The sequence below is a fragment of the Methylobacterium sp. J-043 genome (genome assembly GCF_022829505.1).
Lineage (GTDB): Bacteria > Pseudomonadota > Alphaproteobacteria > Rhizobiales > Beijerinckiaceae > Methylobacterium > Methylobacterium extorquens_A.
Genome location: NZ_JAKSYB010000026.1, coordinates 167236 through 278930 on the forward strand (window position 1 = coordinate 167236; position 111695 = coordinate 278930).

The 111695-nt window shown below is 68.8% G+C and carries 105 protein-coding genes, 3 tRNA genes and 1 pseudogene (1 of these 109 running past the window's edge); 64 read left to right on the plus strand and 45 right to left on the minus strand.

What is annotated here, in order from left to right; all coding sequences use genetic code 11:
• The 5 genes from MKK50_RS03205 to MKK50_RS03225 all read left to right on the plus strand — a co-directional run.
• Positions 1-127, plus strand: the 3' portion of a protein-coding gene (locus MKK50_RS03205) for a F0F1 ATP synthase subunit B family protein (protein WP_253374032.1). Its footprint begins 359 nt before the window's first position; only the last 127 of its 486 coding nucleotides appear in the window; the start codon falls outside the window, past its left edge; it ends in the stop codon at positions 125-127.
• A 367-nt stretch (positions 128-494) separates the two neighbouring features.
• Complete coding sequence (gene glyA, locus MKK50_RS03210; RefSeq protein ID WP_499020341.1) at positions 495-1799, plus strand: serine hydroxymethyltransferase; 1305 nt, start codon at positions 495-497, stop codon at positions 1797-1799.
• Positions 1800-2430: 631 nt separating this feature from the next.
• Positions 2431-2988 carry a transcriptional regulator NrdR gene (gene nrdR, locus MKK50_RS03215; protein WP_499020343.1) on the plus strand — a complete coding sequence of 186 codons (558 nt, stop codon included), beginning with the start codon at positions 2431-2433 and terminating at the stop codon, positions 2986-2988.
• Positions 2989-3038: 50 nt separating this feature from the next.
• Positions 3039-4115 carry a bifunctional diaminohydroxyphosphoribosylaminopyrimidine deaminase/5-amino-6-(5-phosphoribosylamino)uracil reductase RibD gene (gene ribD, locus MKK50_RS03220; RefSeq protein WP_499020473.1) on the plus strand — a complete coding sequence of 359 codons (1077 nt, stop codon included), beginning with the start codon at positions 3039-3041 and terminating at the stop codon, positions 4113-4115.
• Position 4116: 1 nt separating this feature from the next.
• Positions 4117-4755: a riboflavin synthase gene (locus MKK50_RS03225; RefSeq protein WP_499020344.1), complete on the plus strand. Its 639-nt coding sequence runs from the start codon at positions 4117-4119 to the stop codon at positions 4753-4755.
• 13 nt (positions 4756-4768) lie between these two features.
• Here the strand turns inward: MKK50_RS03225 and MKK50_RS03230 are convergent, their stop codons facing one another.
• Positions 4769-5290: a hypothetical protein gene (locus MKK50_RS03230; RefSeq protein WP_499020346.1), complete on the minus strand. Its 522-nt coding sequence runs from the start codon at positions 5288-5290 to the stop codon at positions 4769-4771.
• 294 nt (positions 5291-5584) lie between these two features.
• Here MKK50_RS03230 and MKK50_RS03235 point away from each other — a divergent pair, with 294 nt between their 5' ends.
• Positions 5585-6805, plus strand: coding sequence for a hypothetical protein (locus tag MKK50_RS03235; RefSeq protein ID WP_499020475.1), 1221 nt, complete (start codon positions 5585-5587; stop codon positions 6803-6805).
• Here the strand turns inward: MKK50_RS03235 and MKK50_RS03240 are convergent.
• Positions 6793-7218 carry a GtrA family protein gene (locus MKK50_RS03240; RefSeq protein WP_499020347.1) on the minus strand — a complete coding sequence of 142 codons (426 nt, stop codon included), beginning with the start codon at positions 7216-7218 and terminating at the stop codon, positions 6793-6795. The genes MKK50_RS03235 and MKK50_RS03240 overlap by 13 nt on opposite strands.
• Positions 7218-8768 carry a UbiA family prenyltransferase gene (locus MKK50_RS03245; RefSeq protein ID WP_499020348.1) on the minus strand — a complete coding sequence of 517 codons (1551 nt, stop codon included), beginning with the start codon at positions 8766-8768 and terminating at the stop codon, positions 7218-7220. The genes MKK50_RS03240 and MKK50_RS03245 overlap by 1 nt, the downstream gene beginning before the upstream one ends.
• Before the next feature lie 542 nt (positions 8769-9310).
• Between MKK50_RS03245 and ribH the strand changes: the two genes are divergently transcribed.
• From ribH to MKK50_RS03265, 4 genes are all read left to right on the plus strand, one after another.
• Entirely contained in the window at positions 9311-9832 is a 522-nt protein-coding gene (ribH, locus tag MKK50_RS03250) for a 6,7-dimethyl-8-ribityllumazine synthase (RefSeq protein ID WP_253371109.1), read from the plus strand.
• Complete coding sequence (nusB, locus tag MKK50_RS03255) at positions 9829-10350, plus strand: transcription antitermination factor NusB (RefSeq protein ID WP_499020349.1); 522 nt, start codon at positions 9829-9831, stop codon at positions 10348-10350. Before ribH ends, nusB begins: the two co-directional genes overlap by 4 nt.
• Positions 10351-10355: 5 nt before the next feature.
• Positions 10356-11333, plus strand: a complete 978-nt coding sequence (gene thiL / locus MKK50_RS03260) for a thiamine-phosphate kinase (protein ID WP_499020350.1) — start codon at positions 10356-10358, stop codon at positions 11331-11333.
• A 201-nt stretch (positions 11334-11534) separates the two neighbouring features.
• The gene (locus MKK50_RS03265; RefSeq protein ID WP_499020351.1) at positions 11535-11750 is read left to right on the plus strand and encodes a hypothetical protein; all 216 of its coding nucleotides are present in this window, start codon (positions 11535-11537) and stop codon (positions 11748-11750) included.
• A gap of 76 nt (positions 11751-11826) precedes the next feature.
• On the opposite strand, the gene MKK50_RS03270 is transcribed toward MKK50_RS03265, so the two are convergent.
• The 3 genes from MKK50_RS03270 to MKK50_RS03280 all read right to left on the minus strand — a co-directional run bounded on the left by MKK50_RS03270 (position 11827) and on the right by MKK50_RS03280 (position 14268).
• Entirely contained in the window at positions 11827-12672 is an 846-nt protein-coding gene (locus MKK50_RS03270; protein WP_499020352.1) for an SDR family oxidoreductase, read from the minus strand.
• 17 nt (positions 12673-12689) lie between these two features.
• The gene (locus tag MKK50_RS03275) at positions 12690-12869 is read right to left on the minus strand and encodes a DUF1328 domain-containing protein (RefSeq protein WP_056202595.1); all 180 of its coding nucleotides are present in this window, start codon (positions 12867-12869) and stop codon (positions 12690-12692) included.
• Positions 12870-12942: 73 nt separating this feature from the next.
• Positions 12943-14268, minus strand: coding sequence for a chloride channel protein (locus tag MKK50_RS03280; RefSeq protein WP_499020354.1), 1326 nt, complete (start codon positions 14266-14268; stop codon positions 12943-12945).
• A 301-nt stretch (positions 14269-14569) separates the two neighbouring features.
• Between MKK50_RS03280 and MKK50_RS03285 the strand changes: the two genes are divergently transcribed.
• A complete protein-coding gene (locus tag MKK50_RS03285; RefSeq protein ID WP_253371120.1) occupies positions 14570-15007 on the plus strand; it encodes a DUF3429 domain-containing protein in 438 nt (145 codons plus the stop codon).
• Positions 15008-15013: 6 nt separating this feature from the next.
• Here MKK50_RS03285 and pdeM read toward each other — a convergent pair whose 3' ends face one another.
• From pdeM to MKK50_RS03300, 3 genes are read right to left on the minus strand one after another with little or no spacing between them, the layout of a single operon-like run.
• Positions 15014-15727: a ligase-associated DNA damage response endonuclease PdeM gene (pdeM, locus tag MKK50_RS03290; RefSeq protein WP_499020355.1), complete on the minus strand. Its 714-nt coding sequence runs from the start codon at positions 15725-15727 to the stop codon at positions 15014-15016.
• A 41-nt stretch (positions 15728-15768) separates the two neighbouring features.
• Positions 15769-18285 (minus strand): ligase-associated DNA damage response DEXH box helicase, encoded by a 2517-nt coding sequence (locus tag MKK50_RS03295; protein WP_499020356.1) that lies wholly within the window; start codon positions 18283-18285, stop codon positions 15769-15771.
• 39 nt (positions 18286-18324) lie between these two features.
• Positions 18325-19275, minus strand: a complete 951-nt coding sequence (locus MKK50_RS03300; RefSeq protein ID WP_499020357.1) for an alpha/beta hydrolase — start codon at positions 19273-19275, stop codon at positions 18325-18327.
• 222 nt (positions 19276-19497) lie between these two features.
• Between MKK50_RS03300 and MKK50_RS03305 the strand changes: the two genes are divergently transcribed.
• From MKK50_RS03305 to MKK50_RS03340, 8 genes are all read left to right on the plus strand, one after another.
• Positions 19498-19866, plus strand: a complete 369-nt coding sequence (locus tag MKK50_RS03305) for a DUF6460 domain-containing protein (protein WP_499020358.1) — start codon at positions 19498-19500, stop codon at positions 19864-19866.
• Between the two features lie 156 nt (positions 19867-20022).
• Positions 20023-21420, plus strand: a complete 1398-nt coding sequence (locus tag MKK50_RS03310; protein ID WP_499020359.1) for a heterodisulfide reductase-related iron-sulfur binding cluster — start codon at positions 20023-20025, stop codon at positions 21418-21420.
• Positions 21421-21753: 333 nt separating this feature from the next.
• Positions 21754-22140, plus strand: a complete 387-nt coding sequence (locus tag MKK50_RS03315) for a response regulator (RefSeq protein WP_253371132.1) — start codon at positions 21754-21756, stop codon at positions 22138-22140.
• A 140-nt stretch (positions 22141-22280) separates the two neighbouring features.
• Positions 22281-23576, plus strand: a complete 1296-nt coding sequence (locus tag MKK50_RS03320; protein ID WP_499020360.1) for an O-acetylhomoserine aminocarboxypropyltransferase/cysteine synthase family protein — start codon at positions 22281-22283, stop codon at positions 23574-23576.
• A gap of 7 nt (positions 23577-23583) precedes the next feature.
• Positions 23584-24132 (plus strand): L,D-transpeptidase family protein, encoded by a 549-nt coding sequence (locus tag MKK50_RS03325; RefSeq protein WP_499020361.1) that lies wholly within the window; start codon positions 23584-23586, stop codon positions 24130-24132.
• A 514-nt stretch (positions 24133-24646) separates the two neighbouring features.
• Positions 24647-26332, plus strand: coding sequence for a methyl-accepting chemotaxis protein (locus tag MKK50_RS03330; protein WP_499020362.1), 1686 nt, complete (start codon positions 24647-24649; stop codon positions 26330-26332).
• 119 nt (positions 26333-26451) lie between these two features.
• Positions 26452-27465: a zinc-dependent alcohol dehydrogenase family protein gene (locus MKK50_RS03335; RefSeq protein WP_499020363.1), complete on the plus strand. Its 1014-nt coding sequence runs from the start codon at positions 26452-26454 to the stop codon at positions 27463-27465.
• 29 nt (positions 27466-27494) lie between these two features.
• Complete coding sequence (locus MKK50_RS03340; RefSeq protein WP_499020365.1) at positions 27495-27836, plus strand: hypothetical protein; 342 nt, start codon at positions 27495-27497, stop codon at positions 27834-27836.
• A gap of 3 nt (positions 27837-27839) precedes the next feature.
• On the opposite strand, the gene MKK50_RS03345 is transcribed toward MKK50_RS03340, so the two are convergent.
• The 4 genes and pseudogenes from MKK50_RS03345 to MKK50_RS03360 form a co-directional block, all read right to left on the minus strand.
• Complete coding sequence (locus MKK50_RS03345) at positions 27840-28577, minus strand: RNA methyltransferase (RefSeq protein ID WP_499020366.1); 738 nt, start codon at positions 28575-28577, stop codon at positions 27840-27842.
• A gap of 72 nt (positions 28578-28649) precedes the next feature.
• On the minus strand, positions 28650-28904 hold the full coding sequence (locus MKK50_RS03350) for a type II toxin-antitoxin system RelE/ParE family toxin (protein WP_499020367.1): 255 nt from the start codon (positions 28902-28904) through the stop codon (positions 28650-28652).
• A pseudogene (locus MKK50_RS03355) lies at positions 28901-29160 on the minus strand (type II toxin-antitoxin system ParD family antitoxin). Before MKK50_RS03355 ends, MKK50_RS03350 begins: the two are co-directional and overlap by 4 nt.
• Positions 29161-29265: 105 nt before the next feature.
• Positions 29266-29814: a formaldehyde-activating enzyme gene (locus tag MKK50_RS03360; protein ID WP_133090371.1), complete on the minus strand. Its 549-nt coding sequence runs from the start codon at positions 29812-29814 to the stop codon at positions 29266-29268.
• Between the two features lie 182 nt (positions 29815-29996).
• Here MKK50_RS03360 and MKK50_RS03365 point away from each other — a divergent pair, with 182 nt between their 5' ends.
• Together MKK50_RS03365 and MKK50_RS03370 are read left to right on the plus strand one after the other, a co-directional pair.
• Positions 29997-30509: a hypothetical protein gene (locus tag MKK50_RS03365; RefSeq protein WP_499020369.1), complete on the plus strand. Its 513-nt coding sequence runs from the start codon at positions 29997-29999 to the stop codon at positions 30507-30509.
• A gap of 144 nt (positions 30510-30653) precedes the next feature.
• Positions 30654-31868 (plus strand): NADP-dependent isocitrate dehydrogenase, encoded by a 1215-nt coding sequence (locus MKK50_RS03370; protein ID WP_499020371.1) that lies wholly within the window; start codon positions 30654-30656, stop codon positions 31866-31868.
• Positions 31869-31919: 51 nt separating this feature from the next.
• Here MKK50_RS03370 and MKK50_RS03375 read toward each other — a convergent pair whose 3' ends face one another.
• The 3 genes from MKK50_RS03375 to glgX all read right to left on the minus strand — a co-directional run bounded on the left by MKK50_RS03375 (position 31920) and on the right by glgX (position 36312).
• On the minus strand, positions 31920-32237 hold the full coding sequence (locus MKK50_RS03375) for a plasmid stabilization protein (RefSeq protein ID WP_499020373.1): 318 nt from the start codon (positions 32235-32237) through the stop codon (positions 31920-31922).
• Between the two features lie 27 nt (positions 32238-32264).
• Entirely contained in the window at positions 32265-33869 is a 1605-nt protein-coding gene (locus MKK50_RS03380; RefSeq protein ID WP_499020375.1) for a hybrid sensor histidine kinase/response regulator, read from the minus strand.
• Between the two features lie 172 nt (positions 33870-34041).
• The gene (gene glgX, locus MKK50_RS03385) at positions 34042-36312 is read right to left on the minus strand and encodes a glycogen debranching protein GlgX (protein WP_499020377.1); all 2271 of its coding nucleotides are present in this window, start codon (positions 36310-36312) and stop codon (positions 34042-34044) included.
• Between the two features lie 227 nt (positions 36313-36539).
• Between glgX and MKK50_RS03390 the strand changes: the two genes are divergently transcribed.
• The 3 genes from MKK50_RS03390 to MKK50_RS03400 all read left to right on the plus strand — a co-directional run bounded on the left by MKK50_RS03390 (position 36540) and on the right by MKK50_RS03400 (position 39076).
• The gene (locus MKK50_RS03390) at positions 36540-37334 is read left to right on the plus strand and encodes an SHOCT domain-containing protein (protein ID WP_499020379.1); all 795 of its coding nucleotides are present in this window, start codon (positions 36540-36542) and stop codon (positions 37332-37334) included.
• A 202-nt stretch (positions 37335-37536) separates the two neighbouring features.
• Positions 37537-38601: a spore photoproduct lyase family protein gene (locus MKK50_RS03395; protein ID WP_499020381.1), complete on the plus strand. Its 1065-nt coding sequence runs from the start codon at positions 37537-37539 to the stop codon at positions 38599-38601.
• A gap of 13 nt (positions 38602-38614) precedes the next feature.
• A complete protein-coding gene (locus MKK50_RS03400; RefSeq protein WP_499020383.1) occupies positions 38615-39076 on the plus strand; it encodes a nucleoside deaminase in 462 nt (153 codons plus the stop codon).
• A gap of 62 nt (positions 39077-39138) precedes the next feature.
• On the opposite strand, the gene MKK50_RS03405 is transcribed toward MKK50_RS03400, so the two are convergent.
• The 3 genes from MKK50_RS03405 to MKK50_RS03415 form a co-directional block, all read right to left on the minus strand.
• Positions 39139-39450, minus strand: coding sequence for an ETC complex I subunit (locus MKK50_RS03405; RefSeq protein ID WP_253371163.1), 312 nt, complete (start codon positions 39448-39450; stop codon positions 39139-39141).
• Between the two features lie 28 nt (positions 39451-39478).
• A tRNA-Pro gene (locus MKK50_RS03410) sits at positions 39479-39555 on the minus strand.
• A 51-nt stretch (positions 39556-39606) separates the two neighbouring features.
• Positions 39607-39822 carry a hypothetical protein gene (locus tag MKK50_RS03415; protein WP_253371166.1) on the minus strand — a complete coding sequence of 72 codons (216 nt, stop codon included), beginning with the start codon at positions 39820-39822 and terminating at the stop codon, positions 39607-39609.
• 169 nt (positions 39823-39991) lie between these two features.
• Between MKK50_RS03415 and MKK50_RS03420 the strand changes: the two genes are divergently transcribed.
• Positions 39992-40699, plus strand: coding sequence for a glutathione S-transferase N-terminal domain-containing protein (locus MKK50_RS03420; RefSeq protein ID WP_499020384.1), 708 nt, complete (start codon positions 39992-39994; stop codon positions 40697-40699).
• Positions 40700-40749: 50 nt separating this feature from the next.
• Here the strand turns inward: MKK50_RS03420 and MKK50_RS03425 are convergent, their stop codons facing one another.
• Together MKK50_RS03425 and MKK50_RS03430 are read right to left on the minus strand one after the other, a co-directional pair.
• A complete protein-coding gene (locus MKK50_RS03425) occupies positions 40750-41619 on the minus strand; it encodes an NAD(P)-dependent oxidoreductase (protein ID WP_499020386.1) in 870 nt (289 codons plus the stop codon).
• 81 nt (positions 41620-41700) lie between these two features.
• On the minus strand, positions 41701-42720 hold the full coding sequence (locus tag MKK50_RS03430; protein ID WP_499020388.1) for an alpha/beta fold hydrolase: 1020 nt from the start codon (positions 42718-42720) through the stop codon (positions 41701-41703).
• A 185-nt stretch (positions 42721-42905) separates the two neighbouring features.
• Between MKK50_RS03430 and MKK50_RS03435 the strand changes: the two genes are divergently transcribed.
• Complete coding sequence (locus MKK50_RS03435) at positions 42906-44285, plus strand: MFS transporter (protein ID WP_499020390.1); 1380 nt, start codon at positions 42906-42908, stop codon at positions 44283-44285.
• An 82-nt stretch (positions 44286-44367) separates the two neighbouring features.
• A complete protein-coding gene (locus MKK50_RS03440; RefSeq protein WP_499020392.1) occupies positions 44368-45159 on the plus strand; it encodes an SDR family NAD(P)-dependent oxidoreductase in 792 nt (263 codons plus the stop codon).
• Positions 45160-45247: 88 nt separating this feature from the next.
• On the opposite strand, the gene MKK50_RS03445 is transcribed toward MKK50_RS03440, so the two are convergent.
• Positions 45248-45580 carry an SWIB/MDM2 domain-containing protein gene (locus MKK50_RS03445; RefSeq protein ID WP_003597961.1) on the minus strand — a complete coding sequence of 111 codons (333 nt, stop codon included), beginning with the start codon at positions 45578-45580 and terminating at the stop codon, positions 45248-45250.
• Positions 45581-45903: 323 nt separating this feature from the next.
• On the opposite strand from MKK50_RS03445, the gene MKK50_RS03450 reads away from it, so the two are divergent.
• Positions 45904-46344, plus strand: coding sequence for a PRC-barrel domain-containing protein (locus tag MKK50_RS03450; RefSeq protein WP_499020393.1), 441 nt, complete (start codon positions 45904-45906; stop codon positions 46342-46344).
• A 79-nt stretch (positions 46345-46423) separates the two neighbouring features.
• Here the strand turns inward: MKK50_RS03450 and MKK50_RS03455 are convergent, their stop codons facing one another.
• Positions 46424-46798, minus strand: coding sequence for a hypothetical protein (locus MKK50_RS03455; RefSeq protein WP_253371173.1), 375 nt, complete (start codon positions 46796-46798; stop codon positions 46424-46426).
• Positions 46799-47112: 314 nt separating this feature from the next.
• On the opposite strand from MKK50_RS03455, the gene MKK50_RS03460 reads away from it, so the two are divergent.
• From MKK50_RS03460 to MKK50_RS03475, 4 genes are all read left to right on the plus strand, one after another.
• Entirely contained in the window at positions 47113-47769 is a 657-nt protein-coding gene (locus MKK50_RS03460; RefSeq protein ID WP_499020394.1) for a PRC-barrel domain-containing protein, read from the plus strand.
• Positions 47766-49121: an MFS transporter gene (locus tag MKK50_RS03465; protein ID WP_499020395.1), complete on the plus strand. Its 1356-nt coding sequence runs from the start codon at positions 47766-47768 to the stop codon at positions 49119-49121. Before MKK50_RS03460 ends, MKK50_RS03465 begins: the two co-directional genes overlap by 4 nt.
• A 205-nt stretch (positions 49122-49326) precedes the next feature.
• Entirely contained in the window at positions 49327-51093 is a 1767-nt protein-coding gene (locus tag MKK50_RS03470) for an ABC transporter ATP-binding protein (protein WP_499020396.1), read from the plus strand.
• Positions 51094-51230: 137 nt separating this feature from the next.
• Positions 51231-52271, plus strand: coding sequence for a threonine aldolase family protein (locus MKK50_RS03475; protein WP_499020398.1), 1041 nt, complete (start codon positions 51231-51233; stop codon positions 52269-52271).
• A 24-nt stretch (positions 52272-52295) separates the two neighbouring features.
• Here MKK50_RS03475 and MKK50_RS03480 read toward each other — a convergent pair whose 3' ends face one another.
• Positions 52296-52487, minus strand: a complete 192-nt coding sequence (locus MKK50_RS03480) for a hypothetical protein (protein ID WP_003597973.1) — start codon at positions 52485-52487, stop codon at positions 52296-52298.
• Between the two features lie 353 nt (positions 52488-52840).
• Here MKK50_RS03480 and parE point away from each other — a divergent pair, with 353 nt between their 5' ends.
• Entirely contained in the window at positions 52841-54910 is a 2070-nt protein-coding gene (gene parE / locus MKK50_RS03485; protein WP_499020400.1) for a DNA topoisomerase IV subunit B, read from the plus strand.
• A gap of 67 nt (positions 54911-54977) precedes the next feature.
• On the opposite strand, the gene MKK50_RS03490 is transcribed toward parE, so the two are convergent.
• The 3 genes from MKK50_RS03490 to MKK50_RS03500 all read right to left on the minus strand — a co-directional run bounded on the left by MKK50_RS03490 (position 54978) and on the right by MKK50_RS03500 (position 58238).
• Positions 54978-55229, minus strand: a complete 252-nt coding sequence (locus MKK50_RS03490; protein ID WP_499020477.1) for a type II toxin-antitoxin system VapC family toxin — start codon at positions 55227-55229, stop codon at positions 54978-54980.
• Between the two features lie 163 nt (positions 55230-55392).
• Positions 55393-57063 carry a cyclic peptide export ABC transporter gene (locus MKK50_RS03495; protein ID WP_499020401.1) on the minus strand — a complete coding sequence of 557 codons (1671 nt, stop codon included), beginning with the start codon at positions 57061-57063 and terminating at the stop codon, positions 55393-55395.
• A 206-nt stretch (positions 57064-57269) separates the two neighbouring features.
• On the minus strand, positions 57270-58238 hold the full coding sequence (locus MKK50_RS03500; protein ID WP_499020402.1) for an SPFH domain-containing protein: 969 nt from the start codon (positions 58236-58238) through the stop codon (positions 57270-57272).
• Between the two features lie 164 nt (positions 58239-58402).
• Between MKK50_RS03500 and MKK50_RS03505 the strand changes: the two genes are divergently transcribed.
• On the plus strand, positions 58403-59737 hold the full coding sequence (locus tag MKK50_RS03505) for an LLM class flavin-dependent oxidoreductase (RefSeq protein WP_499020404.1): 1335 nt from the start codon (positions 58403-58405) through the stop codon (positions 59735-59737).
• A 50-nt stretch (positions 59738-59787) separates the two neighbouring features.
• Here the strand turns inward: MKK50_RS03505 and MKK50_RS03510 are convergent, their stop codons facing one another.
• A complete protein-coding gene (locus MKK50_RS03510) occupies positions 59788-60111 on the minus strand; it encodes a hypothetical protein (RefSeq protein ID WP_499020405.1) in 324 nt (107 codons plus the stop codon).
• A gap of 146 nt (positions 60112-60257) precedes the next feature.
• Positions 60258-60497: a hypothetical protein gene (locus MKK50_RS03515; protein WP_499020407.1), complete on the minus strand. Its 240-nt coding sequence runs from the start codon at positions 60495-60497 to the stop codon at positions 60258-60260.
• A 395-nt stretch (positions 60498-60892) separates the two neighbouring features.
• Between MKK50_RS03515 and MKK50_RS03520 the strand changes: the two genes are divergently transcribed.
• From MKK50_RS03520 to MKK50_RS03535, 4 genes are all read left to right on the plus strand, one after another.
• The gene (locus tag MKK50_RS03520; protein ID WP_003597985.1) at positions 60893-61105 is read left to right on the plus strand and encodes a hypothetical protein; all 213 of its coding nucleotides are present in this window, start codon (positions 60893-60895) and stop codon (positions 61103-61105) included.
• A 71-nt stretch (positions 61106-61176) separates the two neighbouring features.
• Positions 61177-61473 (plus strand): hypothetical protein, encoded by a 297-nt coding sequence (locus MKK50_RS03525; RefSeq protein ID WP_253371195.1) that lies wholly within the window; start codon positions 61177-61179, stop codon positions 61471-61473.
• A 132-nt stretch (positions 61474-61605) separates the two neighbouring features.
• Positions 61606-63501 (plus strand): tetratricopeptide repeat protein, encoded by a 1896-nt coding sequence (locus MKK50_RS03530; protein ID WP_499020479.1) that lies wholly within the window; start codon positions 61606-61608, stop codon positions 63499-63501.
• Between the two features lie 262 nt (positions 63502-63763).
• Positions 63764-64639 (plus strand): 4-(cytidine 5'-diphospho)-2-C-methyl-D-erythritol kinase, encoded by an 876-nt coding sequence (locus MKK50_RS03535; protein WP_499020409.1) that lies wholly within the window; start codon positions 63764-63766, stop codon positions 64637-64639.
• Between the two features lie 103 nt (positions 64640-64742).
• Here the strand turns inward: MKK50_RS03535 and MKK50_RS03540 are convergent, their stop codons facing one another.
• Entirely contained in the window at positions 64743-65765 is a 1023-nt protein-coding gene (locus MKK50_RS03540; protein ID WP_499020411.1) for a polyprenyl synthetase family protein, read from the minus strand.
• Positions 65766-65958: 193 nt separating this feature from the next.
• Between MKK50_RS03540 and MKK50_RS03545 the strand changes: the two genes are divergently transcribed.
• The 5 genes from MKK50_RS03545 to MKK50_RS03565 all read left to right on the plus strand — a co-directional run bounded on the left by MKK50_RS03545 (position 65959) and on the right by MKK50_RS03565 (position 69084).
• On the plus strand, positions 65959-66186 hold the full coding sequence (locus MKK50_RS03545) for a putative signal transducing protein (RefSeq protein ID WP_253371201.1): 228 nt from the start codon (positions 65959-65961) through the stop codon (positions 66184-66186).
• The gene (locus MKK50_RS03550) at positions 66176-66928 is read left to right on the plus strand and encodes a tRNA1(Val) (adenine(37)-N6)-methyltransferase (RefSeq protein WP_499020413.1); all 753 of its coding nucleotides are present in this window, start codon (positions 66176-66178) and stop codon (positions 66926-66928) included. Before MKK50_RS03545 ends, MKK50_RS03550 begins: the two co-directional genes overlap by 11 nt.
• A gap of 123 nt (positions 66929-67051) precedes the next feature.
• A complete protein-coding gene (locus MKK50_RS03555) occupies positions 67052-67912 on the plus strand; it encodes a S49 family peptidase (protein ID WP_499020415.1) in 861 nt (286 codons plus the stop codon).
• 140 nt (positions 67913-68052) lie between these two features.
• Entirely contained in the window at positions 68053-68517 is a 465-nt protein-coding gene (locus MKK50_RS03560) for a nuclear transport factor 2 family protein (protein WP_499020417.1), read from the plus strand.
• Between the two features lie 3 nt (positions 68518-68520).
• Complete coding sequence (locus tag MKK50_RS03565; RefSeq protein WP_499020419.1) at positions 68521-69084, plus strand: TetR/AcrR family transcriptional regulator; 564 nt, start codon at positions 68521-68523, stop codon at positions 69082-69084.
• A gap of 108 nt (positions 69085-69192) precedes the next feature.
• Here MKK50_RS03565 and MKK50_RS03570 read toward each other — a convergent pair whose 3' ends face one another.
• The 3 genes from MKK50_RS03570 to MKK50_RS03580 form a co-directional block, all read right to left on the minus strand.
• Complete coding sequence (locus MKK50_RS03570) at positions 69193-69534, minus strand: DUF1491 family protein (protein ID WP_253367414.1); 342 nt, start codon at positions 69532-69534, stop codon at positions 69193-69195.
• A 108-nt stretch (positions 69535-69642) separates the two neighbouring features.
• A complete protein-coding gene (locus MKK50_RS03575; protein WP_499020421.1) occupies positions 69643-70395 on the minus strand; it encodes a peptidoglycan-binding domain-containing protein in 753 nt (250 codons plus the stop codon).
• A 43-nt stretch (positions 70396-70438) separates the two neighbouring features.
• Complete coding sequence (locus MKK50_RS03580) at positions 70439-72376, minus strand: PAS domain-containing sensor histidine kinase (RefSeq protein WP_499020422.1); 1938 nt, start codon at positions 72374-72376, stop codon at positions 70439-70441.
• Between the two features lie 381 nt (positions 72377-72757).
• Here MKK50_RS03580 and MKK50_RS03585 point away from each other — a divergent pair, with 381 nt between their 5' ends.
• Together MKK50_RS03585 and cydB are read left to right on the plus strand one after the other, a co-directional pair.
• Positions 72758-73102 carry a hypothetical protein gene (locus MKK50_RS03585; RefSeq protein ID WP_499020423.1) on the plus strand — a complete coding sequence of 115 codons (345 nt, stop codon included), beginning with the start codon at positions 72758-72760 and terminating at the stop codon, positions 73100-73102.
• Between the two features lie 69 nt (positions 73103-73171).
• A complete protein-coding gene (gene cydB, locus MKK50_RS03590) occupies positions 73172-74215 on the plus strand; it encodes a cytochrome d ubiquinol oxidase subunit II (protein WP_253367407.1) in 1044 nt (347 codons plus the stop codon).
• Between the two features lie 108 nt (positions 74216-74323).
• Here cydB and MKK50_RS03595 read toward each other — a convergent pair whose 3' ends face one another.
• A complete protein-coding gene (locus MKK50_RS03595) occupies positions 74324-74449 on the minus strand; it encodes a hypothetical protein (protein ID WP_499020424.1) in 126 nt (41 codons plus the stop codon).
• Positions 74446-75675 carry an MFS transporter gene (locus MKK50_RS03600; protein ID WP_499020426.1) on the minus strand — a complete coding sequence of 410 codons (1230 nt, stop codon included), beginning with the start codon at positions 75673-75675 and terminating at the stop codon, positions 74446-74448. The genes MKK50_RS03595 and MKK50_RS03600 overlap by 4 nt, the downstream gene beginning before the upstream one ends.
• 261 nt (positions 75676-75936) lie before the next feature.
• Between MKK50_RS03600 and MKK50_RS03605 the strand changes: the two genes are divergently transcribed.
• Both MKK50_RS03605 and MKK50_RS03610 read left to right on the plus strand, forming a co-directional pair.
• Positions 75937-78408: a PBP1A family penicillin-binding protein gene (locus MKK50_RS03605; protein WP_499020428.1), complete on the plus strand. Its 2472-nt coding sequence runs from the start codon at positions 75937-75939 to the stop codon at positions 78406-78408.
• 265 nt (positions 78409-78673) lie between these two features.
• Positions 78674-80371, plus strand: coding sequence for a methyl-accepting chemotaxis protein (locus MKK50_RS03610; protein WP_499020429.1), 1698 nt, complete (start codon positions 78674-78676; stop codon positions 80369-80371).
• A 129-nt stretch (positions 80372-80500) separates the two neighbouring features.
• Here MKK50_RS03610 and MKK50_RS03615 read toward each other — a convergent pair whose 3' ends face one another.
• A complete protein-coding gene (locus MKK50_RS03615; protein WP_499020430.1) occupies positions 80501-81988 on the minus strand; it encodes an AMP nucleosidase in 1488 nt (495 codons plus the stop codon).
• A 144-nt stretch (positions 81989-82132) separates the two neighbouring features.
• Here MKK50_RS03615 and tsaA point away from each other — a divergent pair, with 144 nt between their 5' ends.
• On the plus strand, positions 82133-82639 hold the full coding sequence (tsaA, locus tag MKK50_RS03620; RefSeq protein WP_499020432.1) for a tRNA (N6-threonylcarbamoyladenosine(37)-N6)-methyltransferase TrmO: 507 nt from the start codon (positions 82133-82135) through the stop codon (positions 82637-82639).
• Between the two features lie 19 nt (positions 82640-82658).
• Here tsaA and MKK50_RS03625 read toward each other — a convergent pair whose 3' ends face one another.
• The 4 genes from MKK50_RS03625 to MKK50_RS03640 form a co-directional block, all read right to left on the minus strand.
• Positions 82659-83969, minus strand: a complete 1311-nt coding sequence (locus MKK50_RS03625; protein ID WP_499020481.1) for a GNAT family N-acetyltransferase — start codon at positions 83967-83969, stop codon at positions 82659-82661.
• 197 nt (positions 83970-84166) lie between these two features.
• Positions 84167-85237: an ATP-grasp domain-containing protein gene (locus MKK50_RS03630; RefSeq protein WP_499020483.1), complete on the minus strand. Its 1071-nt coding sequence runs from the start codon at positions 85235-85237 to the stop codon at positions 84167-84169.
• Positions 85238-85480: 243 nt separating this feature from the next.
• Complete coding sequence (locus MKK50_RS03635) at positions 85481-85912, minus strand: DUF1810 domain-containing protein (RefSeq protein WP_499020433.1); 432 nt, start codon at positions 85910-85912, stop codon at positions 85481-85483.
• 62 nt (positions 85913-85974) lie between these two features.
• The gene (locus MKK50_RS03640; protein ID WP_499020435.1) at positions 85975-86871 is read right to left on the minus strand and encodes a histone deacetylase family protein; all 897 of its coding nucleotides are present in this window, start codon (positions 86869-86871) and stop codon (positions 85975-85977) included.
• A gap of 115 nt (positions 86872-86986) precedes the next feature.
• Here MKK50_RS03640 and MKK50_RS03645 point away from each other — a divergent pair, with 115 nt between their 5' ends.
• From MKK50_RS03645 to MKK50_RS03670, 6 genes are all read left to right on the plus strand, one after another.
• A complete protein-coding gene (locus tag MKK50_RS03645; RefSeq protein ID WP_499020436.1) occupies positions 86987-88171 on the plus strand; it encodes a ceramide glucosyltransferase in 1185 nt (394 codons plus the stop codon).
• 507 nt (positions 88172-88678) lie between these two features.
• Positions 88679-90217 carry a chromosome partitioning protein ParA gene (locus MKK50_RS03650; RefSeq protein ID WP_499020438.1) on the plus strand — a complete coding sequence of 513 codons (1539 nt, stop codon included), beginning with the start codon at positions 88679-88681 and terminating at the stop codon, positions 90215-90217.
• A gap of 41 nt (positions 90218-90258) precedes the next feature.
• The gene (locus MKK50_RS03655) at positions 90259-90750 is read left to right on the plus strand and encodes a hypothetical protein (RefSeq protein ID WP_499020439.1); all 492 of its coding nucleotides are present in this window, start codon (positions 90259-90261) and stop codon (positions 90748-90750) included.
• Positions 90751-90767: 17 nt separating this feature from the next.
• A complete protein-coding gene (locus MKK50_RS03660) occupies positions 90768-91274 on the plus strand; it encodes a hypothetical protein (RefSeq protein ID WP_499020441.1) in 507 nt (168 codons plus the stop codon).
• Positions 91275-91434: 160 nt separating this feature from the next.
• The gene (eat, locus tag MKK50_RS03665) at positions 91435-92811 is read left to right on the plus strand and encodes an ethanolamine permease (RefSeq protein ID WP_499020443.1); all 1377 of its coding nucleotides are present in this window, start codon (positions 91435-91437) and stop codon (positions 92809-92811) included.
• Positions 92812-92872: 61 nt separating this feature from the next.
• Positions 92873-93565 carry a glutamine amidotransferase-related protein gene (locus tag MKK50_RS03670; RefSeq protein WP_499020444.1) on the plus strand — a complete coding sequence of 231 codons (693 nt, stop codon included), beginning with the start codon at positions 92873-92875 and terminating at the stop codon, positions 93563-93565.
• Between the two features lie 28 nt (positions 93566-93593).
• Here MKK50_RS03670 and MKK50_RS03675 read toward each other — a convergent pair.
• Positions 93594-93678 (minus strand) — tRNA-Leu (locus MKK50_RS03675).
• A gap of 131 nt (positions 93679-93809) precedes the next feature.
• Here MKK50_RS03675 and MKK50_RS03680 point away from each other — a divergent pair.
• On the plus strand, positions 93810-94391 hold the full coding sequence (locus tag MKK50_RS03680; protein ID WP_253367374.1) for a YqaA family protein: 582 nt from the start codon (positions 93810-93812) through the stop codon (positions 94389-94391).
• Positions 94388-94900 carry a disulfide bond formation protein B gene (locus MKK50_RS03685; protein WP_499020446.1) on the plus strand — a complete coding sequence of 171 codons (513 nt, stop codon included), beginning with the start codon at positions 94388-94390 and terminating at the stop codon, positions 94898-94900. Before MKK50_RS03680 ends, MKK50_RS03685 begins: the two co-directional genes overlap by 4 nt.
• Here MKK50_RS03685 and MKK50_RS03690 read toward each other — a convergent pair.
• A complete protein-coding gene (locus MKK50_RS03690; RefSeq protein ID WP_499020447.1) occupies positions 94864-95481 on the minus strand; it encodes a ParB-like protein in 618 nt (205 codons plus the stop codon). The genes MKK50_RS03685 and MKK50_RS03690 overlap by 37 nt on opposite strands.
• Before the next feature lie 423 nt (positions 95482-95904).
• On the opposite strand from MKK50_RS03690, the gene MKK50_RS03695 reads away from it, so the two are divergent.
• On the plus strand, positions 95905-97095 hold the full coding sequence (locus MKK50_RS03695) for an acyltransferase family protein (protein WP_499020449.1): 1191 nt from the start codon (positions 95905-95907) through the stop codon (positions 97093-97095).
• Between the two features lie 28 nt (positions 97096-97123).
• Here the strand turns inward: MKK50_RS03695 and MKK50_RS03700 are convergent, their stop codons facing one another.
• Positions 97124-97549: an EVE domain-containing protein gene (locus MKK50_RS03700; RefSeq protein ID WP_499020451.1), complete on the minus strand. Its 426-nt coding sequence runs from the start codon at positions 97547-97549 to the stop codon at positions 97124-97126.
• A 101-nt stretch (positions 97550-97650) separates the two neighbouring features.
• Positions 97651-98664: an NAD(P)H-dependent glycerol-3-phosphate dehydrogenase gene (locus MKK50_RS03705; protein WP_499020453.1), complete on the minus strand. Its 1014-nt coding sequence runs from the start codon at positions 98662-98664 to the stop codon at positions 97651-97653.
• A gap of 525 nt (positions 98665-99189) precedes the next feature.
• Between MKK50_RS03705 and MKK50_RS03710 the strand changes: the two genes are divergently transcribed.
• Positions 99190-100665 carry a methyl-accepting chemotaxis protein gene (locus MKK50_RS03710; RefSeq protein ID WP_499020454.1) on the plus strand — a complete coding sequence of 492 codons (1476 nt, stop codon included), beginning with the start codon at positions 99190-99192 and terminating at the stop codon, positions 100663-100665.
• Between the two features lie 16 nt (positions 100666-100681).
• On the opposite strand, the gene tsaD is transcribed toward MKK50_RS03710, so the two are convergent.
• On the minus strand, positions 100682-101725 hold the full coding sequence (gene tsaD / locus MKK50_RS03715; RefSeq protein ID WP_499020485.1) for a tRNA (adenosine(37)-N6)-threonylcarbamoyltransferase complex transferase subunit TsaD: 1044 nt from the start codon (positions 101723-101725) through the stop codon (positions 100682-100684).
• 177 nt (positions 101726-101902) lie between these two features.
• On the opposite strand from tsaD, the gene MKK50_RS03720 reads away from it, so the two are divergent.
• The 6 genes from MKK50_RS03720 to MKK50_RS03745 all read left to right on the plus strand — a co-directional run bounded on the left by MKK50_RS03720 (position 101903) and on the right by MKK50_RS03745 (position 111363).
• Positions 101903-102616 carry a uroporphyrinogen-III synthase gene (locus MKK50_RS03720; protein WP_499020455.1) on the plus strand — a complete coding sequence of 238 codons (714 nt, stop codon included), beginning with the start codon at positions 101903-101905 and terminating at the stop codon, positions 102614-102616.
• A gap of 153 nt (positions 102617-102769) precedes the next feature.
• Complete coding sequence (locus tag MKK50_RS03725; RefSeq protein ID WP_499020457.1) at positions 102770-105037, plus strand: COG4223 family protein; 2268 nt, start codon at positions 102770-102772, stop codon at positions 105035-105037.
• Positions 105038-105154: 117 nt separating this feature from the next.
• The gene (locus MKK50_RS03730) at positions 105155-106690 is read left to right on the plus strand and encodes a heme biosynthesis protein HemY (RefSeq protein WP_499020459.1); all 1536 of its coding nucleotides are present in this window, start codon (positions 105155-105157) and stop codon (positions 106688-106690) included.
• A gap of 158 nt (positions 106691-106848) precedes the next feature.
• Positions 106849-106938: transfer RNA gene (locus MKK50_RS03735), tRNA-Ser, on the plus strand.
• 463 nt (positions 106939-107401) lie between these two features.
• Positions 107402-108052, plus strand: coding sequence for a hypothetical protein (locus tag MKK50_RS03740; protein ID WP_499020461.1), 651 nt, complete (start codon positions 107402-107404; stop codon positions 108050-108052).
• A gap of 1166 nt (positions 108053-109218) precedes the next feature.
• On the plus strand, positions 109219-111363 hold the full coding sequence (locus MKK50_RS03745; RefSeq protein ID WP_499020463.1) for a helicase-related protein: 2145 nt from the start codon (positions 109219-109221) through the stop codon (positions 111361-111363).
• Positions 111364-111695 lie beyond the last annotated feature (332 nt).

The following is a 111695-nucleotide window of genomic DNA, read 5'->3' on the forward strand; positions in this document are numbered from 1 at the left end:
CGCCGCGGCCGCCGACGCAGCCGTGAAGGTCTCCGAGACGCTGCTGCGTGAGCGACTCCAGGGCGCGGCCGCCCAGGATCTCCTCCGCGCCAGCCTCGGCGACGTGAAAAGCCGTCTTCAGGCCTGAGCCTGACGCCGCCGATCGAACGGGCCCCTGCCGTGTTTCGGCAAGGAGAGGGCGTGAATCGGCAAGCGGCGTCGATCGGAGCCGTTACGGTTCTCGGGCTCGTTCGCGGGGCCGGCCACTCACCGACTTGATCGGTCCTGCGACACCCGGCCCTGCCGGGTGTTTTCGTGTGTGGGGTCGGCCCGATGCGCTGCGGTGCCGCAGAGCGGGGCCGGTCCCGTTAAAAATTTTGAAGACAGGCGAAAAATCACCTGTGCTTGGCCTGTGGTGCCGCGGCGTGTACGAATAGTGCCTGAAAAACACCCCCGTGAACGCCGACGGGAGAACGGGTGGGTTTGCCCGTAAACAACGAAAAGAGGCTACGCTCATGAGCGCCGGAACTGCGACCGACAACACCGACCTCGACACCTTCTTCTCGTCTCATCTCGCCGAGACCGATCCCGAGATCGCCAAGGCCATCTCGCAGGAGCTGGGCCGGCAGCAGCACGAGATCGAGCTGATCGCGTCCGAGAACATCGTCTCGCGCGCCGTGCTCGAAGCGCAGGGCTCGGTTCTGACCAACAAGTACGCCGAGGGCTATCCGGGCCGGCGCTACTACGGCGGTTGCCAGTTCGTGGACATTGCCGAGGAACTCGCCATCGATCGGGCCAAGCGCCTGTTCGGCTGCGGCTTCGCCAACGTGCAGCCGAATTCCGGCTCCCAGGCGAACCAGGGCGTGTTCATGGCGCTCATGCAGCCCGGCGACACCTTCCTCGGCCTCGACCTCGCCGCCGGTGGCCACCTCACCCACGGCGCCCCCCCGAACGTCTCGGGCAAGTGGTTCAAGCCGGTCTCCTACACCGTGCGCCGTGAGGATCAGCGCATCGACATGGAGCAGGTCGAGCGTCTCGCCCAGGAACACAAGCCGAAGGTGATCATCGCCGGCGGCTCGGGCTACCCGCGTCACTGGGACTTCGCCAAGTTCCGTGAGATCGCCGATTCCGTCGGCGCCTACTTCTTCGTCGACATGGCCCACTTCGCCGGCCTCGTCGCCGCGGGTCTGCATCCCTCGCCGTTCCCGCACGCGCACGTCGCTACCACGACGACGCACAAGACCCTGCGCGGCCCGCGCGGCGGCATGATCCTGACGAATGACGAGGCGCTGGCCAAGAAGTTCAACTCGGCGATCTTCCCCGGTCTCCAGGGCGGCCCGCTGATGCACGTCATCGCCGCCAAGGCGGTGGCTTTCGGCGAGGCGCTGAAGCCCGAGTTCAAGATCTACGCCAAGCAGGTCATCGACAACGCCAAGGCGCTCGCCGACACCATCATCTCGGGCGGCTACGACATCACCTCCGGAGGCACCGACAACCACCTGATGCTGGTCGACCTTCAGAAGAAGGGCCTGACCGGCAAGGCGGCCGAGGCGGCCCTGTCGCGGGCCGACATCACCTGCAACAAGAACGGCGTGCCGTTCGATCCGCAGAAGCCGACGATCACCTCCGGCATCCGTCTGGGCACGCCGGCCAGCACCACCCGCGGCTTCGGCGTCGCCGAATTCAAGCAGGTCGGCTCGCTGATCGTTCAGGTGCTCGACGGCATCGCCGAGAAGGGCGATGGCGGCGACGCCACGGTCGAGGCGGCGGTGAAGGAGAAGGTCCACGCCCTCACCGATCGGTTCCCGATCTACGCCTGAGCTTGCTCGAAACACATTCGGCCCGCCACGCGGGCCGGTGCGGCCGCGGATCACCCGATCCGCGGCCGCTGTCGTTTCGAGGCGGCCTCAAACCGGATCCACGTTAGGTTTATCGTTCGGAGAGTGTACCCGTCCCGGCATCCTTGAAATGATGTGGGCCGATCCGTCCTTCGCCCGAAAGTTGCGCGGCATCGCGCGGTAGGGCGACTCTGCATCTCTCGCTTCACACGGATTGCAGCCGGCTTCTGCGGATGCACCTGTCGTCGGCCGAGCGGGGCGTCCGGGTCGCGACCCAGGCCGTTCGGGCGGCTCGTCGCCGATCTGGAGGGGGCGGCACGGTGGCCGATGAGCGCCGCGACCCCTGCCCGCTCATCGGCCGCTGCCGTCTCAAATGGGTCCTCGATGCCGCTGAGCCGGTGTTCTTCCTCCAATTCGACCGTCTCACCCGCGCCGACGTGGTGGCCGGACCGACAACAGCCGCACGCCGTGCCCTCTTTCGCGCCGATCCCGGCGACGGGGGGCGACGCCTGCCGCGCCCGTTCCGAGCAATCCCACTTCTGGCAATTGAGCGGCGGGTGGGGCAGAGAGGGGCGGCTTTCGAGAGTGTCCGGGACGAGGTGGTGAGCGCGCGATGCGGTGTCCGTTCTGCGGAGGTCCCGACACCCAGGTGAAGGATTCGCGGCCGAGCGAGGATTCCTCTGCGATCCGTCGCCGCCGCGTCTGCCCGGATTGCGGCGGCCGCTTCACGACTTTCGAGCGGGTCCAGTTGCGCGAACTCGTCGTGCTCAAGCGTTCGGGCAAGCGCGTGCCGTTCGATCGCGACAAGCTCCAGCGCTCGATCGACGTGGCGCTGCGCAAGCGCACGGTCGATCCCGAGCGGGTGGAGCGCCTCGTCAGCGGCATCACTCGGCGCCTGGAGAGCGGCGGCGAGGGCGAGGTCACCAGCGAGGCTATCGGCGAGGCGGTGATGGAGGGCCTGAAGGGGCTCGACGACGTCGCCTATGTCCGCTTCGCCTCGGTCTACAAGAATTTCCGCGAGGCCCAGGACTTCCAGGATCTGCTCGGCACCCTCGGCGAGCGATTGGAGGGCGAAGGCGCTCTTCCCGAAGACGAGCAGGCTGTGCCCGTCCCGTCCGACGAGGCGGTGGCTGCCCCGCGCCGCGGCCGTCCGGCCCGGAAGCGGGCGTGACGGGGCGAGCCGTGGACGTGTCCGAGCAGGAAGCTCTCGATCGCCGCGCCATGCGCCTCGCCCTCGCGCTGGGGCGGCGCAATCTCGGCCGGACTTGGCCGAATCCGAGCGTCGGCGCCGTCGTCGTGGCCGGGGGCCGCATCGTCGGGCAGGCGGTGACGGCGGTTGGCGGACGCCCGCATGCGGAGCCGCTGGCCCTCGCCATGGCCGGCGAGGCCGCGCGCGGCGCCACGCTCTACGTCACCCTCGAGCCCTGCTCGCATCACGGCCGCACGCCGCCCTGCACCGACGCGACCATCGCCGCCGGAATCGCCCGCGTCGTCACCGCGATCGAGGATCCCGATCCGCGTGTCGCCGGGCGGGGCCACGCGGGTTTGCGCGCCGCCGGGATCACGGTCGAGACCGGCCTGATGCGCGAGGAGGCCGCCCGCGACCATCGCGGCCATTTCGCCCGCGTGACGCGGGGTCGCCCGAGCCTGCACCTCAAGCTCGCCCGTACCCGCGACGGCTTCGCCGCCCCCTCGACCGGCGAGCGGCTAAAGATCACGGGTCCGATCGCGGACGGCGCGGTGCATCTGTGGCGGGCGCACGCCGACGCGATCATGGTCGGCATCGGCACCGCCCGCGCCGATGACCCTTCGCTGACCGTGCGGCTGCCGGGGCTCGCCGGGCGTTCGCCGCTGCGGGTCGTGCTCGACTCGACTTTGCGCCTCAACCCCGCCAGCCATCTCGTGCGCGGGGCCCGCGACCTGCCGACGCTGGTTCTGACCGGGCGCGGCGCCCCGGCCCATGCCCGGCGGATGCTCGCTTCCTTCGGCGTCGAGATCGCCTTCGTCCCCACTGACGCGGGGGGCCGTATCGATCTGCCCGCCGCGCTGACCGCGCTGGCGGAGCGCGGTCTGACCCGGATCTGCAGCGAGGGCGGGCCGGCGCTTGCCGACGCGCTCGCGGCGCACGATCTCATCGATGCCTGCACGCTCATCACCGGCCCCGTCACGCTGGGCGAGGCCGGTGGCTTGCCGGCGCTCGGGGCCAACCTCGCCCGCCGCCTCGCCGACGGCACCTTCACCGAGGTCGAGGCCCGCGACTTCGGCTCCGACACGGCGGTCACCTACGAGAGGATCTGAGATGTTCACCGGACTCGTCAGCGATGTCGGCCGCGTCGTCTCGGTGGAGGGCTCGGAGCGCCTGCGCCGGATCGTGATTGAAAGCGCCTACGATCCCGCCGGCATCGCGCTCGGCGCCTCGATTGCCTGCTCCGGCCCCTGCCTGACCGCCGTCGCGGTGGAGCCGCACGGGGCGGGCTGCCACTTTTCGGTCGATGCCGCCGCCGAAACCCTGGCCCGCACCACCGTCGGCACATGGCGCGAGGGCACGCGGCTCAACCTCGAACGCTCGCTCAAGCTTGGCGACGAACTCGGCGGCCACCTCGTCACCGGCCATGTCGACGGCATCGCCGAGATCCTTGTGCGCGAGACCGTGACCGGCGAGGACAACCCCTGGGGCGCGAGCGAGCGCTTCACCCTGCGGGCGCCGGCGGCGCTCGCCGGCTTCATCGCCGAGAAGGGCTCGATCTGCCTCGACGGCACCTCGCTCACCGTCAACGCGGTCTCGGGCCACGATTTCTCGGTGCTGCTGATCCCGCACAGCCTCTCCGTCACGACCTGGGAGGAGCGCCGCACGGGGGATCGGATCAACCTGGAGGTCGATCTGCTGGCCCGTTACGCCGCGCGCCTCGCCGAGACGCGCGGGTTGTTGCCGGCGTGAGGACCGGCCCGGCTTACTTGCCGTCGTAGGAGGCGGCGAGACTGTTCATGATCTGGTTCGTCTCGGCGTCGTACTTCTTGTCGCCCTCCGGCGAGGCCCAGTAGCTCACCAGCAGAAGGCGCTGGCCGTCGGATTTCGGCACGACCGAGAGGTAGCGCAGCACCGTCGGCTTGTTCTCGTAGGTCGCCGGAACCTCGGTGACCTTGAGGCTGTAGGTCGGGAAATCGACCTCCTTCGACTGGCCTTCGCCGGTCACCTTGACGCCTTGCTCCTTGAAGTAGGCGTTGTGCTCGCCGAGCAGGGTCTGGAACTGGGCGGGCTTGTAGCTCTCGAACCAGAGGTAGATTTCCTCATCCGCGGTCCGGGCCTGGACGCCACGGTCGATCGTGGTGACCTTCCACGCGGCCGGGATTTCGACGGAAATCGGCCGATCACCGGGGACGACCGTGATTGTCTTGGCGAGGGCGGCGCTGCCGGCCAGCAGAAAGAAGGCGAGCGCTGCGCTGCCTAAGAATTTCGCCGATCCGATCGTCATGAATATCCCCTGCCGGCCCCCTTCGTCGTGAGAGAGCCGCTGCGAGACTTGCCGTCAGTCCCTGTCCTCGGCAATGCACCACCGTCCCAGATCGGCGGAAACCTTTTCAAGGAGGCAGAACGACCCGGCGCATCGCGCCGGTCGGCCTCCACGTCGGGTGAGCACGGGATGCGTCTGCGGCTCGACCAGTCTTCGCGAGGAGGCCCACTGGCTTATTCGTGAGGAAGACTTAACCCTTCCCATCAAATCTCCCGTGTCGATTCGGGATCGTTTCGTGAGAGGGCGGTGGCCACCATGACGGTTACAGGACGCCGCGACCGGGTGTTGGCGGTGCTGACCGCGCTGAGCGGTGCCCTCCTCCTCGCCCTCCTTCTGGGGCGGGGGGCGCTGCGCGATGCCGGCTTCAACTCGCACGGGGCGCTCGCCGACGCGTTCCTGCACGGCCGGCTCTGGGTCGAGCGCTGCCCCGAGATCGATTGCGCCGTGTTCGAGGGGCGCACCTACATCATCTTCCCGCCCCTGCCGGCACTGCTGCTGACGCCGTTCGTCGCCCTGTTCGGCTTTCCCGGCTTCAAGGGCTTCGTGCTTCTCGGCCTGGGCCTGTCGGCCCTGAGCCTCTTGGCCTGGAGCCGCATCTTCCGCGCGCTGGAGGTCGAGCGCGGGCAGGCCTTGTGGCTGCTCGCCGCGCTCGCCTTCGCGAGCCCGCTCTATCAGGTCACGCTACGCTCCGATGGCGTCTGGTTCTTCTCCCAGACCGTCGGCTTCCTGATGATGACGCTGAGCCTTTGGGCGGTGATCTGTCGGAGTTCGCTGCCGCTCGCCGGATTGTTCGTCGGCCTCGCTTTCCTGTGCCGGCAGATGGCGATCTTCTACCCGCTGTTCCTGCTGGTTCTCGCTCTGCCCCGCGGGCGCCCGCTGCTGGCGAACCCGGCCTCGGTGGCGAAATCCGCGATGCTGGCGGGCCTGTCCGTCGCGGCCGCCCTCGCCGTCTACTGCGCCTACAACGCCGCGCGCTTCGGAAGCCCGTTCGAGACCGGCTACGCCTTCATCCACAATCCCGGCCAGGAGAGTTTCATCTGGCGGCGTATCACCGAGGGCGGCCTGTTCTCGCGCGATTACCTGCTGTTCAACACGCTCTACCTGTTCCTTCAGGGAATTCATTTCGAGTTCGGCGGCCCCCGGCTGACGGAACTCGTCGGCTTCGACAAGGCCGGCACGGCACTTCTCGTGGCGAGCCCTTGGCTGCTGCTGGTCTTCTACGCGCGGCTCGACCGGGTCTTCGCCGCCGGGGCGGCGACCATCGCGGTCATCGCCGGGATCACCCTGTTCTACCACTCGAACGGCGCCGAGCAGATCGCGACCCAGCGCTACGCCCTCGATTGGCTGCCGATCCTGATCGTGCTGATGGTGCGCGGGGAACGCCCGGCGGCTTTCGCCGCCCTGCCGATCCTCGTCACCTGGGGCGTCGTCGCCAATCTCGCCGTTGTGACGCTACTGGCCGTCTACAGGCTCTGAGGCGCGTCGCGCGGGCCCGAGGCGAAGGTAAGGAGCCGGTGTCCGAGATAGTTCGCCACAGCGCCGACGGCGATGCCGACGCCGTGGCCGAGGGCTTGGCGCGCGGCCGGCTCCCAATCCGGCAGCAGGCCTTTCAGGCCGTCGATCATCAGCGTGCTGACCGCGAGGACGACGGCGGCGCCGATAGCGTTGACTGCGAGGAACAGGGCAAGCTGTCCACGCAGCGAGCCGCGCGCGGCCGCCCGGAACACGAAGGCGCGGTAGAGCCAGAAGCCGGCGGCCATGCCGATGCCGTAGGCCACGATCAGGGCCGCCTCGAACGGCAGCACCAGCGAGAGCAGAATCCGGGCGAGCCAGTTGATCGCCGCCGCCGAGCCGCCTGCGATCAGGAAGCGGACGACCTCGCTTCGCATCACGGCACGAACCCCTGCGGCGGGAGGCTGGGCAGGAGAGCGGGCGGCAGGCCGAAGGCCGCCACCGCGAAGGCGAGACCGGCCACACCCGCGAGCACGAGGCTCGGGCGGTCCTTGACCGCGAAGGCGACCGGGTCGTCGTGGAGCGCGTCGCGGCCCGCCAGCAACCAGACCCGGCCCATGAACAGGACGAGGATCAGCGGGAAGCTCCACAGGGCCAGCGGCGCGGCGAGCACCGCGTGGCGGAACGCCTCGTTGGCGAGATACAGGATGAAGATGACAACGCTGGCGAGCCCGGAGGCGATGCCGAAGGCCAGCACCACCGGCTCGTCCGCCGGCTCATAGCCGCGCCCGGCGATGGTGCCGGCCTGGCCCCGCCGCGCAGCCCCGCGCAGCTCGGTGTGGCGCTTGGCGAAGGACAGCGAGGTGAACAGGAACATCGAGAAGGTCAGGAGCCAGGGCGACCACGCCACCGAGACCGCCGCCACGCCGACCGCGATGCGCAGCGAGAACAGACTCCCGAGCGTCAGCGCGTCGAGCATCGGCACCCGCTTCAGCCACGCGGAGTAAGTCAGCGTCAGGGCGAGATAGGCGAGCACGCCGGTCAGCACCGCCGCCCCGGCCCAGGCCGCAACCGCCAATCCGCCCGCGAGGCCGAGCACCAGCGCCGCCAGACCGGTTGCGATCGGAAGCCGGCCGCTCGCCAGGGGGCGCTCGCGCTTCGACCAGTGTGCCCGGTCGTGGGAGAGGTCGAGCAGATCGTTCAGCAGGTAGCTTGCCGAGGCGACGAGCCCGAGCGCGAGGAAGGCCAGACCTGCGCTCCCCCAGGCCTGCGCCTCCCCTGCCCGGCCGCCGAGGACGAGCGGGAGGAAGACCAGGGCGTTCTTGGCCCATTGGTGCAGGCGCAGGGCCTTGAGCAGCGCGCGCGAACGCGAGGCGGCGGGAAATTCCTCGACCGGCTTGCCCAACCCCTTGCCGAGCCGCCGCGCCGCGCGGAGCACGGGACCGGAGGCGCCCACGACGATCACTCGCCCGGCTGCGGCCCAGACCGGAAGGTCTGCCGCGGCATCCCCCGCGTAGTCGAAGCCCTGCGGGTAGAGCGCCCGGAGCTGCGCGGCCTTGGCCTCCCCTTTGAGGTTCCGCACCCCGTCGCTCGCCACCACCCGGTCGAAGACGGGAAAGCGCCGCAGGGCGCGCAGCGCCATCAGCTCGTCGGCGGCGGTGGCGAGCACGATGGGCTGGCCCGCAGCCTTTCGCGCCTCGATATGCGCGAGCAGCGCCGTGTTGGCCGGCAGGGTCGCGACGTCGAGCACGGCGCCTTCCGCGATGCGGCGCTTGAAGAAGGCCCGGCCCCGCGGCAGCCACAGCAGCATCAGGAGCAGCATCAGCGGGTTGCGCCGCAGCAGCGCGATGATCCCTTCCAAAAGCAGATCGGTGCGCAGTAGCGTGCCGTCGAGGTCGATCACCAGCGGCACCGGCCGCGGGGCCGAGACCCCGTCCTCGATCAGGATCGGAGCCGTCTCCACCCTTTGCGCGTGCGCCGTCGCCATGCTGGATAACCCCCGTTTCCAGTGCGGGATCGATGGTCGAGCGCCCGCAACCTTGCGTTCGACAATCTATCGCCGGGATCGACTTCGGGCGGGTTAATGGATGTCATCACAGGTTGTGGCGGCGAGACTTCGGCTCCATTTGATTGATCAAACCTTTCCATTTCGGCTGAAATGCGCCTGTCGCTGCTCCGGCGCACCGGGCCTGCGCCCCGTCCGGGGTGCTCGCTTGCAGGCGATCACGCCGTTTCCCGTCCGGCTTCAAGCGCTAAAGCATCATCCTGAAAGGTGGCTTCCGGCTTTCGGAAAAAGATGATGCAAAAACAAAAGGCTAGAGCATCGTCCCGGGCCCGATATCCAGGACGATGCTCTAGCGACCTTCGTTTTCCCTCCGCATGGCGCTCTTCGCGCCCGGCGGAGGGCGTCGTCGCTCTTCGAGCAATTGTCCGGCCTGCGTCCCGTGCCGCTTGTGGAGCCCGCGGCACTTGCGCTAACCCTCCGGCCCGCCCCGAACATTCGTGAACTCGCCTCGGAACGACAGTCGCATGGTCTCCCAACGCCGGGACGCGGACGCGCCCAAGGATACGTCCGAGAGCATCCTCGAGAGTCTGGCCGGCACCCGCGTGCTGGTGGTCGAGGCGCGCTACTACGACGACATCGCCGACGAATTGCTGGCGGGCGCCCGCGCGGCGATCGAGGCGGTCGGCGCCGAGGCGCGGGTCTTCACGGTGCCGGGTGCGCTTGAGATCCCCGCCGCCATCGCGATCCTGATGGAAGCCGGCCGCAAGGCCGGCGGCCCCTACGATGCGGCGGTCGCGCTCGGCTGCGTCATCCGCGGCGAGACCGGCCACTACGATATCGTCGCGGGCGAGAGCGCCCGCGCGCTGATGGACCTTTCCGTGGCCGAGCACCTGCCGCTCGGCAACGGCATCCTCACCGTGGAGACCATGGAGCAGGCGCTCGCCCGCGCCCGGGTCTCCGAGATGAACAAGGGCGGCGGTGCCGCGGAGGCGGCTCTGAGCCTCCTCGCCATCAAGCGCGCCGCCAACCTGGAACCCGCCCGATGACTGAACCTGCCGCGACACCGGCCCAGCCGAAGCCGAACGCCCGCACCGGCGCCCGCCTCTCCGTGGTGCAGGCGCTCTACGAGATGGAGATCTCGGACAAGGGCGTGATCGAGGCGCTCGCCGAGTTCGAGGCGTTCTGGATCGGTCAGGAGATCGACGGCGTCGTCCACCCGCCGGCCGAGATCGCGTTCTTCCGCGACGTGCTCCGCGGCGCCGTGGAGGAGCAGCGCGCCATCGACCCGAAGCTCGATACGGCGCTGGCCAAGGGCTGGCCTCTGCGCCGGCTGGAGGCCGTGCTGCGCGCGATCCTGCGGGCGGGCGCCTACGAACTCATGTTCCGCCGCGACGTGCCGGCCCGCGCCGCGATCTCGCAATATGTCGAGGTCGCCTACAGCTTCTACGGCGGTGACGAGCCCGGCATGGTCAACGCGGTGCTCGACCGGGTCGGGCGCGAGGTGCGCTCCACCGAGTTCGGCATCCCGGCCGCTCCCGGCTCGGTGACGGCGAAGAAGGGCTGACCGGCATGGCGCGCGCGGGCGAAGAGGCGCTGATCGCGCGCTACTTCGCGCCGCTCAGCGGCCCCGGCGCCGAGAACCTGCGCGACGACGCCGCGAGCATGACACCGACGCCCGGCCACGACCTCGTGGTGACGACCGACGCCATCGTGGCCGGCGTGCATTACTTCCCCGACGACCCACCCAGCTCCATCGCTGCCAAGGCGCTCGGCGTGAACCTGTCGGATCTGGCCGCCAAGGGCGCCAGCCCGCGCGGCTTCCTCCTGACCCTCGCTCTGCCGGACGACTGGACCGAAGCGTGGCTCGCGGATTTCGCCGAGGGCCTCGGCACGGCGAGCCGCGCCCATGGCTGCCCGCTGCTGGGCGGCGACACCGTGCGCTCCGGCGGCCCGGCGCTCATCGGCGTGACCGCCTTCGGCGAGGTGCCGACGGGCGCAATCCTGCGGCGGCAGGCGGCGCGGGCCGGCGACCGGCTCTGCGTCAGCGGCACCATCGGCGACGCGGCTTTGGGCCTCGCCCTGCGGCTCGTGCCCGATCCCGCGCTGGCACCGCTTCACCGCGATACGCTCCTCGATCGCTACCTTCACCCGCGCCCGCGGCTGGCGCTCATCCCCGTGCTGCGTCGCCACGCCCGCGCGTCCATGGATGTCTCGGACGGACTTGCGGGCGATCTGACAAAGATGTTCGACGGCACCGGCCTGACCGCCCGGATCGACGTACCGGCGGTGCCGCTCTCACCGGCGGCGCAGGCGGCCATTGCCGGCGATGCACGCCGGATCGATACGGCCCTGACCGGCGGGGACGATTACGAGATCCTCTGTGCGGTGCCGCCCGATGCCGTGAGCGCGTTCCTGGCCGAGGCGCGGGCCGCCGGGGTGCCCGTGGCCGAGATCGGCACCGTGGAAGCCGGCGACAGACCGCCGCGCTTTCGCGATGCGCACGGGCGCGCGATGGATTTCGCACGCGCCTCGTTCAGCCACTTCTGACATGCCATCGCCGCTGACTGCGTGAATCAGGCAGTGCGAGGCCGAAGTTCTGTTCTGACGGATCGATTTTGAGAAATACACATTTGTCGTGTGGCAGTATAAGATTATAATATTTTTATAAATTGATGCATTGTGCAGTTATCCGTTGCGTCGGTTCGAGAGTGCTGCATTATATTTGGGTCGACGCAGGAGATCTTACCGATGCAGCATGTTTCCAAGTTCCTGATCGCTGCCGCCGTCGTGGCGGGTGCCGCAGCTCTGCCCACGATCGTACAGGCCGAAAGCGCCAAGGGGAGCAAAGCCGAGCCTGCGAGCGCGGCGACAAAAAATCAGGCGAGCGTCGACGAGTTCGAAGAGAACCGTCGCGCCCACATGCAAAAGAGCAAGGAGAACAACACGAAGAAGGGGGCCGAGTAGGCCTGCCTCACGGAAACCCTGATTGCGGCGGCGGGCATTCTTTAAGGGACACGACAATGTCCGCCCGGAGGCCGGGTCAGGTCTCGATGCCGGCTTGGCGCCGGCTCAGGGCCCAGACCCGCTCCTGCAACGCCTCGTTCCGGCTGAGGGCGGACGAGGCGGTCTCGCGGCTCTTGGCGAAGTATCGCCCGCTCACGCCGTCGAGTTCGGGCGCGGTGGCGACGTGGAGCGAGGTCTTGGCGCCGGCCTCGGTCGAGATCAGGAACGGGCGGATCAGGCTCCAGGCGAAGCCGAGCCCGCCCCTCGTGTTCTTGGCAAAGTCGCTCGCCACGACGCCCGGATGCACCGCGTTGACGGTGATGCTGCCGACAGCCAGACGCCGGGCGAGCGCAGTGGTGAACAGCACGTTGCCGAGCTTGGCCTGGGCGTAGGCTTTCATCGCCGAATAGCGGCGCTTGCCGCCGAGGTCGTCGAAGTCGATGCGCCCGCGGGTATGGGCGGCGGAGGCTAAGTTGACGATGCGGGCGCGGGGTGCAGCTTCGAGCGGGCGACGCAATTCGTGCGTCAGCAGCACGTAGGCGAGATGGTCGAGGGCCCAGGTCTGCTCGATGCCATCGATCGTGACGTGGCGCTCCGAGAAGATCGCGCCGGCATTGTTTACGAGAAGGTCGAGGGCGGGGTAGCGCGCGCTTACCTCGCCCGCGAGCCGGCGGATCTCGGCTTGGCTCGACAGGTCGGCGAGAAAGACGTCCGCCGCGCCGCCGGTCTCCCGGCGCAGATGCGCGGCGGCGCGTTCCGTACGCTCGCGGTCGCGCCCGACGAGGCCCACCCGCGCCCCGAGGCGGGCGAGCCCCAGGGCCGTCTCGGCGCCGATCCCGGAGGAGGCGCCGGTGACGAGGGCGGTGCGACCGTCGAGGCGCACGGGATCGAGCCGGCGGCTCAGAACACCGCCTGACCGATGGCCAGCGCGATCACCACGATGACGATGGCGAGCACGAGGAAGAGGCCGAACAGGATGCGGGCGATCGAACTCGCGCCGGAGGCGATGCCGGTGAAGCCGAGGCCGCCGGCGACGAGCGAGATCACGAAGGCGATGGCGGCCCATTTGAGAAGCGTCATGGCAGTTCACTCCGAAACAAAAGCGGAGCAGTAACGGTCAATGGGCCGGCGGCGTTCCGTCGCGGCCCGCGCTTTACGCGCTTCGTTCTCCGGCCGCCCGACGCAACAGCACCTCCGCCAGGGTGTGATAGAGGCCGCCGCGGCAGACCAGCTTCGACACCGCATCCGCGATCAGCGCCGCCAGCATCAGCGGGATCATCATCGCGTGGTTCTGGGTCATCTCCGTGACGATGACGAAGGAGGTGATCGGCGCCTGGAGCACGCCGGTGAGGTAGGCGGTCATGCCGATCAGCACCAGCGCGCCGACCGGCACGCCCGGCAGGAACAGGCTCGCCTCCGCGCCCAGCCCGGCGCCGACGGCCAGCGACGGCGCGAACAGACCGCCAGGAATGCCGCTGATCGAGGACAGGACGGTCGCCAGGAACTTGAGTAGGGCGAAGTCCCAGCGCGGGTCGCCCCCGGCATGGAGGAGTGCCCGCGCCTCCTCGTAGCCGGTGCCGTAGACGGTGCCGCCGGAGGCGAGCCCGCACAGGGCGACCCCGAACCCGCACGAGGTCGCGAACAGCACGGGATGGCGCCCGATCATCGCGCCCGCCCGTCCCGGCAGGCCGCGGCCGAATGCGATGACGATGCGGCTGAACAATCCGCCCGCGAGGCCGCCCGCGACGCCGAGCAGCGGCACCGCGAGCCAGCCGGCGGCCAGCGAGAGTTGCGCGTCGGACGTGCCGAAATAGCTGTAGTCGCCGAGGATCGCGAGCGAGGTCAGTCCGGCGGCGACGATGGTGGCGACGATCAGCGCGCTGCCGCGGCTGTCATAGGCCCGGCCGAGTTCCTCGATGCCGAAGACGATGCCGGCCAACGGGGTGTTGAAGGCCGCCGCCACCCCGGCCGCACCGCCCGCGAGCAGCAGGCCCCGCATCCGCTCCGGGCTCAAAGTCCCGAAGGCGGCCATGATCGCCGCGCCGACCTGCACGGTCGGCCCCTCGCGGCCGATCGAGGCGCCGCACAGGAGGCCGAGGCACATCACGACGATCTTGCCCGCCGCGACCTTGAGCGAGATCAGCGCATCGCGCGCGGACCCGGCATCCAGGGCGCGGGCGGCGATCACCTGCGGGATGCCCGAGCCCTGCGCATTCGGGAAGACAGCACGGGCGAGCCACGCGGCGAGCGCGAAGCCGGCCGGGCACAGCAGAAGCGCCAGGGCGGGAGAGACGTGGAGCCCATGGCGGAACACCTCCTGCGCCGCATCGGCCGCCTTGGCCATCAGCACCGCGGCGAGGCCGACGCAGACGCCGCCTGCCAGGAATAGGCTCCGTCGGCGCCAGGTCGTCCACGCATCGCCGGAGGCACCGCGCAGCCGCGACAGGGCTGGTCTCAGATCCGTGGGTCGCAGCGGCATTTGGATGGATCAGGCAAGGGATGGGCCGTGTCGCCGACACCCTGCCCGTGAAATCGGCGCAGGGCCATCGCTGCGGCGCGATGATCCGGCCCGAACGTCCCCTCCGATGGGGAGGATGACACCGGGCGCTGCAACAAATGGTCCCGGTTGCGGGATGGATGAGGATCTGCGCGTTTAGAAAGCTTCACGACATCCCCGGCTTCCGGTGACCCATGTCGGGTCTCGAGTAGCCGACAGTCGACGCGGGCAAGGCGCGGATCCGGCCGAACCGGGCCGCGCGGCAAGCAGCCAGGGAGACGGCATGGGGCGGCTGACCACGGTACCCGCGAGCGCGGTCCTTCTCGGTATCGCGGGGTTGATTCCGTTCGTGGGCTTTGCGGCCCTTTCGGTCAGCGGCACGGATGTCGGGCTCGGCACCATCGGCCTGTCGCCGCGCACCATCCTCTCGGCCTACGGGGCGGTGATCGCTTCGTTCCTCGGCGGCATCCGCTGGGGCGCGGCGGCGGCTCGGGATGCGGGCTGGCGCGATTACGGACTCGCGATCGTGCCTTCGCTGCTCGCCTGGGCGGCGCTCGCCGCGCCGCCGCCTTGGGATCTCCGGATCCTCGGCGCGCTCGTGCTGCTGTGGGGCATCGTCGATCAGGACCTTCCCCGCCGCGGCATGGTCCCGGTCTGGATGGGCCGCCTGCGGTTGGCCCTGTCGGCGGTCGCGGGCGCGGCGCTGCTAGTGGCAGCGTGACACGGTTCAATCCCGCCCGAGCATCGTCCGGCCGATGGCGAAGACGCGCCCGTCCCCGAGCAGGTAGGCCGTAAACCCGTTCGGGAAGAGCGGCTCGAAGACGGCGTCGCGCACGTTGAGGCCGCCCGTGTAGGCGCCGAAGGCCGGCATGACGAGGCGGTGTCCGTCGCTCACGAAGCAGCGGCGGCGCACGGAGCGACCGCGCATGGTGACCTTGCCGCAGGGGTGGAGATGGCCGGCGATCTCGCCTGCCGCGGCGCCTGCCAACGGCTCGTGCCGCAACGTCAGGCCGCCGATGGAAACCGTCTCGCAGTAGCGCCCGCCGACGCCCTCGCTCACCGCCGCGTCGTGGTTGCCGGCGATCCAGACCCAGTCGCGGCCTTCCTGAAGCGCGGCAATCATCGCCCGGTCACCGGGCTCCATCCGCTCGGGGCCGCGGGCATCGTGGAAGGAATCGCCGAGCGCGACCACGCAGGCCGGATCGAGCCGCTGGATCACCTCGTGCAGAAGGCTCAGGGTCTCGCGGGTGTCGTAGGGCGGCAGGAACTGGCCGGAGCGGGCGGCGAAGGACGAGCCCTTCTCCAGATGGAGATCCGATACCACCAGGGTGCGGTGTTCGGGCAGCCACAGGGCGCCGGTTCGGTCGAGGCTCAGCGCCTCCCCGGCGAGCGCAAGGTCGGTGCCCTTCACGGTCTTCTCGAGTCTCTGGCCGAGTGCCAACGTTGTTTTCCCAAGCTTCGTGGAGGAGGCGGCACGCCGCGTCAGCCGAGCGCCTCTTGGAGAAGCTCGGCTTCGGCCTCGGCCAGGATCTCGTCGGCCCCCTCTCCGTAGACCCGCTCGCGCCCGATTTCGAGCATGACGGACACGGAGAGCGGCGAGACCCGGTCGAGCGCCCTATGGGTGATTCGCCCCCGGATCCGCCTCAGCATCATGCCGAGGCGGGTCACGTCGAGGAGTCCGGTTGCCGCATCCTGCCGCGCGGCGCGCAGGAGCAGGTGGTCGGGCTGGTGGCGGCGCAGCACGTCGTAGATCAGGTCGGTCGAGATCGTTACCTGCCGCCCGGTCTTCTTCTGGCCGGGAAAGCGCCGCTCGATCAGCCCGGCGATCACCGCGCATTGCCGGAAGGTGCGCTTCATCATCGCCGACTCGTCGAGCCAGGCCTCCAAGTCGTCGCCGAGCATGTCCTCGTCGAACAGGGCCTCCATGAAGCCGGGCGAGAGGGCGGCGCGCTCGCTCAGATCCTTCGTGCACCAGATGGCGATGCCGTAATCGTTGGCGGCAAACCCGAGCGGGCGCAGCCGGGCGCGCTCCAGGCGCCGGGTCAGCAGCATGCCGAGCGTCTGGTGGGCGAGCCGCCCCTCGAACGGGAAAGCGGTGAGGTAGTGGCGCCCGGCCCGCGAAAACGTCTCGACCAGAAGGTCGCGCTCGCCCGGCAGCACGGAGTGGCGGCGCTGCTGCGCGAGGTAATCCGCGAGCTGGCGCGGCAGGCGGTCCCACTCGAACGGGTCGGCGATGATCGCCCGCACGCGGGCGGCGAGGAAGGTCGAGAGCGGGAACTTCGAGCCGGCATAGGAGGGGATCGCCGGATCGGTGCCGGGCCCGGCCCGCGTGACGAGGCATTCGTCCTCGGCCAGCCCCTCGAAGCGCAGCACCTCGCCCGCGAACAGGAAGGTGTCGCCGACGGTGAGCGTCTCGGCGAAATCCTCCTCGATCTCGCCGAGCGTCCGCCCGCCCTTCGGCAGCACCGTGCCGGGCTTGGCGCGCAGGCTGCGTGCCATGCGCACCTTGATGTGGGTCGATTCGACGATGGTGCCGATGTTCATGCGGTATTGCTGCGCCACCCGCGCGTCCCGCACCCGCCACTTGCCGTCGGCGCCCCGCAGGATCTTGGCGAAGCGCTCGTAGGCGCGCAGTGCGTAGCCGCCGGTGGCGACGTAATCGACCACTGCCTCGAAATCCTCCCAGCTCAACGTCGCGTAGGGCGCGGCCGAAATCACCTCGTCGTAGAGTTCGAGGGGATCGAAGGCGTCGGCGCAGGCCATGCCGAGCACGTGCTGGGCGAGCACGTCGGGGGCGCCGAGGCGGGCGTCGGGGGTGTCCTGGGCGGCCTCCTCCACCGCGTCGAGAGCGGCGCGGCATTCCAGCATCTCGAAGCGATTGCCGGGGACGAGATAGGCCTTGGATGGCTCGTCCATGCGGTGGTTGGCCCGGCCGATCCGCTGCATGATCCGGCTCGCGCCCTTCGGCGCGCCGAGATTGACCACGAGATCGACATCGCCCCAGTCGATGCCGAGATCGAGCGTCGCGGTGCAGACGATGGCGCGCAACTGCCCCGCCGCCATTGCCGCCTCGACCCGGCGGCGCTGCGTGGCGTCGAGCGAGCCGTGATGCAGGGCGATGGCTAAGGTGTCGTCGTTGAGTCGCCACAGCTCCTGAAAGGTGTACTCGGCCTGGAGCCGGGTGTTGACGAAGACGAGCACCATGCGGTGCGCTCGGATCAGGTCGTAGATCGCCGGCATCGAGTGCCAGGCGGTGTGGCCGGCGAGCGGGAGCGTCCGGTTCACTTCGAGCATGTGCAGGTCGGGCTTGGCGCCACCCTTCACCACGACGAGCTCGGCCCGGCGGTCCTCGCCCGGCACCTGACCGACGAGGTACTTCCGCAGTTCGTCCGGCTCGCGCACGGTGGCCGAGAGGCCGATGGCGCGGGCCTCCGGCGCCAGCCGTCGCACGCGGGCGAGGGCGAGGGCGAGGAGATCGCCGCGCTTCGAGGTGACGAGCGCATGCAACTCGTCGAGCACGACCGTCTTCAGCCCGGCGAAGAACGCCTCCGCCTCGCGGTGGGCGAGCAGCAGCGAGAGCTGTTCGGGCGTCGTGAGCAGGATGTCGGGCGGGCGCTGGATCTGGCGGGCGCGCTTGTGTGCCGACGTGTCGCCGGTGCGGGTCTCGACCGTGACCGGCAGTTCCATGCCCTCGATCGGCGCTTCGAGGTTACGGGCGATGTCGACCGCCAGCGCCTTGAGCGGCGAGACGTAGAGGGTGTGGAGCCCCTTCGCCTTGCTGCCCTTGCTCCCTTCCTTGCCCCCTTGCCGCTCGCTCAGCTCGACCAGGCTCGGCAGGAAGCCGGCCAGCGTCTTGCCCGCTCCCGTGGGGGCGACGAGCAGCGCCGAGCGCCCGCCCCGGACGGTCGCGAGCAGTTCGAGCTGATGCGGGCGGGGGGACCAGCCGCGGGAGGCGAACCACGCGGAGAAACGCGGCGGAAGGTCTGGGGGCGCTGGCACCCGGCTCAGGTAGGACGTGCGCGGCGCGGCGTCACCGCGTCACGCCAGCGCCATCAGGAAGCGGTCGATCAGCTCCAGGGCCCGTTCGGTCAGCGCGCTGGGGTAGCGCACGAAGACGTGGCAGCCGCCGGCATAGACCGCGGTGTGGCCGCCATTGTTGGCCGCCGCCCAGCGGGCCGACATGTAGAGCGTGTCGTCGAGCAGCGGATCGGCGGTGCCGACGGTGAACAGGGCCGGCGGCAGGCCCTTCAGGTCGGCGTAGAGCGGCGACACGTCGGGCCGGCGCCGGTCGATGCCCTCACGCACGTAGCCGTCGGCGAAGCGCTTGAGGTCGGTGGTGTTGATGACGAGGCGTTCCTCGCCCCAGAGCCGCACGCTCGGGGTCAGGCCGAGATCGAAGAAGCCGGCATTGAGGTTGGCGCCGCGGAAGGCGCGGGGCAGGTTGTGCCGGTCACGCAGGCGCAGCAGCGTCATCACCGCGAGATGCGCGCCGACGGATTCGCCGCCGATGGTCAGGGGGTGGACGCCGAGTTCCGCCCGGCCGGGGCCGGCGAGCCAGAGTGCGGCGGCCTCGCAATCCTCGAGCGCGGCGGGATAAGGATGCTCGGGCGCCAGCCGGTACTCGACCGAGAGGCAGACGAAGCCGCAGGTGTCGGCGATACGCTCGAGCCAGGGGTCCTGCTCGTCGGCCGCGCCCCAGACCCAGCCGCCCCGGTGGATGTGCAGGTAGGCGCCCCGTGCCTTACCCTGCGGGCGGATCACCCGCAGTGCCAGCGGGCCGGCGGGCCCTTCGATGGTCAGGGTCTCGGCGCGCGGGCTGCGCGGCATGGCGGGGGAGGCCTGCGTGCCCGCCCGGCGGCGCGCGCGCACCTGCTCGATCGGCAGCGACCATGGGTCGGCCTGGGCGGCGTGGGCGGCCACGATCTCGGCATTGAGCGCCTTCGTCTCGGCATCGATGGTCGCCGGGTCGAACAGAGCGTGGTCGATCATGGCCGGAATCAGGTCGCGCTTTATGGGGTCAACGGGAGCCGGCAGGGCCGGATGAAGCCTGCCATCTTGAGCGGAACGTTCGAGGATGCCATCTGGCTGCTACCCCGAATGCGTCGAATGATGCGGCGGCGTCCCGGTTTCGCAGAGGTGTGGCGAAGCAGCAACGGCGTTGCGAGGGTGCCATGACCCATCGTGCCAAGGCCCAGCAAGGATATCGGCAGAATGATCGGCGATCACGACTCGCGGCGCCGCGCCCCGCTCGACTCCGGCGCCTACCCGGCCGATCCGCGCGTCGATCCACGCTATGGGGGCCCCCGCCGACGCTCCGGCCTCAACCGTTTCCTCGGCGGCTCGCCCGCGGCGGTGCTCGTGAAGCTGCTGTTCCTGTCCGTGCTCGTCGGTGCGGTCATGGCGATGTTCGGCCTGACGCCGGGCCTGCTGTTCTGGCAGCTCTACGATTTCACCCGCTCCTTGATCGACCTCGGGCTCGACACCTTCCACGATTTCGGTCGCTGGATCCTCGCGGGCGCGGCGGTGGTGGTGCCGATCTGGTTGATCGCCCGCGTGCTCACCGTCTCGCGGGACCGGTGACGCCGGCTCGCCGGGTCGATCCCACCGAACCGGCGCGCCGGCCCTCGGTGTGAGGGCGTGCGACACAGCAACAGCTTAGAACCGTTCCGATTGCCTCGCCCGCGCGAACGGTTCTAAGACTCGAGCGAGAAGCAAGAAACCGCATCGAGGCGTGTCGTGCAGACCAATTTCGCCCCCGAGCAGCTCGCCGACCCCGCCATGGCGGCCTCGGAGAAGATCCTGCGCACCTGCGTGCATTGCGGATTCTGCACCGCGACCTGCCCGACCTACCTCCTGCTCGGCGACGAACTCGATTCACCCCGCGGCCGCATCTACCTCATCAAGGACATGCTGGAGGGCGGCAAGCCGGCGAGCCGCGAGGTGGTCAAGCACGTCGATCGCTGCCTCTCGTGCCTGTCCTGCATGACGACCTGCCCGTCGGGGGTGCACTACATGCACCTTGTCGATCACGCCCGCACGCATATCGAGAAGACCTACGCGCGCCCGCTCTCCGACCGCGCCTTGCGCGCGGTGCTTGCCTTCGTCCTGCCCTACCCGAACCGCTTCCGGCTTGCCTTGCTCGCGGCCAAGATCGGGTCGCCGTTCCGGCCGCTGGTCGCCCGTCTGCCGCGGGTCGGCAACCGGCTCGCGGCGATGCTCGACCTCGCCCCGGCGCAGCTGCCGAACCGCAACCGCACCGACCGGCCCGGTACCTTCCCCGCCGACACGTCGGCGCAGGAGATCAGCGACCTCTTCCAGACCGGTGAGGACAAGGCGCCGGCCAAACGCCGCGGCCGGGTCGCGCTGCTGCGCGGCTGCGCCCAGAGCGTGCTGCGGCCGGACTTCAACGAGGCGGCGATCCGCCTGCTCAACCGCCACGGGGTCGAGGTGGTCCTGCCCAAGGGCGAGGGCTGCTGCGGCGCACTGACCCACCACATGGGCAAGGAGCACTCCGCCCACGGCCACGCCAAACGCACGATCGACGCCTGGATCGCCGAGATGGACGGGCCCGGCCTCGATGCCATCGTCGTCACCGCGTCCGGCTGCGGCACGACGATCAAGGATTACGGCTTCATGTTCCGCGACGACCCGGCCTATGCCGAGAAGGCTGCGCGGGTCTCAGGTCTCGCGAGGGACGTGACCGAGTACATGGCCGAGATCGGCCTGCTGCCGCCGGTGGAGGATACCGACCTCGTGGTCGCCTATCATTCCGCCTGCTCAATGCAGCACGGGCAGGCCATCCGTACCGAACCGAAGACCCTCCTCAAGAAGGCGGGCTTCACGGTCAAGGACGTGCCGGAGGGCCATATCTGCTGCGGCTCGGCCGGCACCTACAACATCCTCCAGCCGGAGATCGCCGCCCGGCTGCGTGACCGCAAGGTCGCCAACATCGAGCGCGTCCGGCCCGACATCATCGCCACCGGCAACATCGGCTGCGCGACCCAGATCGGGAAGGGCACCGACATCCCGATCCTGCACACGGTCGAACTGCTCGACTGGGCGACCGGCGGGCCGCGGCCGGAGGCGCTGGAGCGTCTGTCGGTGCGGCCGGCCCCCGTCCCGGCGCATGCCTGATACGGTCCCCGCTTGATCCAAGCGGGGACCGTATCATCAAGCCCGCGTAGCCCTTGAGGAGGGTACCCATCGCGCCAGCGCGATGGGTACCCTCGAAGCCCAAATCCGCCATCCCGAAGGGATCAAACGGATTTGGTATGAGACCAATTCACCGTGCGTCAGACGGACGCTCGCCGCCCCGCACTTGCGAGACAAACGGGGTCATCGCCGGTCGATGTAAGGTCAAGGTTGACTATCCCGCTCTGCACAATTGCGGGTCGTCCCTTCCTTGACCTCGCTGCAGGTGCGAATTAGGCCCGCAACCAGTGTCGGTCCGAAATCGTTTGCAGGCTTATGACAGAGAACCCGACAGAGTCGCCCGTCGTCCTCCTCGTCGAAGATGACGGTCTGCTGCTGATGGAGGCCTCCGACACGCTGGCGGAGGCCGGTTTCAACGTCATCGAAGCGCATCATGCCGACAAGGCGCTCGACCTGCTGGAGGGCCGGCCCGATGTCGGGATCGTCATGACCGACGTCGACATGCCGATGGGCTCGATGGACGGCTTCGCCCTGGCCCGCCTCGTCGCCCACCGCTGGCCGGAGATCCCGGTGCTGATCGTCTCAGGCATGGGAACCCCCGGCCCCGGCGACATGCCCGACGGCGCACGCTTCATCCCCAAGCCCTACGCGCCGACCATGCTCGTGCGCACCCTTAAGGCCTGCCTCAAGAGCGCGGCCTGACCGCGTTCCGCAGACGTTGCGCGCATGGCCGATGCGCGCAGGGGCCAATCGCGGGTTTCGCCGCGGGTCGTTTCGCGGCAGAAGGCGCGTGAGAGCGGCGTACTCCGCGCGCCGACAGACCGATCAGTTCAGGTCCCGCCATGACCGCCGAGCCAAAAACCCTCCGCTTCGCCACGCAGGCGGTCCATGCGGGCGCCGCCCCCGATCCCGCCACCGGCGCGCGGGTGCAGCCGATCTACTTCACCAACGGCTTCGTCTTCGACTCGACCGAGCAGGCCGCCGACATCTTCGCCATGCGCAAGACCGGCTTCTCCTATTCGCGCGGCTCGAACCCGACGGTCGCCGCGCTCGAGCGCCGGGTTGCCGCGCTGGAGGGCGCCAAGGCGGCGGTCGCCGTCTCGTCCGGGCAGTCGGCGGTGCTGCTGGTGATGATGACGCTGATGCAGACGGGCGACGCCTATGTCGCCTCCCCGCGTCTGTTCGGCGGCTCGCTCGGCCTGATGCGCCGCCTCGAAGGGCGCTACGACCTGACGCCGCACTTCGCCGCGGACCTGACGCCGGAGGCGTTCGAGGCCGCGATCACGCCGCAGACCAAGGCGATTATCTGCGAGTCGATCGTCAATCCCTGCGCTACGGTGATGGATATCGAGGGTATCGCCGCGGTCGCCAAGCGCCACGGCCTGCCGCTCGTCATCGACAACACCCTGGCCTCGCCCGCCCTGATCCGCCCGATCGAGTACGGCGCCGACATCGTAGTCCACTCGACCTCGAAGTTCCTCGGCGGTTCGGGCCAGGTGATCGGCGGCATGATCTGCGATGCTGGCACCTTCGATTGGAAGGCGCAGGGCTCGCGCTACAACCTCATCAACGATCCCTGGCCGGACTATGACGGGCTGATCGTCAGCGATCGCTTTCCCGAGATCAGCTTTGCCGTGGCTTGCCGCCTGTTCGGCCTGCGCGACCTCGGCCCCGGCCTCTCGCCGATGAATGCCTTCCTCACGCTCACCGGCATCGAGACCCTGCCGCTGCGGATGGCCCGCCACTGCGCCAACGCCAAGGCGGTCGCCGCCTACCTCAAGGACCATCCGGCCGTGGAGTGGGTGAGCTATCCGGCGCTTCCGGGCCAGAAGGGCGAGGCGCTGGCCAACCGCTACGTGCCGCAGGGGCCGGGCTCGATCTTCACCTTCGCACTGAAGGGTGGCGAGCCGGCGGCCCTGGCGTTCATCGCGAACCTGGAACTGGTCTCGCACCTCGTGAACATCGGCGAGATCAAGTCGCTCGTGATCCATCCGGCCACCACGACCCATCGTCAGCTCCGCCCCGAGGAGCGCGCGGCGGCCTGCGTCGGCCCCGAGACCGTACGTCTCTCGATCGGCCTGGAGGATCCCGAGGATCTCATCGCCGATATCGAGCAGGCCCTCGCGAAGATCGGCTGACGCCGCGATGGGACGGCGCGGGCGCATCGCTGTTGCGATCGGCGGCCTCGCCGTCCTCGGCTCCGGTGCCGTCGTCCTCGCCGACTTCCTGCAAGTCGGCCGCACCGAGCCCCCGCTGGTGGCCGAGGCCGAGCGCGCCGACCGCGTTCTCGTGGAGAAGGCGGCGCGCCGCCTGACCCTGCTGCGCGAGGGGCGTGTGCTCGCGACCTACCCGGTGTCGCTCGGTTTCGCGCCGGAAGGGCACAAGGCGCGCGAAGGCGACGGGCGCACGCCCGAGGGCGTCTATGCGATCGCGTTCCGCAACCCGCGCAGCGTCGCCCATCTCTCGCTCAAGGTGTCCTACCCTTCCCCGGCCGATGCGGCGGCGGCACGGGCCGGAGGCTATCCGCCCGGCGGGGACATCATGATCCACGGGCTGATGAACGGCTTTTCCTGGCTCGGCCACCTGCATCGGCTGAGGGACTGGACCCAGGGCTGCGTCGGCGTCACCAATGCCGAGATGCGCGCAATCTACGCCCGCGTGGATGTCGGCACGCCGATCGAGATCAGACCCTGACCATTGCGGCTTACGCGGCTGGCACGATGGATCGACGGAAGAGGATCTGCGCTCGACGCCGGGGTACACCTACCGACTGACTAATTGCGTCGGATGCGGGCCTCCAAATACTTCCAAGTCGATATTGTTTGCTGCGCCTTGGTCTCCGACGTTGGATTTTTGCGATCATTTTGTTTCGCAAAAACGTGCCTTACCCATTGCTTATGGTCAGAAAATCGACCGAATTTCATATGTTGATTTGAGTTACTGAGAAAACTAATCCATAAATCGCTCGGTTGCGAAAGACTCATATTGATAGAGTTCAGAGCTGGTCTACGTCACCCATGGCCTGCAACTGAAGAAAGCTGCGACTTAAGTAGCATCTTCGACCCGCTGAGAGAGGCTTGTCCCAAGTAACGGGAGGGGTCATTTTAATCCTCTCGTTAAGAAATTTCATTTATCACTTTTTTGTCAGCAGACCTGGATGATCCGTGCGCGGCGGACACTTCAGCATCTTACGCGCCTCTCCCCTCCGATGCGCTTCTCTCTCAAAGCTGCTCTCGTTGCCCTGTTCGGCGGGGTCACGCTCATTACGATCGGCCAGGGCGCCGTATCCCTCATGGAGCTGTCGTCGATCCGCCGAGGTGTCGATGCGGTTGCCACCAACTGGCTTCCATCCGTCGTCGCCGTCAACGAGATGGGGACGGCTGCAAGCCAGATGCGCCTGCGGCAGTATCGGATCGTCACGACATCGATCGATCCCGAGGCGCTGGTTGCGAACCGGAACCTTTACGAGCGGGCGGTGGCCGACATGGCGGCGGCGCGCAAGCGCTACGAGCCCCTGATCTCGTCCCCGGAGGAGCGCGCGCTCTACACGCAGTTTTCCGAGCTGTGGTCCCGCTACGATGATGCGAGCCGCCATATCATCGCGATGATGGAGCGGGGCCAGCAGCGGGAGGCCATGGCGGAACTGGTCGGGCCGGGCCTGCTCTCCGTGTACGGCCAAGCGAGCGACGTGATCGCCCGCGCGATCAGCCTCAATCGCGACGGCTCCACGCGCGACGCGTCCGCCGCGGTCGGCAATGTCGAGACCGCTTCGATCGCCGCGATCGTCACGATGGCCATCGCCGTGCTCTTCGCTCTCTTTGCGATGGCGTTCGGCCTGCTGCGGATCTCGCGGCCGATCACCGGCATCACCGGCATGATGGGTGCGCTCGCTGCGGGCGACGTCGAGACACCCGTGCCGTACCGTCAGCGCCGGGACGAGATCGGTGCGATGGCCGCCGCCGTCCAGGTGTTCAAGGATAACCTGATCCGCACCCGCGCCCTGGAAGCCGAGACGGCGCTCGCCCGCGCTTCGGCCGAGGAGCAGCGGAAGGCCGCGATGCGGGCGATGGCCGACAGCTTCGAGGCGGCCGTCGGCGGGATCATCGGCAGCGTGACCTCGGCGGCGACCGAGTTGCAGGCGACGGCCCAGACCATGTCGGGAACCGCCGACGAGACGGCCTCGCAATCCGTCACCGTGGCCTCCGCGGCCGAAGAGGCGGCGACCAATGTGGGGACCGTCGCGGCCGCAGCGGAGGAACTTGGCGCCTCCGTGCACGAGATCGGCCGGCAGGTGGCCAGCTCGTCCGACCTCGCCCAGGCCGCGGTCGGCGAGGCCGACCAAACTGCCGGTCTGGTCCAGAACCTGTCGAGCGCGGCTGCCAAGATCGGCGACGTGGTGTCGATGATCTCGACGATTGCCGGGCAGACCAACCTGTTGGCGCTCAACGCCACCATCGAGGCGGCCCGTGCCGGGGAGGCTGGCCGCGGCTTCGCGGTGGTCGCCGCCGAGGTCAAGGAACTCGCCAACCAGACCGCGCGGGCAACCAGCGAAATCGCGCAGCAGATCGGCACGATCCAGGTCGCGACCGATCAGGCGGTCTCGGCCATCGGCGGCATTTCCGGCCGCATCCGCGAGATCAACGGCGTCGCCACCGGCATCGCCGCGGCGGTCGAGCAGCAGGGCGCGGCGACGCAGGAAATCGTGCGCAACGTCGCCCAAGCCTCGACCGGCACGGCCGAGGTGACGAGCAACATCGCCGGCGTCGCCCGCGCCTCCGAAGAGACCGGCGCGGCGGCGGGCCAAGTGCTCGGCGCGGCCTCCGAGTTGTCGCGCCAGTCCGAGCAGCTCTCGGCGGAGGTGAGCCGCTTCCTGGCGACGGTGCGGGCAGCCTAAACGAGTCCGAAGCCCGGCGGACGGGTTGGCGTGTCGTGACGAAGAGGTCGCCTTCGGGCGGCCTCTTTCCCATGTTCGCCTGCGTCCGACCCAGATGCGAAACCGCAGGAGAGACCGCCATGCGCGCCTACGAGATGTCCGCCGCCGCCGGCCTCGACAGTTGGAAGAGTGCCGAGCGCCCGACACCCGAACCGGGCCGCGGGCAGGTTCTGGTGCGAATCCGTGCGGCTTCCCTCAATTACCGCGACCTGCTGATCTGCCAGGGCCGTTACCCGTTCGCGGTCAATCTCGACCGGTTGATCCCGCTCTCGGACGGGGCCGGCGAGGTCGTCGCGCTCGGCGAAGGCGTACGCCGCTTCACCGGCGGCGAGCGGGTCGCCGGCATCTTCTCGCAGAGCTGGCTTGGCGGCGCGCAGGTACCCGACACGTGGCAGACCGCGCTCGGCGGCGCCATCGACGGGGTGCTGACCGAGTATCAGGTGTTCGACGAGGACGGGTTGGTCACGCTGCCCGATCATCTCAGCTTCGAGGAAGGGGCGACTTTGCCCTGCGCGGCCGTGACGGCCTGGAATGCACTCTACGGGCTGAAAGCTCTGCGGGCCGGCGAGACGGTGCTGACGCTCGGCACCGGCGGCGTCTCGATCTTCGCGATCCAGCTCGCCCACGCGGCCGGGGCGCGGGTCATCGCGACCTCGTCGAGCGATGCCAAGCTGGAGCGGGCCCGCGCGCTTGGCGCGCACGAGACCATCAACTACCGCGCCCATCCCGATTGGGAGAGCGAGGTGCGCCGGCTGACCGGCGGAACGGGCGTCGATCACGTGGTCGAGGTCGGCGGCACCGGGACGCTTCCGCGTTCCATCGCCTCGACCCGGCCCGGCGGGCATATCGGCTTGATCGGCCTGCTGGCCCAGGGCGAGGCGTTCGACCCGCTGGCGATCCTCGGCGCGAGCTGCATCGTGCGCGGCGTCGCCGTCGGCTCGCGGGAGATGTTCGAGGACATGAACCGCTCGATCGCCCTGCACGGGATCAAGCCGGTGATCGACCGGGTCTACGGTTTCGACGAGGCGCCCAGCGCCCTCAAAGCCTTGGCCGAGGCTGCGCATGTCGGCAAGATCGTGATCCGGATCGATTGATGCTCGGGCGTCGGGGGAAGAGGCGGGTGATGCGCGCAGGCGTCGGATGGGGACTTCTCGCGGCGCTCGTATCGCCGGTGGCGGCGAGCGCCGCGGACGTCACGACGGTGCGGACCGAGTCCTTCCCCCGGCCGCCCTATTCCGGGGCGACTTACTACGTCTACGAGCAGGCAGGCCGGACGATCTGCACCAAGCTCGCCGTCTGCAACAAGTTCGAGCAGTGCGAGACCACCTACGTCCCCGGCGCCTTTCGCGCGCCTGAGGACACCGCCACCGGAGAACCCTACGGGACGACGCCCGCGGTGCCGATCGCACCCGCGTCGCTCGCCAAGCATGTCTGCCTGACGCGCTTCGGATTGGTGCAGCGGTAGGCCCTACGCCTCGTCGCTCTTGCGGGCCTTTCGGTTCAGCGCCCGCAGCGCCCCGCGGAAGGTGCGCACGTCCTGCTCGGTCATCGCCATGCGGTGGAGCATGTCGCGCATGTTGCGGGCGATGATCTCCTGCTTCTCCGGCGGGTAGAAGCCGGCGCCCGCCAGAGTCTCCTCAAGGCTCGCGAACAGCGAAAGCATCGCTTCGCGGGTGGCGGGCGGCGAGAGCATTTCGCCGGAGAAGCGCAGGGTGGCGAGGCCGGCGGCGCGGCGCCACTCGTAGCCCATCAGCAGCACGGCCTGGGCGAGGTTGAGCGAGGGAAATTCCTCCGTCACCGGGAAGGTGACGATGGCGTCGGCCAGCGACACCTCGTCGTTGCTCAAGCCCACCCGCTCGCGCCCGAACATCAGCCCGATCCGCTCGCCGCGGCCGATTCGCTCGGCGGTGGCCGTCATGGCGTCCTCGGGGGCGAAGACCCGCTTCATCTGTCCGCGCTCGCGGGCGGTGGTGGCGAGGAGACCATGCAGGTCGGCGATGGCTTCCGGCAGCGTGGCGTAGACCTTGGCCCCATCGAGCACGTAGGTCGCGCCGGAGGCCGCCTCGCGCACGCCCTTCTTCGGCCAGCCGTTCTTGGGCGCCACCAGGCGCAACTCGGACAAACCGAAATTCGCCATGGCGCGGGCGGTCATGCCGATGTTCTCAGCAAGTTGCGGCTCGACCAGGATGACGACGGGGGCGCTCATGGCCGCCCTCTCGCACGCCGCGATCACAGCCTCAATCCGGGAAGAGCAGCGATTCCCAATCTCGCACCCCACTCATGACGTGCAGGATCTCGATCCGCTCGCTGCGCGCCTGGTGAAGATGAGGTAGGAACCGTAGGAGCGCCGCCGCACGCCGCTATCCGCGTGAAGCGGTACCAGCGGAAAGCTTTCGGGAAACTCAGCGAGTTGCAGGCACCGCTCGAGCAATTGGGTGACGAAGCTGGCCGCCCGGCGCAGATTGTCCTGGGCGATGAAGTCACCGATGCGCTCCAGATCGGCTTCAGCCTCGGCGGTGAAGACGACGATCATGCATCCGGGCCGGACATTGATTCGTATTTGGCGATCAATCGCGCCTTGACGTTTTCGGCCGGTGTCACCCGGCCGGCGTCGGCATCGGCGGTGCCGCGGGCCAAGGCCGCATCGAGCAGCGATAGGCGCTTCTCGCGCTCCTCGACAAGCGCACGCCCTCGCGAAGAACCTCGCTGCGAGAGCCGTAGCGGCCCTCCTTCACAAGCGAAGTGACATAGCTTTCGAGGCGGGCTCCGAGATCGGCGCTACTCGGCATCGTCGCTGCTCCCGTCGCTGCGGAAGCGGGAGGATAACTGTTATCGGGTGTAACGCAAAGGAATGCGCGCCGATGGCAAGGCCACCGACGCGCATTCCAAAATTCTCAGATCTTACCGTCGAGGCCCATCTGGTAGTACTTGTGCACGATCTTGTCCTGGTTCTCTAGGAGCCAGTCGATCGAGGGCTCGTTGGTCATGGCCTTGCGGATCGCCTCGGTCATGCCCTTGCGCTGGATCTCGAACAACGCCTTGTGGTCGATGTTCTCGTCCTGGATCACGCCGGGGCTGAGCCAGACCGAGCAGATGATGCCGAGGTCGTTGGCCTTCTCCTTGGGAATGTAGCCAGCCCGCACCGCATCGAGCACGCCGTTGGCGATGGCGTACTGGACCGTGCCCATCAGGATCGAAGTGTACTTGTTCTCGGTCACGCTCACCTTGGAGACGCACAGCGTCACCGGGCGGACCATGATGTCGGTGTTCAGGAGCGCGAAGACGCGGCTGTGGCCGACGACCTGATCGCCGGTGAGGGTGGCGAGCGCGGTGCCGACCGGCCCGTCGAGCTCGCCGATGATGACCTCGGGTTCGGACGCGGTGTTGGGCGGGCCGCCCGCGACGAGGGCCTCGCCGGCGCGCAGGATGATGCGGTCGCTCATGGTGTGTCCTTCCTCGTGATCGGCCGTTTGTCTTGACGCGCGGGTCGTCGCAGCGCCGGCCGGGTTTGTCCAGGCCGCTTAGCGCGGCCGTGGCGTGCGCTCTTGCGCGGGAGCGACACTCGCTTTGGCCGGTGACCGCGCCGGGTGGCCGCGGCACGGCGCGTCGTTTATGCCCGCCTCCCATGACGGAGACCGGAAACGACCGCGACGGCCTGCGCACCGCCGTGGCGCTGATCGAGATCCAGGGCGGCCTCGTCGGCCTCTGGGCCTTCCTGCATGACCTGATGCAGACCGGTGCCGCGGTGCCGCTCACGCTGCTGCCCGGTGTGCTGTTCATCGGTCTCGTACTGGCGGCAAGCGTGGTCGCGGGCGTGGCGCTGTGGCAGGACCGACGCTGGGGCTACACCCTCTCCGTACCGGTGCAGCTCGCTCAGGTGATCTGGTTCGTGAGCGCAGGGCTCACCGTCCGTATCTCGGCGAGCGGCTGGCTGCTCGCCGACGTCTTTCTCCGCGCGCCTGCCGAGGGCGGGCTCGTGCTCGGGTGGCAGTTCGATGCGGCGCGCAAGGGCGGCTACGCCCTCTCGCTGGCTCCGCGGGAGGATTTCACCCTCGCGCTGAACCTGATCGCCCTCGCCATCCTGATCTGGCTCGGATTTCGCCTGCGCGGCCTGCTGCCGTTCCGCAGGGGCGGGTAACAGTTTCGCGCATCCGAAACCGGCACTTCGAGCCCGGCTTTGTCGCCTTGCTGCGCTGCGTTATAGGGGCGGCGACAGGGTTCCGGAGAGACGCGCGAAGGGCAGCCGGCCGGGCGCGCGGCACCGGGCAACTGAGGGACCGACATGGCGAAGATCAAGGTGGCCAATCCGGTCGTCGAGCTCGACGGCGACGAGATGACCCGGATCATCTGGGCGGAGATCAAGAACAAGCTCATCCACCCCTACCTCGATCTCGATCTCGACTATTACGATCTCGGCGTCGAGCACCGCGACGCGACGAACGATCAGGTGACGGTCGATGCGGCCGAGGCGATCAAGCGCCACGGTGTCGGCGTGAAATGCGCCACGATCACGCCGGACGAGGCCCGCGTCGAGGAGTTCAAGCTCAAGGAGATGTGGCGTTCGCCCAACGGCACGATCCGCAACATCCTCGGCGGCGTCATCTTCCGCGAGCCGATCATCTGCTCCAACGTCCCGCGCCTCGTGCCCGGCTGGACCCAGCCCTTCGTCATCGGCCGCCACGCCTACGGCGACCAGTACCGCGCCACCGACTTCAAGGTGCCGGGCAAGGGCCGCCTGACGATCAAGTTCGAGGGCGACGACGGCACCGTCATCGAGAAGGAAGTGTTCAAGTTCCCCGACGCCGGCGTCGCGATGTCGATGTACAACCTCGACCAGTCGATCATCGATTTCGCCCGGGCCTCGTTCAACTACGGCCTCGCCCGCAAATACCCGGTCTATCTGAGCACCAAGAACACCATCCTCAAGGTCTATGACGGCCGCTTCAAGGATCTGTTCCAGAAGGTGTTCGACGAGGAGTTCAAGTCGAAGTTCCAGTCGCTCGGCCTCGTCTACGAGCACCGCCTGATCGACGACATGGTGGCCTCGTGCCTGAAGTGGTCGGGTGGCTACGTCTGGGCCTGCAAGAACTACGACGGCGACGTGCAGTCGGACACGGCGGCGCAGGGCTTCGGCTCGCTCGGCCTGATGACCTCGGTGCTGATGACGCCGGACGGCCAGACCGTGGAGGCGGAGGCCGCCCACGGCACCGTGACGCGCCACTACCGCGAGCACCAGAAGGGCAAGGCGACCTCGACCAACTCGATCGCCTCGATCTTCGCCTGGACCCGCGGCCTGTCGCACCGGGCCAAGCTCGATGACAACGGCGATCTCGCAAAGTTCGCCGGGACCCTTGAGAAGGTCTGTGTCGATACGGTCGAGGCCGGTCACATGACGAAGGATCTCGCCCTCCTCGTCGGCCCGGATCAGAAGTGGCTCACCACCGACGGCTTCCTCGACAAGGTCGACGAGAACCTTAAGACGGCGATGGCCGTCTGAGGCCCCAGCCTCACCGCCCTCCCCCCACCGAGGGGGGAGGGTTGAGAAATCTCAGCCGGCCTTCTTCGCCGCATTCCGCTTGCGCGTCTCGGCTGCCTTCCTGGCCGAGGCGGAGCGCTGCTCCTTCGTGCGCGAAGCCGAGGCGGTGCCGCCGCTGCGGCCGCCCTTGTGCGCGGCGGGATGGTCTGTCGCCTTGCCGCGGCCCGAGCCGCCGGGCTTCTTGCCGCCGCCATCGTCCTTGTTGACGGTCGCCCAGGCGCGAGCCTCCGCTTCTTTTTCCGGCACGCCGCGGGACTCGTAGGATTCGGCGATGTGCTCCGCCTTGCGGACCTGCTTGTCGGTGTATTTCGACTTGTCGCCCTGAGCCATGGTGCTCTCCCGATCTGCCCGCGCCGGTCAGCTCCGGCCCGGCGCGTCGATGGCTGCCCGCACCCTCCGGATCAGCTCGGCGCGGCGGTACGGCTTGTTCAGGATGTCGAACTCCGGACGCTCGATCCCGGTTCGCTCCAGGCTGGCCTCGGCATAGCCGGTGGTGAGCAGGATCTTCAGATCGGGGTGGCGGCGGCGCGCCTCGCGGGCGAGCGTCAGGCCGTCCATGCCGCCGGGCATGATCAGGTCGGAGAACAGCAGGTCGATCTCCGGGTGGTCGTTCAGGATCTCCAGGGCCTCGCGGCCGTGGCGGGCCATCAGCGTGCCGTAGCCGTAATCGCGCAGGATCGCCCGGGCGAGTTCGGCGACGTCGGCGCGATCGTCCACGATCAGGATCGTTTCCGTGCCCGGCCGCTCCTCGACGACGGCCGCCGGCGCCGCGCTCTCCGGCGCACTGGCCTCGTCGCTCGCCGGGAACGCGAGACGCACGGTCGTCCCCTCCCCCATCACCGACTCGATCTGTGCGAAGCCGCCGGATTGCTTGGCGAAACCGTAGACCATCGAAAGGCCGAGCCCCGTGCCTTTCCCCTCCTCCTTGGTGGTGAAGAACGGGTCCATCACCCGTGCCAGCATGTCCGAGGGGATGCCGGCGCCCGTATCGGTCACCGCGACGCTCACGAGCCGGCCCGAGCCGTCCGGCCGGCTGGATTCCGCGTTACGGGTCGTGATGGTGACGCGCCCGCCCTCCGACATCGCGTCACGGGCGTTGATGAGGACGTTGAGCAGGGCGACCTCGGCTTGGGTCCGGTCGATCCGGCACGGCCAGAGGTCGGGGGCGAGATCGGTCTCGATCGTCACCGCGTCGCCGAGCGTGCGCCCGGCCAGCTCCTTCATCTCGGCGACGAGGTCGTTGAGGTTGAGGGTGCGGCCGTCGAGGCGCTGCTTGCGGGCAAAGGCGAGCAGTTGCTGCGTCAGCGTCGAGGCCCGCTCGGCCGCCTCGCGGATATTGCCGACCGCGCGCCCCATGCGGCCCCGGTCGGCGTCCGGCCGATCCAGGTTGGTCGCCAGCGAATCTGCGTAGCCCAGGATCACCTGGAGCAGGTTGTTGAAGTCGTGGGCGATCCCGCCGGTGAGCTGGCCGATCGCCTCCATTTTCTGGGCTTGATGCAGCGATTCCTCCGCCATCCGGCGGCGGGTGATGTCGAGCTGCGAGCCGAAGAAGTACAGGAGGTCCCCGGCCGCGTTGTAGACCGGGCTCACGAACAGCGCGTTCCAGAAGCTCGAGCCATCCTTGCGGTAGTTGAGGATCTCCGTGGCCATGTCGCGCCGCGCCGCGACGGCCTCGCGCACCTGCGCCCGCGTCGCCGGATCGGTCTCGGGGCCTTGGAGGAAGCGGCAGTTGCGGCCGATCACCTCGTCCCGCGCGTAGCCGGTCATTTCGAGGAAGGCTTGGTTGACGAACACGATCGGGTGGTCGTCCCGGTTCGGATCGACCACCACCATCGGCATGCGCGTCATCGCGACGGCAGCGAAGAAAATACCGTTGCCGGACTCGAATTCGCGGCCCTCCGGACCTGCCTCGACACTGGGATGGGCGCCGTGGGGTCGTTTTTCGGGGATGTTGTCGGTCATGCAAACCCGCGGCGTGACAAGTCTCGGGAGGCTGCCGGCACGGCCGGCGCATCCGCAAGGCAGAGCGTAAGATAAGGCTGCGGGAAGGAAAGAGGCTCCGGAGCGCAGAGGCTCCGGAGCCCATCGAAATCGGCAGGGACCGCTTCTAGCGACCGGCCCCTCGCCCGCACCGTCAGGCCTCCTCGTCGATGCCGAAGCTCACGCTCTCGACATTCGCCCGCTCGAAGGCCTGCATCACGTACTGGTAGGAGCGCTCCATATCGCTGTGCTCCTCGTCCTCGTTCTCGACGGGTTTGAGGACGAACATCAGCATCGAGCGGCCCGTGACCGAGTAGCTCTCGCCGACCGCGAAGCTCTCCACCTCCTGGCTGTCGGGCAGGTTGGTATCGAGCAGCCGCGTCCAAGAGGTGCCGCCCGGCGCCTCGGGGAAGGTGAAGTCCACCACGTCGTGATAGGCGTTGTAGAACAAGAGCAGGGTGGCATCGCCGCCGCGCTTGTGGATGCCGCTCGCCTGGGCGCGCCCGTCGAGCAATACGGCCAGCGTCCGCGAATTGCCGTCGTTCCAGTTCTCCGGGCTCATCTCGGTACCGGTCGGCGTGAGCCAGGTCACGTCCTTGACGCCGAACTCCTCGTCGTAGGCGCCCGTGACGAAGCGACCGCGCGACAGCATCGGCAGGGCGTTGCGCAGCAGGATCAGGCGCTGCGTGAACTCGGCCAGATCCCGCTCCTCCTCGCCAATGGCGCCCCAATCGACCCAGCTCACCTCGTTGTCCTGGCAATAGGCGTTGTTGTTGCCCTTCTGCGTGCGGGCGAACTCGTCGCCGGCGAGCAGCATCGGCGTGCCCTTCGACAGGAACAGGGTGGCCAGCATGTTGCGCATCTGGCGCAGGCGCACAGAGCGGATCTCGGGATCGTCGGTCGGGCCCTCGACACCGTAATTGTAGGAGAGGTTGTGGCCGTGCCCGTCGCGGTTGCCCTCCTCGTTCGCCTCGTTGTGCTTCTCGTTGTACGAGACCGTATCGTTCAGCGTGAAGCCGTCATGGGCTGTGATGAAGTTCACCGAAGCCCAGGGCCGGCGCCCGCGCTTGTTGAACTTGTCGGCCGAGGCTGTGATGCGTGAGGCGAGCCCCGGCAGCAGCCCGGCATCGCCCTTCCAGTAGCCGCGCACGTCGTCGCGGAACCGGTCGTTCCACTCGGCCCAGCCCGGCGGGAAGCCGCCGACCTGATAGCCGCCGGGGCCGCAATCCCACGGCTCGGCGATGAGCTTGACGTCGTTGAGCACCGGATCCTGGCGACAGGTGTCGAGGAAGCCGCCGCCTTCGTCGAAGCCGTAGGGTTCGCGGCCGAGAATCGTCGCCAGATCGAAGCGGAAGCCGTCGACCCGCATCTCGGTCGCCCAGTAACGGAGCGAGTCCGTGACGAGCTGCAGCACGCGGGGATGCGAGAGGTTGAAGGTGTTCCCGGTGCCGGTGTCGTTGATGTAGTAGCGCGGCTGGTTCGGCAGCAGCCGGTAGTAGGAGGCGTTGTCGACGCCCTTGAACGACAGGGTCGGGCCCTTCTCGTTGCCCTCGGCCGTGTGATTGTAGACCACGTCGAGGATCACCTCGAGGCCGGCGCCGTGCATGCGCGCCACCATCTCCTTGAACTCGGAGAAGGCGAAATCCGGCACCGCCGCATAGCGCCGGGCGGGGGTGAAGAACGAGATGGTGTTGTAGCCCCAGTAATTGATGAGGTCCTTCTGCTGCAGGTAGTCGTCCTGCACGAAGGAATGCACCGGCAGCAGCTCGACCGAGGTGATGCCCAGGCTCTTGATGTAGTCGAGCACCGCCGGATTGCCGAGGCCGGCATAGGTGCCGCGCAGCTTCTCGGGCACGGCCGGGTGCAGCTTGGTGAAGCCCTTGACGTGGGTCTCGTAGATGATCGTGCGCTCCCACGGCACGCGGGGCTTCACGTCCCGGCCCCAGGTGAAGGCCGGGTCGATCACGCGGGAGCGGCGGGTGTAGGGGGCCGAATCGCGCTCATCGTAGGTGAGGTCGTCGCCCGTCTCCATCTTGTAGCCGAACAGGGCCGGGTTCCACTGGATCGTGCCGACCAGACCCTTGGCGTAGGGGTCGATGAGGAGCTTGTTCGGGTTGAAGCGGTGGCCGGCCTCGGGCTCGTAGGGGCCGTGGACGCGGTAGCCGTAGATCGTGCCGGGCCGCGCATCCGGCAGATAGCCGTGCCAGACCTCGTCGGTGTACTCGGGCAGCTCGATGCGCTCGATCTCGTTCTCGCCGGCATCGTCGAACAGGCACAGCTCGACCTTCGTGGCATGGGCCGAGAACAGCGCGAAGTTCACGCCGCGGCCGTCCCAGGTCGCACCGCGGGGATGCGGCGAGCCTTCGCGGATACGCGTGCGCGATGTGCGCGGCCTCGGCGTCGCAGTCCTGTCGGTATCGGCCATCGATCGTCCCATTCTCACTTATGGCGGTCCCCGCGGGTCCAGCCGGACTCTGAACGTGCACGGAACGGCGAAGCTCCGTGTCGTCCGACGCGACGCAGCAAATTTTTCCCGATCCGCTGCGCGCCGCTGCGGATGTGGTAGGCCTTGGACGAAACTCACGGTGGGGGCTCGCGTTGCAAGACCCCTCATCGATCGACACGGACAGGTTCGAGGGGGGACCATCGCCCATGATCGAAGATCCCGAGCATCGGCCCGCCGGGCTTCAAGCGCTGGCTGAGCGGCACGGCGTCAGCCTGGAGGCGGTACGCCATCTGCTGCGCGCGCTCCAGGCGGGACAGGGCAACATGGCCCAGTTCGATCACCCCGATCTCGGCGGCTTCGGCCAGTGGTCGCGTGGCGGTATGGTGATGGTCGGGCGCATGAACGACCATGCCCTGAAGGCGCAGGTCGATGCCCTGTGCACCGAACTCGCCGCAGCCCTGCCGCTCTCCGGCTTCCGCGAGGAAGCGGCTTCAGGCAATTGGTGGCCGGACGAACTGGGGCTGCCGTCGAGCGCGGGCGCACAGAACGCGACGCGCTACGCCTTCTTCCCCGAGCGGCGGCGCCTCGCCATCGAGACCGACGGGCGGCTGACCCTCTACGACACCGGGGACCGCCTCGTGACCGGAGCGAGCCAGCAGCAGGGCGGCACCTCCTCGCTACGTTTCAGCGGGCCGCAGGGGAGCTTCTCGCTGGAAGATCTGACGCCGGTCGAGCGGGATGCGGCGGCGGCGCCGTCGGCGCCCAAACCGTCGGCGGATGCGAGCGCCGCCGCGTTCGCGTCGTCATCGGTCGCCCCCGCGGCCAGCCCGGCTGCGCCGGCCGCCAGCCGGCCGAACGCCGCACCCTCCGGTGCCCCCACGGGTGCAGGCCCGGCCGACATCCTCTCGATTCTCGAACGGCTGGCCGACCTGCACAAGAAAGGCGTGCTGACCGAAGGGGAGTTCTCCGCCAAGAAGGCGGAGCTGCTGGCGCGGCTCTGATACGGTTATCCGCTCGGTCCAAGCGGGGACCGGATCAGCAAGTCCGCGCGGCGACTGAGGAGGGTACCCATCGCGCCAGCGTGATGGGATCCCGCCGAAGCCCAAATCCGCCATCCCCAAGGGCTCAACCGAATTTGGGATGACACGACGGCCTGTCGCCGCAGGCCCCGCCGGAAGGCCGCTCTCGCCCTAGATTCAGGCCATGGCCCCGCGCGACCTCATCGACATCGACCGCATCTTCCACGAGCCGGCGGTCGCCGACTATCCGCGCGGACGCGAGATCCTGGCCCGCTATCCGAACGCCGAGCGGATCGAGGTCCCGTCACACTGGAACATCCCGGAGCTGCACGGCAATGCCGGCTCGGTCGAGGACTGGGTGCGGATCAAGCGATCGACGCTGGTGCTCGGCGTCAAGAAGGGGCTCGCGATGCGGCCCAACGGCCGTTCCGCCCACTTCATCGCGCCCTCGACCTCGAACGGCTGCGCGATGGCCTGCGCCTATTGCTACGTGCCGCGCCGCAAGGGGTTTTCCAACCCGATCTCGCTGTTCGTGAACGTCGATGCGGTCTGCGCGGCGATCACCCGACATGCAGCCAAGCAAGGCCCGCTGCCGGAGCCCGATCAGATCGACCCCGAGGCCTGGGTTTACGATCTCGGCGAGAACGGCGACCTCTCGGCCGACGCGATGATCTGCGACAACGTCCGCGATCTCGTTGCGCAATTCCGCGCAATTCCCAACGCCAAGGGCTCGTTCGCGACGAAGGCCGTGAACCGCGATCTCCTCGCCTACGATCCGCGAGGCCGCACCCGCATCCGCTTCTCGCTGATGCCGGCGCGGATCGCGCGGGTCGTCGATGTGCGCACCGCCCCGATCCCCGAGCGGATCGCCGCGATCGACGACTTTCTGCGGGCCGGCTACGAGGTCCACGTCAATTTCTCGCCCGTGATCCTCTACGAGGGCTGGGAGGCGGATTGGGCGGCCCTGTTCGACGAGATCGACGGGACGATCTCGGACGCGGCCAAGGGCCAGCTCGCCTGCGAGATCATCATGCTGACGCACAATGCCGGGCTGCACGCGGTCAATCTCGGCTGGCACCCCAAGGCCGAGGATCTGCTCTGGCGGCCGGACATCCAGGAGACCAAGCGCTCGGAGGGCGGCGGCGAAAACCTGCGCTACCGCACCGGCTGGAAGGGAAAGTGGCTCGCCCGGTTCAAGGCGCTGCTCGCCGAGCGGATGCCCTATTGCCGGGTGCGATACGCGTTCTGAAGGAAGGAAACGAATGCCGGATCACGAGAGCTATCTGCGCGAGGCGACCGAACTCGCGCTCGCCAATGTCGCCGAGGGCGGCCGCCCCTATGGCGCGGTTATCGTGCGGGAGGGCGAGGTCGTGGCACGCGTGGCCAACCGCATCCACCGCACCAACGATCCGACCGATCATGCCGAGATGGTGGCCCTGCGGGAGGCGAGCCAGCGGCTCGGCCGGCCCAAGCTCGACGATTGCATCGTCTACGCCAGCGGGCGGCCTTGCCCGATGTGCCATGCGGCGATGCGGCTGGCCGGGGTCAAGCAGGGTTACTTTGCCTTCACCGCCGAGGAGGCGGAAGCTGAGGGCATGCTCAGTGCCGGGATCTATGCCGAGTTGTGCCGGCCGCTGGAAGAGCAGCCGATGCAGGTGCGCCACCACCCGCTTGCCGACGAACCGAACCCCTACCGCGCCTGGGCGGAGCGGAAGGGACGCTGAACATGGGGTTCAGAGTACCTCGCGATACGCCTGCTGCGGCGGGGGCGTATCGTGAGCGGCGCTTAGTGCGTCCAGGGTGCCGTGCGGTTGAACTTGAAGTTGTCGGAGTAGGAGAGGCCCTTGCGCGCGATCGGCGGCGGCGTCTCCTCGACGCGATAGGCGATGCCCGAAGCCTTGGCGTAGGCCACCGCCTCGTCCGAGGTGTCGAATTCGAGCCGCACCTGCTGCAGCATGTCGGCGGAGCCGGTCCAGCCCATCAGCGGGTCGGTCTCGCGCGGTTCGGTCTGGTCGAACTCCAGCACCCACTGCTTGGTGCGGGCGAGCCCGGACTGCGTGGGATCCTTGGCGGGACGGTAGATGCGGGCGCTCGGCATCGGACGGCTGACGTCTCCGGGGAAGGTATGGTCGGGGCGATAGGATTCGAACCTACGACCCTCTGCTCCCAAAGCAGATGCGCTACCAGACTGCGCTACACCCCGACGCTGTGAGGGAGATACCCCCTCGGCCCCCGGCCGGCAAGGCGCCGCTCGTCACACCAGAATGTCGAGGACGCGTTTCTCGCTCTCGATCGAGGATTTCAGCACGGCGGTGTTGATGGAAACACCAAGCGAGGCCGAAGCCAGCTCCGTGACGGCCGTGACCGGCTCGGCGGCGGATTGCGGTGAGGCGATGCGCGATGCTGCCCCATCGAAGCGCTGCATGGCCGCGCTCAGGCCCGCCGAACTCGTCGAGATTGCCGAGACCATGAACCGCCCTCCCCGCGTGCCGGCAGCTCAGCACGAAAAGGTAAAGGACGTCCTCAGCCGATCGGCGCAACGCGAGGGATCGGCCGCGGCTTGATCGGATCCCCCGACATGCCCACTTCGCCGCAGTCCGGAGCCCCTGCTCTCGTGGGCCCGGAGACAAGGTGTCGCGATGATCGACTTGCATTACTGGCCGACCCCGAACGGCCACAAGGTGACGATGTTCCTGGAGGAGGCCGGCCTCCCCTACACGATCCACCCGGTGGACATCGGCAACGGCGCGCAGTTCGAGCCGGCCTTCCTGAAGATCGCCCCGAACAACCGCATGCCGGCCATCGTCGATCACGAGCCGGCCGAGGGCGGTGCGCCGGTCTCGTTGTTCGAGTCGGGCGCGATCCTGCTCTATCTCGCGGAAAAGACCGGGCGCTTCCTCCCCGCCGACCTGCGCGGCCGGGCGGAGACCCTGCAATGGCTGTTCTGGCAGATGGGCGGCCTCGGGCCGATGCTCGGCCAGAACCACCACTTCTCGCAATACGCGCCGGAGAAGATCCCCTACGCCATCGACCGCTACGTCAAGGAGACGAACCGGCTCTACGGCGTTCTCGACCGGCGGCTCGCCGACCGCGAATTCGTTGCGGGCGCCGATTACACCATCGCCGACATGGCGGCCTATCCCTGGATCGTGCCGTGGGAGAAGCAGGGACAGAGCCTCGACGACCACCTCCACCTGAAGCGCTGGTTCGAGGCGGTCAGGGAGCGACCCGCCACCAAGGCCGCCTATGCCCGCGCGGCCGAGGTCAACCCGAACCACGGCCAGCCGATGAGCGAGGACGCCAAGCGCGTGATGTTCGGCCAGACCGCGACGAACACCAAGCGCTGAAGCCGACAGTGCCTCACGAGAGACCCACCGCGGCGGGTCTCTCGTGAGAGTCACGACCGCCCGCTGCGCCGGGCGGCCACCGTGGCGAGTCCGGCAAAATCCTTGTCGCCGTCGCCGTGGGCGATGGCGTCGAGGAGGTTGTCGCGCAGCACGCTGGCGAACGGCATCGGCACGTTGACCGCCTCGCCCGCAGCCAAAGCGAGGCGGACATCCTTGAGGCCGAGCCGCATGGTGAAGCCCGGCGGCTCGTAGCGCCCCTCCATGATCATCGCGCCGTAATTCTTGTAGACCGGCGAGGCGAACAGCGTACTCGTGAGCATCTCCAGCACGTCGGCCCCGGCGATGCCGTGCCCCTCCGCGAACGCGGCCGCCTCACCCATCGCCTCGATGGCCGAGACCAGCATGAAGTTGCCGGCGAGTTTGACGGCATTGGCCTTCTCCGGCTCCGTGCCGAAGCGCCAGGTCTTGCTGCCCATGGCGTCGAACAGCGGCTGCACCCGCCCGATCGCCGCATCATCCCCTGCGGCGATGATGTTCAGCGCCCCCTTCTCCGCCGCGTCCGGCCGGCCGAAGACCGGAGCGGAAACGTAAGCCACGCCCGCGCGTCCGTGGACCGCCGCCAGTTCCCTGGCGAGCGCCACCGAGATCGTGGACATTCCGACATGGATGCCGGGCCGCTGCCCGGAATCGAGCAGCCCGCCCTCGATGGTGACGGCGCGCAGGGCCGCGTCGTCGGCGAGCATGGTGATCGCGGCGTCGCCCGCGAAGGCCTCCGCGGCGTTTCCCACGGGCTCGGCGCCCTCGATCGCCCTCGCCGCCTCCGGCGAACGGTTCCACACGCGCACCCGGTGGCCCGCCGCGACGAGCCGCGCCGCCATGACCCGGCCCATGCGGCCGAGCCCGATGAAACCGACATCCATATTTGAAACTCCGGATTTGCCGTCACGTCGCCGTCCGGGGGGAACGCCCCGGCGGGCGATGGGTCGCGAACGGTCGAGCGATCAATGCGTGTTGAGGAATTCCAGCGTCAGCGTGTTGAACATGTCGGTCGCCTCCATGTGGACGAGGTGGCCGACATTGTTGAGGACTTCGGCTTTTCCGTTCGGCATCCGGCCGGCGAGCGCGCGGGCGTGGCCCGTGTTGTCGCCCATGCCGGAGCGCACCTCCGTCGGCGCGAAGCCCTTGCCGGGGGCGTTGTGGTCGTTCGCGCCCATGATGAACAGGGTCGGCGCCTTCACGAGCGGGATCTCGTGGACGACCGGCTGGCCCCAGATCATCTGGTAGGAGTTCACGAAGGACTTGAGCCAGCGGGGATACTCGCCCGAACCCTTCACCCGTTCGCGGATCGACACGAACGGCTCGATGGCCGAGGCGGGAAGCGACAGCGCGTAGCTCGTCATCAGCTGCTTGCGGTAAGTCTCCGCCGTCAGGTCGGCCTCGCGGGCCATCAGGGTCTCGTCGGAGACCGGCGGGACGGTGAAGCGATAATCCTCCAGGCCGATCGGCGCTTCCAGCACGAGACTGTTGACCCGCTGCGGATAGTTGCGGGCCATCCGCACCGCGAGCATGCCGCCCATGGAATGCGCCACGATGTCGAACCGCTGGATCTTGAGGCTGTCGGCGAGCGCTAGGGTGTCGGCGGCCATCCGGTCGAAAGTGAAGGCGCCGACCGGTTTGGAGGACTTGCCGAAGCCGAGCTGATCGGGGACCACGACGCGATAACCGGCATTCGACAGGTTGCGGATCACCGGTTCCCAGTAGCTCGACGGGAAGTTGCGCCCGTGGAGCAGCAGCACCGTGCGTCCGTTGGCGTTGTCGGCGGCCGGCACATCCATGTAGGCGAGGCGCTGCGCGTCGCCGTCGCGGCTCAGCGGCAGGAAGCGCACCGGAAACGGATAGGCGAAGCCTTCGAGGCCGATGCCGAGCGGCGACGGCTCCTCGGCATGGGCTGCGGGCGCCAGAAACGGCGCCAGCGCGAGACATAACGCGAGGCAAGGTGCGAGGATCGGGTGGGCACGCATGGACACTTCGTCTCCGGCTCGAGCATCGTCCCGAAAGGTGGTGGCCGGCTTTCGAAACCGGACGATGCAGACACAAAACGCGCGCATCGGCTCTGGCGCGGTTTCCGGGGGCGCGCGAACGGCGCAGCCTCCGGTGAGAGACAGATAGGGCGGATCGCCCGCCTGCAAGCACCGGATGATCGACGGTGACGGCGCCGAAGGCCGGAGATAGGGCCGGCGACGGCCTTCCGCCGAGGGAGCGGCTCCTGGCGCTCTGCGCCATGGCGCTCGCCATCTCCATGGCGGTGCTCGACGGGGCGATCGTCAACGTCGCCCTGCCGGTGATCGCGCGGGACCTCGACGTGCCGGCCTCCGAGGCGATCTTCGTCGTCAGCGCCTACCAGATCGCGGTCACCGCTGCCCTGCTGCCGCTCGCCACGCTCGGCGAGATCTGGGGCTACCGCCGGGTTTATTTTGGCGGTCTTGCCGTCTTCACCGTCGCCTCGCTCGCCTGCGCGGTCTCGCCGAACCTTGCAAGCCTCACCGCTGCGCGGGTCGCCCAAGGGCTGGGCGCGGCCGGGATCATGAGCGTCAACATCGCTCTGGTGCGGTTCATCTATCCGACCCGGCTGATCGGGCGCGGCGTCGGCAACGTCGCGCTCATCGTGGCGGTGGCCTCCGCCGCCGGGCCGACGGTCGCCGCCGCGATCCTCTCGGTCGCGGCCTGGCCCTGGCTGTTTCTCGTCAACCTGCCGGTCGGGCTCGTCGCGCTGGCGGTCGGAGCGCGCACGCTGCCGCGAACCCCCCGCTCCGCCCGGCGCTTCGACCTATGGAGCGCGAATCTCAACGCCCTCACCGTCGGGCTGCTGATCGTCGGTCTCGATGCTCTGGCCGATCCCGAGACCCGCGGGCTCGCCGTGGCCGCAATCGCCGCCGCGGTCGTGGTCGGCATCGTCTTCGTGCGCAGCCAGATCCGGCTCGCGGAGCCGCTGCTGCCGCTCGACCTCCTACGGATTCCGGCCTTCGCCCTGTCGATGGTGGCCTCGGTCTGCTCCTTCGCGGCGCAGATGGTCGCCTACGTCGCCCTGCCCTTCTACTTCCACGACGCCCTCGGCTTCTCGGAGACCCGAACCGGCTTCCTGATGACGCCGTGGCCGCTCGCCATCGCGGCGATGTCGCCCTTTGCCGGCCGGCTCGCCGACCGCTTCCCGCCGGGACTGCTCGGAAGCCTCGGCCTTGTCCTGCTCGCCGCCGGGATGGCGGCGCTGGCGCTTCTGCCGGAGGCGCCGACGACCTTCGACATCGTCTGGCGGCTGACGCTGTCGGGGATCGGTTTCGGGCTGTTCCAGTCGCCCAACAACAAGGTCATCATCACCAGCGCACCGCGGGAGCGCAGCGGTGGCGCCAGCGGCATGCAGGCGAGCGCCCGGCTCGTCGGCCAGTCCCTCGGCGCGGCACTGGTCGCGGTGCTGTTCGGCCTCGTCCCCGGCGGTCCGGCGGGCGCCTTCGCCATCACCCTGTGGTGCGCCGTCACCCTGGCGCTGGCAGGCGCCCTGGCGAGCGGCCTGCGGCGGACGGGGCCCTGATCCCGCATCTCCGTTCAGCACCAAGCTCCGGCTCGTGCGTTGACGTCACGACAGGGACGATCACGGCCAACGGAGGCGGAGGATGGACATCGAGCTGAAGGGGCGCAGCGCCCTCGTCACCGGCTCCACCGGCGGCATCGGCTACGCGGTGGCCCGCGAACTGGCCCGGCTCGGCGCCTATGTCGCCGTCAACGGCCGCACCGGCGAGCGGGTGGAGGCGGCCATCACGCGTCTGCGCGGCGAGGTGCCCGAAGGCGAATTCATCGCCGGCATCGGCGATGTGGGCACCGAGGAGGGGACGGGCGAACTCCTCGCCGCCCTGCCGCGGGTCGACATCCTGGTCAACAACGCCGGCATCTTCGAGCCGAAGCCGTTCTTCGAAATCGCCGATGCCGAGTGGCGCCGCTTCTTCGAGGTGAACGTGATGAGCGGCATCCGCCTCGCGCGGGCCTACGGGCCCGGCATGGTCGAGCGCGGCTGGGGACGGATCGTCTTTATCGCCAGCGAGTCGGGCGTCAACATCCCGCCCGAGATGGTCCATTACGGCGTGACGAAGACGGCGCAGCTCGCTGTCTCCCGCGGTCTTGCCGAGACGGTGGGCGGCAGCGGCGTCACCGTCAACAGCGTGCTTCCCGGCCCGACCATGACCGAGGGCGTCGCGGATTTTCTCGAATCGATGGGAGGGGGCGACGGCGATCTGGAGGCCAAAGGCCGCGCCTTCATCGCTGAGAACCGCCCGACCTCGCTCCTGAAGCGCCTCGCGCAGCCAGAGGAGGTGGCGAACATGGTCGCCTATCTGTGCACGCCCGCCGCGAGCGCAACCACGGGGGCGGCCCTGCGGGTCGACGGCGGCGTGCTGCGCGGCATCGCCTGAGGCTCACCGCTCCCGAGCCCACCGGACGTACGGGCCGGACTAACCGGCGCCGTACTCCGAGGGACGGCCCGCGAACGGTTCCTTCAAATCAGGACTTCAGGTGCGCGGCGAGGTGCTTGTTCATCTCGAACATCGAGCACTTGTCCTTGCCGAAGATCTTCTTGAGCTTGTCGTCGGCGAGAATCTCGCGCTTGTTCTCCGGGTTCTGGAGATTGTGCTTTTTGATGTGCTCCCACACCTTGCTGACGACTTCGCCGCGCGGCAGGGGATTGTCGCCGACGATGGCGGCGAGTTCGGGAGACGGCTTCAGGGGCTGCTGAAGCGCGTTGGGCTTGGTGCCGGAGGCGGCCTTCGTGGCGGTCTCCTTCTTCGGCGCACTCTTGGGCGCAGCCGCCTTTTTCTCCGTCGTCTTGGTAGCCATGGTTTCCCTCCGTCCTGCGGACCGGCGATTCGTGACACGAGGCCGAGAGGCATCGGGGCACTGAGGAGCAACAACTAAGCGGTGCCGCGCCCGTTCCAAGTGGAGATCAGCGTCGCCGCGGTGTCCATCCACAGATCAGCGGACCTTTCCGCAGGCCAATCCACTGTCCGAGGGATTTTTTCGCGCCGACCGCGGCGGGGCTCTGGTGATCCCGCCGCCCGACTCCCGCCTGAGCGGGAACCGTGCTGGCCACCTCGCATTCACGCTACACACCCGGATCGCGGGCCTGCCGAGGGCCCTTCGGGAACATGCTGGAGACGTGGATGCCGACGGATCTGCCCGAAGAGCGGGCCCTTCGAAAGCCGGGAACGCTGGAACTGGACCCGACGTCGGGCGAAGGGGTCGCGACCGACGAGACCCCCCGCTTGATCGCCTCGGACAAGGTCGAGGGCACACCGGTCTATGACAGCACCGGGCGCCACCTCGGCAGCGTTCACAATTTCATGGTCGACAAGGTGTCGGGACAGGTCGCCTATGCCGTCCTGTCCTTCGGCGGCTTTCTCGGCTTCGGCGAGACTCACCATCCCCTGCCGTGGAACGCCCTGACCTATTCGGTCGAACTCGGCGGATACGTGGTCGATATCGACCCCGCCGATCTCGAAGGCGCGCCGACCCAGGGGCCCGGCGAAAATCCGTTCGACGATCCCCGTTTCGGAGGGCGCCTCAACGATCACTGGGGCGGCCGCAAGGCGCCGACCGCCTGAGTGGACCTCGCGAAACGCTGCTCTTTCCGCCACGCCCGTAGAGAGGCCGGGCGGCGATGGTGCGTTTCGTGAGAGCTTTTTAGAATTTGCCGCCGAGGCCGACGCTGCCGGCCGATCCCATCTGGGGCGAGAGGCCGCCGGAACTCGTCCGCGACGTGGTCTCGCCGTCGATCTCCTCCCGGCGGATGCGGCGCGGGCCGTCATCGGCGGTGCGGGTTTCGCCGCGGATGTTCTTCGGCAGCTCGAGAGTGCGGGTCGGGGCGGCAGCGAGCGGACGACCGTCGTCGTCAGTCTGGGCGCTGCGCAGGGGGCGGCCGGGCAGCGTGCCGCGGGCGGAAGGCGGCGGACCGAGATCGGTTTCCGGCATAACGCCGCCGCCGCCGCCGAGCGCCTGGCAGCCGCCCAGGGCCGCTGCAAGAAGGGCCGCAGCGCAGAGTCTCGACGGGTCGAACATGAAGTCTTAATCCTCGTAACGGCCGCCCCCGGCCCTCGGCTCGTGTGGGAGCCTAGCCGGTGACCCGGCCAAGGGGCGGTAGCGTTAAGATTTCCCGCACCCCTCTAAGCCAGGGTTTTGGCGAAAACCAGACGGCCGGTGCGCGTGTCCGCCCAGTTGCGGCGGGGCGATCTAGACGGCTTTTCTGCCGCATCCACAACTTCGCCGTGGTTGCCGGGCATGGACGATGCGTCCGCCCGCCCCATTACATCCGGGGGGCGTCGGCTCGTTGAGGCCGGCATGCGGATCTTTCAGACTGTCGAGAGGTAGTACGGGTGCTCAGACTGATCCGGCCGATCGTGACACCGGCGATCGCCCTCCTCGCCACGGCGGCCATGGCCGCGGACGGCTCCTCGGGCGCTCCCGGCGAGATCTCGCCTCCCCCAGCAGGCTCCACGCCCCCGGCCGTCGCGCCGACGACGGCACCGACACCGGCGCCCGCCGCCCCCGTCGTGGCCACGCCGAACGGTGCCGTGACACCGTCGCAGGGGGGCGGCACCCCGGCAGTGGTGCTCGACACCCAGGATTACGAGAGCCTGCTTGGTAAGAGCGTCCGCGCCATGAACGGCGACGATCTCGGCCGGATCATCGACGTCATCATCGACCGCGACGGACGTCCCCGCGCCGCGGTGATCGATTTCGGCGGCTTTCTCGGAGTCGGCTCTCGCAAGATCGCGGTGGATTGGCGCGTCCTGAAGTTCACCACCGAGGGCAAGGTCGGGCGCCTCACGCTCCAGCTCAACCGCAATCAGGTGCGCGTCTCGCCCGAATACAAGTCCGGCGACCCGATCGTCGTGCTCGGGGCCGCCAGCCCGGGCGCCGCGAGCACCGGCGCCGTCCCGCCGGAAGGTGACGCCTCCGCCGCCGAGAAGCCTGTCGCTCCGTCCGAAAAGGCCCCGGACCGGCCACAGGAGAAGACGCCGGACAAATGACGGCAAGCCCGGTGACGGAACGGCGCGCCTATCCGGCGCGCGAGCGCGACATCCATCGCACCGATCTTCGCGAGCGCGGCGGCTCCCGTCCGGCGCGGCGCGCGAGCCGACCGAGCACGCCCGGTCCCGCCGATCCGTCGCGCCGGGCGACCTACGGCCTCGACGCATTCACGTTCTTCATCGCCAACCTGCAGACCGGGTTCGGGCCCTTCCTTGCCGTCTACTTCACCCAGCAGAAGTGGACGCAGTCGGATATCGGCCTCGCGCTCACCGTGGGCAGCCTCGTCAGCCTGCTCGGGCAGATGCCGGGCGGCGCCTTCGTCGATGCCTCCCGCTCGAAGCGCTTCGCAGCCGGCTTCTCGGCGTTCTGGGTCGGCGCGAGCGCCGTGATGCTGGCCGCGTTCCCGACCTATCTCGTCGTGATGCTCGCCATGGCGATCCACTCGGCGGCGAGCTGCGTGCTGACGCCGGCCATTGCCGCGATCTCCATCGGCCTCGTCGGCCATGCACGGGCCGGCGAGCGGCTGGGGCGCAACGCAAGCTTCTCGGCGGTCGGCAACGCGCTGGGCGCCGCCGGCATGGGCGCGATCGGCTATTACCTCTCGAACAACGCGGTGTTCTATCTCGCGGGCGTGCTGGTGATCCCGGCCCTGGTGTCGCTGTCATTCATCCCGTCGGGACGCGCCGTGGAAGCGGGCAGGCCCCGGCCCGCCGCCCAGGAGCCGGAACCGCGGGAGGCCGGCGGCGTCTCGGCGCTTCTCAAGAACCGGGCGCTCCTGTGCTTTGCCGCCTGCATGGTGCTGTTCTTCCTGGCCAACGCCGCGATGCTGCCACTGGTCGGCAGCGTCATGACCCTGCGTGCCAGCGAGACCGCCACGGCCCTGGTGGCCGCCTGCATCATGGTTCCGCAGGCGGTGCTCGCGCTCACCGCCCCCTTCGTCGGGCGCCTCGCCCAAAGCTGGGGGCGAAAGCCGCTTCTCGTGATCGGTTTTGCGGCCCTGCCCGTCCGCGGCCTGCTCTTCGCCTTCGTCAGCGACCCGTACTGGATGGTGGCGATCCAGGTCTTCGACGGCATCTCGGCCTCCGTCCTCGGCGTCATGGTCCCGCTGATCGTCTCCGACGTCACCCGCGGCACCGGCCGGTTCAACACCGCACTCGGGGCGGTCGGGACCGGCATGGGCATCGGCGCTGCCCTCTCCACGGCGCTCGCCGGCTTCATGGCCGACGAACTCGGCAGCCGCACCGCGTTCCTGGGCCTCGCCATCGTCGGTGCCGCCGGCCTCGCCCTCGTCCTCCTGATCATGCCGGAGACCCGGCGCAGGAACGGGGACGAGGGGCACGACCCGTCTTGACCTGCGCCGGCCGACGGGGTTGGAATCACTTTTTCGCCGCACATCCGCTTAAGCGCGGTTCAGCTTCGCCGAGGTACCCGGCGGAAAGCCGCGCTTGCTTGAAACATAAGGCGACGCTTCGCGTTGCGGTTAACGGGTGCCCTGTGCGCCCTCCAGCCACAATCGGCGCCCAGCGGGTCTGATCGAATCGGGACTGACGATCGCGATGGAAGATCTCTGCCAATACGCCAACAGACCGGGGGCCTTCGTCGGGCGCTATCTCAGGCGCCGGATCGTCCCGCATCTCGTGATTCTCTTCTCGGTGCTCGGTGCGGTGTCCTTCTCGGTCTCAACCGATTACGCGCTGAAGGGCGTGGTCGATGCTCTCGGCAAGGGGCCGAGCGCGGGGCAGGTCTGGACGGCTCTGGCGGTGCTGATCGGCTTCATCGCCGCCGACAACCTGCTCTGGCGCGTCGCGGCGCTGGTCGGAGCTTTCACCTTCGTCGGCGTGACCGGCGACATCCGCCGGGATCTCTTCCGCCATATGACGGGCCATGCCCCGTCCTTCTTCGCCGACCGCCAGCCCGGTACGCTGGCCTCGCGCATCACCGCGACGTCGAACGCGATCTTCACCGTCGAGAACATGTTCACGTTCAACGTGATGCCGCCCTGCGTCGCGGCCGTGCTCTCGATCATCTACATCGGCACCGTGAACCTCACGATGGCGCTCGTGCTCGCCGGCATCTTCGCCGCGGTCGTGCTGCTGATGTTCAAGATGGCCTCCGCCGGCAAGCCGCTGCACCACGACTTCGCCGCCAAGGCCGCGAGCGTCGATGGCGAGATGGTCGATCTCGTCGGCAACATGCCGCTGGTACGCGCCTTCTCCGCGTTCAACCGCGAGTTCGTGCGCTTCGACGGCACCATCGGCTCCGAGATGCGGGCGCGCCGCTCCTCGCTCCTCTATCTCGAGAAGCTGCGCATCACCCACGCCATCCTGACCGTGATCTCGATCCTCGGCCTACTCTACTGGTCGATCAAGATGTGGGAGGCCGGTCAGGCCACCACCGGTCAGGTCGTGCTCGTCTGCACGCTGGGCATCCGCATCCTCGCCGCCACCCGCGATCTCGCGGTCGCGCTGGTGGACGCGACCCAGCACACGGCCCGCCTGTCGGAGGCGCTGCACACCCTGCTCCAGCCGCACGAACTGGTCGATCATCCGGAGGCGGAGAAGCTCATCGGCCAGACCGGCGCCGAGATGCATTTCGACCACGTCGCCTTCAGCTATCCCGACGGGCGCACCGTCTTCTCCGATTTCGACCTGCTGATTCCGGCGGGGCAAACGGTGGGGCTGGTCGGCAAGTCGGGCGGCGGCAAGTCGACCCTGTTCTCGCTGATCCAGCGCTTCTACGAGGTGCAGGGCGGGCGCATCCTCATCAACGGTCAGGACATCAACCGCGTCACGCAGGAGAGCTTGCGCGAGGCGATCACGGTGGTGCCGCAGGACGTGTCCATGTTCCACCGCTCCTTGCGCGAGAACATCCGCTACGGCCGGCCCGACGCGACCGACCAGGAGGTTTGGAAGGCGGCGGAAGCGGCCCACTGCACCGACTTCATCCAGTCCCTGCCGGAAGGCTTCGACACCATCGTCGGCGACCGTGGCGTGAAGCTCTCCGGCGGCCAGCGCCAGCGCATCGCCATCGCCCGCGCCATCCTGAAGGACTCGCCGATCCTGCTCCTCGACGAAGCGACATCGGCTCTCGACGCGGAATCCGAGGAGGCGATCCGCGCTGCGCTCGCCAACCTGATGAAGGGCCGCACGGTGATCGCCATCGCCCACCGGCTCTCGACACTGAAGGACTTCGACCGGATCGTCGTGCTGGAGGGCGGGCGCATCGTGCAGGACGGCTCGCCGGAGAAGCTGACTCATCTCGACGGTTTCTACCGCGAGCTGATGAAGAAGGAATCGATGTCGATGTCGCTCGCCGCGGCCTGACATCAGCGGCTGCATCTCTGCTCATCGGGCGGGAGGGGTGCAAAAACCGGCCGGTGGATCGACATAGCTGTCATGAGGCCGGGCGGATCCCTCACCGCCCGGCCTTGTTTTTTGCCGATATGAAGCCGGAGCGTGCCGTGGCCGAGCAGCAATTCGCCAGCGACAACTACGCCGGGATCTGCCCGGAGGCTCTCGCCGCGATGCAGGCGGCCAATGCCGGGCACGCTCCCGCCTACGGCGCCGATACCTGGACGCAGGCCGCCGCCGACGGTTTCCGGCGGCTGTTCGAGACCGATTGCGAGGTCTTCTTCGTTTTCAACGGCACCGCGGCGAACTCGCTGGCGCTGGCCTCGCTCTGCCAATCCTACCACAGCGTGATCTGCGCCGACTCGGCGCATATCGAGACCGACGAATGCGGCGCGCCGGAATTCTTCTCCAACGGCTCGAAGCTGCTCACCGCCGCGACCGATGACGGGAAGCTCACCCCCGAGGTCGTGCGGACGATCTCGGGCAAGCGCAGCGACATCCATTTCCCGAAACCGCGAGCCGTCACGCTGACCCAGGCGACGGAGACGGGGCGGGTCTACTCCCTTGACGAGATCGCGGCGATCTCGGCCGTCTGCCGCGCATCGGGCCTGCGCCTGCACATGGACGGCGCGCGCTTTGCCAATGCCTGCGCCTCGCTCGACGCCTCCCCGGCCGAGTTGACCTGGAAGGCCGGCGTCGACGTCCTCTGCTTCGGAGGCACCAAGAACGGCATGGCGGTGGGCGAGGCTGTGATCTTCTTCGACCGCGGGCTCGCGGAGGATTTCGACTATCGCTGCAAGCAGGCGGGCCAGCTCGCCTCGAAGATGCGCTACCTCTCGGCCCCCTGGGTCGGCATGCTGGAAAGCGGGGTGTGGCTCGACAACGCCCGACACGCCAACGCGTGCGCCCAAAGGCTCGTGCGGGGGATTGCCGACGTGCCGGGCATCTCGCTCGCGGCACCGGTAGAGGCCAACGGCGTGTTCCTGAACCTGCCTGCCACGGTCCAAGAGGCGCTGCGCGCCCGCGGCTGGCAGTTCTACGGCTTCATCGGCGGGGCGTCCCGCTTCATGTTCGCCTGGGACTCGGAGCCGTCGCGGGTCGATGCGCTGGCGCGAGACATTCGCCTCTGCGCCCTGCCCGCGGCGGCGTGATCGTTGTGACGGATATCAGCCCGATCAGACGAGGTAGGTGATGGTGGCCGCCAGAGCCGTCGCCACGGTGGCGATGGCAAAACCCGATGACGAGAGCAGCATCGCCGAACGGGACGCGGTTGGCTCGGGCTCGTCGGCGTAGCCGAAGGCTTGGCCTGCGGCCTGTTCCAGGCGCATGAGGGAGAGGTGACGCGCTTGGGCGGCGGCGGGGGTCATCGGCGTGGCTCCCTTACGGTCAAGCTGACCTTGGCGAGTTAACGTCCGGAAACCGTCTTCTGTTCCCGCTGCCATCCTGGGCTGCGCCCCCTTAACGTTTCGCTGCCTCGTTTCGGCCGCAGGATTGCCGCCCGGCGCCGGCTTCGAGAGGCACTCTTAACCATCCGCCCGCATCACTGAGATGACACTGCGCCGGGCTTGGCAGGACGGTCGGGCTTCGAACACGGCCGGCCATCGTGGTACTGCGACCGGCGGAAGCGGACAGAAGACTTTTTGTTTCCTGTTTGTTCCGATACAACGAGGGTATGAAGAGCCATGCAGCCCGTCTCCGACCCGATTCGAGGAGCCGTCGCGTGAGCGATCCGGCACGCGACCTGTTCGGACCCGGTGCCAAGCCTCCCGCCGCGGAGGCCGAGCGCCGCCGCCGCCTCACCCCCGTGGCGCCGTCTCCGGCGCAATCTCCGGTGCCGGTGCCGGAAACGGCGGAGGCCGGCTACGACGCTTCGGCGATCGAAGTGCTGGAAGGGTTGGAGCCGGTGCGGCGCCGGCCCGGCATGTATATCGGCGGCACTGACGAGCGGGCGCTGCATCATCTCTTCGCCGAGGTGATCGACAACTCCATGGACGAGGCGGTCGCGGGCCACGCCAGCTTCATCGAGGTGGAACTGGAGGAATCGGGCTCTCTCGTCGTCACCGATAACGGCCGCGGCATTCCCGTCGATCCCCACCCGAAATTCCCCGGCAAGTCGGCGCTCGAGGTCATCATGACTACGCTGCACGCGGGCGGTAAGTTCGACTCGAAGGTCTACGAGACCTCGGGCGGCCTGCACGGCGTCGGCATCTCGGTGGTCAACGCGCTCTCGGACGTGCTCGAGGTCGAGGTCGCCCGCAACCAGACCCTCTATCGCCAGACGTTCTCCCGCGGCCATGCGCAGGGAAGCCTGGAGACGATCGGGCGGGTGCAGAACCGGCGCGGCACGCGGGTGCGGTTCCACCCCGACGCGCAGATCTTCGGCTCGCTCAAGTTCGATCCGCGGCGCCTGTTCAAAATGGCCCGTTCCAAGGCCTACCTGTTCGGCGGCGTCGAGATCCGCTGGCGCTGCGCCCCTGCCCTGCTCGAAGGGCTGGAGGATGTGCCGGCCGAGGCCGTGCACCGCTTTCCCGGCGGCCTCTCGGACTATCTCGCCCGCGACATCGAGGGGAAGGAGCTCGTCCTCGATTCCATCTTCTCGGGGAAGATCACGAAGCCCGGCTCGCACGGTTCGCTCGAATGGGCGGTGGCCTGGACGGTGGCCGATGACGGCGTCTCGCATTCCTACTGCAACACGATCCCGACGCCGGAGGGCGGCACCCACGAGGCAGGTTTGCGCGTCGCGCTGCTGCGAGCCCTGCGCGAACACGCCGAGCGCGTGAACCAAGCCAAGCGCATGACGGCGGTGACCACCGACGACGTGATGGCCACCTGCGCCTCGATGCTCTCGGTCTTCATCCGCGAGCCGGAATTCCAGGGCCAGACCAAGGACAAGCTCGCGACGGTCGAGGCTTCCCGCATCGTCGAGACGGCGGTGCGCGATGCCTTCGACCACTGGCTCGCGGCCTCGCCCGCCCAGGCCAACAAGCTGCTCGACTGGGTGATCGACCGGGCGGAGGAGCGCCTGCGCCGCCGCCAGGAGAAGGAGGTTGCCCGCAAGAGCGCGACCCGCAAGCTGCGCCTGCCCGGCAAGCTCGCCGATTGCTCGGCCGCCGGCACGGAACGCTCGGAGATCTTTATCGTCGAGGGCGACTCGGCCGGCGGCTCCGCCAAGCAGGCGCGGGATCGCACGACTCAGGCCATTCTCCCCTTGCGTGGAAAAATCCTGAACGTGGCGTCCGCCAGCCGCGATAAGCTCGGGGCCAACCAGCTCATTTCGGACCTAACGCTGGCACTCGGTTGCGGCACCGGCGCGAATTTCCGTGAGGGGGATCTGCGCTACGAGAAGGTCATCATCATGACCGACGCGGATGTGGACGGCGCCCACATCGCCTCGCTCCTCATCACCTTCTTCTACCGGCAGATGCCCAAGCTGATCGACAAGGGGCATCTCTACCTCGCGATCCCGCCGCTCTACCGGATCAGCCAGGGCGCGAAATCGGCCTATGCCCGCGACGACGCGGACAAGGAGCGGATTATCAAGACCGTGTTCAAGAACGGCAAGGTCGAGATCGGCCGCTTCAAGGGCCTCGGCGAGATGATGCCGGCGCAGTTGAAGGAGACGACGATGGACCCGAAGAAGCGCACGCTCCTGCGCGTTGCGATCCTCGACGAGGCGCGGGAATCGACCGGCGATACGGTGGAGCGCCTGATGGGCAACAAGCCCGAGGCCCGCTTCGCCTTCATCACCGAGCGGGCGTCGTTCGCGGACGGGTCGGAGTTGGATATCTGATCCGCTCCGGCATCGCGACGGGCGGAACGGCCTGTCGCGATCGATGCGCCTCGAAGCACCTGCCCCGTCAGCCCGGCCCGTCCGAGCAGGTCAGGAGGGTGACCGGATAGCGCGGCATGTTGCGATCCGCCGACAGGAGCGTCGCTCCTTCCGCGATCGCTTGCGCGATGAGCAGGTGATCGAACGGATCGCGGTGATCCGTCAGACGCTGAAGGCCGGCCAGCGCCGTGAGATGGGCTGAATCGATCGGTAGGATCGTGAAACCTTGTCGCCCGATCGCCCCAACGATCGCATCGATCTCGGCATCGAGCTTCCCGATCCGAACCTAGAGCATCGTCCCGAAAGGTGGCTTCCGGCTTTCGGAAAAAGATGATGCAAAAGGAAGAGGTTAGAACATCGTCCTGGATCTGGTATCCAGGACGATGTTCTAGATCAGACCGCCGCCGCACCGTACCAAAGCGCCATCCGGCTTCGCCGTACGGTCAGGCTGGCTCGGCCATCGCCTTCTCGGTGATCTCCATTATCCGCCCATCCGCAAGGTGCAGCACGCGGTCGGCGGCGGCGAAGTAGCGGTCGTCGTGGCTGATGACGATGAGCGTTCGTCCGGCGCTTCGCAGGTCCGGCAGGAGTTCCTCGTAGAACCGGCGCCGGAAGGTCGGGTCCTGCTCCGCCGCCCACTCGTCCAGCACGAGAACCGGGCGTCCTTCGAGAACCGCCTGGACCAGGGCGAGGCGCTTGCGCTGGCCGGTCGAAAGATCGGTGGTGGAGAAGCGCCCCTCGCTGACATCGACCTTCTCGGCGAGATCGAGCCGTTCCAGCAGGGGCCGGGCGGCCTCCGGGCCGGCGCCGTCAGTGGGAAGCAGCTCGTCGAACAGGTGGTAGTCGAAGAAGATCGCCGAGAAGTGCTGGCGGTAGGCGTCGCGCGTCCCCGCCGTCACCGGCACGCCGTCGAGCAGGATGTCCCCGGCTTGCGGCGGGTAGAGGCCGAGCAGGAGCTTGATCAGCGTCGTCTTGCCCGAGCCGTTCTCGCCGACGATGAACAGGATCTCGCCGGCACGGATCGTCAGGTCGAGAGGCCCGAGGGTGAAGGGCGCTTTGTCCCCGGCCGCTGGGAAGCCGTGGCTCACGGCGCGCAGGGTGATCTCGCGGATGCGGCGGCCCGCCTCCGACGGCGTGGCGGCGAGCAGGCCGGCTTCCGCCTCCGCTCCCCCTTCCGAAAACTCGGCGATCCGCCGGTAGGCCACCTGGGCCTGCCCGATCATCGGCACGAAATGGATGAGCTGCGCGATCGGCGCCTGGATGTAGAGCAGCACGAGCACGAAGCCGGAGAGTTCGGCGGCGCTGATGCCGGCCAGAACCTTGTAGGCGATGAGACCGGCGAACAGTAGGAAGTTCGTCGATTGGTTCAGCATCGACAGCGATTGCTGGATGACGGCGATCCGCGTCATCAGGTGGCGCGCCTGCTCGATGCAGGCCTTGAGCGCGACGTCGCGGAGGTGAAGCCGGCGTTCGCGGCCGATGCGCAGCTCCTTCGCCGCCTCGGTCAGGGTGAGGTAGTGCTTCTGGGTCGCCTCGCGGTTCTTGCGAACCTCCTCGAAGTGCCGGAGCATAGTCCGGCGCAGGGCGTTCGCGCCAAGGCTCTCGAGGATCAGAACCGCCGCCGTCACCGCTGACAAGGCGGGTGACAGGAGGATCATGTAGGCCCCGCAGCCGATCAGCGTTCCGGCGGCGACCACGATCGGCGAGAGAAACGCGATGGCCGTGAAGATGGTGCTGACGTCGCCTTGGAGCGAGGCGAGCAGCTTGTGCTTGCCGAGGCGCTCGATCCGCTCAATCGGTGCCGTCAGGATCTTGTCGGTGAGGTCGCGGCTGAGCGCCGCCTGGATGCGGCCCCCCGCATAGGCATTGCCGAGGCTGGCTGCGAAAGTGCCGACCACGCTTAAGGTCGCGAATCCGGCAAAGGCCAGCAACACGCCGTCGGCGAGCCCGCCCTCGCCGTAGAAGGCCTCGTTGATCTTGGCCAGAGCCGCGGCAGTGGCGAGCCCGCCGATGGAACCCAGCGCCGTCGCGACGGCGACCAACGGCCAGACCGGCCGCAGCAGCCGGATCGCGTCATGCCTGAAGTGACGAAGGCTTGCGCCGTCCTGCCCCATGCCTGCCGATTCCTCTAAGCGAGGTCACCGCCTGCTGCGATGACTGGGGTATTGGCGGTAAGGATAGGTTTGGTGACGGTGAAATGCCGATCCGGAACAGGTCACCCATCACCGGAATGGGTTTTGCAAATTCTCGCATCCACGATACTTGGATGACAGGCGTGATTCGCCGACACGATCCCCTTCGGCTCTCGCGCTGAAGGGCGCTACGGCTTCGCCCCGACGCTCACCACCGGCGTCGCCTCGCGGTCCCCCACGATCATGATGAGCATGTTCTGCGCCATGCTCGCGCGGCCCTGATCGTCGAAGACGATGCCGGCATGGCCGTCCTCCGGCTGTTCCAGCCTCGCGATGGTGTCGCGCACGATGGCGACCGCGCCCTCCACGATTTGGCGGCGGGCAGCGATGATGGCGCCGGCCTGCTGGCGCTTGAGCATCGCGCCCGCGATCTCCGGTGCGTAGGCGAGATGGGTGATCCGCACGTCCTCGACCACCACGCCCGCCACCGCGGCCCGCTGGCCAAGTTCGGTGATCAGGTCGGCGTGGATGGCGTCGCGGTCGGCCCGGAGCGAGGCGACGCGGGTGGCCTTCTCCGCGAGCCGGCGCTTGGCATCGCCCACCTCGTCGCCGACATTCTCCGCCTCCTCGTGGTCGTAGGGCCGGGTCGAGGCGATGTTGCGCAGGGCCGCTTCCGCCTGGAGCGAGACGAAGTCATGGTAGCTGCCGACATCGAAGGTGGCGCGCGCGGCATCCTGCACCCGCCAGATCGCGGCCGCCGCGATGGTGATCGGGTTGCCCATCAGGTCGTTGACCGTGATGATCTTCGTCTCGTGCGCCTCCGTGGCGAGCGAGACCTTGGCCACGGCGGTCAGCGGGTTGCGCCACCAGAAGCCGTCGCGGGCGATGGTGCCGTGATAGCGCCCGAACAGGGTCAGCACCGCCGCCTGCCGCGGCTTGAGGGTGATGAGCCCGGCGAGCAGCACGATCCCGATGGCGAGCGCCATACCTGAGACCAGCAGGAAGGCAGGCCCGACGCTGCCGCGGCCGAGCACCAGAACGCCGCCGCCGAGGAAGCTTAGGGCCGCCAGCGCGAGGCAGGGGATGGCGATGGAGAGCGCCACCCAGCCGTTCAGGGCGCGATAGGGCACATCCTGCGTGACGCTCGCTCCAGCCATGCTCGCTTCCCTCGTATCCCGGTGCGGCCCGAACCTTACGAAGGCGAGGCGTTCAATCCTAGGGTGGCGGTATCCGCAAGACCGCGTTCATGGGTGATGATGCCGGGCCGAGCCGGCGCACCATATCGGCGGCACCGAAGGCTTGATGCGATCGGAGAACCCCGTTGAGTGAACCTCGGAAACAACTCCATCTCGGCGCCTTCATGCGCCCCATCGGCATCCACACCGCGTGGTGGCGCTATCCCGGCGGCTTTCCGGACGCGAACTTCAACCTCGACCACCTCGTGCGCTTCGCTCGCACCCTGGAAGCGGCCAAGTTCGACGCCTTCTTCATGGCCGACCATCTGGCGGTGATGAACATGCCGATGGAGGCGCTGAAGCGCTCGGCCACCGTCACCTCGTTCGACCCGCTGACGCTGCTGCCCGCGCTCGCCATGGTGACGGAGCGGATCGGCCTGATCGCCACCGCCTCCACCACCTACAACGAGCCCTACCATGTGGCCCGCAAGTTCGCCTCGCTCGACCATATCTCGAAGGGACGCGCCGGCTGGAACCTCGTCACCTCCGGGAACCCGGACGAGGCGCTGAACTTCGGCCGCGACGCGCATCTCGACCACGCCACCCGCTACGCCCGGGCCCGCGAGTTCTACGAGGTCGTCACCGGGCTGTGGGATTCCTGGGGCGACGACGCCTTCGTCCGCGATGTCGAGCAGGGGTTGTTCTTCGATCCCGAAAAACTCCACACGCTGAACCACCAGGGCGAATTCCTGAAGGTGAAGGGGCCGCTCAACGTCGCGCGGCCGGTGCAGGGCTGGCCGGTGATCGTGCAGGCCGGCGCCTCCGAAGCCGGGCGCCAGATCGCGGCGGAGACCGCCGAGATGGTGTTCGGCTCCGCCTCGTCGCTGGAGGCCGGCCAAAAGTTCTACGCCGACGTGAAGGGCCGGATGGCAGCGGCCGGCCGGTCCCGCGACGCCCTCAAGATCCTGCCCGGCGCCTTCGTCGTCGTCGGCGGCACGGAAGCGGAGGCGAGGGAGAAGAAGGCGCAGCTCGATGCGCTGGTGCCGGTCGAGAGCGGGCTTGCCAACCTCTCGGTCCGCCTCGGCACGGATGCCACCGGCTTCGACCTCGACGCGCCGCTGCCCGAGATCCCGGAATCGAATGCGAGCAAGAGCGGGCAGGCGCAGATTGTCGACTATGCCCGCCGCACGGGCGCGACGGTGCGCGAACTCGCCCGCCGCGTCGGCGGCTATGGCGGGCTCAGCTTCGTCGGCACCCCGGAACAGATCGCCGACCGGATGGGGGACTGGCTGGAGGGGGAGGCCTGCGACGGATTCAACGTGATGTTCCCCTTCGTGCCGGAAGGGCTCGACGATGTCTGCGCGGGCGTGGTGCCCGAACTCCAGCGGCGCGGCCTGTTCCGCACGGAATACGAGGGCACGACCTTGCGCGACCATCTCGGCCTGGAGCGGCCGGGCAACCGCTTCTTCGAGACGCGATAGGCTCCCCGCCGAACCCATCGACGGTCCCGCGGGAAGTCTGTTGGCTCGGGTCAGCGCCGGTTCGTCATCCCGTAGATCGCAAAGCCTACGAGCGCCGCGAGGCCGAGGGTCAGCAGGCGATTGCTGCCAAGCGTGTCGGCGGCGGCCCAGCCGGTGCTCTTGGCGCTCTCGATCACGGCGCGGCCCCGCAGGATGCGCGCGGCCCGTTGCCGGTTCGCCTCCCGCGTCGGCAGATGGACGATGTAGGTGTCGCCCTCGCGGTCGATATCGATGCTGTTGCGGGCGAACCCCGCCCGCACGAGGCGATCCTTGGCGGCGTGGGCCGCTTCACGGCTCGTGAAGTCGGCTTCAACGCCGACGGTCTCCTGGGACATGTCTCCTCCTCGCCAGATGTGGGGATGTGCCGCAAGCGACCCGTTCGCCGCGAACCGTCGGAAGACGGCCGATGGCGCGCGTTTCGTCGGGCACTCCAAGCGGGAGGAGCAATCCGGGCCTGCCCTTCACGGTTCCGAGAGAAGGATCACGCCGCCTCGGCCTCGCAGGCATCGATCCGCACGGCGCCATCGGCCGTCAACGAGCAGATCACCTCCGTCCCGTCGTCGAGCGCGAAAGCATGGAACAGGCGGCGCTCGAGTTCTTCGAGCCCTTCGCCGGGTAGTTCTGCGATTTCGCCCCGCGTCCGTTCTTCGAGAGCGGGAAGAACACCACTTCTCGTGGCGATTTCCTGCGCAGATTGCGTCAGAACGATATCGAAAGACATTGCGGCCTCCCTGTTACGACGCCGGTCACGACTTGTCCGATCCCCGCGAAGACAGGACCCTCTTGCGACTTTTTTGGGGCAGCCTTTTGATGGTGCGGGAAACACGTGAACAGTCAATGACTTAGCTTGAGCCTGCCGCCGCGCTGTCGATCGTGCCTCAAGGGCCGAAACGACGTGGGACGGGGCATCTGGCCAGATCGGACCGCAGACATCCCGCTCGGCAAAACCCGACCGGGCTGCTGTGACGCATCGGCTCGGGGCAGCTTTTCGGGGTGTTCTCCGGTTTCGACCAGCGGGCAGCTCGTTCGATCGCTGACCCGCCGGTCGCAAAGGTTCGCCGGAGCGTCGCGCGTTCCGATCACGCGAAGAACATCCCCGGCAGGGAGGCCGGCCCCATGAACTCCATCCTCGTCGTCGCCTTGATCTGTGCGTCCAGCGTTCAGATGCCCGATTGCTCGCGGGAGACCGCTCTGGACGTCATCATCGGTCCGGCCCACACACTTCAGGAATGCCTGATCCAGGGCCCGGTCCTGGCCGCGAGCGCGGGCCATGGCTCGGGCGCCGACACCTACGTGAAGACGCGCTGCGAACAGCGGAAGCCTCGATAGGTTTCGCTTTCGCGCAGTCATCTTCCGAAGGACGGCAACGACCCTGCGGGGCGATGCTTTGGGAGGCACCGATGACAGAGGATGAAACGGTCGATCCGGCGCGCGCCGTCGCAGTGGGCCTGCGGGCCCGCCTCGCGGTGGTCGAGCGCACGGCATGGTTCGGCTTCATGCATGCAATGCGCGAGCGGCCTGAGGAAACCCAAGCCTTCATCGAGGCCGAGCGCGTGCGATGCCGCGAGGGGTTCGGCAGCGGCGCCTGGGCCAAGGACCTGACGGCGGCGGAGCGGGCGCTTCTCGGCGAGGAGGTCGATGCCGGCCTCGCCCAACTCGTGGAAGATGCCCGCGCCGAGCTCGGCGACGGCACCTGAACGGCCCCCTCCCCCGCGCCATCCTTTCGCCTTGCGGACATGGCGGGAAGAGTACAGTGTCCCCCGCCAAACCGGGACCGGCCGGAGGAAGCTCCGTCCGTCGGGCCCGCGAAGGAGCCGTGACTGGTGCCCATGTTCGGATACGCCGCCCGCCGGAGCGCCACCGCGCTCACCCTGCTGCTTGCTTCGACCGGTCTCGGCACCCTGCCGGCCGCTTCCATGCAGCCGCGGGAATCCTCACCGCTCTCCGAGTATGAGCCGGCGGAATCGCTCGAGGGCAACTTCCTCTCCGCCTACATCGCCGGTGCCTCGAAGGACACGGCCGCCGCCGCAAGCTACTACCGCGAGGCGGTGAAGGGCGATCCGCGCAACGCCGAGCTTCTGGAGCGCGCCTTCGTGTCGCTCCTCGCCGACGGCGCCATGACCGACGCCTTCCGCGCCGCCGAGCGGCTCGCCACCCGCGAAAGCTCGAACGGCCTCGCCCAGCTCGCCCTCGGCGTGCGCCAGCTTAAGGCCGGCCAGTACGGCCCCGCCCGCCAGAGCTTCGGCCGCAGCGGCCGGGGTGCAGCCGCCGACCTCACCGGGACGCTGCTGACCGCCTGGGCCTATGCTGGCGCGGGCGACGGCAAGCGCGCCTACGAGACGCTGAACCGCTTGCGCGGCGAGCGTTATTTCAATGTCTTCCGCGACTACCATGCCGGGCTGATCGCCTCGGTCATCGGTGACCGGGCGGAGGCCGAGCGTAAGTTGAAGGCGGCCTACGACGCCGACCACAACACACTGCGAATCGTCGACGGCTATGCTCGCTTCGAGGCCGGCATCGGCCGCACCGATCTCGCCATCGACGCCTACAGCGAGTTCGAGAAGGTGATGCCGCGCCATCCCCTCGTGGTGGACGCCCTCGACAAGCTCAAGGCCGGCAAGCCCCTCGCCCCCTTGATCGCCTCCGCCCAGGAGGGCGCGGCGGAAGTGCTGTACGGGCTTGGCTCGGCCGGCTCGACGCAGGGCGACGAGCTTCCCGCGGTGGTCTACCTGCGGCTCGCGCTCTACCTCGCCCCCGACCACGCCGTGGGCCGGCTGACGCTCGCCGACGCCCTCGACCGCATGAAGCAGGTCGAGCGCTCGAACGAGGCCTATGCGCAGATCCCGGCCTCCTCGCCGCTCAAGCTCAACGCCGACATCCAGATCGGTCTCAACCTCGAGCAATTGGGCCGCGGCGACGAGGCGCTCCAGCACCTCGACACCGTGCTCAAGGCGCACCCCGACAACGTCGATGTCATCTCGGCCTTGGGAAACGTGCAGCGCGCGCGTAAAAAGTTCGCCGAGGCAACCGAGACCTATACCCGCGCGATCAACCTGATCGAGCCCGGCCGCGAGGCCAACAACTGGACGCTGTTCTACTTCCGTGGCACGGCCTACGAGCGGGCCGGCGAGTGGCAGAAGGCCGAGGCCGACCTCAAGAAGGCGCTCAGCCTCGTTCCGCCGACCCAGCCGAACGCCAAGGCGCAGGTTCTCAACTACCTCGCCTATTCCTGGGTCGATCGGAACATGAACATCGACGACAGCTTCACCATGCTGAAGCAGGCCGTCGATCTCTCTCCGCGTGACGGCATGATCATCGACAGCCTCGGCTGGGCCTATTTCCGCCTCGGCCGCTGGGACGACGCGGTGCGCGAGCTGGAGAAGGCGGTCGAGCTGAAGCCGGGCGACCCGACCATCAACGACCATCTCGGCGATGCCTATTGGCGCACCGGCCGGCGGCTCGAAGGCAAGTTCCAGTGGCAGCACGCCAAGGATCTGAACCCCGAGCCCGAAGAACTCACCAAGATCAACGCCAAGCTGAAGGACGGCCTGCCCGAGCCGGAGAAGCCGACCGCCACCGCCGAGAATCCGCCCGTGCAGGACCCGGCGCAGACCGTGCCCGCTCCCGTGGCGGCGCCGCACAACGCGGAGAACCCGGAACTGCCGAAGGGCGCCCCCGCCCCGAGCGAGCCGCCGGGGGCGGCGGACAAGAAGCCGGGCAAGTAAAGCACCGCAAGCGAAGCGGACCGGCATGGGGTCAATCCCACCGGCCGCCCCGTCCAGACCTGACTGCGACCGCGGACTTCGACGGATCCTCCGGTTCCCGCGACTTCGGGACGATCCCTCGAAGCCTCCGCTTCGCTGCGGCACCTCAGGCTGAGGACGCAGGCTTGGATTGGCCTTGCAACGGTCCGGCCCTCGTCTTGCTCGTTCTCGGCTGTCCGCCTAAGGCAGGGCGCATCCCCTGCCCCTTCGGCCGAGAGCCTTCGTGTCCCTGCTCACCACCCGCGCTCCGGCCAAGATCAACCTGACCCTTCACGTGCTCGGCCGCCGCCCGGGGGACGGCTACCATGCGCTCGAAAGCCTCGTGGCCTTCGCCGATGTGGCCGACACGCTGGAGCTGATGGCGGGCCCTGATCTGTCTCTGGACATCTCCGGCCCCACCGCCGGGCCGGCGGGACCGCTCGACGACAACCTCGTCCTGCGTGCCGCCCGCCACCTCGCTGCGGGCGTGGACGGCCTGAGGCTCGGCGCGTTCCGGCTTCACAAGCAACTGCCCGTCGCGGCCGGGATCGGTGGCGGCTCGTCGGACGCAGCCGCCGCCCTGCGGTTGCTCGCGGAATCGAACGGACTCACCCTCGACCACCCAGCCGTGATCGCCGCGGCGCGGGCGACCGGCGCCGACGTGCCGGTCTGCCTCGATCCGCGGGCGCGGATGATGCGCGGCGCGGGCGAGGAAATCGGGCCGGTACTCGTCCTTGCATCCCTGGCGGCGGTGCTGGTCAATCCCGGCGTGCCGGTGGCGACCGCGCCGGTCTTCAAGGCGCTCGGCCTCGCGGTCGGTCAGCGGCTCGACGGGGCCGAGCATCCTGTCGTCGGTGCGGGCCTCGATGCCGACGCCGTGCTCGGCGCCATCGCCCCGGCCCGCAACGATCTGGAGGCGCCGGCCCTCACCGTCGCCCCCGTGATCGGCGAGGCGCTGGCACTGCTGCGGGCTCAGGCCGGGTGCCGGCTCGCGCGAATGTCGGGATCCGGCGCCACCGTGTTCGCGATCTTTTCGGACGATGGGGCGGCAGAAACGGCGGCCGGAGCGATCCGCACGGCACAGCCGGGCTGGTGGGTCGAGCCGACGCGGCTGGCCTGATGCGGCCGCGCCGCGGGCGCCTCGGAGTACCTCACGAAACTCCCGATCGCTGACCGTTCTACCTCTGGGGATGACGGCTCAGCGGGAGTTTCGTGAGAGACACTCAGTGCGCCCGGGCGATGCAGAAATCGACCACCTGCAGCAGGGCGGCCTTCATCGGCCCCTGCGGGAACGGGTCCAAAGCCGCGCGGGCCTGATCGCCGTAGTGGCGCGCGCGCGCGATCGTGTCGTCCAGGGCGCGATGGCGGTGCAGGATCGCGAGCGCCTGCTGGAGATCGCCCTCCGCCAACTCCTCGCGTTCGAGGGTGCGGCGCCAGAAGGCGCGCTCCTCGTCCGAGCCGCGGCGAAGCGCCAGCACGATCGGCAGGGTGATCTTGCCCTCGCGGAAATCGTCGCCGACATTCTTGCCGAGCGCTGCGCTAGTGCCGCCGTAATCGAGCACGTCGTCGATGAGCTGGAAGGCGATACCGAGATTCATGCCGTAGGCGCGGCAGGCCGCCTGCTCGGAGTCCGGCCGCCCGGCCAGGACGGGGCCGACCTCGCAGGCCGCCGCGAACAGCTCCGCGGTCTTGCCGCGGATCACCGCGAGATACTCGTCCTCGCTCGTCTCGATGTTCTTGGCGGCGGTGAGCTGCATCACCTCGCCCTCGGCGATGACGGTGGCCGCCGCCGACAGGATGTCGAGGGCGCGCAAGGAGCCCACCTCGACCATCATGCGGAAGGCTTGGCCCAGCAGGAAGTCGCCGACGAGCACGCTCGCCTCGTTGCCCCACTTGATGCGGGCGGCGACGCGGCCGCGGCGCATGTCGCTCTCGTCCACCACGTCGTCGTGGAGGAGCGTCGCGGTGTGCATGAACTCGACCGCGGCGGCGAGCTTCACCGCGCCGTCGCCGCTGGAATAATCGCAGAGATCGGCGCAGGCGAGCGTCAGGATCGGGCGCAGGCGCTTGCCGCCCGACGCGATCAGGTGGTTGGCGACCTCGGGGATCATCGCCACGTCGGAGCCGGTGCGCGACAGGATCGTCGCGTTCACCCGCTCCATCCCGGCCGCGACGAGGCTTACGAGGTCGGTGAGGCTGGCCTCCGGATCGGAGCGGCCTTCATCGAGGGTAACGACGACGCCCAAAGCGCGATGCCTCCGGAAAAACTCTCGACCGGCATCCTGCCGGAACCCCTGCCCCGCGGCTGCCCCTGTCGCACGGGGCCGGCGGCAGGGCAACACGCGGTCGTGCCGCACGGCTGCGCAAGAGCGTGGACAATGTTACGAGCCGAGAGGCCGCGCGCCCGGCCACCGGATGCAGCCGAAGGGTGATGATGCCGTGAAGGAACTGATCCGCAGCAACGACATCGTCCTCATCGGCTTCGCGCGCTCGCTTCTCGAAGAGGCGGGCGTCCCGCTTTTCGTCGCCGACGAGCACATGAGCGCGCTGGAAGGGTCGATCGGCGTGTTCGGCCGGCGCCTGCTGGTGCCTGACGACCATGCGCCGCAGGCCCGCCGCATCCTGACCGATGCGGGCCTGTCCGCCGAACTGCGCGATGAGCACTGAGCCGGATGCTTTCCTCGGCGGTCGCCTGAGGCTGCGCCAGCCGCCCCGCGGCGCCCACCGCGCCGGAACCGACGCGGTCCTCCTCGCCCGCCTCCTCGTCCCCGACCCTGGCGCCACGCTCTACGACCTCGGCGCGTCCACCGGCGCGGTGGGGCTCGCGGTGGCACGGGTGTCGGACGCGTGCCGCGTGGTGCTGGTCGAGCGTGATCCCGACCTCGTCGCCCTCGCCCGCGAGAATGTGGCGGCGAACGGACTCGACGCCCGTGTCGCGGTGATCGAGGCGGATATCCTGGCGCCGGGAGCACAGCGCCGGGCGTCGGGCCTGGAGCCGGACAGCGCCGACATCGTGCTGACCAACCCACCCTTCTTCGAGGAGGGCGCACACCGCCCCTCCCCCACCCCGCAAAAAGCCTCGGCACACACTTTTGTGGCCGGCGGACTCGATCCATGGCTGAGAACCTGCGCCGACCTTCTGCGCCCCGGCGGACGGCTCGGCCTGATCCATCGGGCCGACGCCCTGCCCGCCTGCCTCGACGCCCTGCGCGGACGCTTCGGCGATTGCGCCGTCCGCCCGGTTCACGGGCGGGCCGATCGGCCGGCGATCCGCGTGCTGATCGCGGCCGTAAAGGGCAGTCGCGCACCGTTTCGCCTGCTGCCGCCGCTGGTGCTTCAGGACGAGGCCGGGCGCTTCACCCCGGAAGCCGAGGCCCTGCACCGGGGCGATCCCTGGCCGGCGCCGTAAAGCCAAATCCCGGTCGACGCGGGCAGCCGTTGCCGCAATGGATCGGCCGGCGGCGTCCTGCTAACGGAGAATGGCTTGCCTCCCAGGAGGCCGTGCTCCCGCGCGTTCTCGAAAAAGGCTGCCATGCCGCTGACCGTCCCGACCTGGATGCGCCGCTTCCTGCCCCGCCGCTTCCGCGAGACTCCGCCGCGGGTCGCCGTGGTGCGCCTGAGCGGAGCGATCGGCGCCGTCTCGCCGATCCGGCCGGGCCTCTCCATCGGCACGGTCGCGCCGAGCCTGGAGCGCGCCTTCACCATGCCGGGCCTGTCGGCGGTGGCGCTCGTCATCAACTCCCCCGGCGGCTCGCCGGTGCAGTCGCACCTGATCTATCGGCGCATCCGGGCGCTGGCGGCGGAGAAGGAGATCAAGGTCTTCGCCTTCGTCGAGGATGCCGCGGCCTCGGGCGGCTACATGATCGCCTGCGCTGCCGATGAGATCGTCGCCGATCCCGCCTCGCTCGTCGGCTCCATCGGCGTGGTCTCGGCGGGCTTCGGCTTCGACCGGCTGATCGAGCGCATCGGCATCGAGCGACGCGTCCACACCCAGGGCGAGGCGAAGGCGATGCTCGACCCGTTCCGCCCCGAGAACCCGCAGGACATCGCCCGGCTGAAGGAGATCCAGGCAGACGTGCAGGACCTGTTCTCCGGCCTCGTGCGCGAGCGCAGGCCGACGCTCGACGCCAGCCGCGACCTGTTCACCGGCGCGGTCTGGACCGGACGGCAGGCGCTCGACCTCGGCCTCGTCGATGCGCTCGGCGACCTGCGCGGCACCCTGCGCGCCCGCTACGGCGAGAAGGTTGACCTGCGGCTCGTGGCCGAGACCCGCGGCTCCTGGCTCGCCCGCCTGCTCCGCCGCGCCGGGCCGGGCCAGACCGCGGCCGGGCTCCCCGACGCGCTGATCGCGGCGGTGGAGGAGCGTGCAGCCTGGGCGCGGCTCGGGTTGTAGGCGGAGCGCGAAGGCACGCGGTCAGGTTCGGGCCTCGATCGAAATCCGCCCGAGATAGCTTCGAAAGCAGGATTGTCAGCGCACGAGAACGCCTGTACCGATCGGTCTTGATCGTACCGATCAGTACAAAAAGGTCTGCCATGTCGCGCCCCCCGTTGCCGCCCTTCACCGACGAGACCGCTGCGCAGAAGGCGCGCATGGCGGAGGATGCCTGGAACAGCCGCGATCCGGAGCGCGTCGCCCTCGCCTACACACCCGACAGCGTCTGGCGGAACCGCGCGGAGTTCGTCCGGGGCCGCGAGGAGATCGCTGCGTTCCTGCAGCGCAAGTGGGCGCGTGAGCTGGAGTACCGGCTCATCAAGGAAGTCTGGGCGCAACAGGGCAACCGGATCGCCGTGCGCTTCGCCTACGAGTGGCGCGACGACAGCGGACAGTGGTTCCGCTCCTACGGCAACGAGAACTGGGAGTTCGACGAGGCGGGCCTGATGCGCCACCGGATCGCTTCCATCAACGACCTGCCGATCGCCGAATCCGACCGGAAGTATCACTGGCCGCTCGGCCGCCGCCCGGACGACCACCCGTCCTTGAGCGATCTGGGGCTGTAGTGCGTGGCCCGTACCGTCGCCGAACGGGCCGACGTGCTGCCGCTGCTCGCGGAGGTGTTTCGCGAGCACGGCTACGAGGGAGCGAGCCTCTCGTTGATCTCGAAGGCGACGGGGCTCGGCAAGGGCAGCCTCTACCACTTCTTTCCCGGCGGGAAGGAGGAGATGGCGAGCGCCGTGCTCGCCGAGATCGACGGCTGGTTCGAGGTCAACGTCTTCCGCCCCCTGCGGGAGGCGGACGATCCGGCAGCGGCCGTGGCGGCGATGTTTGCGACGGTCTTCGACTATTTCCGCTCAGGTCGCCGGGTCTGCTTGGTCGGGGCCTTGAGCCTAAGTGACGCTCGCGACCGTTTCGCGGGCCGTCTCCGGGACTACTTCGCCCGCTGGGTCGAAGCTCTGACCGAGGCGCTGGGCCGGGCGGGGCACGCCTTCGCCTCGGCCGGCCCGCTTGCCGAAGAGGCTGTCGGCGGCATTCAGGGGGCAGTGGTGCTGGCCCGCGCCCTGGATCAACCGGAGGTGTTCGAGCGGATCCTGGCCGGATTGCGGGCGCGATGTCTCGCCCGCTCCTGAGCCGTTTTCGAGCATCGTCCTGGATGATGGATCCAGGACGATGCTCTCGGCACTTGTTTTTGCATCACCTTTTTCCGAAAGCCGGCAACCACCTTTCGGGACGATGCTCTAACCCGCGAGCGGGAGGCCGTGCCGGCCTTCGCGATCGTCGATCTCGACGATCCAGAGATCGGAATCGAAGCGGATCTCCCGCGCGAGGCGTTCCTCGACATCCGGGGCCGGGGCGGCGGTGAGGATCGGCGTGAAACGGCGATCGCCCGCGTCATCCGCCTCGATCAGCGCCTGGGGCGCCGGGCCGTAGAGGTCGGCGGTGCCGTCGAGCCGGTCGATCTTGATGAAAATCGCCCCCGCCTCCGCCGAACCGCGGCGCCGCTGCACGGCGGGGATGTTCTCGCCGTTGAGGCGGCGCAGATGCGCGGAGACCCAGAAATCCGAGCGAAGGCGTGGCATAGGCGGTTCATAGGCGCCGATGGCCGCCGCGTCGATGGCGCGACCTCCCGACGCCCAGCGCTCCGCACGCGCGGCATCTGCGACCCCGAGGCGCTTTACCCGCCCGCCTTACCCGCCCGCCTTGGCGGTCATCTCGCGGGTCAGGGCGCGCAGGGTGGGCCCGGCCGCCTCGCCCTTCACCGGCATCTTGCGGTCGCGCTCGAACCGCTCGATCGCCGCCTTCGTGCCGGGTCCCATCAGGCCGTCATCCTTGAGCGGACCGTAGCCGAGCTTGGTCAGGGCGCGCTGCGCCCGGATCACGGTCGGGTCCGGCTTCGGTCCCTCGGACTTGCCCGCCTCCGTCCTCGCCTCGGGCTTCGGGTCGTTCATGGCGGGCCTGGACGCGGGCTTGCGCTCGGCCTTGGGCGTGACCGAGGCGGTCGTCTCGCCGGATCGGATCATGTCGGCGATGCTGTCGCGGACGGGCGCCGGCACCTCCCGCACGGGGGCGGGCTTGGGCGTCTCGACCGCGCGCACCTCCCGCACCGGTGCCGCTGCGGGCCGCGCGGCCACGGGCTTCGGCTCCACGGTCGGCAGGATCGGGGCCGGGTGCGGTCCGGCCTGGAAGCCCATTGCGTTGACGCAGACATAGACCGCCGCGCCGACGCCGATGACCGTCCCGAACACGCCGCCGGGATAGCGCCGGCAGACCCGCCCGGCCCCCGTCGCCGCGGACAGGAGAGCGGCCTGCCAGCCGGACGCCGCAGGCCCGCGCGGGGCGGGCTTGCGGCGCGGGGCGGATTTGGCCGGGCCTCGGGCGACGCGCATGTCACCGGGGACCACGATCTCGCGCTGGTCCCGTCTGGCGGGCAGCTCGCGCATCAATTCGCTCCTTTACCTGGGAATCGTGTTTCGCGGGGGTCGGTCACCCGGCGCGGCGCATCGGGGGGTTGGCGGAGAGCGGGGCGGGATCGAACAGGCCGGCCGGCCGCCGGATCGGCTCGGGCGCCGGCTCCGACATCGCCACCACCCGCACCGAGGTCCGGATCGGCGCCGGCTGGGCCTGCGCGGCGCCCTTGGCACCATTGCCGGAACCGTCCCGCGCGCCGGCCGTGGCGGTTTTGGCGCGGCTGCAATCGAGCGGCAGGGTCACGGTGACGGCGGTGCCCTTGCCCGGCGCGCTCTCGACGGAGACCGCGCCGCCATGCAGCCCGGCGAGGCCGCGCACCACCGAGAGGCCCAGCCCGGTGCCCTCGTGGGTGCGCCCGTAGCCGCCGCCGACCTGGAAGAAGGGGTCGCCGAGCCGCGGCAGGTCGGCCTCGGTGATGCCGATGCCGTCGTCGCTCACCACGATGTCGAGATAGGCCCCGCCCCGGCGCACCATCACCTCCACCCGGCCGCCGCGGGGCGTGAACTTCACGGCGTTGGAGATCAGGTTGATGAGCATCTGGCGGCAGGCGCGGGCATCGGCCACCAGGGCGCAGCCGGCGGGCGCGGGCGCGCTGGTCAGGGTGATGCCCGAGGCATCGGCCTTGAGCCGCATCAGGTCGCAGCAGCCGCGGATCAGCGCTTCGACATCGACCGGCTCCGGCTGGAAGTCGAAATGCCCGCCGCGGATGCGCGAGATGTCGAGCAGCGTGTTCACCACGTCGAGCAGGTGGCGCCCGGACTGGGCGATGATGCCGGCATATTCGCGGGAACGCTCCGGCGAGAGGCTCACCGCGCCCTCCCCGCCCAGCACGTCCGAGAAGCCGATGATGGCGTTGAGCGGGGTGCGCAGCTCGTGGCTGACGGTGGCGAGGAAGTGGGTCTTCACCTCGTCGGCACGCTCGGCCTCGGCACGGGCGCGGTCGAGTTCCTGCGCGTGACGGCGGTGCTCGGACACGTCGCGGGTCACGGCGACGACGGTCGATCCGTTGGCGCCGGCCAGCCCCGCCTCGATCCGGTGAGCCCGCATCTCGGCGAAGATCGTGCGGCTGCCGTCGCCGCGGGCTGCGTCGAGGTGCAGGCGGAACGGCACCGTGGCCGGCGCGCCGTGGGCGGCGACGTCGCTGATCGCCTGGAGCAGGGCCGGACGGTCGCCGATATGCACCCGGTCGAGCAGGCCGTGGCCGCGCAGGCGGCTCGCCTCGGCCCCGACGAAGCGCGCCGCCGAGCCGCTCGCCTCCAGCACGCGGCCGTTGGCGTCGTGCCAGGTCACGAGGTCGTCGATGGCCGAGAGCAGCAGGCGGTCGCGGGCCTCGTTGTCCTGCATCCGGGCGCGCCACTCGCCCTCGCGGCGCATGTGCTCCATCGCCTGCGCCGCGATGTGGCCGATCGCGGTCACGGCGAAGACCGGCATGACGATCGCGTTGGGCCAAGCGAGCGTGAGGCTTCCCACTGGCAGGTAGCCGCTCAGCGCGATGGCGAAGGCGCCGACGACGGCGATGACGGAGGCGGCGATCGTCGCCCGGCGCGAGCCGGAGATCATCGCCTCCAGCGGAACCGCCACGAGCCAGATGGAAGCGGCCGAACTCGCCCCGCCGGTGAGCGCGGCGAGGCAGACGACGATGCCGGTCAGGCCGAGCGAGGAGAGGGCATGCGCGACCCAGAGCGAGCCGGTGCGCGACAGGACGACGGCGGCCAGAAGCGGCAGGAACAGGCTGGCGATGGCGATCGCTTCGAGGCCGCTCGGGACACCGCGCCAGACGAGGTAGGGCGGCAGGCCCGCCATCATCACGGCGCCGGTGGCGAGCCGCGAGATCAGGAACCGCTCGTGGCGGAAGCGCACCCCCGGCTCGGCCAGCGCGGAGGCATGGACCAGCCCCGCGAGGCGGGAATCGAACAGGGAGGCAAGGGCACCGTCTTTACGCAACACCACCACGCACAGCGCAAGCCTTGACCCGGAACACGGGTGTCTTGCGCCCCTCGACTGCTCGTTACGATCTCGAGGAAACCGTCGCAGAGGCGGTTTAAGCGAGGATGAAAAGGGTCGCTCACTTGCCGCCGACCGCCGAGCCGGCGACCCCGGTTCGAGGCGCCGATCCCCACTTTTCACAAGGCCCGGGCGGGGACGGAGGCGCCGCGCCGCAGAGGGTGAACAGGGGGCCGGGAGGGTGTGCGCCCTAGTGAAAAACGCTTCGTTCACCACGTCGGCGGTTTCGGTTCATCCGGTTCATCCGGCGGTGCCGCCGGGATGGCAGGATCGGGCGATCGACCTTCCGCCGGCCATGCCGGCGAAGCCGTGCCCCCTGGAACCGGACCGATGTCGTTTCTCTTGCGCGCCGCCCTCGTGATCGGCGCCCTCTCCTATCTCGCACTTCAGCGCCAGGGCGGCCCCGATCCGGCCCGGCCGCGAGCCGCCGGGACCGGGATCGTATCGGGCAACGCGATGGATCGCCTGACCACGGGCGGCATCGGCGCGCTCGTGGAGGCCGTGAATGCGCTGCCGCCCGAGGCGCGGGAGGACATGGTGCGGGCCGGGGCGGCCGCCGTCGCCCGGCACGTGAGCGGACAAGTCACGGGGCAGGCCGCATCCCCGCGGCCCTCAGCCGACACGCTCTCGGCCAGCGACCGCCAGCCATCATGGCGGGGACCCGCATCGCCCTGAGCGCGGTTCTGGCCCCACGAGGCGGTGCTCCTATAACGGACGGACGCCACCGGCCGGGGAGGAGCGACGATGTTCGGCTTCGGGAACGAGTACGAGGGCCTGGCCTTCTGGCTGCCGCTGGTCTGGGCCGGCCTGCTGGCGCTGGCGGTGGCGATGTACGTCGTCATCGACGGGTTCGACCTCGGCGTCGGCATCCTCTTCACCGCCGCGCGGCCCGGCAACTGGCGCGACCGGATGATGCTCTCGGTGGCGCCGATCTGGGACGGCAACGAAACCTGGCTCGTGCTCGGCGGCGGCGGGCTGTTCGCGGTGTTCTCGCTGGCCTACGCGATCCTGCTGCCGGCGCTCTACCTGCCGATCATCCTGATGCTGATCGCGCTGATCTTCCGCGGCGTCGCCTTCGAATTCCGCTTCAAGGCCGAGCGCTCGCAGGTGGTGTGGGACAACGCGTTCCACTACGGCTCGCTGGTCGCCACCTTCGCGCAGGGCATGGTGCTCGGCGCCTTCGTCCAGGGCTTCCAGACGGAAGGGCGGGGATTCTCGGGCGGCACGCTCGACTGGCTCACCCCCTTCAGCGTCATGACCGGCATCGGCCTCGTCTGCGGCTACGGGCTGCTCGGCGCGACATGGTGCGTGATGAAGACCTCGGGCGAGCTGGAGATCTGGTCGCGGATCAAGGCCCGGCAGTTCCTGATCGGCACCGTCCTCTCGATGGCGGTCGTCAGCGCCTGGGTGCCGTTCCTCGGGCTGCATATCCAGTGGCGCTGGCTCTCCTGGCCGAACGTGCTGTTCGTGGCGCCCGTGCCGCTGCTGACGGCGTTCGTGTGCTGGCGGATCTGGCGGGCGATCGAGGACGGGCGCGAGGTGGCACCCTTCCTCCTCTCGATCGCCCTGTTCCTGCTCGGCTTCCTCGGGCTGGCGATCAGCCTGTTCCCGTACATCGTGCCGCCCAAGCTCACGATCTGGCAGGCGGCCAACGCGACCTCGGCGCTGCAATTCGCCCTCGTCGGCTACGCGGTGGTGATGCCGCTGACGCTGGCCTACACGGCCTACGCCTACTGGGTCTTCCGGGGGAAGATCGAGGAGAACCCGAACGCGGCGAGCTACCATTGAGCGCCCGTCGCATCCTCTGGTTCGCCGCCCTCTACGGCCTGAGCCTCCTCGCCTTCACGGCGCTGGTCTATTTCATCCGCGCCATCGCGCGGTGAGACGGGCGCCGGCTCAAAAGCACAGGGGAAACGCTCCCCGCAGCCAGAGCCCCACCCCCTCGCGGGCCCACAGGAGCGCCCCGGCGAGCGTCAGCGCGCCGAGAAGGGCGAGAACGACGAGTTCGTCCCGAACGCTCATGCCGGGCTCGCCCGCTGCGCCAGGGGCACGTCGCGGATCGGCAGGTTGAGGAGACCGGCCAAGAGCGCGATGCCGATGGAGAGGGTCCAGGCCGCGTCGTAGGAACCGGTCTGGGCGAAGATGAAGCCCGCCCCCCACGCGCCGAAGAAGGCGCCGACCTGATGGCTCATGAAGACGATCCCGAACAGGGTCGAGAGGTAGCGCACGCCGAAGATCTGCCCGACGAGGCCGCTCGTCAGCGGGACGGTGCCGAGCCAGAGGAAACCGATGGCGCAGGCAAACAGCGTCGCGGTGAGCGGGGTGAAGGGAAGGACGACGAACAAAGCCATCACCGCCGCGCGGGCGAAATAGATCCACGACAGCACGTACTTCTTGCGCATCCGGTCCGCGGCGACCCCGAAGGCGTAGGAGCCGAGGATGTTGAACAGGCCGATCAAGGCCAGCGCGCGGGCGCCGATGCCCGGATCGAGGCCGGCATCGGTCAGGACGGCGGGCAGGTGGGTCGAGACGAAGGCGATGTGGAAGCCGCAGACGAAGAAACCGGCATTGAGCAGCCAGTAGCCGCGATGCCCCGCCGCCTGCCGAAGGGCGGCGCCGAGCGGGATCGCATCCGGTGCCGCGGTCGCCGGCACCGCGCCGGAGGCGGCCTTCCGGGCGATTCCGAAGGCCAGCGGCAGCATCAGAGCGGCGAGCCCGGCGCCCGCGAGCAGCGCCCCGCGCCAGCCGAGGCCGTCCACGGCGATCTGGGTGGCCGGGACGAGCAGGAACTGCCCGACCGAGCCGCCCGCCGTGACGATGCCCGCCGCCGCACCCCGCCGTCCGGCCGGCATCAGCGGCACGACCGCGCCGAGCACGACGACGAAGGTGACGCCGGTCATGGCCAGCCCGAGCAGAAAGCCGAGCGTGACGGTGAGGCCGAGCGCCGAGGAGACGAGGGCCGCCAGCGCGAGCGCGAGGGCATAGAGGAGGCCGCCCGCGGCGGCGACGCGTCCGGGCCCGTAGCGGTCCGCCAGCGCCCCCACGAAGGGCTGGGCGAGCCCGAAGATCAGGTTCTGCACGGCCATGGCGAGGCCGAAGCTCTCGCGCCCGACGCCGAGATCCAACTCGACCGGCCGCATGAACAGGCCGAACCCCTGGCGGATACCCATGGCGATGGTCACGATGACCGCGCCGCAGGCGAGCGCGATCCACGGGGCGGGTCGATGAAGGGACGAGGAGGCGATCACGGTCACGGATCCGGGGGAGTGTCGGCCCGGATGATAGCCCGCATCCCAGGCTTCGCAGAACCGGGCCGTGCCGCATACCCGATCACACGAGGGCAAGGACACGAGGGCAAGCGCGGGCGATGGGGCTCGAACGTGTCGCCTGGGTCACCCATCCGCCCCGTTCGCGCTCCCCCACCATCGCATGCGTAGCCTTGCCGGCCCCCGCTCCGCTAAGGTCCGCCTCATGATGGATGATTTCCGGCGGGCGGCGAACGGTTCGCGATGACGGCGCAGGGACCGGATAGGCCGGGCGAGGACGGGACCGAGACGCGGGCCGCAGCGCGGGAAGCCGCGCGGGCGGCCGCCTTGCTCGCGCGCCAGCTCGGCCGTCTCGCCGGGAGCGCGGGACGCAGCGCTTGGCGCAGCGGAGCCGCCGCCGCCAGGGAGGCCGCGAAGGGGGCTAAGCCGGTCCTCGCGCGCACCACGGACCGCCTTCGCTCGGACGGTCCGCCGGCCACACCCGTCGCGCCTCCGGTGCCGGTGGACCGGCCGGACACACAGAGCCAACCTTTCACCCGCCCCTCCGCTCGCCCACCCCGCCGCCGTCGGCCCTGGGTGATCGGATTGGCCGTCGTGATCGGCCTGCCGCTGGTGATCCTGGGCGGATACGTCTTCGTCGCCTTCGCCTCCCTGCCACCGCTCGGCGGGGTGGCGCCGGAGGCCAACCAGCGCGCGCTCGTGGTCGAGTCCGAGAGCGGGCGCGCGTTCGCCACCCGCGGCGCGTTCCAGGGCGAACGGCTCACCGAGAAGACCCTGCCGCCCCGGCTGGCCCAAGCCATTGTCGCGATCGAGGACCGGCGTTTCTACAGCCATTGGGGCATCGACCTGCGCGGCATGGCCCGCGCCGTCTGGCGCAACGCGACCGGCGGCGGCGTGCGCGAGGGCGGCTCGACCATCACTCAGCAATACGCCCGGCTTACCTCGCTCACCCAGGAGAAGACGCTCAAGCGCAAGATTCAAGAAGCCTTCCTGGCGCTGCGCCTGGAGAGCACGCTGACGAAGCCCGAGATCCTCGTCGGCTACCTCAACACCGCCTATTTCGGGGCCGGCGCCTACGGCGCGGACGCGGCGGCACGGCGCTATTTCGGGCATGGCGCCGAGAAGCTGACCCTGCCGGAGGCGGCGATGCTGGCCGGCCTCGTCCGCGCGCCCTCGCAGCTCGCCCCGACCCGCAATTTCGGCGGCGCCAAGGAGCGGGCCGACCTCGTGCTCCAGGCCATGGTCGAGACCGGCGCGATCAGCGGGGCCGAGGCCGACAAGGCGCGGGCGGAGAAGCTCACCCTGCACACGCCGCCCGAGACGCCGCCGGGCACCAACTACTTCCTCGATGCGGTATCGGGCGACGTGAAGCGGCTGACCGAGGCGGCCGGCGACGTCACCGTGCGCTCGACCCTCAACCTCGACCTCCAGAGCCTCGCCGAAGGCGTGCTCGCGCGCCGCCTGGACGGCGAGGGGGACAAGAAGAAGGTCGGCCAGGGCGCGCTGATCGCGATGGCGGCCGACGGGGCGATCCTCGCCATGGTGGGGGGCCGCGACTACGAGGACAGCCAGTTCAACCGTGCGACCCAGGCCAAGCGTCAGGCCGGCTCGCTGTTCAAGCTGTTCGTGTATCTGGCTGCCTACGGCAAGGGCTTCTTCCCCGACAGCGTGCTCGTGGATCGCCCGACCCAGATCGGCGAGTGGGAGCCGCAGAACTCGAACAACCGCTTCCGCGGCGCCCTGCCGCTGCGCCAGGCCTTCGCGCTCTCGGTCAACACCATCGCGGCCCAGCTCGGCGAGGAGGTCGGCCTGCCCGCGATCATCGCCGAGGCCCGCCGCCTCGGGGTGCAGTCGGATCTGCCCGAGGTGCCGAGCCTCGCGCTGGGCTCGGCCGACGTTTCGCTTCTCGAAATGACCCGCGCCTATGCCGGCGTGCTCGGCCCCGGCGTGCCGGTGGAGCCCTATCTCGTCCGCACGATCCGGGGGAACACGCCGCAGCCGCTCTATCAGCGCGCCGCGCCGAAGCCCGGTGCGGCGATGGACGGGCAGGTCCAGTCGATGATGCTCGACTCGCTCCAGGCGGTGGTGGAATCCGGGACCGGCAAGGCCGCGCGGGTCAACGGCCTCGCGGTCGGCGGCAAGACCGGCACCAGCCAGGACTATCGCGACGGGTGGTTCGTCGGGCTGACCCCGGACATGATCGTCGGCGTCTGGGTCGGCAACGACGACAACACGCCGATGAACAAAGTGACCGGCGGCGACATCCCGGCCCGCGTCTTCCACGATTTCGTGGAGCGGGCGCAGAAGGTCTTGAAGGGCCGCAAACGCCCGACCCCTTCCGCCGCACGGGCCGAGCCGACCCCGGCCGCCGCCGTGGCGCCGGCCCCGACGCCGGCCGCGGGCGAAGTCCGCGGCGTGCCCGAGGTGGTCGATACCGGCACGCTGGCGATCCGCGGCCGCAAGGTGCGGCTGCTCGGCGTCGTCGGCGAGGGCGGCGCGCTCGCCCGCCAACTCGCACGCTACCTGCGCCGCCGCGAGGTGATCTGCTCCGGCGATCCGGTCTCCGTGCGCTGCCGCCTGGACGGCGACGACCTCGCCTCGCTGATCGTGACCGCGGGTGGGGCGCGGGCCGCCGAGGACGCGCCGAGCGACCTCGTCGAGGCCGAGGATCAGGCCCGGGCCGAACGCGCCGGGCTGTGGCAGCGCGAGCGTTAGGACGAGCGCCCTCCGTCAGTCGAGGCAGCCCGTAGCGAACGATGTCCACCGCCCGATAAACGGATCGGGAGGGCAAAAACACGCAAGACGCCCAACGGTTCCCCCAAGATTACAAATAGTCCCAATGTCGATCTAGAGTAATACGCATCACGCGATCGTGAATTGACGAAAGTTGGGTAACTTCGAGAAGCCTTACGCCGAGCAACGTCCGATTAAGGTGTCGCCTTCAGCAACCGACCCACGAAACACACGTGGGACGACATCGATGAAGCTGATCGACAATGCCGGGATCCTGGTGAAGGTCGCGGTTCCCCTGGCACTGATGGCGGCCACGACCGTCGGCGTCATCGTCTACGCCCGAGGTGCCCTGCACAGCGTCACTGAGCAGACCCAGCAGGTCATCGACGTGCAGGCGGCGCGCCAGGAGAACATCCTCAAGGCACAGCTCAAGATCAACGAGGCTGCGATCCACAATCGGACCACCATCATCGAGACCCGTCCCGAGGTGATGGCGCGATACAAGGCCAGCCAGGAAGCGGCCGCCTCCGCCGCCTACACGGCCATCGACAACCTCATCGCCCTCGCGGACACATCGGAACGCCGGGCAACCAACCAGCAGATCCGGGAGACGGCGGAGACGTTCTTCGGCCATCTTGCCCGCTCGACCGAATTCGGCCTCGTCAACAACACCCAGGCCGCGCTCAAGGTCGTGCAGGAGGACTCCGCGCCGATCCGCGAGAAACTGAACGAACTCGTCCTCGCCCGCGTCGCCTTGATCGGCAGGGAGATGCAGGCGAAGAAGCAGGCCGCCGCCGACGAGGCGAGCCGCACGATCACCCATCTCATGGTGGGCTCCGGTCTCGCCCTGCTCGTGGCCATGGCGCTCGCCGGCAGCATCGTCGCCTTCGGCATTGTCCGTCCGCTCGGTCGGCTCGTGACGGTCCTGCGGCGGATGGCGCAGGGTGACATCGACGCCAGCATCGCGGAGGCGAAACGGGGCGACGAGATCGGCGCGGTCGGCCGCGCCGTCGAGGGCATCCGGGAGATGGTCTCGCAGAAGGCCGCCGAGCAGGCCGAGATGCGCCGCATCGCCGACGAGGCCGCCGCCGCCGAGCGCAAGCGGACGATGATCGAGTTGGCCGACCGCTTCGAGACGGCCGTGGGCGGCATCGTCGGCATGGTCTCGTCCTCCGCGACCGAGCTTCAGGCGACCGCCTCGACCATGACCGCGACGGCGACCGAGACCGCCACCCAGGCGACCACCGTCGCCGCCGCGGCGGAAGAGGCCGCGACCAACGTCAACACCGTGGCCTCCGCCGCCGAGGAACTCGGCAGCTCGGTCGCCGAGATCGGCCGGCAGGTCGCGGGCTCCACCGAGCTGGCGCAGGCCGCCGTCACGCAATCGGATCGGACCGCGCATCTCGTGCAGGAACTGAACTCTGCCATGGGCCGCATCGGCGACGTGGTCGGGTTGATCTCTTCCATCGCCGGACAGACCAATCTTCTGGCGCTGAACGCCACCATCGAGGCCGCCCGTGCCGGCGAGGCCGGCCGCGGCTTCGCGGTGGTCGCGGCCGAGGTCAAGGAACTCGCCAACCAGACCGCCCGAGCGACCGGGGAGATCTCGGCGCAGATCGGGCAGATCCAGGGCGTGACCGGTCAGGCGGTCGCGGCGATCGGCGACATCGCCGGCCGCATCCGCGACATCGACACGATGGCGACCGCCATCGCCGCGGCGGTGGAGCAGCAGGGCGCGGCGACGCAGGAGATCGTCCGCAACGTCGCCCAGGCCTCGACCGGCACGTCGGAGGTGACGGGCAACATCGCGGGTGTGGCGGGTGCGGCCGAAGAGACGGGCGCGGCGGCAAGCCAAGTGCTCGGCGCCGCGGGCGAGCTGTCGCGCCAGTCCGAGGCGCTGCGCGCCCAGGTCTCGCAGTTCCTCGCCACGGTGCGTGCGGCGTAGGCTCCCACCGGGATCTCAAAGGGATCATCCCTTTGGCGGGGTGCCGGGGCAGAGCCCCGGCTTCCCTTCCACCAGGGCTGCTCCGCCCAGGACCCGTGAACGGGCTCGCCCTTTCGAAACCCCAAAATCCTACCGAAACGGCGGTTCGTCGAAGCTGCGGAGCTTTCTCGAATGCAGACCCGCCCGGTCGGCGCGCAGGGTATCGAGCGTGGCGAGCCCGATCTTGAGATGCTCGGCCACCGCCCGCTCGTAGAAGGCGTCGGCCGCGCCCGGCAGCTTGATCTCGCCGTGCAGCGGCTTGTCGGACACGCAGAGCAGCGTGCCGTAGGGCACCCGCAGGCGATACCCTTGAGCGGCGATGGTGCCGCTCTCCATGTCCACCGCGATCGCCCGCGAGAGGTTGATGCGCCGCCGCTCCTGGCTGAAGCGGAGCTCCCAGTTGCGGTCGTCGTAGGTCACGACCGTGCCGGTGCGCAGGCGCTGCTTCAGAGCGTCGGCCCGCTCGCCGGTGACGGCCGCCGCCGCCGCTTGCAGGGCGATCTGCACTTCGGCCAAAGCCGGCACCGGAATCTCCGGCGGCACGAGGTCGTCGAGGATGCGGTCGCGGCGCAGGTATCCGTGGGCGAGCACGTAGTCGCCGATGGTCTGCGACTGACGCAATCCGCCGCAATGCCCGACCATCAGCCAGCAATGCGGGCGCAGCACCGCGAGGTGGTCGGTGATGGTCTTCGCATTGGAGGGGCCGACGCCGATATTGACGAGCGTCGTGCCCTGGGGCGCCCCGTCCGGCCCACGGCCGACGAGGTGGTAGGCCGGCATCTGGTACTTGTGCCAGGGTGAGGCGGCGATCAGCGCCGCCGGATCGGCCGAGGCGGCCTCGGCCTGCTCCACCACGATCCCGCCGGGCAGCACAAGCCGCTCCCCCTCCCCCGCCGCCAGACGCTCCAGCCCGTGACGGACGAAGCCATCGACGTAGCGGTGATAGTTGGTGAGCAGGATCCAGGGCTGGATCTCGCGCCAGTCCGAGCCGGTGTAATGCACGAGCCGGCGCAGGGAGTAATCGGTGCGCACCCCGTCGAACAGGGCGAGCGGGCGCGGATCGCCCGCATTCTCCAGCCACAGACCGTCGGCGACCTCGTCGCCCACCACCGAGAGGAGCGGCGTCGGGAACAGGGTGGCGAGATCGCTGGTGCTGACCCCGCTGCCGCCGAGATCGGTGCCGGGCTCGACGATGTAGGGGTAGGGAATCTCCTGGCCCGACAGGCCGACTTCGATGCTGGCGCCGTAATCGCGCACGAGCGGCCGCAACTGCTCCAGGAGATAGGCGCGGAAATAGCCGGGCTGCGTCACCGTGGTGGCATAGAGGCCGGGCGCCTGGAACTTGGCGGTGGCCCGGTTGAGCCGCGGCAGCGGTCCCGCGGGCTGGTAGGTCAGGCGCAGCTCAGGGTAGCGGAACTGGAGCCGTTCGGTCGCGTCCGGCGGGATGCGGTGTTCGAGGTAGCGCGCCAGGGCCGCCTGGAGCGCCTGGGTCGCGCCCGCATGCAGCGCCTCGAGCCGATCCACGGCCGTCTCCGCGTCGGCGACGGCCTCCATCGGCCGCAACTCGTCGATGACCATGTGCCCTCCCCGCTGACCGCAAGACGTCTACACCGCGCGACGCAGCGAGACGAGCGAGCGACCTTGCAAGGGCTCTGCCTGCCTTGCAGAGCCGCTGCGCCGGAGCGACAAGGCATGCGTCGCCAAACGGGGAAGCGAAAGCGGATGAACGAGGATGTCGAGCGGCGCCCCGGCGAGGAGGCGATCCCGCTGCCCGCCGACTACGATGCCGGCCTCTACTTCATCGGCCGGGTGCGCACGCCGTGGAAAGACCTAAGCGAGTGCCCCAAGAACGGCACGCAGACGGACGCGATCTGCACCCTCGAAGTCAATGCCGCCTACCGGCCCGCGCTGCAGAACCTGGAGGGCGCCACGCACCTGATCGTGCTCTATTGGATGGACCGGGCCGCGCGCGACCTCGTGCGCCAGCAGCCGCGCCACGCGCCAGGCAGCCGCGGCACCTTTTCGCTGCGCTCGCCCGCCCGCCCGAACCCCATCGCGCTCGCCGTGGTCGAGCGGCTCGACATCGCCGACGGCACCGTCCGCGTGCGCGGGCTCGACTGCATCGACGGCACGCCGCTGCTCGACATCAAGCCCTACTTCGCCTCGACCGACAGCCGGCCGGAGGCGCGGGTCGATCGCGCCGGCACGGAGAAGCCGGCGGCGTCCTGATCCGGCGGGATCGGACCTCCTACCCCTGCGTCTTCCCCTGCCCCGCCGCTCCGGTTCCCGGCGCCGCGGTCAACCGGGCCAGGGCGCGCAAATAGACCGGCTTGACGTGGGTCTTGTAGGTCCGGCGGGCGACGCCGCGACCATGCCGGAACCACGTCTCCGACAGGGCCGTCAACCGGCCGCGCAGGGAGCCGCCGGGGGAGACGTCGATCAGGAGATCGGCGATCTCGCGGCGGTCCGGCCAGATCTGCGCCAGCGCCGCCGAGGTGTCCCGGTTGCAGGAATCGATGGTGTCGATGGTCCCGTCCGCGAACACCGTCTCGGTCATCGCCTCCATCAGCAGCGAGCCGGGCCCCCATTTCGCGTAAGCCTCGTCATAGGCCATCTTCCAGCCGAAGGCCGTACGGCCGGATCGCAGCCAGATGTTCATCGCGATGGCTCGGCCGTCGAGACGCAGGGCCTCGACGCCGGCGCAGCCGTCCCGCGCCAACCCCGCGATCATCGACTGGGCGAAGGCGCAGAGCGGCGGCGCGTTGCGGATCGCCCGTCCGCGCCGGCTCTTGCGGCCCTTCCAGCCCGCGGCCTCCAGATATAGAAATTCCTGGAATGCCGTGCTGACCTCCTCCGGCTTGCGGATGCTGACGTGACGCAACTCGCCCTGCTCCGCGAGCCGCTTGCGATGGCGCCGCAACTCCGCACGCCGCTTCGAGGAGCTGGACGAGACCGGCGCGGTCTGTCCCGCGACGGGCGCATCGAGCCGGGCGCGCTGCCGGCGCTCGATCTCGACGATTCGGAACCCCCGCCGGCCGGCCGCGCCGACGAGGGCGGCGTAGACCGCCCCGTCCATCGCGATCTGGTTGGCGCAGATTAGCTTCGGCAAGGCAGGATGCTCGGCGACGGCATCGAGCATCGCCGACAGGGCCTCGACCGCATGGTCGCGATCGAGCACCGGCGAGCCGAGGAAGGTCAGCGAATTGCACGGGGCTTCGAGGGTCTGGATCGGCAGGCGCGACGAGGGCCGCCCGGTCACGAGGAGCCAGGCACCGATCAGCTCGGCCTCTTCCCCGTTGCGGCGGGACCAGGCGAGGAGAACGTGCAACGGCGTCTCGGTCGCCGTGTACATCGCACCCGCGACGGCGGGCTCCATGAACACGTTCGGCTCGGTGCAGCGCCGGACCAGCCGGCGCCATTCCGCGGCGAGGGAGCGAAAGCGCGGCGCGGTCGCCACTTCGACGGAAAGGGCCGGCCGCTGCGAGACCGCATCGGGCACAAACGACGGGGGGGCGGGCTCAGCCGCAGGCAGGCTCGCGAAGTCGCCGCTCGAATCCATGGACGGCCCCTCTTCCTCGGTCTCGTCGCTGCGCCGGCCCTGCATCCGCGGGCCGGCTTACGCAGTGATCACTTCGTTGCCCGCCGAGAACGACAGCAAAGCCGCGCGCAAAGCACGCGCCTTTGAGGGGGATATCCCGATGCGCAGACCGGCCCTGATCGGAAGCGACGTCGCTCTCCGGCGGATCGGGGCGCGCCTCACAGGAGCTGCCCGCCGGCGAGACGGTAGCGGCCGATCGCGCTCTGGAACGCCGCCCAGCCCGAAATCGCCGGATCGCGGACGATGTAGCGGAGATAGGCCCGCTCGGCGCGGTTCAGGCGCCAGGGCGTGAGCAGGTTCCCGCACAGGCGGCGCGGCGAACGAAGCTTGAGCGTGTCGGAAGCGGCAGGGCCTCCCTCCCCCTGACGCAGGCGGCAGCCGAGGGTGACGAAGTTCAGGCCCGCCAGCATCGCCACCTCCATGTGGTACCAGAAGCGCGGGTTGCATTCGATGAAGGCGATCTCGCCATCGGGCCGGCGCCGGATATCGAAACCGATCACCCCGTCGTAGCGGAAATGCGCGACGAGCCGGCTTGCATGCGCATCGATGTCCGGAACACGGATCTCCTCCAGCTTGGTGAGGGTCCGGCGATAGGAGAACGACGCGAAGATCTTTCCGGCTTCACAGAGATAGAACGCGCTCAACTCCTCGCCCGGCACGTAGGCCTGACAGATGATCGGTGCGTAGTTGAGATGCTCGGGAAGTTCTTCGGCGGAATCGATCCGCCGCACGCCGTAGCCGCCCGACATGGCCGCCGGCTTCAGGATCAGGGGAAATCCGAAGCGGGCGAGGTCCGGATCGCGGCGCAGATCCGCCATCGTCTCGAACCGCCGCGTCAGGGGGACGGGAAGATCGAGGTCGGCGCAAACGCCGGCGAAGCGCCATTTGTCGTCGAGGGCGTCGAAGGTGTGCTGATCCGGCACGGGATAGTACGGCGCCCCGATCTCGGCGCCGTGGGCCGCCAGAAGACGCGTCGTCCGGCTGCAACTCGGGAGCACCATATCGATCTTGTGGACGGCGCAGAGCCGGCGAATATCGGCAAGATCCGATTGCCGAATATTGGCAAAATCTCCCATGAAGTCAATAAAAATCTCGCAAAATCGCGAGCGCTTCAAGAGATACGCATCATTTGCGCCCAGAACATAGACTTCATCAAAGCATTCGCCCGCACATCGCAAGACTCGATATTGGATGCGCGGGCCATTGGCTAAGACAAGCGCGCGCTTCATCACAATGCCTCATGTCCGACCAATCCCCAGACAACCAGAGAACGGACTAATATTTGATCTTCGATTGGCGGTCTTGGAGCATCTATGTTTACGCGCAATGTATCGTCAACAACCAATCGCCGGAAAACTCAACTTTTCATAATAGTTCTATACTGATGGGCGGTCCGGAAAAATCGGATTAGGACCGAATTGCCGCTTCTAGATTTTTTCGAACTCGACGAGCGGCCGGGCGATGGTCCCGTCTCAGCGCTGCGCCAGCCTCTCCAGGGTCAGCGGGTCGGGCCGTCCCTCGAAGAAAGTCGCGAGTGCGCGGGTAAAATCCGGATCGTTCGGATCGGCCTGCGCGAACAGAGTCATGGAGGAACGGAACTTCATGTCGTCGGGCGCGCCGAACAGGGCGTGGGCCGAGCGGTCCTCCCAGGCATTCGCAGCCCGCGTGCAGGTCCGCAGCCGTTCGCCGAGCATCGGGTGGGCGAGATAGGCCCGCGCCTCGGCCAGCGAGCCGATCGCATAGCGCCGGGCCATCGGGCTGGAGCCGAGCCCGGCGATCTGGGGAAAGATGAACCACATCCAGTGGCTCTGCTTGCGCCCATTCTTCAGCTCCGCGAGCGCGCCCTCGTAGAGGCCGTCCTGTGCTTCCACGAAGCGGTTCAGGTCGAACGCGTCGTCCGGCATCGTCTCTGTCCTGTGGCGTCGTCTCCGTGGCTGGGCAAACCGGGTGCGCGGACCGGCGTTCCTCAGGCAGCGGCCGCCATCGCTTCGAAGACGAGGGCATGGCGCGCGGCCAGGGCGTCGACATCGCTGCCGTAGCCGCCGCCGATCACGGCGCAGAGCGGAATCCGCTGCGCCCGCGCAAGGCCGACCACGTACCGGTCGCGGGCGAGCAATCCCGCATCGGTGAGGCAGAGGCGGCCGAGCCGGTCGTCGCGATGTGGATCGACGCCGGCATTGTAGAAAATGAGGTCCGGCGCGAAGTTCTGCACCAGCGCGGGCAGGCGCGCCTCCAGCACCGCGAGATACGCCGCATCGTCGAGCCCGTCGGGCAGGCCGATATCGAGGTCGCCGGGCACCTTGTCGTGCGGATAGTTGCGCTCGCAGTGGATCGAGAGCGTGAACAGGTCGGGCTCGCGGGTGAGACAATCGGCGGTGCCGTCGCCCTGATGCACGTCGAGATCGACGATCAGCGCCCGGGTGATCGCACCCGCGCGTCTCAGGGCGAGGGCGGCCACCGCCACGTCGTTGAACACGCAGAAGCCCGCCCCGCCGGCTCGGCGGGCGTGGTGGCTGCCGCCGGCCGTGCTGCCGGCGAGCCCGTGGCTCAGCGCAAGGCGCGCAGCGCGCAGCGTTCCCCCGGCCGAGGCGCAGGCGCGGGTGGTGACGGACTCCGTGACGGGCAGGCCGATCGCCCGCTCGATCGCCCGCGGCACCTGCGCCGCGAGCACCGCGGCGACATAGGCCGGATCGTGCGCACCCGACAGCAGGGCCGCGTCGGCGGGCTCCGGCGTGACGAAGCCGTCCGGCACGAGGCCGCGGGCGCGCAGGGTTTCGGCGAGCCGGCCGTATTTGCGCATCGGAAAGCGGTGGCCCTCCGGCAATTCGGCCTCGTAGGCCGGATGGAACACGATCGGGATCAAGGGAACGGCCCGTGACGGCGTTTGAAGTGTCACACGCCTGATAAGGCGGCGCTGCTAGGGGCGTGATGGGACGCGCCGTCGCGCCCGAAGACACCCTCGACGGGAGACGCCGCGCATGATCGCCCTGCCGGAGAGCGGCGCGCTCGCCGCCCTCGCGCTCTGCGCGGTTCTCGTCGCCGTCAACCTCGCGAGCCTCGCGGTGGCGGCCCTGCGCATCGGGCGCAAAAGTCGAGACAAGCACCATGACGAGAGCACGCCATCCGCCTTCCCGGCCGGCGCCCCCGTCTCGGTGGTGCGGCCCCTGCGCGGCCTGGAGGCATTCAGCGAAGAGACGCTGCTCGCGAGCTTCCGGCTCGATTATCCCGCCTACGAGTTGATCTTCTGCGTGGCGGAGGCCGGCGACCCGATCCTGCCGCTGCTGGAGCGAATGCGGGCGGCGCACCCGCAGACCCCGTCGCGAGTGATCCTCGGCGACGAGCGCATCGGCGGCAATCCGAAGCTCAACAACTGCGTGCGGGGCTGGGATGCCGCCCGGCACGATTGGGTGATCCTCGCCGATTCCAACGTTCTGATGCCGCCCGATTACATTCAGCAGATGCAGGCGGCGTGGCGGACCAGCAGCGGCCTCGTTTGCTCGACGCCGATCGGCGCACGTCCGGAGAACTTCTTCGCCGAAGTGGAATGCGCCTTCCTCAACACCCTGCAGGCGCGCTGGCAATATGCCGGCGAGGCGCTGGGCCTCGGCTTCGCCCAGGGTAAGAGCATGCTCTGGAACAAGCCCTTCCTCGAAGCGCAGGGCGGCATCCGCGCGCTGAACGCCGAGATCGCCGAGGACGCCGCCGCGACCAAGCTCGTGCGCGCGGCGGGCAAGCGGGTGCATCTCGTCGCCGCGCCCTTCCAGCAGCCGCTCGGTCATCGCGCCCTGTCGGAGGTCTGGTCGCGGCAGGTGCGCTGGGCGCGGCTGCGCCGGGTCACTTTCCCACTGTTCTTCGCTCCCGAGATCGGCATCGGCGCCCTGCTGCCGCTGGTGCTGACCGGCGTCGTGGCGGGGACGATGGAGGTCGCCCTCTGGCTCGTCGGGGCAGGCGTGCTCTGGTACGGGGCGGAGATCGCGCTGGCCGCACGCGCCGGCTGGCACCGCTCGCCGCGGATGCTCGCCGCCCTCCTCGTCCGCGACGCCCTTCTGCCGGCGATCTGGGCGAGTGCCTGGGCCCGCACCGCCATCGTCTGGCGCGGCAATGCCATGGACATCCGCACCCGCGACGCGGCCTCACTGGAAACGGGGCCGAGCGCCGCCTGACCGCCGCGGCCTTCATGAGGGGATGGCCGGGCGCAGCCTCCGCGCGGACATGACGCGGCGCAAGCGGGCGAATGGATGCGCCCGACCCGGCGACGGCCTGCGGCCGTGATTGCGGGCCTTTCTCGGCATCGAGCGGCATCTGCGCGTATCGCGGCGACCCATGCCGCAGCGTTCTTCGCCGCGGCGATTTCTGCCGGAATATCCTCGGCCACAGAATCCGCGTAACCCGGCGGCCATCGCCATCACTTGCGACAGCAACCCGATACCCCGAGAAACAGTTCTTACCAATCCATCATATCGCTGAATCAGAACCAACAATACGATCATTTATACTTTGAAATATTCGACACTCACGGTTCAGTTACCGAAATATCCGCGCGCCACCTATCGGGAAGAAGCCTGTTGCCAACGGGGCTTGCGACTCGCGTTGAGCGGCAGATCTGTTAAAAAAGCAGTAAGCACGCGAATTCGCCGTGTGGTCAGGGGAAACACACTGCGATGGCTTGGATGCCGTTCCGAAACGTGCTGCCGACGTCATCCGCCTCACGCGACCGGGACGCAGAGCAACAGCCGCGCAACCCGCAGCCGGCCCCTTCGCCGCGGCTGCCAAAGGCGGTCGTCCCCGACCTGATGGAGGGTGGCAGGCGCTCCCGCTCGGCGCCCGAGTCCGCTCCGACGAACCTCGACGCCATCGGCCAAAGGGACGAGGTCGTCCGGCAGCGCATCGACGCGATGCTCGGTCGCCTGGACGACCTGCGAAGCCTGCAGGACGACTTCGCGCTGATCCTGCAACCGCTGGCGAGCATCAGCAGCGAGCTGTCCAAGGCCAGCGTGCGGATTGCCGAACTTGAGAACACGCTGACCCAGGAAGTCGGCGCCAACGGCAACCTGCGCGACGAGGTGGCCGATCTCTCCGCGAAGCTGTCGCGGATGAACAGCGAACTCGCGGATTCCCAGGTTCACGCGAAGCGAACCCTGGAAAGCCTGCGCGAGCGCGATGGGGCGGTCGAGGCGCACCAGATCGATCTGCGCGACAAGGTCTCTGCGATCGAGAACCTGGAGCGCCAGCTCTTTTCCGAAGTCGAGCAGAACAAGGCGCTGACGAGCGAGAGCCGGGCACTGCGGCAGGAAGCGCAGGCCGCCGACAGCGCCCTGGCGCGTTCCGAGCACGAGCTGAACAACGTCCGCGAGCGGAACGGCCTGCTGGAGGTCGAGGGACGCCGGCTCCAGCTTCTGAGCGAGGAGCAGGCGACGCAACTCGCGGATCTGGATGCCCGCCACCGCGACCTGACGAGCACCGCCGAAGCCGACCGGCAGCGCCTGCGTATCGTCGAGACCCAACTCGCAACGGAAATCTCCGTAAGGGAGCGGAACGAGGCGCAGCACGAGACGGAGCTGTCCGCGCTCCGAAACGACCGCGCCAGCCTCGCGATGAAACTCGAAGCCGCCCTGAACCGAGCGACCTCGACGGAACAGCTGCTGGTGCAGGCTCGCAACCAGTTGCGGGACAAGGACGAGGAATTCCGTTCGGTCGATCGCAATTTCAAGGAGGCGACCATCGCGCGCAGCACGCTGGAGCGCCGCCTCGAAGCCCTGCAAGCCGACCTTTCGCGCCAGACCGAGCGGTTCCTGGAGATCCAGCGCATTCGCGGCGAACTCGACAGCCGTTGCGACATGCTCAACAAGGCTCTCGCGGCCAAGGATGCGGCGATCGAGCAGACGACGAACCGCAACGCGGTTCTGAACGACCGCATCGAGCACCTGACCCACCGGCACGAGGCCGCCCGCGCCGATCTCGACGCCTCGAACCGCAGATTGATGGAGGAATTGCAGAACGAGCGCTCGGAGCGCGCGTTGCTGCAAGGTGCCCTCGACATCGCGCGCGAAAGCCGGGTCACGCTGCAGAAGCAGCACGATGCCCTGAAACGCTCGGGCCGCCCGTGGCGGGAGCAGGTGAACGAAGAGCTCGACGAAGAGACCGCGCATGCCTCGGCCGACGAGGTGAGTAACGTTCGGCCGTTCAGCTCCACGGGCAAGTCGGCCTAATTCGCCGTTCCTCGGCAAAGAAGACTCGGAAGGACGTTTGAATGTCAGAACAGGCCGTGAAAGACGCCGCCCCTTCCTCCGGCAATTCCATTCTCATGCGGGCTTGGCAGGCCAACGTGACGCGACCGGGAGACAAGATCATCAATTTCTCGCCAGCCACCTCCGACACCGCATCCGCCTCCGACGGGGGCACGGCCTCGCTGCCGCAGCGCGACTGGGTCTCCGCGATCGACCTCGTGCAGGAGGCCGCCGAAGCGATCCGGATCAGCGAAGAGCGCGCCGTCGATCTCGAGAACCAGCTCCGCAGCGTCATCAGCCAAGCTGAGGACGAGGTGCGGCAGCTCCAGAAGACGCTCGCCTCGAACCAGCTCCTGCTGAGCCAGGCCGAGGACCGCGCCCGCCGCGCCGAGGCGCGCGCCAAGGAGGCGGAAACCTGGCTGGTCCGCATCTACGATGCGGTGTTCACGGCCTTCGGTTCGAAGAACAAGCCCGTCCCCGCGGAAACCGGCGACAGCGGTCAGGACGCGCCGTAAGGCGTGAACGCGTTCCGATGGACCTCGACAGCCCATATCCGAGCACCAGTGAGAGCGGCCTGCCGATCCGGCCCTCCGAGTGGGCCATGTTCGATCTCGATGTCAGGCTCGACGACGCATTGGGTCTGGTGAAGCAGGCTGCGGACACGATCCATGATTTGCAGCGCTGGAAGGAGATGATCGAGCCGCAGGCGATGAATCTGATCCAGAGCGTGCAGCAGGAGCGTGTCCGGTGGCAATCGGAGCGATCGGCGCTGATGAAAGAAATCAGCGAGTGCCGGCTGACGATCACCGCGACGAAGATGGCGTTGCGAACGGCGCTGTCCGAACAGGAGATCCTGTCGCAGCGCTGTCATGAGGCGAAAGCGGCGGCGGCCTCGTCCGAGACGCGCGCCTGCGCGGCGGAGGAGCTGCTCGCCTTCATCTACAAAACCTTCAACGTCGAGCTGAGCGAACATCCGGCATCAGGACGCATCGCTCACATGCCCTTCGATCCGGCCGGCCAGCGGCCCTCGCCCGAGTGACCGCCCTCGGCTCTTGGCGCGCCCCGTTGCCGGCCCAGAAGGGCTGAGCGGCGCCTGACGAGCGCCGCGGGCACGCAAGCGGCAACGCTCTTGCTTGGCCCCCTGCCCCATAGGCGCCGTTCGGACGCCGTCTTTTGGGCCGGGACCGCGGAGTTGCACGATGCCGACGCCTTCGACCACGCTCGATAAGAGCCTCAACGCCTTCCATCTCTGGGGCATCGCCGTCGGGCTCGTGATCTCGGGCGAGTATTTCGGGTGGAGCTATGGCTGGGCTCAAGCAGGCACCCTGGGCTTCCTCGTCACCACGCTGTGCGTGGCCGCGATGTATGTCGCCTTCATCTTCAGTTTCACCGAACTCACCACCGCGATCCCACAGGCCGGCGGCCCGTTCGCCTATGCGCTCCGCGCCTTCGGGCCCACGGGGGCGGCGGTGGCCGGCTACGCCACGCTGATCGAGTTCGTATTCGCGCCGCCCGCGATCTCGCTCGCCATCGGCGCCTATCTCAACGTCCAGTATCCGGGGCTCGACCCCAAGCACGCCGCGCTCGGCGCCTACCTGCTGTTCATGGGCCTCAACATCGTCGGCGTGCGCATCGCCGCCACCTTCGAGCTGTGCGTCACCGTGCTGGCGGTGGCCGAGCTTCTGGTCTTCATGGGCGTCGTCGCTCCGGCCTTCCGCCTCGACAACTTCACGGCCGGCGGCTGGGCCGGAGAGGACGCGTTCGGGCCGGCCGCCATCGGCGGCATCTTCGCCGCGATCCCCTTCGCGATCTGGTTCTTCCTCGCCATCGAGGGTGTGGCCATGGCCGCCGAAGAAGCAAAAGACCCCAAGCGCACCATCCCCATCGCCTACATCACCGGTGTGCTGACGCTCACCGCACTCGCCTTCGGGGTGATGCTGTTCGCGGGCGCCGCCGGGGATTGGAAGAGCCTGTCCGATCTCAACGATCCCCTGCCCCAGGCGATGAAGCGGGTGGTGGGCGAGTCGAGCGGCTGGCTGCACATGCTGGTCTGGCTCGGCCTGTTCGGCCTCGTCGCCTCGTTCCACGGCATCATCATGGGCTATGCCCGCCAGATCTTCGCACTCGCCCGCGCCGGCTTCCTGCCTGCCCTGTTCGCGCGGGTGCATCCGCGCTTTCAGACACCGCATATCGCGACGTTGGCCGGCGGCGCCGTCGGCATCGCCGCGATCTACAGCGACAACCTCATCAGCGTCGCCGGCCAGTCGCTCACCGCCAGCATCGTGACGATGGCGGTGTTCGGCGCGCTCACCATGTACGTGATGAGCATGGCCGCGCTGTTCCGCCTGCGCCGAGCCAAGCCGGATCTGGCCCGGCCCTATCGGGCGCCGCTCTATCCCTACGCTCCGGCCTTCGCGCTCGGGATGGCGGTCATTTGCCTCGTGGCGCTCGTTGTCTACAACCCGCTGATCTTTGCGATCTTCGCCGCGGTGATGGGTGTGGCCGTGCTGCTGGTGCGATTCGTGGCCAAGCCTGCGGCTCCGGCGACGGTTTCCACCCTCGATGCGGCGATCTAGAGCATCGGCTTGTCCGAAAGCCGGTAACCACCTTTCGGGACGATGCTCTAAGTCCGGCCCCATGAACATCGCCATCCTCGAGACCGGCCATCCGCCCGAGCGGCTCGGCGGGCGCTTTCCCTCCTACGGCGCGATGGTCGAGGCGCTGATCGGGGACGGCCACGCCTTCACGGGATTCGACGTGACGGCAGGCCGCTGGCCCGAGGCGCCGGAGGCGTTCGACGCGTTCTTCATCACCGGCTCGCCCGCCTCGGTCTACGACGCGACCCCTTGGGTCGAAGATCTGCTGGCCTTCCTGCGCGGCCTCGACCGCTCGAAAAAGCTCGTCGGCCTTTGCTTCGGACATCAGGCCTTGGCGCAGGCCTTCGGCGGACGAGTGGAGCGGTCGCAGCGCGGCTGGGGCCTGGGGCTGCACGCCTACGAGGTGGTGGAGCGCGCGCCCTTCATGGACAGCTCTGACACGATCGCCATCCCCGTAAGCCATCAGGATCAGGTCGTGGCCTTGCCGCCCGGCGTGCGGGTGCTCGCAGGCAGCAGGTTCACGCCCTACGGTGTGCTGGCCTGGAGCGACCGCCCCGTCCTCTCCTTCCAATGCCACCCGGAATTTGCCCCGGACTATGCCCGCGCGCTCACAGACGGACACCGAGCGGGGGCGAGTGACCCGGCTTTGGTTCCGACAGCTTTGGCCTCGCTGGAAGCGCCGCATGACAGCGCTCGCGTGGCCGGCTGGATCCGGCGCTTCCTGAACGCGTAAGCCTGTCCCGGCAACAATGTGGGGCGGCTGGTGCGGGTAGAGGGAATCGAACCCCCACGCCTTTCGGCTGGCGATTTTGAGTCGCCCGCGTCTACCAATTCCGCCATACCCGCGACGCACGCGCCTCTTGGCACAAGCCGGGGCGACGGGCCAGAGCGAATCTTTCCCGCATCGGATGTGACGCTCGCCTCCGTGGCGCATCTGTGCTGAAAGGGCACCGCTTGCCCCACCCCAACGAGGCCCCATGATCCGCCGGCTCTACGAGTGGATACTCGCGCTCGCCGCCAAGCCGTCCGCGCCCTGGGCGCTCGGAGCGGTGGCCTTCGCCGAGAGTTCGTTCTTCCCCGTCCCGCCGGACGCGATGCTGGTGCCAATGGCGGTGAGCCGGCCGGACCGGGTGTGGCTCTACGCGACCATCGCGACCGTCGCCTCGGTGCTCGGGGGGCTGCTCGGCTACGCCATCGGCGCGCTGCTGTTCGATTCGGTCGGGCTGTGGCTGTTCAACCTCTACGGGCTCGCCGACAAGGCCGAGACCTTCCAGGCCTCCTACGCCACCTATGGGCATTGGGTGATCCTGCTGAAGGGTCTCACCCCGATCCCCTACAAGCTCGTCACCATCACTTCGGGTTTCGCCCATTACTCGCTGTTCTGGTTCACGCTGCTCTCGGTCGTCACCCGCGGTGCGCGCTTCTTCCTGCTAGCGTGGCTGCTCGGGCGCTACGGCATCGGCATCCGCGCGGTGCTCGACCGGCACCTCAACGTGGTGGCGGGGCTGTTCGTGGCGGTCGTGATTCTCGGCTTCGTCGCCTTCAAGGTGATGCTGTGAGCCGCATCCCCCTGCGCGCCGCCGCGTCGATCGTCGCGTTCGGCGCCGCTCTGACCGTCGGCGGTGCCCTCGTGTTCGAGCACGGCCTCGGCTACGTGCCGTGCAAGCTCTGCCTGACGGAGCGGGTGCCCTACTACCTCGCTGTGCCGCTCGCGCTCGGCGCCATCCTGCTCCCGCCGCGGCTCGCGCGCTTCGTCCTCGGCCTCGTGGCCCTGGTGCTGATCTACGGCGCCGGCCTCGGCGTGTATCACGCGGGCGCGGAATGGGGGTTCTGGCCCGGCCCCAGCGATTGCGGCGGCGGGTCCGGCGCCGGACCGGCGGACGTGTCCGACTTCCTGAAGAACCTCGAAACCGTGCGGCCGGTGGATTGTACGGCCGCCGCGTGGCGCTTCCTGGGCGTCTCGCTCGCCGGCTGGAACGCGCTGATCGCTGCCGGCCTCGGCCTTCTCGCCGCTGCGGCCGCGCTCCTCGCTCAGCCGTCGAGGGGCCCGCACCAGCCGGGCAGGTAGCCGGCATCCGGCGCCTTGGCGAGGCGCAGCGCCTGCTCGAGCGCCTGGGTGAAATCCTTCTCGATCAGCTTCCGCTTCAGGTTGCGCCGCAGGTAGTCGGCCCACAGGAACTCGCTGAACGGCGTCGTGTCCTTGGCAAACCCGCCGGCCCGGCGCAGCTCACCCGCGAGGCTTCGGAACGGGTCGTCGGCAAGATCCGCGATCGCCTTCGGGACGTCGTCGAAGCCGACCCGCTTGCCGCCCGCGTCGTAGGGGTGGACCCAGGCCTTGTGGTCGGCCACCGTCCAGAAGGCATCCTTGTCGAGCTTGTGCAGGTCGGCGACCACGGTCACCAGCACGTTCTCCTCGCCCTCTTCCTGCAGGGCGCGGGCGAGGTGGTGGTGGTCGATGACGAAGTGCTTCTTCTTGGGGCCGAGCAGCACCGGGATCATATGCGAGCCGAGAAAGGCCGCCTTCTTCTCGGGATCGTGCGCCCGCCAGCGGCGGCGCTTCTCCTCCACCTCACGATAGCCCACTGTGATCTGCGTCGGGCGTAAGTCCGCAATCGGCACGGAGATGAGCAGGGGTTCGCGCGATGCCATGAAGTCTCCCGTTCGTTTCGAGCGCGCCCGGAGTCGGGCCGGATCAGACATGCCGTCCGATTCACCCTCCGAAACGCGGAAGCCGGCTTCGTACAACGTTGCAGATGGTCGGCAACGGGGCCGGCAGCTCACGGAACATCAATCGATGCGGAGCGGAACGCCTTTCGCCCGGTGCCGGACACATAAGTCAAGCCTCACATATCCGTGAGTCTGGATTTCAGCTTTCTAATCCCAAATCTGAAAGTGCCGCGGGGAAAGAGGCGGCATCGGTATTTTCATGCCGTTGTCCCGGGCACGTGTTTGCCCGAAAACACAACAGACGCGCATCGCGTTGCCGGGTGATTGTCCGGCAGACAGCCTCGTTCCGGAAGCCGGCGGCCGATTTTCGGGACGATGATCGAGCCCGGCACCAGGACCACAGGCATGTCAATCGTCCAGACCGGCAGCGAAATCTCGGCCGGCCCGCGCCCGCACGCACCTCGGCCCTTGATCGGCCTCGACCTGCTCCGGTTCGGCGCGGCCTGCCTCGTCGTGCTGTATCACCTCGCCTGCACCGCCTGGATGGTCCCGTCGAGCGAGGCGGCAGTCTTGGTCGGGCAGCCGATCCCGTTTCCGGCGCTTCTGTTTTTGAGCGCCCAGGGCTGGGTCGGTGTGCCGATGTTCTTCGTGATCTCGGGCTACGTCATCGCCTATTCCGCCTCCCACGCGAGCGCATCGCGCTTTCTCAGCGGACGAATCTTGCGCCTCGTGCCGGGCATCTGGTTTTGCGCCAGCGTCTCCTTCGGGCTCGCGCTGCTCTTCGACCCGGAGGCCAACTGGGTCCTGTTCGAGCGCTACATCCGCACCCTCGTCCTGTTTCCGGTCCCGCGCTGGATCGACGGCGTCTACTGGACGCTCGGGATCGAGATCATGTTCTACGCTCTAGTCTATGCTCTGCTGTTCCTGAACCGATTCGAACGGCTGGAACCGGTGATCCTGGCGGTGGGCGTCATCAGCGCGCTCGCGTGGTGCCTCACGGCGACGCCGCTCTGGCCCGACCTCGACCGGATCATCAGCACGCGGATCGCCAAGCTCACCCTGCTCACCCATGGCTGCCATTTCGCCATCGGCGTGCTGCTGTGGAGCGCGGTGCGCAACGGCCTGACGGCGCCACGCCTTGCCGGCCTCGCCGTCTGCCTGACGGGGGGCCTCCTGCAGATCCGCTGCGATGCCGGCTTCGTCGGCGCCCTGCTCGGCGTCGACGGGAGCCCCGCGACGCCCTGGCTCCTCTACGCCGTGTTCATGCTCCTGTTCTGCCTCTCGATCCGCGCGAACACCGCGCTGACCGACACCTTCCCCAGACTCGGGCGGCGGTTCCGCGATCTCGGCCTCGCGACCTATCCGCTCTACCTGCTGCACACCTTCGTCGGCGGCGTGGCGATGCGCTTCCTGTCCGCCTACGAACTGCCGCGGGCCGCGATCCTCGCGGGCGGCATCGGGGTGGCCATCGGAACGTCCCTCCTGGTGTCGCGGCGGGTCGAGCCGCCCTTGCGCGCCGGTCTCGGACGCGCCCTCCAGATCGTCGGCGCACGGCTCCGCAGTCGCGTGCCGACGCCCAAGGTGCTCACCCGCTGAGGAGCAACCGGCGCCGGAAGCCGGCCGCTCAGCTCTCGCCGTAGCCGCCCATGGCGCAGACCGTGGCCCATTCCGCCTCCGTCACCGGCTGCACCGAGAGGCGGGAATTGGTGACGAGGGCCATGTCCTTGAGCGCCGTCGCCGCCTTGATCGCATCGAGGGTCACCGGGCGCGGCATCGGCGCCACCGCCCTCACATCGACCATGCCGAAACGGCCGCTCTCGTCGGTGTGGTCGGGATAATAGGGCTTGATGACCTCGATGACGCCGACGACGGCCTTGCCCTCGTTGGAATGATAGAAGAAGCCGCGCTCGCCGACCTGCATCGCCTGCATCTGCTTCTTGGCGAGGTGGTTGCGCACCCCGTTCCAGAAGGTGCCGCCCTCCCCCGCTTCGACCTGCTGGTCCCAGGACCAGGTCGAGGGTTCGGACTTGAACAGCCAGTAGTAGGCCATGGCGCGGGACGGCTCCGTCGGGAAAGGCGCCCTCGCTTATCGAAAATCCGGCCGCGCTTGAAGGGCGCGCACCGCTTCGCTTTCAACCCATCGGCGGATGCTCACGCCGTCTCCGCCTTGAGTGGCCGCGAGAGCAGGCGGGTCATCGCCGCATCGACCGTCAGCGCTCCGGCGACCACAGCGGCGACGGCCTCGGCCACAGGCATCTCGACCTCCCGCGCCCTTGCGAGATCGACCAGCGCCTGCGCGGTGAAGGCGCCTTCCACGAGCTTGCCGCCTGCGGCCTCCTCGGGCGAGGCGCCCTTCCCCAGCCGCTCGCCGAAGGCGAAGTTGCGCGATTGCGGCGAGGAGGCGGTGAGCACGAGATCCCCTAAGCCCGACAGCCCCATCAGCGTCTCCGCCCGGCCGCCATAGGCACGGGCAAAGCGCATCAGCTCGGCGAAGGCGCGGGCGATCAGCGCGGCGCGGGCGCTCTCGCCGAGACCGCGGCCCGCGACGATGCCGGCAGCGATCGCGAGCACGTTCTTGCCCGCTCCGCCGACCTCGACGCCGCGCACGTCGTCCGTGTGATAGAGCCGGAAGGCCGGCCCCGAGAGCAAACCGGCCAGATGCGCCGCCAGCGCCCCGTCCGTCGCGGCGAGCGTCACCGCCGTGGGCAGGCCGCGGGCGACGTCGGTGGCGAAGCTCGGCCCCGACAGCACCGCCACCGGCGAACCAGCCGGCAGAACGTCTGTCGCCACCGCGCTCATGAAGGCGTCGCTTCCCCGCTCGATCCCCTTGGCGCAGAGCACCAGAGCGGCGCCGGGCGCCAGCGAGGGTGCGAGCGCGGCCAGCACGCCGCGCAGGGTCTGTGCCGGCACAACGAGCAGCACCGTACTGGCCTGCCCCAGCGCGGCGGCCTCGGCCGTGGCGCGCACGCCCGGATGCAGGACGACACCGGGCAGGTAACGCGCGTTGGCGCGGGCCTGCTCCATCTGCGCCGCGGCTTCCGGATCGCGCATCCAGAGCGTGACCGGGCGTCCGGCCGCGGCGGCAGCGTTGGCCAAGGCCGTGCCCCAGGATCCGCCGCCGACGACGGCGACGCTCTCGTCCTGCCGCTGTGTGCCTGACTTCATGTCTGCCTCCACCGGGAACTCGCTGCGGACCCGCTGCCACATCGTCAGGTCCGCGATAACGACCTGTCGGCGCAAGAGCGAGCACCGATGCGCGATCGTCCGGTGGCGGGGCTCCATCCCACCGGAATGCACCCGCTCGACGGCGTCGAAAGCGAACCTCGGAACTGAACCGTGACAGCCGCGACCGGCCGCAGAGTTTGGTGCTGTGTCCGAGGCCGGAAGATCTTTGTCATACAACCTCAAGCAAGGCCGGCATTCATCCTCGCGGGTTGCGTGAACTCAATCCTTGTGTCCAAGTTCCATATGTCTGCCGGCTCGATTTCCATCAATGCATGATTTCAGCAGACCCGAATTTAGTCAAAATTTATATTCATTCATCGAATGACCCTCAAATCCACGTGATTGTCAATTTTTACACGCTTCGTATCAGCACGCACTGGGTATAATTTGCGATATTAACTTTCAATTAAACAGTTTATGTCAAAAGTCTTTCATCCGGCCACGTCATGCCTGGAGCGCATAGCCTTGGCAATCTTCCACTCTGAGCAGAATTCCATCCTTGCTGCTGTCGACCGTGCTCAAGGTCGCATCGAGTTCTCGATGAACGGCACCATCACGGATGCGAACGCCAACTTCCTCACCCTTGTGGGCTACACTCTCGACGAGGTGCTCGGTCGCCCGCACGCGATGTTGATCCCGCCGGAGCAGCGCGAGAGTTCGGAATACAAAGCATTCTGGGAGTCTTTGCGCCGCGGCGAGCTCCAAGCCCGCGAGTTCCGCCGCATCGGGAAGAACGGCCGCTCGATCTGGATTCAGGCCTCCTACAACCCGATTTTCGACCGACGCGGGCAGCCCTACAAGGTGGTGAAACTCGCCACCGACATCACGGCCCAGACCGAGCGCAACGCGAGTTATGAGGGGCAGATCGCCGCGATCAACCGGTCTCAGGCGGTGATCCATTTCGGGCTCGACGGCACGATCACGGATGCCAACGCGAACTTCCTCGATGCGCTGGGTTACCGGCTGGACGAGATCCGCGGCCGGCATCACAGCCTCTTCGTCGATCCCGAGGAAGTGAAGGGCGCGGCCTATGCCGAGTTCTGGCGGTCGCTCGCGAATGGCACCTATCAGGCCGGCGAGTTCCGGCGGCTCGCCAAGGGCGGGCGCGAGATCTGGATCTACGGCACCTACAATCCGGTTCTCGACGGCGAAGGGCGTCCCTGCGCCGTGGTGAAGTTCGCCAACGACGTCACCCAAGCCGTGGCCGACCGTATTCGGCGCGCGAACGGGCAGCGTGCCATCGAGTCCGATCTCGGCACCATCACCGGTGCGATGTCGCATGTCAGCCGTCAGGCCACCGACACGGCGGCCGCGGTCGCCGTCACCTCCGACAACGTCCAATCGGTTGCCGCGGGCGCCGAGGAATTCGCGGCTTCGATCGCGGAGTTGAGCCGTCACGCCTCGCAGGCCAAGGCCGCCGCCGACGCGGCCGTGAGCCGCGCCGAAGAGGCCGGCGGAATTGTGAGCGGACTGACCGCCACCGCCGAACGCATCGGCGAAGTCGTCTCCGTGATCCGCTCGATCGCCGACCAGACCAACCTACTTGCCCTGAACGCCACCATCGAGGCGGCCCGCGCCGGAGCGGCTGGCCGCGGCTTCGCGGTGGTCGCCACCGAGGTGAAGGCGCTGGCGAGCCAATCCTCGCGCGCCACGGAGGATATCGGTCAGCAGATCGCCGCCGTGCAGGATTCCTCGGCCCGGGCCGTCGAGGCGATCCGTGCCATCGTCTCGACCATCACGGATCTCAGCGAGATCTCGATGAGCGTCTCCTCTGCCGTGACCGAGCAGGCCGCGGTCACGCAGGAGATCGCGAGCAACATGCAGACCGCGGCGCGCAGCGTGGACGCCGTGCGCCGCAACGCCGACGGCATCGCGCAGGCTGCGAACGAGGTCGATCTCTCCGTGCAGAAGGTCACCGCCTCCGCCCGCGCGCTCGTCTGATCCGGGAAAGCCGGCCTCAGGCGGCCGGGGCGGCCTCGGCGAAGGGCCAGCGGGCGCGGGCCGGCACGGTGAGATCGTCGACGAGGCCGAGGCGGAGGCGCTCCAGCCCGGCCCAGGCGATCATCGCGCCGTTGTCGCCGCACAGCGGTAGCGGCGGCGCGACGAAGCTCATTCCCACTTCGCCGGCCTGCGCGGCGAGCGCCCGGCGGATCGCTCCGTTGGCTGCTACGCCGCCTGCCGCGACCAGAGCCGTCGGATGCCCGGCGACACCGGCGAAGGCGCGCAGGGCCACGCGCACGCGGTCCACGATCACGTCCACCACCGCCGCCTGGAAGCTCGCGCAGAGATCGGCCACGTCCTGCGAGGCCAGCGGCTCGAGCCGCTCGGCCTCGATGCGCAGGGCCGTCTTGAGGCCCGACAGCGAGAAATCCGCCTGCCGCCGCCCGATCATCGGCCGGGGCAGCGCGAACCGCTCCGGATTGCCGCTCAGCGCCTGCCGCTCCACCTCGGGGCCGCCGGGATAGCCCAGCCCCAAAAGCTTGGCGACCTTGTCGAAGGCCTCGCCGATGGCATCGTCGATGGTGGTGCCGAGCCTGACGTAATCGCCCACTCCCTTCACCGCGACGAGCTGCGTGTGCCCGCCGGAAGCGAGCAGCAGCAGATAGGGGAAAGCGAGCCCGTCGGTGAGCCGCGGCGTCAGCGCGTGCGCTTCGAGATGGTTGACCGCCAGCAGCGGCTTGCGCGCGACGAGGGCCAGGGTCTTGGCCGTGACGAGGCCGATCAGCACACCGCCGATCAGGCCGGGCCCGGCAGCGACTGCGATCCCGTCGATCTCCTTCAGCGTCGTCCCCGCCCGCTGGAGCGCCCGGGCGATCAGCCGATCGAGCACCTCGACATGGGCGCGGGCGGCGATCTCGGGCACGACGCCGCCATAGGCCGCGTGCTCGGCGATCTGGCTCAGCACCTCGTTGGCGAGGATGTGTCCGCGCTCGCCCTCACCGAGGGTCACGACGGCGGCGGCAGTCTCGTCGCAGGTGGTCTCGATGCCGAGGATCTTCATGAGGGTCACGCTGACGTCCACGCACCGTTGCGTGCCGGGGACCGGCCCGCCTACTCCATGTCTCGCGAAAGCTCGGTCATACCGGTCGCGGCAACACGTCTACGACGAAACCGCCGACGGATACAGGTGAAGCTCAACGCCGACGGATGCTGTGGATGGCGTGAGGGAGAAGGGCGCATGCGGATCTGGGTGTCGCGGCCTGAGCCGGGCGCAAGCCGCACGGCACGGCGGCTGGCCGAACTCGGCCATGCGGCGCTGGTGGCGCCCGTGCTGCGGATCGCCCCGAGCGACGGGCCGCTACCCACCGGTCGGTTCGACGGGTTGATCCTGACGAGCGCCAATGCCGCCGCGCCGCTCGCCGCAGCCGGTCTTCCCGAGGCACCGGTCTTCGCCGTCGGGACCCGCACCGCCGAGCGGGCGGCACGGGCGGGCCTGCGCTCCGTGCACTGTGCCGACGGGGACGCCGTCAGCCTGGCTCGGCTCGTCGCAGCCCAGGTGAGGCCGGGCGGCACCCTCCTCCACGCGGCCGGCGAGGACCGCAAGGCCGAGCCCGCCGCGAGCCTCACGGCCGCGGGCTACCGCGTCACGACCTGGACGGCCTACGCAGCTGTGGCCGAGGCGACTCTGCCGGAACCGGCGGCACGGGCACTGATGGGACGGGACGGCGCGCCGCCCCTCGTCGCGGCGCTGCATTTTTCGCGACGGAGCGCCGAAATCGCGGTGCATTTGTCCGGCAAAGCCGGTCTGAGCGGAGCGTTTCGGGCGCTGGCGCATTACTGCCTGTCCCCCGATGTGGCCTTGGGACTGGTCGAGCTCGGCGTCGCGGCCCATTTTGTAGCGGCGCGCCCGAGCGAGGAGGCTCTCCTTGCCGGTCTCGCGGCTTCGGACTGAACGGCCTCGTCGCGCCTGCGTGATGGGGACGCGAGAGCGTGTCGGAGCGTCGGAGATGGAACCCGGGAAGCGGTTCCGATGGATGACGGCGCCGGTTCGCTCTTCTATGGGGGCACACTGCGCCGGTGCGGCGGCTGAATGGAGCGAACGCCCGTGACTTCACCCAAGGACGGCGCCAGGGATGGTGCCAAGTCGCCGGAGCCAGGCAAGTCGCCGGAGCAGGCCAGGGAAGCGGCCAAGGACGTGACGAAGGATTCGTCCCGGCCCGCCGACAAGGCGATGGGCAAGCCGGCCGAGCCGTCCGCAGCGGTCTCCACCACGAAGGTCGAGCCGGCCAAGTCGGGTCTGGCCGCGTCGGAGCCGGTCAAGTCCGAGCCCGCAAAGCCGGGGCCGACCGGCAGCAGCGCCCTGCCCGGTGGCAATGCGACCGGCTCGTCCGCGCGCCTACAAGACGTTCGCGCAGATGCGCCGTCGAAGCCGGGTGCCACCGGCAGCAGCGCGGTCCCTCCCTCGACCGCCGCCTCGATCAGCGCAGGAACGATGTTCAACAAGCCCACGGAGCCCGGAAAGCCGTCCGGCGCTGCTGCCGTTGCCTCCGGCACACCGGCAGGTGCTGCACCGTTGAAGCCGGGGGCCACCGGCAGCAGCGCGATTCCGCCGAATCCGGCCGAGGCCAAGACCGCCGATGCCAAGCCGGACGTGCCCGCCAAGGCCGGCACCACCGGCAGCAGCGCGGTCAAGCCGGAGGCTCCGACCTCCGGAAATGCCACCGCCGGCAGCGCCAAGCCGGATGCGGCCTCCGGAGCCAAGCCGGGAGCAGCGCCGGGTGCCACGCGGGTGACGGAGACGGCCTCGCTGACCGATGGCCCGATCCTCGACCTCAAGGCCAAGCGCCTCTCCGACGCGGCGGACGCCACCAAGCCGGGCGCGAAGCCCGAGCCCGGCAAGGAGAGCGTGGGCACATCCGCTTCAGCCAAGGATGCAGCCAAGGATGCAGCCAAGGAACCGTCGAAGGAAACCGCGAAGGCCGCACCGGCCCGCGGTGGCGCGGGCTTCGGCTCCATGGCCGCCTCGGGCTTGCTGGGCGGCCTGATTGGTGCCGGCCTTCTCTACGGCGTCACCACCTATCAGCGGGGCGCCGATCCGCGCCTCGCGACCCTCGACAAATCCCTGGCGGGCCTGGCCACGAAGGATGCCGTGGCGGGTCTCGACAAGCGCCTCGCTGCCAACGAGCAAGCGCTCAAGCCCCTGCCCGACGCGGTCGCCCGGGCGGAAACTGCGGCCAAGACCGCCGCCGACCGCGCCAACGAAGCGGTGCAGAAGGCGGGCACCGTCCCTGCCAATGCGCCTTCGGCCGACGGTTCGGCCCCGGCGCCGGCCATCCCCGCCGACATTACGGCCCGTCTCGATGCCCTCGACCAGCGCGTCTCGGCGCTGCAGGAAGAGCCCGGCCGCGACGGCACGGCCGAGGTGAAGACCGCGCAGACGGTGGATCCGGCCGCCCTCGCCGCTCTCGACGATCGGCTCAAGGCACTCGAAGCGAACGGCACCAAGAGCGCCTCTTCCGATCTCTCGGACAAGATCACGGCGCTGCAGGCGGACCTCGCGTCCCGTGCCAAGGCGGACGAAGCGGCCGAGGCCGCCCTCGGCAAGCGCGTGGACGAGGTGCAGAAGGCGCTGGACGGTCGCATCGCCGCCGCGACCCAGACCGTGCAGGAGGCGACGCAGGCGAGCAAGCAGGCCGCCGACGCCGCGCAGAGCCGCGCCGACGAAGCCGTGAAGGGCCTGGAGCGCAAGCTTCAGGAACAGTCGGACCGGATCGCGGGCCTCGACAAGGCGGTCGATCAGAGCGCTAAGCAATCCACGGTGCAGTCGGCCCTTCGCATCGTCGCGGCCGACCGGATCACCTCGGCACTTGAGGCGGGCCAACCCTACCCGGATGCGCTCGCCAGCCTACGCAACCTCGAACCGGCGGATTCCAAGCGCCTCGACGCGCTCGGCCCCTTCGCCGACAAGGGCGCGCCGACCGCGGCAAGTCTTGCGGCCGAGTTCCGCCGGATCTCCGAGAAGATCGCCGAGGCCAAGCGCGCGGCCCAGGCCAAGTCCGTCGCCGAGACCGGCAGCGTGGGCGATCGTCTGATGAACATGGCGAGTTCCCTGGTGCAGGTGAAGCGCGCCGACGAACCCGCCGCGGGCGGCCCCCAGGCCGCGACCGGCGGCACGGCGTCGACCGCGCAGGTTCAGGCGGCGCTCGACCGTGGCGACCTCGCCGAGGCGGCCAAGGCCTACGCCGCCCTGCCCGAGGAGGCGCGGGCGCAGGGTGGCGATTTCGGAACGCGGCTCGCGGCGCGCACCGAGGCGGGCCGCGCGGCACAGACGCTGCTGGCCGATGCCTTCACCGGCCTGCCGCCGGCACGCTGACGGCCAGGACCGGCCTCAATGACGACGAACCTGCCGCGCCCCGCGCGGCGTTCCACCCTTCCATTTTGCCCGGGCCGCGTGCGCCCGCTCCCCGTGCTTTCAAGGAGGCCCTGACCCATGTGGCGCGCCCTCGTCTTCCTGGCCCTCCTGGCCGTCGCCGCCTACGGCGCAGTGTGGATCGCCGACCATCCGGGCACCGTGACCGTCGTCTGGAACGGCTACGAGATCGGGATGAGCCTCGCCATTGGCCTCACCGGCGTACTGGTGGCCGCGATCGTCCTCGGCCTGATCTGGGCGGTCGTGACCGGTGTGATCGGCCTGCCCGCCAGCATCAGCCGCTCGACTCGCGAGCGCCGCCGCAACAAAGGTCTCGCCTCGCTCTCGCGCGGCATGATCGCCGTCGGCTCCGGTGACCCACTGGCCGCCCGCCGCCACGCGGGCGACGCCGAGCGCCTGCTCGGCAGCCAGCCGCTGACGCTCCTCCTCAAGGCCCAGGCGGCCCAGATTTCCGGAGACCGGGACGCAGCCGAGCGCGCCTTCCAGCGCATGGCGGACGATCCCGAGACCCGCGTGCTGGGTCTGCGCGGCCTGTTCGTCGAGGCCCGCCGCCGTGAGGACGACGGTGCCGCCCGCGCCTACGCCACCGAGGCCGCCCGTCTCGCGCCGAGCGTCACCTGGGCGAACGAGGCCGTGCTGGAGGCGCAATGCGCCGACGGCGAGTGGTCCGCGGCGACCGAGACCGTGGAGCGCCGCGCGGCGCTGGGGCTGATGGACAAGCACGCCGCCCGCCGCCAGCGCGCGGTGCTGCTCACCGCAGCCGCCCAGCGCCACGAGGCGGGCGAGCCCGACACCGCCGCCGAGCAGGCGCTCAGAGCCGTCAAGCTCGCCCCCGACCTCGTGCCCGCGGCCGTCATCGCCGGCCGGCTGCTCGCCCGGCGCAACGATCTGCGCAAGGCCGCCAAGATCGTGGAGGCTGCCTGGAAGGCGACCCCGCATCCGGAACTCGCCAAGGTCTACCTCAACCTGCGCACGGGCGACTCCGCCCGCGACCGGCTGGCCCGCGCTGAGAACCTGGCCAAGCTCTCGTCCTGGGAGCCGGAATCGCGTCTGGTCATCGCCCAGGCGGCGACCGAGGCCAAGGATTTCGGTCGCGCCCGTGAGGCGCTGGCGCCCCTGGCCGACGATCGGCCGACGGCGCGCGTCTGCCGGATGATGGCGCGGATCGAGGCCGCCGAGCACGGTGCCGAGAGCGGACGTTCGCGCGAGTGGCTTGCCCGTGCCGCCCGCGCCCCGCGTGACCCGGCCTGGGTCGCCGACGGCATCATCTCCGAGCGCTGGGCGCCGGTCTCGCCGGTCTCCGGCCGCCTTGACGCCTTCGTATGGAAGACGCCGCCCGAAATCCTGGTCGGCCCCGAGGACGACGACGCCCCTGCTCCGGCTGACGCCGAGCCTGCCGCCCCGGTCGCGATCCCGGCCGCGCCCGGGCCGGCTCCGGTCACCACGGACAGCCCTGCCCCGTCCACGCCCGGCTTCCTCCAGACCGGTGCAGGCACCCCCTCGGTCCTGCCGACACCAGCTCCGGTCAATAGCCCCACCGGCCCGTCACCCGCTCCGCAAGCCGCCACGGCGGACCGCCCGCGCCGCATCGCCTGAAGCGGCACGCCGCCCGGACCGGAGCCGGGCGGCGCACAACGCGTGCGTCTGTGGCATTCTTCGCCTTGCCAGACGCCCACGCCCCGGCTACAGACCCGCACCTGCCGCAAGAGACCACCGCCCGCGCCCAGCGCCCGCGACGGTCCCCGGCCGGATCCGGAGGGGTGGCCGAGTGGTTGAAGGCGCACGCCTGGAAAGTGTGTATACGGGAAACCGTATCGCGGGTTCGAATCCCGCTCCCTCCGCCAGATACCTATAAACCACTGCAAGCAGACGGTTTTCTGCTTTCGATCCCAGCCCACGCGTTGACACTGTGTCACCGTGGCTTTCGGGAGCGAAGCCAAGGGTGCGCCGCGCCGAGTACCTGCGGGTTTCAGCTCAGGCACTCGCCACAATCGGTCAGCACCATGTCAGAATCCTCGACACTACGAGTAAAGCTGTAGAACTGGTGAGCGCCTTTGGATCGCGCTCTCACGGCTGCGGAAGTGGATCGGCGCGCAGACTTACTTAGCTGGTTGGCGGCCTGCCTGAACGGCGGGCCTCACGGCAACGGAACGGTCACCGAACGATGGGGAAAAACACCAGCCCTGCCCGGCCGGCGACATCATGCTCATCGCTGACGGCGACCAGCATCAGCCTCTGGCAGGCTGCAACGCCACAGACATCGACGAGCGGTCGCTGTAGGAGCTGGTGAAACGATTCGGCCGAGGCATGAGAAAGCTCCAGCTCACGCTCTTCGAGGAGGTCTCCGCGCATCTGCCGCTCTTTGACGGCTTGCCAGAGGGCGCCATCGAACGCCTCGCTGCCAGCGGCTACGGGCGCGGACTGCTGACGGCGTCGCTCCGGGCCCGGCTGCGCAACGCCGGATTCGCCGACATGGCCGCGCTGGCGCTCGCGTCGCCGGTTGACCTTATGGCCGTGCGTAAGATCGGCCCGGTGCGGGTCAGCGCCATCCGGGCCCATCTGCTCGATGAACTGGCGCGGCTGGTTCCGGGCACGAGAGCCGACCACGGCAGAAAGGCGACCGACCGGCGGCGCCTGGAGCGGCTGCGCACCATGCCGGGCGGACGGTTCGACGGCGCGGGCGAAACCTGCGCCGATCTGGCCTTGAAGCCCTGTGCCGATATCAGGGCAGAACTCGATATCCCAGCGGCTCACCTCGACCGGATCGCCGCAGCTCTCATCTTAGCGCTCGTGCCGCAACAGCCGCTTGTGCCGTCCGTTGCGGCTGCGCCTGAGGTCGAAGCGGCACGAGAAGCAAGGTGCGCGCGCGAGCGCGCCGAGCAGCTACGGGAGCAAGACCGCGAATGGGACGAAGCCGCTCCTGAGGCTGACGTTCTGCCGGGGCGGGCGCTCCGGTAGGGGGTGCCGCGAACCGTTTCACAGCAAGCGTTGATCGACCGGCTCGACCGTGAACGCTCGATACGGCAGGTAAGGCTTCTACCGGAAATCCTTCGGGAACGAGGCCGCGAACCAAGCGACAGCCTGCCAGCAGCCATAGACCAGTATGCCGATGAGCAAGCCGCCGATCATGAGCCGAAGCCGGAATGCATCATCTCGCCGAGATGGTTGCTTCGGTTGCCGCCTCTCCATCACCGTCCCTCCCGCGAGCGCACTTGAGCGCATCCTGCGCTACACCACGCGGACGGAGGAACGGATGCTCATGGGCGCTTGGATACTACCCGCTCGTATCTGGCGGCAGGGCCTCACGACGCAAGGCGATGTGAACGTGATACACTCATGGGCATCAGCGTCGCCGTCACCACGGCGTCAGCTCTCAGCGCAGCCCGCCGCCTTGAGCCTCCCGATCAGCCCTGCGACACGCCCGATAATCTCGGGAAATACGGGCTATTGCTGCGGTTCAGAGCGGGAGCGGTCGGTCTCCCTTGTGAGCCGCCCGGTGCCTTCCGGGGCGAGAAATACGGATCGTAGTCGCTCCAAGACGCAGACTTTGCAGCATCGGGCTTGCGGGCGACCGGCTTCGTAGCGGTTCTCGTCATGAAGGCCTGTCCATTGGTTTGAACAGGCCTTTTAGGGGAAAAAGGTTAACCCCACTGTTACCAAAATGGCACGAACGCGCAGGTTGGGATCGAGCGATCAGGCAGAGTTCTTCGCACCAGCATCGCAATGATGTCAGCAGCTCACGGCGGCCGAACAGCGTTCGTAAGACGCGATGAATGCATCCGCCTCGTGTCGTTGCAAGCCCGTGACGACAAGCCCTTCCGTCGAAACCGTCCAGAGACCATCGGCATTCTGCGAGAGGACAAGTTTCGTCATCGATACCCCCTTGGTCCGACCGATCCGACGTGTGTTCCAGGCAGTGGTTCCGCGGATGGGCGGCAGCTTACGAATACGGCTCCGGCAGCACACCTGACCTTTCCGAGAATTACTCTTTCGAGGCATGGGTTACCCGCGGCGCCCTGGTAGCTGCCGCTGCGGAGAACACCCCGCCAGAAACCGGTTATGAACGGAGGCAAGATGAGACTGGGAGATCCGGCCTCGAGGCAGACGTCGTCGAAAGTGAGTGCATGGCCCGCAAGCGTCTCCGCCCCACGACCGAGAGCCTGATCGAGGCCGCCGGCCGTCTCGGCCTGTCCCCGGCAGAGATCGATCTCGAGGCGCTGCGCGTCCACCTCGAACTTCCGGAATTCGGGGCTGCAGTCGAGGACGAGCGTGTGGCGCACGCTCTGCGGGAGATGAAGACAGCGCGTGCCTTCGTCGAGACCGGCATTCCGGCCCTCAAGCGAGCGGTCCCCGCCCTCAGGGCGGTGGTGGCCAAGGACCGGAGCATCCGGTGGAGCGTCCGGGTCGGCATCCCGCTGCTCGATGCGGGCCGCATGGACTTGCGTATCGATGCGGGGCCGGACCCGATCACAGCCGAAATCCTCCAAAGCATGGCGGCGCGGAACGATCCGACGCGTCGGCTTGAAGAACTGCGCGCCGCCGTGGCGGAAACGGCGGTCCAGACCACGCGCGACCTGCGCAAGCCGACCGATCGGCTCAGATCTCAGATCCTCGTCGATCTTCGCGAGGTGGGTGCCGATGCGGCGGCCTATCTTGAGCATATGGATCGCTCGTTGCGCTCCCGCCCGTTCAACTTCGGTCCGAGGCTGGCCCGTTCCCTGGCGGATGCTCTGGCGCCGGTCCGCCAACGTGCAAAAGCCGTGGCGCGCGAGGGCTCACGCCTGCGACGCCTTCGGGATCAAGTCGGTTTCGGTGCCTATATCGAGAAATTCGCCGTAGCCCGCCGGCTGAACCGGCGCATCCTCTTCCACATGGGCCCGACGAATTCGGGAAAGACCTATGCAGCTCTAAAGGCGCTGAGCGCGGCCACGACCGGCGCCTACCTGGCACCGCTGCGTCTTCTGGCGTTGGAAAACTACGAGGCGCTGCGCGAGCGCGGCCTTCGGGCCGGCATGGTCACCGGCGAGGAAGTGCTGGGCGAGCTCGAACCGACCCACACGGCCCGAACGATCGAAACGGCCGACCTCACCCGTCCGATCGACGTCGCGGTCATCGACGAAATCCAGATGCTCTCGGATCCGGACCGCGGCTGGGCCTGGACGAACGCCCTGTTCGGTGTTCCTGCCAAGACCGTCATCGTCTGCGGATCGGACGATGCGCTCTCCTACGTCCGCCGCGCCGCCGAGGCTGCCAACGAGTCGCTCGAAGTCATCAACTTCGAGCGCAAATCGCCGCTCGTGCTTCTCGACGAACCCGTCCCCCTGGAGAAGGTCGAGCCGGGTGATGCCGTGGTGGCCTTCTCCCGCCGGGCCGTACACGAGAATCGTGAAATCCTGGTCGCTCGCGGCCATCGGGTGGCAACGATCTACGGCGCCCTGTCGCCGGAGGTCCGCCGCGCCGAGGCCGCACGGTTCCGGTCCGGCGAGGCCAACGTTCTGGTGACGACGGATGCGATCGGCATGGGCCTCAATCTCGGGCCCTTGAAGCGGATCGTCTTCTCGACCGTGCGCAAGTGGGACGGCGTCCAGGAGCGCGTGCTCACCAATTCCGAGATCCGGCAGATTGCCGGCCGGGCCGGGCGCTACGGGCATCAGGACGTCGGCTATGTGGCGGCGACCGAACCGACCGCCGTCGAGCCGATCCGAACAGCTCTGGCCGGCGCACCGACGGCACCGGCAGCCGACACGCGCTTCTACGTACGCCCCGACCTGACTGCCATCCGCTCCGTGGCCGAGGAGATGCGGACGCCGAGCCTCTATGAAGTGATGACGCATTTCGCGCGCGCCACTTTCTACGCCGGCTCGCCATTCCAGCCGTCGGCTCTGGAAGAGGTTCTCGAGATCGCACGGGCCATCGATCGCGCGCGGCTGCCGATCGAGGAAAAGTTCATCTTCTCCGTCTGTCCGATCAATCGGCGGGACGAGATCGCGATGGGCATGCTGGAGCGCTGGAGCCAGGTTCGCGCGGCCGGGACAACCGTCCCCGCCCTGCGAGCGAGCGTCACCGGCGAACTCGATTATCAGGAGCGGACGGTGAAACTCGCCAGCGCCTATCTATGGCTGGCGCGGCGTTTTCCCGAAACCTTCGACGACATCGAGGCGACCCAGCATATGCGTCGTTACGCCAACGATGCGATCGAGCATCACTTGCGGCAGACGGCGACGCGCAAGGCGGAGCGTCGGGGACGGCGGGCCGGGGGAACGCAGTGACCTCTTTTTGGCGGGATCGGACTCAGCTCGGATGAGCAGGTGACCCCGCCGCTCAGCCGATTTGTCCGCGCCAAGTTTCGAAAGCACGCGAAGCCCCCTCCCCTTCGGTTGGCATTCGGCGGGGACGATCACCCTGGCGTGTCGGTATGTCGGTACGCCGATTGCCCTGTCGGTTGGCCTGAACGGAAAACAGCCCGCGACCGGCTGGGGTCTGCGGGCTTGGGATCGTGTGCGGGAATGTCGGTGTGTTCGTCTGGTGTATGCGTGTGTGTATTGGTTGCGGGGGCTGGATTTGAACCAGCGACCTTCAGGTTATGAGCCTGACGAGCTAC

Coding starts and splice junctions, on each gene's coding strand:
- glyA (WP_499020341.1), top strand. CDS start 495: ATGAGCGCCGGAACTGCGACCGACAACACCGACCTCGACACCTTCTTC.
- nrdR (WP_499020343.1), top strand. CDS start 2,431: ATGCGGTGTCCGTTCTGCGGAGGTCCCGACACCCAGGTGAAGGATTCG.
- ribD (WP_499020473.1), top strand. CDS start 3,039: ATGCGCCTCGCCCTCGCGCTGGGGCGGCGCAATCTCGGCCGGACTTGG.
- MKK50_RS03225 (WP_499020344.1), top strand. CDS start 4,117: ATGTTCACCGGACTCGTCAGCGATGTCGGCCGCGTCGTCTCGGTGGAG.
- MKK50_RS03230 (WP_499020346.1), bottom strand. CDS start 5,290: ATGACGATCGGATCGGCGAAATTCTTAGGCAGCGCAGCGCTCGCCTTC.
- MKK50_RS03235 (WP_499020475.1), top strand. CDS start 5,585: ATGACGGTTACAGGACGCCGCGACCGGGTGTTGGCGGTGCTGACCGCG.
- MKK50_RS03240 (WP_499020347.1), bottom strand. CDS start 7,218: ATGCGAAGCGAGGTCGTCCGCTTCCTGATCGCAGGCGGCTCGGCGGCG.
- MKK50_RS03245 (WP_499020348.1), bottom strand. CDS start 8,768: ATGGCGACGGCGCACGCGCAAAGGGTGGAGACGGCTCCGATCCTGATC.
- ribH (WP_253371109.1), top strand. CDS start 9,311: ATGGTCTCCCAACGCCGGGACGCGGACGCGCCCAAGGATACGTCCGAG.
- nusB (WP_499020349.1), top strand. CDS start 9,829: ATGACTGAACCTGCCGCGACACCGGCCCAGCCGAAGCCGAACGCCCGC.
- thiL (WP_499020350.1), top strand. CDS start 10,356: ATGGCGCGCGCGGGCGAAGAGGCGCTGATCGCGCGCTACTTCGCGCCG.
- MKK50_RS03265 (WP_499020351.1), top strand. CDS start 11,535: ATGCAGCATGTTTCCAAGTTCCTGATCGCTGCCGCCGTCGTGGCGGGT.
- MKK50_RS03275 (WP_056202595.1), bottom strand. CDS start 12,869: ATGACGCTTCTCAAATGGGCCGCCATCGCCTTCGTGATCTCGCTCGTC.
- MKK50_RS03280 (WP_499020354.1), bottom strand. CDS start 14,268: ATGCCGCTGCGACCCACGGATCTGAGACCAGCCCTGTCGCGGCTGCGC.
- MKK50_RS03285 (WP_253371120.1), top strand. CDS start 14,570: ATGGGGCGGCTGACCACGGTACCCGCGAGCGCGGTCCTTCTCGGTATC.
- MKK50_RS03300 (WP_499020357.1), bottom strand. CDS start 19,275: ATGATCGACCACGCTCTGTTCGACCCGGCGACCATCGATGCCGAGACG.
- MKK50_RS03305 (WP_499020358.1), top strand. CDS start 19,498: ATGATCGGCGATCACGACTCGCGGCGCCGCGCCCCGCTCGACTCCGGC.
- MKK50_RS03315 (WP_253371132.1), top strand. CDS start 21,754: ATGACAGAGAACCCGACAGAGTCGCCCGTCGTCCTCCTCGTCGAAGAT.
- MKK50_RS03320 (WP_499020360.1), top strand. CDS start 22,281: ATGACCGCCGAGCCAAAAACCCTCCGCTTCGCCACGCAGGCGGTCCAT.
- MKK50_RS03325 (WP_499020361.1), top strand. CDS start 23,584: ATGGGACGGCGCGGGCGCATCGCTGTTGCGATCGGCGGCCTCGCCGTC.
- MKK50_RS03330 (WP_499020362.1), top strand. CDS start 24,647: ATGCGCTTCTCTCTCAAAGCTGCTCTCGTTGCCCTGTTCGGCGGGGTC.
- MKK50_RS03335 (WP_499020363.1), top strand. CDS start 26,452: ATGCGCGCCTACGAGATGTCCGCCGCCGCCGGCCTCGACAGTTGGAAG.
- MKK50_RS03340 (WP_499020365.1), top strand. CDS start 27,495: ATGCGCGCAGGCGTCGGATGGGGACTTCTCGCGGCGCTCGTATCGCCG.
- MKK50_RS03345 (WP_499020366.1), bottom strand. CDS start 28,577: ATGAGCGCCCCCGTCGTCATCCTGGTCGAGCCGCAACTTGCTGAGAAC.
- MKK50_RS03350 (WP_499020367.1), bottom strand. CDS start 28,904: ATGATCGTCGTCTTCACCGCCGAGGCTGAAGCCGATCTGGAGCGCATC.
- MKK50_RS03360 (WP_133090371.1), bottom strand. CDS start 29,814: ATGAGCGACCGCATCATCCTGCGCGCCGGCGAGGCCCTCGTCGCGGGC.
- MKK50_RS03365 (WP_499020369.1), top strand. CDS start 29,997: ATGACGGAGACCGGAAACGACCGCGACGGCCTGCGCACCGCCGTGGCG.
- MKK50_RS03370 (WP_499020371.1), top strand. CDS start 30,654: ATGGCGAAGATCAAGGTGGCCAATCCGGTCGTCGAGCTCGACGGCGAC.
- MKK50_RS03375 (WP_499020373.1), bottom strand. CDS start 32,237: ATGGCTCAGGGCGACAAGTCGAAATACACCGACAAGCAGGTCCGCAAG.
- MKK50_RS03380 (WP_499020375.1), bottom strand. CDS start 33,869: ATGACCGACAACATCCCCGAAAAACGACCCCACGGCGCCCATCCCAGT.
- glgX (WP_499020377.1), bottom strand. CDS start 36,312: ATGGCCGATACCGACAGGACTGCGACGCCGAGGCCGCGCACATCGCGC.
- MKK50_RS03390 (WP_499020379.1), top strand. CDS start 36,540: ATGATCGAAGATCCCGAGCATCGGCCCGCCGGGCTTCAAGCGCTGGCT.
- MKK50_RS03395 (WP_499020381.1), top strand. CDS start 37,537: ATGGCCCCGCGCGACCTCATCGACATCGACCGCATCTTCCACGAGCCG.
- MKK50_RS03400 (WP_499020383.1), top strand. CDS start 38,615: ATGCCGGATCACGAGAGCTATCTGCGCGAGGCGACCGAACTCGCGCTC.
- MKK50_RS03405 (WP_253371163.1), bottom strand. CDS start 39,450: ATGCCGAGCGCCCGCATCTACCGTCCCGCCAAGGATCCCACGCAGTCC.
- MKK50_RS03415 (WP_253371166.1), bottom strand. CDS start 39,822: ATGGTCTCGGCAATCTCGACGAGTTCGGCGGGCCTGAGCGCGGCCATG.
- MKK50_RS03420 (WP_499020384.1), top strand. CDS start 39,992: ATGATCGACTTGCATTACTGGCCGACCCCGAACGGCCACAAGGTGACG.
- MKK50_RS03425 (WP_499020386.1), bottom strand. CDS start 41,619: ATGGATGTCGGTTTCATCGGGCTCGGCCGCATGGGCCGGGTCATGGCG.
- MKK50_RS03430 (WP_499020388.1), bottom strand. CDS start 42,720: ATGCGTGCCCACCCGATCCTCGCACCTTGCCTCGCGTTATGTCTCGCG.
- MKK50_RS03440 (WP_499020392.1), top strand. CDS start 44,368: ATGGACATCGAGCTGAAGGGGCGCAGCGCCCTCGTCACCGGCTCCACC.
- MKK50_RS03445 (WP_003597961.1), bottom strand. CDS start 45,580: ATGGCTACCAAGACGACGGAGAAAAAGGCGGCTGCGCCCAAGAGTGCG.
- MKK50_RS03450 (WP_499020393.1), top strand. CDS start 45,904: ATGCCGACGGATCTGCCCGAAGAGCGGGCCCTTCGAAAGCCGGGAACG.
- MKK50_RS03455 (WP_253371173.1), bottom strand. CDS start 46,798: ATGTTCGACCCGTCGAGACTCTGCGCTGCGGCCCTTCTTGCAGCGGCC.
- MKK50_RS03465 (WP_499020395.1), top strand. CDS start 47,766: ATGACGGCAAGCCCGGTGACGGAACGGCGCGCCTATCCGGCGCGCGAG.
- MKK50_RS03470 (WP_499020396.1), top strand. CDS start 49,327: ATGGAAGATCTCTGCCAATACGCCAACAGACCGGGGGCCTTCGTCGGG.
- MKK50_RS03480 (WP_003597973.1), bottom strand. CDS start 52,487: ATGACCCCCGCCGCCGCCCAAGCGCGTCACCTCTCCCTCATGCGCCTG.
- MKK50_RS03495 (WP_499020401.1), bottom strand. CDS start 57,063: ATGGGGCAGGACGGCGCAAGCCTTCGTCACTTCAGGCATGACGCGATC.
- MKK50_RS03500 (WP_499020402.1), bottom strand. CDS start 58,238: ATGGCTGGAGCGAGCGTCACGCAGGATGTGCCCTATCGCGCCCTGAAC.
- MKK50_RS03510 (WP_499020405.1), bottom strand. CDS start 60,111: ATGTCCCAGGAGACCGTCGGCGTTGAAGCCGACTTCACGAGCCGTGAA.
- MKK50_RS03515 (WP_499020407.1), bottom strand. CDS start 60,497: ATGTCTTTCGATATCGTTCTGACGCAATCTGCGCAGGAAATCGCCACG.
- MKK50_RS03520 (WP_003597985.1), top strand. CDS start 60,893: ATGAACTCCATCCTCGTCGTCGCCTTGATCTGTGCGTCCAGCGTTCAG.
- MKK50_RS03525 (WP_253371195.1), top strand. CDS start 61,177: ATGACAGAGGATGAAACGGTCGATCCGGCGCGCGCCGTCGCAGTGGGC.
- MKK50_RS03530 (WP_499020479.1), top strand. CDS start 61,606: ATGTTCGGATACGCCGCCCGCCGGAGCGCCACCGCGCTCACCCTGCTG.
- MKK50_RS03550 (WP_499020413.1), top strand. CDS start 66,176: ATGAGCACTGAGCCGGATGCTTTCCTCGGCGGTCGCCTGAGGCTGCGC.
- MKK50_RS03555 (WP_499020415.1), top strand. CDS start 67,052: ATGCCGCTGACCGTCCCGACCTGGATGCGCCGCTTCCTGCCCCGCCGC.
- MKK50_RS03560 (WP_499020417.1), top strand. CDS start 68,053: ATGTCGCGCCCCCCGTTGCCGCCCTTCACCGACGAGACCGCTGCGCAG.
- MKK50_RS03570 (WP_253367414.1), bottom strand. CDS start 69,534: ATGCCACGCCTTCGCTCGGATTTCTGGGTCTCCGCGCATCTGCGCCGC.
- MKK50_RS03575 (WP_499020421.1), bottom strand. CDS start 70,395: ATGCGCGAGCTGCCCGCCAGACGGGACCAGCGCGAGATCGTGGTCCCC.
- MKK50_RS03585 (WP_499020423.1), top strand. CDS start 72,758: ATGTCGTTTCTCTTGCGCGCCGCCCTCGTGATCGGCGCCCTCTCCTAT.
- cydB (WP_253367407.1), top strand. CDS start 73,172: ATGTTCGGCTTCGGGAACGAGTACGAGGGCCTGGCCTTCTGGCTGCCG.
- MKK50_RS03595 (WP_499020424.1), bottom strand. CDS start 74,449: ATGAGCGTTCGGGACGAACTCGTCGTTCTCGCCCTTCTCGGCGCGCTG.
- MKK50_RS03605 (WP_499020428.1), top strand. CDS start 75,937: ATGACGGCGCAGGGACCGGATAGGCCGGGCGAGGACGGGACCGAGACG.
- MKK50_RS03610 (WP_499020429.1), top strand. CDS start 78,674: ATGAAGCTGATCGACAATGCCGGGATCCTGGTGAAGGTCGCGGTTCCC.
- MKK50_RS03615 (WP_499020430.1), bottom strand. CDS start 81,988: ATGGTCATCGACGAGTTGCGGCCGATGGAGGCCGTCGCCGACGCGGAG.
- tsaA (WP_499020432.1), top strand. CDS start 82,133: ATGAACGAGGATGTCGAGCGGCGCCCCGGCGAGGAGGCGATCCCGCTG.
- MKK50_RS03625 (WP_499020481.1), bottom strand. CDS start 83,969: ATGGATTCGAGCGGCGACTTCGCGAGCCTGCCTGCGGCTGAGCCCGCC.
- MKK50_RS03630 (WP_499020483.1), bottom strand. CDS start 85,237: ATGAAGCGCGCGCTTGTCTTAGCCAATGGCCCGCGCATCCAATATCGA.
- MKK50_RS03635 (WP_499020433.1), bottom strand. CDS start 85,912: ATGCCGGACGACGCGTTCGACCTGAACCGCTTCGTGGAAGCACAGGAC.
- MKK50_RS03645 (WP_499020436.1), top strand. CDS start 86,987: ATGATCGCCCTGCCGGAGAGCGGCGCGCTCGCCGCCCTCGCGCTCTGC.
- MKK50_RS03650 (WP_499020438.1), top strand. CDS start 88,679: ATGCCGTTCCGAAACGTGCTGCCGACGTCATCCGCCTCACGCGACCGG.
- MKK50_RS03655 (WP_499020439.1), top strand. CDS start 90,259: ATGTCAGAACAGGCCGTGAAAGACGCCGCCCCTTCCTCCGGCAATTCC.
- MKK50_RS03660 (WP_499020441.1), top strand. CDS start 90,768: ATGGACCTCGACAGCCCATATCCGAGCACCAGTGAGAGCGGCCTGCCG.
- eat (WP_499020443.1), top strand. CDS start 91,435: ATGCCGACGCCTTCGACCACGCTCGATAAGAGCCTCAACGCCTTCCAT.
- MKK50_RS03670 (WP_499020444.1), top strand. CDS start 92,873: ATGAACATCGCCATCCTCGAGACCGGCCATCCGCCCGAGCGGCTCGGC.
- MKK50_RS03680 (WP_253367374.1), top strand. CDS start 93,810: ATGATCCGCCGGCTCTACGAGTGGATACTCGCGCTCGCCGCCAAGCCG.
- MKK50_RS03690 (WP_499020447.1), bottom strand. CDS start 95,481: ATGGCATCGCGCGAACCCCTGCTCATCTCCGTGCCGATTGCGGACTTA.
- MKK50_RS03695 (WP_499020449.1), top strand. CDS start 95,905: ATGTCAATCGTCCAGACCGGCAGCGAAATCTCGGCCGGCCCGCGCCCG.
- MKK50_RS03700 (WP_499020451.1), bottom strand. CDS start 97,549: ATGGCCTACTACTGGCTGTTCAAGTCCGAACCCTCGACCTGGTCCTGG.
- MKK50_RS03705 (WP_499020453.1), bottom strand. CDS start 98,664: ATGAAGTCAGGCACACAGCGGCAGGACGAGAGCGTCGCCGTCGTCGGC.
- tsaD (WP_499020485.1), bottom strand. CDS start 101,725: ATGAAGATCCTCGGCATCGAGACCACCTGCGACGAGACTGCCGCCGCC.
- MKK50_RS03720 (WP_499020455.1), top strand. CDS start 101,903: ATGCGGATCTGGGTGTCGCGGCCTGAGCCGGGCGCAAGCCGCACGGCA.
- MKK50_RS03730 (WP_499020459.1), top strand. CDS start 105,155: ATGTGGCGCGCCCTCGTCTTCCTGGCCCTCCTGGCCGTCGCCGCCTAC.
- MKK50_RS03740 (WP_499020461.1), top strand. CDS start 107,402: ATGAGAAAGCTCCAGCTCACGCTCTTCGAGGAGGTCTCCGCGCATCTG.
- MKK50_RS03745 (WP_499020463.1), top strand. CDS start 109,219: ATGGCCCGCAAGCGTCTCCGCCCCACGACCGAGAGCCTGATCGAGGCC.